Annotated in this window: 101 protein-coding genes, 7 tRNA genes and 3 pseudogenes (1 of these 111 running past the window's edge); 54 read left to right on the top strand and 57 right to left on the bottom strand. The window is 42.2% G+C overall.

Features of this window, described 5'->3' with window-relative positions; translation table 11 throughout:
- Positions 1-134, top strand: the 3' end of a protein-coding gene (locus VEZ01S_RS02530) for a LysR family transcriptional regulator (protein WP_021712442.1). The gene continues 796 nt to the left of window position 1, outside the view; 134 of the gene's 930 nt are visible here — the last part of the coding sequence; the start codon falls outside the window, past its left edge; its stop codon occupies positions 132-134.
- 81 nt (positions 135-215) lie between these two features.
- Here the strand turns inward: VEZ01S_RS02530 and VEZ01S_RS02525 are convergent, their stop codons facing one another.
- From VEZ01S_RS02525 to VEZ01S_RS02515, 3 genes are all read right to left on the bottom strand, one after another.
- The gene (locus VEZ01S_RS02525) at positions 216-1,475 is read right to left on the bottom strand and encodes a quaternary amine ABC transporter ATP-binding protein (protein ID WP_021712441.1); all 1,260 of its coding nucleotides are present in this window, start codon (positions 1,473-1,475) and stop codon (positions 216-218) included.
- Positions 1,468-2,367, bottom strand: coding sequence for an ABC transporter permease (locus VEZ01S_RS02520; protein WP_021712440.1), 900 nt, complete (start codon positions 2,365-2,367; stop codon positions 1,468-1,470). The genes VEZ01S_RS02525 and VEZ01S_RS02520 overlap by 8 nt, the downstream gene beginning before the upstream one ends.
- Positions 2,368-2,436: 69 nt before the next feature.
- Positions 2,437-3,426: an ABC transporter substrate-binding protein gene (locus tag VEZ01S_RS02515; protein WP_021712439.1), complete on the bottom strand. Its 990-nt coding sequence runs from the start codon at positions 3,424-3,426 to the stop codon at positions 2,437-2,439.
- A 617-nt stretch (positions 3,427-4,043) separates the two neighbouring features.
- On the opposite strand from VEZ01S_RS02515, the gene csrD reads away from it, so the two are divergent.
- From csrD to tldD, 27 genes are all read left to right on the top strand, one after another.
- Positions 4,044-6,056 (top strand): RNase E specificity factor CsrD, encoded by a 2,013-nt coding sequence (gene csrD / locus VEZ01S_RS02510; protein ID WP_021712438.1) that lies wholly within the window; start codon positions 4,044-4,046, stop codon positions 6,054-6,056.
- A gap of 62 nt (positions 6,057-6,118) precedes the next feature.
- Positions 6,119-7,540 (top strand): PilN family protein, encoded by a 1,422-nt coding sequence (locus VEZ01S_RS02505; RefSeq protein WP_235868474.1) that lies wholly within the window; start codon positions 6,119-6,121, stop codon positions 7,538-7,540.
- Positions 7,540-8,181, top strand: coding sequence for a type 4a pilus biogenesis protein PilO (locus VEZ01S_RS02500; RefSeq protein ID WP_021712436.1), 642 nt, complete (start codon positions 7,540-7,542; stop codon positions 8,179-8,181). Before VEZ01S_RS02505 ends, VEZ01S_RS02500 begins: the two co-directional genes overlap by 1 nt.
- Positions 8,174-8,497, top strand: coding sequence for a hypothetical protein (locus VEZ01S_RS02495; RefSeq protein ID WP_021712435.1), 324 nt, complete (start codon positions 8,174-8,176; stop codon positions 8,495-8,497). The genes VEZ01S_RS02500 and VEZ01S_RS02495 overlap by 8 nt, the downstream gene beginning before the upstream one ends.
- A gap of 15 nt (positions 8,498-8,512) precedes the next feature.
- The gene (mshL, locus tag VEZ01S_RS02490) at positions 8,513-10,135 is read left to right on the top strand and encodes a pilus (MSHA type) biogenesis protein MshL (RefSeq protein ID WP_021712434.1); all 1,623 of its coding nucleotides are present in this window, start codon (positions 8,513-8,515) and stop codon (positions 10,133-10,135) included.
- Positions 10,135-10,980 carry an ExeA family protein gene (locus VEZ01S_RS02485; RefSeq protein WP_021712433.1) on the top strand — a complete coding sequence of 282 codons (846 nt, stop codon included), beginning with the start codon at positions 10,135-10,137 and terminating at the stop codon, positions 10,978-10,980. The genes mshL and VEZ01S_RS02485 overlap by 1 nt, the downstream gene beginning before the upstream one ends.
- Positions 10,977-12,257 carry a tetratricopeptide repeat protein gene (locus VEZ01S_RS02480; RefSeq protein WP_021712432.1) on the top strand — a complete coding sequence of 427 codons (1,281 nt, stop codon included), beginning with the start codon at positions 10,977-10,979 and terminating at the stop codon, positions 12,255-12,257. Before VEZ01S_RS02485 ends, VEZ01S_RS02480 begins: the two co-directional genes overlap by 4 nt.
- The gene (locus tag VEZ01S_RS02475) at positions 12,247-13,974 is read left to right on the top strand and encodes a GspE/PulE family protein (RefSeq protein ID WP_021712431.1); all 1,728 of its coding nucleotides are present in this window, start codon (positions 12,247-12,249) and stop codon (positions 13,972-13,974) included. Before VEZ01S_RS02480 ends, VEZ01S_RS02475 begins: the two co-directional genes overlap by 11 nt.
- 6 nt (positions 13,975-13,980) lie before the next feature.
- Positions 13,981-15,201: a type II secretion system F family protein gene (locus VEZ01S_RS02470; protein ID WP_021712430.1), complete on the top strand. Its 1,221-nt coding sequence runs from the start codon at positions 13,981-13,983 to the stop codon at positions 15,199-15,201.
- Positions 15,202-15,203: 2 nt separating this feature from the next.
- Positions 15,204-15,659 (top strand): hypothetical protein, encoded by a 456-nt coding sequence (locus VEZ01S_RS02465; protein WP_021712429.1) that lies wholly within the window; start codon positions 15,204-15,206, stop codon positions 15,657-15,659.
- Between the two features lie 95 nt (positions 15,660-15,754).
- Positions 15,755-16,333, top strand: a complete 579-nt coding sequence (locus tag VEZ01S_RS02460; RefSeq protein WP_021712428.1) for a prepilin-type N-terminal cleavage/methylation domain-containing protein — start codon at positions 15,755-15,757, stop codon at positions 16,331-16,333.
- 333 nt (positions 16,334-16,666) lie between these two features.
- Positions 16,667-17,167 (top strand): type II secretion system protein, encoded by a 501-nt coding sequence (locus tag VEZ01S_RS02455; RefSeq protein WP_021712427.1) that lies wholly within the window; start codon positions 16,667-16,669, stop codon positions 17,165-17,167.
- Between the two features lie 328 nt (positions 17,168-17,495).
- Positions 17,496-17,960 (top strand): type II secretion system protein, encoded by a 465-nt coding sequence (locus tag VEZ01S_RS02450; protein ID WP_021712426.1) that lies wholly within the window; start codon positions 17,496-17,498, stop codon positions 17,958-17,960.
- A 309-nt stretch (positions 17,961-18,269) separates the two neighbouring features.
- Positions 18,270-18,734, top strand: coding sequence for a prepilin-type N-terminal cleavage/methylation domain-containing protein (locus tag VEZ01S_RS02445; protein WP_021712425.1), 465 nt, complete (start codon positions 18,270-18,272; stop codon positions 18,732-18,734).
- A gap of 131 nt (positions 18,735-18,865) precedes the next feature.
- A complete protein-coding gene (locus VEZ01S_RS02440; protein ID WP_021712424.1) occupies positions 18,866-19,363 on the top strand; it encodes a prepilin-type N-terminal cleavage/methylation domain-containing protein in 498 nt (165 codons plus the stop codon).
- Positions 19,353-19,952: a type IV pilus modification PilV family protein gene (locus VEZ01S_RS02435; RefSeq protein WP_021712423.1), complete on the top strand. Its 600-nt coding sequence runs from the start codon at positions 19,353-19,355 to the stop codon at positions 19,950-19,952. The genes VEZ01S_RS02440 and VEZ01S_RS02435 overlap by 11 nt, the downstream gene beginning before the upstream one ends.
- Positions 19,952-20,746, top strand: coding sequence for a prepilin-type N-terminal cleavage/methylation domain-containing protein (locus tag VEZ01S_RS02430; protein ID WP_021712422.1), 795 nt, complete (start codon positions 19,952-19,954; stop codon positions 20,744-20,746). Before VEZ01S_RS02435 ends, VEZ01S_RS02430 begins: the two co-directional genes overlap by 1 nt.
- Positions 20,736-21,233 carry a hypothetical protein gene (locus VEZ01S_RS02425; RefSeq protein ID WP_021712421.1) on the top strand — a complete coding sequence of 166 codons (498 nt, stop codon included), beginning with the start codon at positions 20,736-20,738 and terminating at the stop codon, positions 21,231-21,233. The genes VEZ01S_RS02430 and VEZ01S_RS02425 overlap by 11 nt, the downstream gene beginning before the upstream one ends.
- A complete protein-coding gene (locus VEZ01S_RS16300) occupies positions 21,226-25,062 on the top strand; it encodes a DUF6701 domain-containing protein (protein ID WP_021712420.1) in 3,837 nt (1,278 codons plus the stop codon). Before VEZ01S_RS02425 ends, VEZ01S_RS16300 begins: the two co-directional genes overlap by 8 nt.
- A gap of 144 nt (positions 25,063-25,206) precedes the next feature.
- Positions 25,207-26,250, top strand: a complete 1,044-nt coding sequence (locus VEZ01S_RS02415) for a rod shape-determining protein (RefSeq protein ID WP_021712419.1) — start codon at positions 25,207-25,209, stop codon at positions 26,248-26,250.
- Positions 26,251-26,298: 48 nt separating this feature from the next.
- A complete protein-coding gene (gene mreC / locus VEZ01S_RS02410; protein ID WP_021712418.1) occupies positions 26,299-27,216 on the top strand; it encodes a rod shape-determining protein MreC in 918 nt (305 codons plus the stop codon).
- Positions 27,206-27,694: a rod shape-determining protein MreD gene (gene mreD / locus VEZ01S_RS02405; protein ID WP_021712417.1), complete on the top strand. Its 489-nt coding sequence runs from the start codon at positions 27,206-27,208 to the stop codon at positions 27,692-27,694. The genes mreC and mreD overlap by 11 nt, the downstream gene beginning before the upstream one ends.
- Positions 27,695-27,697: 3 nt before the next feature.
- Positions 27,698-28,273, top strand: a complete 576-nt coding sequence (locus tag VEZ01S_RS02400) for a Maf family protein (RefSeq protein WP_021712416.1) — start codon at positions 27,698-27,700, stop codon at positions 28,271-28,273.
- 16 nt (positions 28,274-28,289) lie between these two features.
- Positions 28,290-29,759 (top strand): ribonuclease G, encoded by a 1,470-nt coding sequence (gene rng, locus VEZ01S_RS02395; RefSeq protein ID WP_021712415.1) that lies wholly within the window; start codon positions 28,290-28,292, stop codon positions 29,757-29,759.
- Between the two features lie 12 nt (positions 29,760-29,771).
- Positions 29,772-33,650: a YhdP family protein gene (locus tag VEZ01S_RS02390; RefSeq protein ID WP_021712414.1), complete on the top strand. Its 3,879-nt coding sequence runs from the start codon at positions 29,772-29,774 to the stop codon at positions 33,648-33,650.
- Between the two features lie 11 nt (positions 33,651-33,661).
- On the top strand, positions 33,662-34,507 hold the full coding sequence (locus VEZ01S_RS02385) for a carbon-nitrogen hydrolase family protein (protein WP_021712413.1): 846 nt from the start codon (positions 33,662-33,664) through the stop codon (positions 34,505-34,507).
- A gap of 3 nt (positions 34,508-34,510) precedes the next feature.
- On the top strand, positions 34,511-35,956 hold the full coding sequence (tldD, locus tag VEZ01S_RS02380; protein ID WP_021712412.1) for a metalloprotease TldD: 1,446 nt from the start codon (positions 34,511-34,513) through the stop codon (positions 35,954-35,956).
- A gap of 101 nt (positions 35,957-36,057) precedes the next feature.
- On the opposite strand, the gene yjgA is transcribed toward tldD, so the two are convergent.
- Positions 36,058-36,582, bottom strand: a complete 525-nt coding sequence (gene yjgA / locus VEZ01S_RS02375) for a ribosome biogenesis factor YjgA (protein ID WP_021712411.1) — start codon at positions 36,580-36,582, stop codon at positions 36,058-36,060.
- A gap of 130 nt (positions 36,583-36,712) precedes the next feature.
- Here yjgA and pmbA point away from each other — a divergent pair, with 130 nt between their 5' ends.
- Positions 36,713-38,056: a metalloprotease PmbA gene (pmbA, locus tag VEZ01S_RS02370; RefSeq protein WP_040889978.1), complete on the top strand. Its 1,344-nt coding sequence runs from the start codon at positions 36,713-36,715 to the stop codon at positions 38,054-38,056.
- A gap of 154 nt (positions 38,057-38,210) precedes the next feature.
- Here pmbA and mgtE read toward each other — a convergent pair whose 3' ends face one another.
- The 12 genes from mgtE to VEZ01S_RS02310 all read right to left on the bottom strand — a co-directional run bounded on the left by mgtE (position 38,211) and on the right by VEZ01S_RS02310 (position 47,384).
- Complete coding sequence (gene mgtE, locus VEZ01S_RS02365; protein WP_021712409.1) at positions 38,211-39,569, bottom strand: magnesium transporter; 1,359 nt, start codon at positions 39,567-39,569, stop codon at positions 38,211-38,213.
- 121 nt (positions 39,570-39,690) lie between these two features.
- Entirely contained in the window at positions 39,691-39,963 is a 273-nt protein-coding gene (locus VEZ01S_RS02360) for an HPr family phosphocarrier protein (protein ID WP_021712408.1), read from the bottom strand.
- Complete coding sequence (gene rapZ, locus VEZ01S_RS02355; RefSeq protein WP_021712407.1) at positions 39,960-40,829, bottom strand: RNase adapter RapZ; 870 nt, start codon at positions 40,827-40,829, stop codon at positions 39,960-39,962. Before rapZ ends, VEZ01S_RS02360 begins: the two co-directional genes overlap by 4 nt.
- Before the next feature lie 4 nt (positions 40,830-40,833).
- Positions 40,834-41,301, bottom strand: coding sequence for a PTS IIA-like nitrogen regulatory protein PtsN (gene ptsN / locus VEZ01S_RS02350; RefSeq protein WP_021712406.1), 468 nt, complete (start codon positions 41,299-41,301; stop codon positions 40,834-40,836).
- Between the two features lie 2 nt (positions 41,302-41,303).
- Entirely contained in the window at positions 41,304-41,591 is a 288-nt protein-coding gene (hpf, locus tag VEZ01S_RS02345; RefSeq protein WP_021712405.1) for a ribosome hibernation promoting factor, read from the bottom strand.
- A 21-nt stretch (positions 41,592-41,612) separates the two neighbouring features.
- Complete coding sequence (locus VEZ01S_RS02340) at positions 41,613-43,073, bottom strand: RNA polymerase factor sigma-54 (protein ID WP_021712404.1); 1,461 nt, start codon at positions 43,071-43,073, stop codon at positions 41,613-41,615.
- 27 nt (positions 43,074-43,100) lie between these two features.
- On the bottom strand, positions 43,101-43,826 hold the full coding sequence (gene lptB, locus VEZ01S_RS02335; protein ID WP_021712403.1) for an LPS export ABC transporter ATP-binding protein: 726 nt from the start codon (positions 43,824-43,826) through the stop codon (positions 43,101-43,103).
- Between the two features lie 7 nt (positions 43,827-43,833).
- On the bottom strand, positions 43,834-44,331 hold the full coding sequence (gene lptA, locus VEZ01S_RS02330) for a lipopolysaccharide transport periplasmic protein LptA (RefSeq protein ID WP_021712402.1): 498 nt from the start codon (positions 44,329-44,331) through the stop codon (positions 43,834-43,836).
- Positions 44,312-44,875 (bottom strand): LPS export ABC transporter periplasmic protein LptC, encoded by a 564-nt coding sequence (lptC, locus tag VEZ01S_RS02325; protein ID WP_021712401.1) that lies wholly within the window; start codon positions 44,873-44,875, stop codon positions 44,312-44,314. Before lptC ends, lptA begins: the two co-directional genes overlap by 20 nt.
- Positions 44,872-45,429, bottom strand: coding sequence for a 3-deoxy-manno-octulosonate-8-phosphatase KdsC (gene kdsC / locus VEZ01S_RS02320; RefSeq protein WP_021712400.1), 558 nt, complete (start codon positions 45,427-45,429; stop codon positions 44,872-44,874). Before kdsC ends, lptC begins: the two co-directional genes overlap by 4 nt.
- A 3-nt stretch (positions 45,430-45,432) precedes the next feature.
- Positions 45,433-46,407 carry an arabinose-5-phosphate isomerase KdsD gene (kdsD, locus tag VEZ01S_RS02315; RefSeq protein WP_021712399.1) on the bottom strand — a complete coding sequence of 325 codons (975 nt, stop codon included), beginning with the start codon at positions 46,405-46,407 and terminating at the stop codon, positions 45,433-45,435.
- A gap of 11 nt (positions 46,408-46,418) precedes the next feature.
- Positions 46,419-47,384 (bottom strand): calcium/sodium antiporter, encoded by a 966-nt coding sequence (locus VEZ01S_RS02310; RefSeq protein WP_021712398.1) that lies wholly within the window; start codon positions 47,382-47,384, stop codon positions 46,419-46,421.
- Between the two features lie 189 nt (positions 47,385-47,573).
- Between VEZ01S_RS02310 and mlaF the strand changes: the two genes are divergently transcribed.
- The 8 genes from mlaF (at position 47,574) to VEZ01S_RS02270 (ending at position 53,224) form a co-directional block, all read left to right on the top strand.
- Positions 47,574-48,377 (top strand): phospholipid ABC transporter ATP-binding protein MlaF, encoded by an 804-nt coding sequence (gene mlaF, locus VEZ01S_RS02305; RefSeq protein WP_021712397.1) that lies wholly within the window; start codon positions 47,574-47,576, stop codon positions 48,375-48,377.
- The gene (gene mlaE, locus VEZ01S_RS02300) at positions 48,374-49,165 is read left to right on the top strand and encodes a lipid asymmetry maintenance ABC transporter permease subunit MlaE (RefSeq protein ID WP_021712396.1); all 792 of its coding nucleotides are present in this window, start codon (positions 48,374-48,376) and stop codon (positions 49,163-49,165) included. Before mlaF ends, mlaE begins: the two co-directional genes overlap by 4 nt.
- 2 nt (positions 49,166-49,167) lie before the next feature.
- Positions 49,168-49,647 carry an outer membrane lipid asymmetry maintenance protein MlaD gene (gene mlaD, locus VEZ01S_RS02295; RefSeq protein ID WP_021712395.1) on the top strand — a complete coding sequence of 160 codons (480 nt, stop codon included), beginning with the start codon at positions 49,168-49,170 and terminating at the stop codon, positions 49,645-49,647.
- A 2-nt stretch (positions 49,648-49,649) separates the two neighbouring features.
- Positions 49,650-50,291, top strand: a complete 642-nt coding sequence (mlaC, locus tag VEZ01S_RS02290; RefSeq protein ID WP_021712394.1) for a phospholipid-binding protein MlaC — start codon at positions 49,650-49,652, stop codon at positions 50,289-50,291.
- Complete coding sequence (locus tag VEZ01S_RS02285) at positions 50,288-50,623, top strand: STAS domain-containing protein (protein WP_021712393.1); 336 nt, start codon at positions 50,288-50,290, stop codon at positions 50,621-50,623. The genes mlaC and VEZ01S_RS02285 overlap by 4 nt, the downstream gene beginning before the upstream one ends.
- A complete protein-coding gene (ibaG, locus tag VEZ01S_RS02280) occupies positions 50,616-50,870 on the top strand; it encodes a BolA family iron metabolism protein IbaG (protein ID WP_021712392.1) in 255 nt (84 codons plus the stop codon). The genes VEZ01S_RS02285 and ibaG overlap by 8 nt, the downstream gene beginning before the upstream one ends.
- Positions 50,871-50,879: 9 nt before the next feature.
- Complete coding sequence (gene murA / locus VEZ01S_RS02275) at positions 50,880-52,148, top strand: UDP-N-acetylglucosamine 1-carboxyvinyltransferase (protein WP_021712391.1); 1,269 nt, start codon at positions 50,880-50,882, stop codon at positions 52,146-52,148.
- A gap of 332 nt (positions 52,149-52,480) precedes the next feature.
- Entirely contained in the window at positions 52,481-53,224 is a 744-nt protein-coding gene (locus tag VEZ01S_RS02270; RefSeq protein WP_021712390.1) for a 1-acylglycerol-3-phosphate O-acyltransferase, read from the top strand.
- A 93-nt stretch (positions 53,225-53,317) separates the two neighbouring features.
- On the opposite strand, the gene VEZ01S_RS02265 is transcribed toward VEZ01S_RS02270, so the two are convergent.
- The 4 genes from VEZ01S_RS02265 to argF all read right to left on the bottom strand — a co-directional run bounded on the left by VEZ01S_RS02265 (position 53,318) and on the right by argF (position 56,363).
- Positions 53,318-53,707: a RidA family protein gene (locus VEZ01S_RS02265; protein ID WP_021712389.1), complete on the bottom strand. Its 390-nt coding sequence runs from the start codon at positions 53,705-53,707 to the stop codon at positions 53,318-53,320.
- A 42-nt stretch (positions 53,708-53,749) separates the two neighbouring features.
- Entirely contained in the window at positions 53,750-54,211 is a 462-nt protein-coding gene (gene pyrI, locus VEZ01S_RS02260) for an aspartate carbamoyltransferase regulatory subunit (RefSeq protein ID WP_021712388.1), read from the bottom strand.
- Between the two features lie 16 nt (positions 54,212-54,227).
- Positions 54,228-55,157 (bottom strand): aspartate carbamoyltransferase, encoded by a 930-nt coding sequence (gene pyrB / locus VEZ01S_RS02255; protein WP_040889935.1) that lies wholly within the window; start codon positions 55,155-55,157, stop codon positions 54,228-54,230.
- 201 nt (positions 55,158-55,358) lie between these two features.
- Positions 55,359-56,363 (bottom strand): ornithine carbamoyltransferase, encoded by a 1,005-nt coding sequence (gene argF, locus VEZ01S_RS02250; protein ID WP_021712386.1) that lies wholly within the window; start codon positions 56,361-56,363, stop codon positions 55,359-55,361.
- Between the two features lie 441 nt (positions 56,364-56,804).
- Here argF and rraB point away from each other — a divergent pair, with 441 nt between their 5' ends.
- Positions 56,805-57,221, top strand: coding sequence for a ribonuclease E inhibitor RraB (gene rraB / locus VEZ01S_RS02245; protein ID WP_021712385.1), 417 nt, complete (start codon positions 56,805-56,807; stop codon positions 57,219-57,221).
- 92 nt (positions 57,222-57,313) lie between these two features.
- Here rraB and VEZ01S_RS02240 read toward each other — a convergent pair whose 3' ends face one another.
- The 4 genes from VEZ01S_RS02240 to pepA all read right to left on the bottom strand — a co-directional run bounded on the left by VEZ01S_RS02240 (position 57,314) and on the right by pepA (position 62,940).
- The gene (locus VEZ01S_RS02240; protein ID WP_021712384.1) at positions 57,314-57,703 is read right to left on the bottom strand and encodes a DUF2061 domain-containing protein; all 390 of its coding nucleotides are present in this window, start codon (positions 57,701-57,703) and stop codon (positions 57,314-57,316) included.
- A gap of 250 nt (positions 57,704-57,953) precedes the next feature.
- Positions 57,954-60,815 (bottom strand): valine--tRNA ligase, encoded by a 2,862-nt coding sequence (locus VEZ01S_RS02235; protein ID WP_021712383.1) that lies wholly within the window; start codon positions 60,813-60,815, stop codon positions 57,954-57,956.
- 95 nt (positions 60,816-60,910) lie between these two features.
- Complete coding sequence (locus VEZ01S_RS02230; RefSeq protein WP_021712382.1) at positions 60,911-61,366, bottom strand: DNA polymerase III subunit chi; 456 nt, start codon at positions 61,364-61,366, stop codon at positions 60,911-60,913.
- Positions 61,367-61,428: 62 nt separating this feature from the next.
- Positions 61,429-62,940, bottom strand: a complete 1,512-nt coding sequence (gene pepA, locus VEZ01S_RS02225) for a leucyl aminopeptidase (RefSeq protein ID WP_021712381.1) — start codon at positions 62,938-62,940, stop codon at positions 61,429-61,431.
- Between the two features lie 219 nt (positions 62,941-63,159).
- Between pepA and lptF the strand changes: the two genes are divergently transcribed.
- A complete protein-coding gene (lptF, locus tag VEZ01S_RS02220) occupies positions 63,160-64,260 on the top strand; it encodes an LPS export ABC transporter permease LptF (protein ID WP_021712380.1) in 1,101 nt (366 codons plus the stop codon).
- Complete coding sequence (lptG, locus tag VEZ01S_RS02215) at positions 64,260-65,330, top strand: LPS export ABC transporter permease LptG (protein ID WP_021712379.1); 1,071 nt, start codon at positions 64,260-64,262, stop codon at positions 65,328-65,330. Before lptF ends, lptG begins: the two co-directional genes overlap by 1 nt.
- Positions 65,331-65,443: 113 nt before the next feature.
- Here the strand turns inward: lptG and VEZ01S_RS02210 are convergent, their stop codons facing one another.
- Positions 65,444-65,917 carry an RDD family protein gene (locus VEZ01S_RS02210; protein ID WP_040889934.1) on the bottom strand — a complete coding sequence of 158 codons (474 nt, stop codon included), beginning with the start codon at positions 65,915-65,917 and terminating at the stop codon, positions 65,444-65,446.
- Positions 65,918-66,255: 338 nt separating this feature from the next.
- Between VEZ01S_RS02210 and VEZ01S_RS02205 the strand changes: the two genes are divergently transcribed.
- Both VEZ01S_RS02205 and VEZ01S_RS16475 read left to right on the top strand, forming a co-directional pair.
- A tRNA-Leu gene (locus tag VEZ01S_RS02205) sits at positions 66,256-66,340 on the top strand.
- Between the two features lie 342 nt (positions 66,341-66,682).
- Positions 66,683-66,859: pseudogene (locus VEZ01S_RS16475) on the top strand (IS4-like element ISPpr4 family transposase); the annotation flags it as partial.
- 109 nt (positions 66,860-66,968) lie between these two features.
- Here VEZ01S_RS16475 and VEZ01S_RS16705 read toward each other — a convergent pair.
- Together VEZ01S_RS16705 and VEZ01S_RS16295 are read right to left on the bottom strand one after the other, a co-directional pair.
- A pseudogene (locus VEZ01S_RS16705) lies at positions 66,969-67,085 on the bottom strand (ISAs1 family transposase); the annotation flags it as partial.
- 151 nt (positions 67,086-67,236) lie between these two features.
- A complete protein-coding gene (locus VEZ01S_RS16295) occupies positions 67,237-68,553 on the bottom strand; it encodes a leucine-rich repeat domain-containing protein (RefSeq protein ID WP_021712376.1) in 1,317 nt (438 codons plus the stop codon).
- Positions 68,554-69,787: 1,234 nt separating this feature from the next.
- On the opposite strand from VEZ01S_RS16295, the gene VEZ01S_RS02185 reads away from it, so the two are divergent.
- From VEZ01S_RS02185 to VEZ01S_RS02175, 3 genes are all read left to right on the top strand, one after another.
- The gene (locus tag VEZ01S_RS02185; RefSeq protein WP_021712374.1) at positions 69,788-70,075 is read left to right on the top strand and encodes a hypothetical protein; all 288 of its coding nucleotides are present in this window, start codon (positions 69,788-69,790) and stop codon (positions 70,073-70,075) included.
- A 1,016-nt stretch (positions 70,076-71,091) separates the two neighbouring features.
- Positions 71,092-71,982, top strand: coding sequence for a hypothetical protein (locus tag VEZ01S_RS02180; RefSeq protein WP_021712373.1), 891 nt, complete (start codon positions 71,092-71,094; stop codon positions 71,980-71,982).
- A 135-nt stretch (positions 71,983-72,117) separates the two neighbouring features.
- Positions 72,118-72,693 (top strand): recombinase family protein, encoded by a 576-nt coding sequence (locus tag VEZ01S_RS02175; protein ID WP_021712372.1) that lies wholly within the window; start codon positions 72,118-72,120, stop codon positions 72,691-72,693.
- 202 nt (positions 72,694-72,895) lie between these two features.
- Here VEZ01S_RS02175 and VEZ01S_RS02170 read toward each other — a convergent pair whose 3' ends face one another.
- Positions 72,896-73,096: a helix-turn-helix domain-containing protein gene (locus tag VEZ01S_RS02170; RefSeq protein WP_021712371.1), complete on the bottom strand. Its 201-nt coding sequence runs from the start codon at positions 73,094-73,096 to the stop codon at positions 72,896-72,898.
- A 217-nt stretch (positions 73,097-73,313) separates the two neighbouring features.
- On the opposite strand from VEZ01S_RS02170, the gene VEZ01S_RS02165 reads away from it, so the two are divergent.
- The 4 genes from VEZ01S_RS02165 (at position 73,314) to VEZ01S_RS02145 (ending at position 76,655) form a co-directional block, all read left to right on the top strand.
- Complete coding sequence (locus VEZ01S_RS02165; protein ID WP_021712370.1) at positions 73,314-73,601, top strand: hypothetical protein; 288 nt, start codon at positions 73,314-73,316, stop codon at positions 73,599-73,601.
- A gap of 924 nt (positions 73,602-74,525) precedes the next feature.
- Positions 74,526-74,963, top strand: coding sequence for a hypothetical protein (locus VEZ01S_RS02160; protein WP_021712369.1), 438 nt, complete (start codon positions 74,526-74,528; stop codon positions 74,961-74,963).
- A 533-nt stretch (positions 74,964-75,496) separates the two neighbouring features.
- Positions 75,497-75,952 carry a hypothetical protein gene (locus tag VEZ01S_RS02150; RefSeq protein ID WP_021712367.1) on the top strand — a complete coding sequence of 152 codons (456 nt, stop codon included), beginning with the start codon at positions 75,497-75,499 and terminating at the stop codon, positions 75,950-75,952.
- Between the two features lie 271 nt (positions 75,953-76,223).
- Positions 76,224-76,655, top strand: coding sequence for a hypothetical protein (locus tag VEZ01S_RS02145; protein WP_021712366.1), 432 nt, complete (start codon positions 76,224-76,226; stop codon positions 76,653-76,655).
- 585 nt (positions 76,656-77,240) lie between these two features.
- Here the strand turns inward: VEZ01S_RS02145 and VEZ01S_RS02140 are convergent.
- The gene (locus VEZ01S_RS02140) at positions 77,241-77,915 is read right to left on the bottom strand and encodes a hypothetical protein (RefSeq protein WP_021712365.1); all 675 of its coding nucleotides are present in this window, start codon (positions 77,913-77,915) and stop codon (positions 77,241-77,243) included.
- An 83-nt stretch (positions 77,916-77,998) separates the two neighbouring features.
- The gene (locus VEZ01S_RS02135; protein WP_021712364.1) at positions 77,999-79,354 is read right to left on the bottom strand and encodes a site-specific integrase; all 1,356 of its coding nucleotides are present in this window, start codon (positions 79,352-79,354) and stop codon (positions 77,999-78,001) included.
- 435 nt (positions 79,355-79,789) lie between these two features.
- Between VEZ01S_RS02135 and VEZ01S_RS16290 the strand changes: the two genes are divergently transcribed.
- Together VEZ01S_RS16290 and VEZ01S_RS02125 are read left to right on the top strand one after the other, a co-directional pair.
- Entirely contained in the window at positions 79,790-80,695 is a 906-nt protein-coding gene (locus VEZ01S_RS16290) for a sensor domain-containing diguanylate cyclase (protein WP_021712363.1), read from the top strand.
- A 186-nt stretch (positions 80,696-80,881) separates the two neighbouring features.
- A complete protein-coding gene (locus VEZ01S_RS02125) occupies positions 80,882-81,760 on the top strand; it encodes a patatin-like phospholipase family protein (RefSeq protein WP_021712362.1) in 879 nt (292 codons plus the stop codon).
- A 739-nt stretch (positions 81,761-82,499) separates the two neighbouring features.
- On the opposite strand, the gene VEZ01S_RS02120 is transcribed toward VEZ01S_RS02125, so the two are convergent.
- The 10 genes from VEZ01S_RS02120 to VEZ01S_RS02075 form a co-directional block, all read right to left on the bottom strand.
- Positions 82,500-83,993 (bottom strand): sodium:solute symporter family protein, encoded by a 1,494-nt coding sequence (locus VEZ01S_RS02120; protein WP_021712361.1) that lies wholly within the window; start codon positions 83,991-83,993, stop codon positions 82,500-82,502.
- 211 nt (positions 83,994-84,204) lie between these two features.
- Positions 84,205-85,170: a LysR family transcriptional regulator gene (locus tag VEZ01S_RS02115; RefSeq protein ID WP_021712360.1), complete on the bottom strand. Its 966-nt coding sequence runs from the start codon at positions 85,168-85,170 to the stop codon at positions 84,205-84,207.
- A 212-nt stretch (positions 85,171-85,382) separates the two neighbouring features.
- A complete protein-coding gene (locus VEZ01S_RS02110) occupies positions 85,383-86,303 on the bottom strand; it encodes a beta-keto acid cleavage family enzyme (protein ID WP_021712359.1) in 921 nt (306 codons plus the stop codon).
- Between the two features lie 128 nt (positions 86,304-86,431).
- Complete coding sequence (locus tag VEZ01S_RS02105) at positions 86,432-87,616, bottom strand: acetyl-CoA C-acetyltransferase (protein WP_021712358.1); 1,185 nt, start codon at positions 87,614-87,616, stop codon at positions 86,432-86,434.
- Between the two features lie 231 nt (positions 87,617-87,847).
- Positions 87,848-88,810, bottom strand: coding sequence for a cyclase family protein (locus tag VEZ01S_RS02100; RefSeq protein ID WP_021712357.1), 963 nt, complete (start codon positions 88,808-88,810; stop codon positions 87,848-87,850).
- Between the two features lie 74 nt (positions 88,811-88,884).
- Entirely contained in the window at positions 88,885-89,844 is a 960-nt protein-coding gene (locus VEZ01S_RS02095; RefSeq protein ID WP_021712356.1) for a 3-hydroxyacyl-CoA dehydrogenase family protein, read from the bottom strand.
- A 9-nt stretch (positions 89,845-89,853) separates the two neighbouring features.
- Complete coding sequence (locus VEZ01S_RS02090) at positions 89,854-90,669, bottom strand: SDR family NAD(P)-dependent oxidoreductase (protein WP_021712355.1); 816 nt, start codon at positions 90,667-90,669, stop codon at positions 89,854-89,856.
- Positions 90,670-90,714: 45 nt separating this feature from the next.
- The gene (locus tag VEZ01S_RS02085; protein WP_021712354.1) at positions 90,715-91,071 is read right to left on the bottom strand and encodes a cupin domain-containing protein; all 357 of its coding nucleotides are present in this window, start codon (positions 91,069-91,071) and stop codon (positions 90,715-90,717) included.
- Between the two features lie 2 nt (positions 91,072-91,073).
- The gene (locus VEZ01S_RS02080; RefSeq protein ID WP_021712353.1) at positions 91,074-91,736 is read right to left on the bottom strand and encodes a 3-oxoacid CoA-transferase subunit B; all 663 of its coding nucleotides are present in this window, start codon (positions 91,734-91,736) and stop codon (positions 91,074-91,076) included.
- A gap of 5 nt (positions 91,737-91,741) precedes the next feature.
- A complete protein-coding gene (locus VEZ01S_RS02075; protein ID WP_021712352.1) occupies positions 91,742-92,392 on the bottom strand; it encodes a CoA transferase subunit A in 651 nt (216 codons plus the stop codon).
- A 600-nt stretch (positions 92,393-92,992) separates the two neighbouring features.
- Between VEZ01S_RS02075 and VEZ01S_RS02070 the strand changes: the two genes are divergently transcribed.
- Complete coding sequence (locus tag VEZ01S_RS02070) at positions 92,993-93,463, top strand: lipoprotein (RefSeq protein WP_021712351.1); 471 nt, start codon at positions 92,993-92,995, stop codon at positions 93,461-93,463.
- Positions 93,464-93,721: 258 nt separating this feature from the next.
- On the opposite strand, the gene VEZ01S_RS02065 is transcribed toward VEZ01S_RS02070, so the two are convergent.
- The 6 genes from VEZ01S_RS02065 to VEZ01S_RS02040 all read right to left on the bottom strand — a co-directional run bounded on the left by VEZ01S_RS02065 (position 93,722) and on the right by VEZ01S_RS02040 (position 104,462).
- A complete protein-coding gene (locus VEZ01S_RS02065; RefSeq protein WP_021712350.1) occupies positions 93,722-96,907 on the bottom strand; it encodes a type I restriction endonuclease subunit R in 3,186 nt (1,061 codons plus the stop codon).
- A gap of 8 nt (positions 96,908-96,915) precedes the next feature.
- Positions 96,916-99,630: a TrlF family AAA-like ATPase gene (locus VEZ01S_RS02060; protein WP_021712349.1), complete on the bottom strand. Its 2,715-nt coding sequence runs from the start codon at positions 99,628-99,630 to the stop codon at positions 96,916-96,918.
- Positions 99,627-100,874 (bottom strand): restriction endonuclease subunit S, encoded by a 1,248-nt coding sequence (locus tag VEZ01S_RS16470; RefSeq protein WP_021712348.1) that lies wholly within the window; start codon positions 100,872-100,874, stop codon positions 99,627-99,629. Before VEZ01S_RS16470 ends, VEZ01S_RS02060 begins: the two co-directional genes overlap by 4 nt.
- Before the next feature lie 4 nt (positions 100,875-100,878).
- Positions 100,879-102,513 carry a type I restriction-modification system subunit M gene (locus VEZ01S_RS02050; protein WP_021712347.1) on the bottom strand — a complete coding sequence of 545 codons (1,635 nt, stop codon included), beginning with the start codon at positions 102,511-102,513 and terminating at the stop codon, positions 100,879-100,881.
- A 66-nt stretch (positions 102,514-102,579) separates the two neighbouring features.
- Positions 102,580-103,854, bottom strand: coding sequence for an N-6 DNA methylase (locus tag VEZ01S_RS02045; RefSeq protein ID WP_021712346.1), 1,275 nt, complete (start codon positions 103,852-103,854; stop codon positions 102,580-102,582).
- Positions 103,854-104,462: a restriction endonuclease subunit S gene (locus VEZ01S_RS02040; RefSeq protein WP_021712345.1), complete on the bottom strand. Its 609-nt coding sequence runs from the start codon at positions 104,460-104,462 to the stop codon at positions 103,854-103,856. Before VEZ01S_RS02040 ends, VEZ01S_RS02045 begins: the two co-directional genes overlap by 1 nt.
- Before the next feature lie 383 nt (positions 104,463-104,845).
- Here VEZ01S_RS02040 and VEZ01S_RS02035 point away from each other — a divergent pair.
- Positions 104,846-105,723, top strand: a pseudogene (locus VEZ01S_RS02035) (patatin-like phospholipase family protein).
- 74 nt (positions 105,724-105,797) lie between these two features.
- On the opposite strand, the gene glmS reads toward VEZ01S_RS02035, so the two are convergent.
- Positions 105,798-107,630 (bottom strand): glutamine--fructose-6-phosphate transaminase (isomerizing), encoded by a 1,833-nt coding sequence (gene glmS / locus VEZ01S_RS02030; RefSeq protein ID WP_021712342.1) that lies wholly within the window; start codon positions 107,628-107,630, stop codon positions 105,798-105,800.
- Between the two features lie 55 nt (positions 107,631-107,685).
- A complete protein-coding gene (locus tag VEZ01S_RS02025; protein ID WP_021712341.1) occupies positions 107,686-108,453 on the bottom strand; it encodes a DeoR/GlpR family DNA-binding transcription regulator in 768 nt (255 codons plus the stop codon).
- A 345-nt stretch (positions 108,454-108,798) separates the two neighbouring features.
- Between VEZ01S_RS02025 and nagB the strand changes: the two genes are divergently transcribed.
- Entirely contained in the window at positions 108,799-109,599 is an 801-nt protein-coding gene (gene nagB, locus VEZ01S_RS02020; protein ID WP_021712340.1) for a glucosamine-6-phosphate deaminase, read from the top strand.
- Positions 109,600-109,651: 52 nt separating this feature from the next.
- Here nagB and VEZ01S_RS02015 read toward each other — a convergent pair whose 3' ends face one another.
- The 9 genes from VEZ01S_RS02015 to VEZ01S_RS01975 all read right to left on the bottom strand — a co-directional run bounded on the left by VEZ01S_RS02015 (position 109,652) and on the right by VEZ01S_RS01975 (position 115,247).
- The gene (locus tag VEZ01S_RS02015; RefSeq protein WP_021712339.1) at positions 109,652-110,188 is read right to left on the bottom strand and encodes an MltR family transcriptional regulator; all 537 of its coding nucleotides are present in this window, start codon (positions 110,186-110,188) and stop codon (positions 109,652-109,654) included.
- Between the two features lie 66 nt (positions 110,189-110,254).
- Positions 110,255-111,403 (bottom strand): mannitol-1-phosphate 5-dehydrogenase, encoded by a 1,149-nt coding sequence (locus VEZ01S_RS02010; protein WP_021712338.1) that lies wholly within the window; start codon positions 111,401-111,403, stop codon positions 110,255-110,257.
- Between the two features lie 100 nt (positions 111,404-111,503).
- On the bottom strand, positions 111,504-113,384 hold the full coding sequence (locus tag VEZ01S_RS02005; protein ID WP_021712337.1) for a PTS mannitol transporter subunit IICBA: 1,881 nt from the start codon (positions 113,382-113,384) through the stop codon (positions 111,504-111,506).
- A 740-nt stretch (positions 113,385-114,124) separates the two neighbouring features.
- Positions 114,125-114,200 (bottom strand) — tRNA-Asn (locus VEZ01S_RS02000).
- 22 nt (positions 114,201-114,222) lie between these two features.
- Positions 114,223-114,298: transfer RNA gene (locus VEZ01S_RS01995), tRNA-Thr, on the bottom strand.
- A gap of 34 nt (positions 114,299-114,332) precedes the next feature.
- Positions 114,333-114,408, bottom strand: a tRNA-Asn gene (locus VEZ01S_RS01990).
- A gap of 21 nt (positions 114,409-114,429) precedes the next feature.
- Positions 114,430-114,505, bottom strand: a tRNA-Thr gene (locus VEZ01S_RS01985).
- 52 nt (positions 114,506-114,557) lie between these two features.
- A tRNA-Phe gene (locus tag VEZ01S_RS01980) sits at positions 114,558-114,633 on the bottom strand.
- A gap of 538 nt (positions 114,634-115,171) precedes the next feature.
- A tRNA-Asn gene (locus VEZ01S_RS01975) sits at positions 115,172-115,247 on the bottom strand.
- Positions 115,248-115,343: the final 96 nt, after the last annotated feature.

The following is a 115,343-nucleotide window of genomic DNA, read 5'->3' as shown; positions in this document are numbered from 1 at the left end:
GTTCGGCGACCACAGAGCGTAGTACTGACCTTAAGGTGTACTATCTGGATAAAAGACATCAACCAAAGCGAATTCGTCTGTTTTTAGATTTCTTGTATGAGGCTTTTGCTGAGCAAGAAAAAGCAAAGGCCTGATATAAACACCTATTGTGGTTAACAATGAGTGCAGTATCAGACCTTTACTAAGGCGAATAAAAGAGAGCGTTATGTGCTGAATTAAGCGCTGGCTTCTTTTGTTGGCTCTTGTTTAGTCGATTCTTGTTTAGCTTGCTCGTCTTTGGTGCTCTCTTTTGCTTCTTTGTCAGAGAATATATCCGCGACTTTTTCTCTTTCTAGAGTACCTTCTAGCTCGCCGTCATCGTTGATCACCGGTAATGAGTAATCTGATGAAATCGCTTCAGTGAGCACTTCTTCAATGGCAGATTCACAAGAGATGGTCGGCACATCTTCATACAAGCTAGGTTCGATATTATCGATAGCATCATCATCGGCCGCTTCTTGCAGAGCTTCTTCGGTAATTAAACCTTGATAACCCTCATCAGTGACATGGTAGCCATAATCATGGACAGAGTTTCTCATCTGCTTTAGCGCACCTTCTATGGTGCAGTGAGTAATGCGTAATGATGGTTTTTGCATCACAGTTTCCACCGTCAGTGCGCGGGCTCTGTTGACGTCTTTTACAAACGCTTCTACGTACGCGGTTGCTGGGTTGAGAAGAATCTCATCCGGAGTCCCTTGCTGAACCAGCTCGCCGTCTTTCAAGATGGCAATTTTGTCACCGATGCGCAGCGCTTCATCCAGATCATGGGTGATGAAAATAATGGTTTTATGTAGCTTCTCTTGCAACTCAATCAGCTGATCTTGCATTTCACTTCTAATGAGAGGATCAAGCGCAGAAAAAGCCTCATCCATTAATAGAATTTCAGCATCAGTACATAAGGCACGCGCTAAACCGACTCGCTGCTGCTGTCCGCCAGAGAGTTGAGAAGGGTATTGATCATCGTAACCCTTAAGCCCAACCGTCTCGATCCATTCTGACGCTTTATCTAAACGCTGCGCTTTATCTATACCTTGGATCTCTAAACCATAAGCCACATTGTCGATGACTTTGCGGTGCGGCAATAAACCAAAGCGTTGGAATACCATCGACATTTTATGACGACGAAATGCTTCCAGTTCTTTAGGCCCATATTGCATAACATCCGTCCCTTCCACATCAATTTGCCCTTCGGTTGGGTCTATTAGGCGGTTGAAGTGACGAATCAAAGTGGATTTCCCAGAACCCGACAAGCCCATGATGACGAAAATCTCACCATTATTAATTTCAAGGTTGATGTCTTTTAGCCCAACAGTGTGACCGGTTTTGGCTAGCACATCGTCTTTACTCAAGCCTTGTTTGACCAAAGGCAAAACAGACTCAGGTTTAGGGCCAAAAATCTTATACAGGCCGGAGATCTTAATTAGAGGTTTAGTCATGTCTTAAATCTCCTAGGTGAGCTTGAGTGCGTTTGGCGTATGCCTGAGTTGAACGGTCAATAAGAATAGCTAACACTACAATCGCCAAGCCATTGAGCAGGCCTAAAGTGAAGTATTGGTTGGTGATGGATCTTAATACCGGCTGGCCTAAGCCTTTCACGCCAATCATAGAAGCAATCACCACCATAGATAGCGCCATCATTACCGTTTGGTTGATACCGGCCATGATAGTCGGCATTGCTAGAGGCAACTGCACCCCAAATAGGCGCTGACTGCGGCTTGCGCCAAAGGCGGTAGCCGCTTCCATTACTTCCTTATCAACCAAGCGGATACCAAGGTTGGTTAGGCGAATTACTGGAGGAATCGCATAAATGACCACTGCAATAAGCCCTGGAATTTTGCCAATACCTAATAGCATGACCACCGGAATCAAATACACAAAAGCGGGCATGGTTTGCATGATGTCGAGAATGGGAGTGACAACACTTTGCACTCGATTAGAGCGTGCCATTGCTATGCCTATCGGGATACCGACAATAATGGCGAGCGCAGTACAAACCGTAATAATACTTAGGGTGCGCATGGTGTCGTCCCACATCCCTAAATAGCCAATAAAGAGCAGTGCAATCACACCGCCAATAGTGAGTTTTAATGAGCGACTGGCAAGATAGATAAGGGCGGTGATGACTGCCAGTACGATGAACCAAGGCGTGGCAAGCAATAGCTTTTCAAACCACACCAAAAATGAAAGAAGGGGATCAAATAAGGATTCGATGAAGTCGCCATATTCTCTCGAAAAATCTTTATACGCACCGTCTAATGTTTTGCGGATAGTGCGCATGGTTGAGCGATCGATTTCGGGAAAACTGGACAACCAACTGCTATCGAACATATACATTCCTTTATATAGTCGAAAGGGTAACTGATTGAGTTACCCTTTATTTTATGGCTTATGAAGAGATTAGAGGTTGCTAGTGATTTTCTTAGCAATTTCTGGAGAGACCCACTGTTTCCAGATTTCAGGTGAAGTCTCAAAGAAGTGATACATGGTGTCTTCTGAACTGGCTTGTTCGTCTTCCATCCATGCTAACAGCTTGTTCATATCGCTGTTTTTAAAGCCGCGTTTAGCTAGGTATTCCATTGCCGCTGGGTTTTTGCTGGCAAAGCTAGAAACGACAACTGTGTTAACTGGAGAGGGCGGGTACATAGAGACTGTTTTGCTTTCACAGCCTTCAACGGCAATACAGTCCACAAACTCTTGTTCGTTGACACCACTACCAAAATCAACTTTTACCATCTCGTATTTACCCAATACAGCGGTAGGTGCCCAGTAGTAGCCAAACCAACCTTCTTTGCGCTCATAGGCTTTCGCGATAGAGCCTGAAAGACCAGCACTTGAGCCTGAGTCAATTAATTCAAAGCCCGCTTTGTCTAGTTCTAAAGCTTTAAATAGGTTTCCGCCAGAAATCTGACACCCCCAACCTGCAGGACAACCGTAGAAACCCGCTACATCAGGATCTTCAGGGTGGGTAAATAGCTTAGCGTGCTTTTTAACCCCTTCAATGGTCGCAAGCTCTGGATACTGTTTTACTAAATAAGATGGTACCCAAAATCCTTCTTCACCACCGTCAACTAGCGCTTTACCTGCATAAGCAAGTCGCCCTTCTGCAACGCCTTTTTCAATGGCGTCTTTAACTGAGTTAGTCCAAAGTTCTGGTGCAATATCAGGTTGGCCTTTTTCGACCATAGAAGTGGCGGTAGGCATAGTATCGCCTGGGGTCAGTTCAGCATCACAGCCATAACCGTGTTCAAGGATAAATCGGTCGATATTGGCAATAACACTCGCTGAATTCCAGTTCATGTCAGCGATAGTCACTGTGCCACATTCTGCTGCTTGAGCTTGGCTTGAAACACTAGCAATTATTGCTAGTGAGGCTAGTTTCCATTTCATCATAAGTCCTTTTGTATGATTTGGTCTCTTTTAAAGAGTACATTATATCCCATGGCTATTACACCCCTAACTCTTTAGAACTAAAGTGAATGTAGGAAAGGGAGTTACTGGTAAATTTGCCGTAAATGTATACAAATCAAGGCTTGCAAGGCGAAAACTACTCATTTTTGATGGGTGTATATATGCATATTTGAACAGTTAAAATTTCGCTGATGAGGTAGAAAAAGCATCCGTGAGCGTATTTTTTGTAGGAAAAACCCACACCATCTAAATTCTAGGTAAGCCATAATTGTGCGTATGCGAGGAGGGTTGAATAGAACGCCGCGCGTCAAAATACCCACTACTACTTTAAGGTTGATTATTGATGAGCAAAGAGGCAAAGTGCACCTGTTTATTGAGGCTCTACCAATATCAGTATTACTTTAAGTAATACTGGGATGGACTTTGCGTATTTTTATGCAAAATAAATTAATAGATAATGAGTCGTCAAATAACAAAATGGCCTTTTTAGAGATCATTTTTGGTAACTGAGCCTTATTTTTTTTGTAAAATGGTTTCATTCGGTTCGGACCTGTATATCCTTAAGATTACCAATGAAATTCAAGGATTGAATCTTCATGAGAGCAACCCCTTCACTCAAGCTTAGCACTCGTTTGGTTGCATTTGTGACCATGATAGTTATTGGCGCTGTGTTTATCCTCTTTGTAGGAGGCGCATTATCGCTTAAACAACTCGGCGAAGAATACACAAAGCACTCAGTGCAAAGCGTGACCAAAGTTATCGATCAGCAACTTCTCGAACATGTAAACACTAGTGAGTTGCGCCGTTGGATCCCCAAGCTTATTAAAGCCAGTAATATTATTGAGCTAGAAGTTACTACGCCACATGCGGTTATTTTTCAGTATAACGACACTGAGACTCGCTATGATCAAACGCGATTGATCTCTATTTCCACGCCGCTCACCCTCAATCCCTCGCATACCGTTAATATTAAATTACTGCCGCCTTATATTGGTTACCACTACTCCGTGGGGGCATTGTCATCAATTACTCTCGCTTTTGGTTTAATCGTCCTTTGTTTGGTGCAAGGGGTGCGCTGGTTAAAAGTTCAGTTGCAAGGTTCTGAACTATTAGAAGAAAGAGCCAGAATGATATTAGCGGGGCGGGTTGAACAATATGCAGTGGGCGATCATCTCGAATGGCCTTATACCGCAAGTGAAGCGCTCGATAAATTAATAGCAGAATTGCAAGATGCGCGACAAGAAAGAAGCCGATTTGATACGTTTATTCGTTCGCAAACCTTCCTCGATCAACTGACAGGCGCAGCTAACCGTTTGTCTTTTGATAATAAATTAGAGTCAACCCTCACAGAAAGTAATGCCGCGGGTGGTATTATTATCATTCAGGTTAATGATTGGGCCGATATTCGAGGCCCAGAAAGCAAGCAACAGAAAGATCGTTTAATTATTGCTTTAGGTGATGCCCTAACCAATTGTATTAATCGTTTTCCAGATGTGGTTTTTGCGCGTTATTTTGAGTCTACGTTTGCGGTGCTTATTCCAAACCAGTCTCAAGTTGAAGTGTCTAGCTTAGCGTCACAGATATTAAAGCAAGCCAGTAAGTTAGAACCTCTGCCAGAGCATGATCCTGATAATTGGATTCACGCGGGCATGACGGTCTATAAACAAGGCGAACGTAAGAGCGATATATTAAACGAAGTTGAAACGGCACTGAAAAGTGCACAATTAGAAGGTTCTAATAATTGGAGTCGCTTTAAAAAGCGCAGCATACCGTCCTCAGAAAGAGGCAGTGTGCGCTGGAGAACCCTTTTTGATCAGCAATTAGATGCCAATAAATTAACCCTAATTAAGCAGCCATGTTATCTATTGGATGACAGGGGAGAAGTCGAATTTATTCATCACGAACTCTTTAGTCGAATACGTGATGAAAAGGGCGAAACATTAAAAGCGTCTAAGTTTAGCCCTGCAATACGACAAGTGGGATATGAGCGACAACTTGATCGGAACGTGTTGATAAACGTAGTTAAATTTTTAAAGCAAGACAGTCTTGATTCATGCTATTCTATTAATCTATATGCACAACCGTTTAGGTATCGTTCTCATTTTGATTGGTTTAGGAATGAGCTACTGCAATTAACACCTAAACAAAGACAAAGATTGGCCTTTGAATTTATGGAAGGGCCGATGGTGACTTACTTAGATTCTATTCGCAGAGTGCTTAAAATGTTGTCTGCTCTAGGCTGTAAGGTCATCGTTAATCAAGCTGGGCGTACCATAATTAGTTCGCACTATATTAAAGATTCGACCATTGATTATCTTAAATTGCATAGAAGCCTAGTACGCAATATAGAAAGACGCTCAGAAAACCAATTGTACATTCGTAGCCTAATAGGGGCATGTGCAAATACAGATACCAAAGTAATTGCTGTGGGTGTAGAGACAAAGCGTGAATGGCAACAATTAGTGAATTTGGGAATAGACGGTGGTCAAGGCCGTTTCTTTGCAGAAGAAAGTGATTTTATTGCCCCAGTTATCTCTCAACCATTAGCGGTAAAATCGACTATTCCAGGAAGACGGAATAGGTGGAAAAATAAAGTAACCAATAACTAATCAGCGTTTTTTATTGGCTCTAAAAATACTAAGTGGTAATACAAATGACATGGTTGTCGAAATTGAAGAACTTAAAATCATCAAAGGATGATGATTTTCAATTAGTCATTGTTATTCAGGCAGATGGAGTTTATCTGTCGGACTTATCCCATCCGCAAAAAGCCCCTGAACTTTATCCTATTGCGCATGGCAATTGGGAAAACGCACTTAAAGACGCCCTCTCGAATAAGTCTATCAAAGGCAAGGCTTGCATTGTTCTTGGCACTCAGCATTACCAAAGTTATCAGATAGATAAACCTCAAATACCAAAAGAAGAGTGGCCAGTAGCGCTTCCATTTTTACTCAAAGATCTCATCTCAGAAAAATTCACCGATATTGTGGCTGACGCCAGCTTGATGCCTGATGGGCAAAAGGTACAGGCTTACATTATTAGTAAACACACGCTGCAAACCGTATTAGATGTGAGCAATGCGCAGCATGTGACTGTTACTAGAGTCATCACTGAAGATGAAGTGTGGGGACATTCCACTGAAGCACAACAGAGTTTTCTGCTGCTAAGACGCAGTGTGAATGACGGCTATAAATTAGCCGCCTATGTAGATGGCGCACCTGTTTTTCTGCGTAGTTTACGAGGGATTGCAGCTCCTATTACGGGACAAAATGGCACTCCATCCATGTACGACTCGCTGGCTCTTGATATTCAGCGAAGCGCTGATTATTTAACAGCGTCTCTACCGCAAGCATCATTTAACCATTTGTTTGTCTGCTGTGATGAAGACAATCTCGAAGAGTTAGTGGCTAAGCTGCAAGATACGGTCAACCCTAAAATTAATGCACTGTCACAGCCACACTTACCTTGTGGGATAGAGCTGTGTAAAACCGTTGCTCAATTATCTTCTTTTAGCATCAATTTATACCCTAAGCATCTGCGACCAAAGCAAGAATTAGTCACTCTGAATAAAGTCGTGGCGTTGTGGGTGATCACTTTTGTGGCTATTGCAGGCTTGGCGTATTTAGAAAAACAGCAAACACAAAGTATTCAGCTGCAATTAACCAGTATTCAGAATCAATCTGAGTTGTTGGATAAAGAAAAATCTAGCCTGCAACAGCGACTTGCAAGTCATACGCCTACTCAAGCAAAATTAAATGCAGCGAAGAGAATTGAACAGGACATTGAAGCGAAGAAGAGCTCGCTACAGGCTGTGGGTAAATTTGATGAGTCACAAAAAGTGGGCTATTCAGGGATTATGGATGCCTTAGCTTCACAAGCAAGAAACGATATTTCTCTGCAACACATTCTTATTACCAGCACTCGTTTAGACCTTAATGGTGTCGCGAGTAATCCAAAAGCGGTGCCGAGTTGGGTCAATCAGTTTAAGAAAGAGCTTGCGTTAGTGGGAAGAACTTTTGAATCGTTACACATTGCTAGAGACAAAAAAAATGTCGTGACATTTGAGCTTAAATCTAAGGCTGGGGTGAAATAATGAAAGAGCAATGGCTATTATTTTGCGAACGCTTCTCTAATTTAAGTGAGAGAGAAAAGTGGCTAGTCTCAGCGGGTGGCTGGGTTAGTATTCTTTTAATTTCATTAACGTTTTTATTAGATCCTGCCACTGAGACAAGACAGAGCACGCAACGAAACTTAGAAAGAGAACGTAGCGCGGTTCAGTTAACTCAAGCGGATATTAATGTGCTGGTGGCGAAGTTAAAACGAGACCCAGACGCTGAGATCAATAAAAAGCTAAAAGCCCTCACTCTGGCAAATCAAGAGCTTTCTGAAGAGCTTTCTAATGTGGTGGATAGTTTAATTGCTCCAAGCCAGATGGCTGAGTTGTTAGAAACCGTTTTAGGCAGTAGCAACAACCTCAAGTTAGAGTCTTTGCAGTCACTACCCGCAGAATCGATTACCAAAACCAGTGATAGTGCAGGTTACTTTTTGCATCCAGTCAAAATCACTATCTCAGGTCGATATTTCGATATTAAGGATTTTCTGGCGAAGCTTGAGGGCATGCCGGTGAAATACTTTTGGCGAAGTTTTGATTATAAGGTGCAAACATACCCTAAAGCTGAGTTAGTTTTAGTGGTTTACACCCTAGGCACGAGACAGGAGTTTATCAGTGGTTAGAGTGATTGCGATTACCCTTTTATTTCTTTTAAGTTCAGTGGCGCATGCGGCTCAAGACCCGACCGCACCATTAGGATGGTATAGCAAGAAATCCAGCAGTGTGGCTAAGCGAAAAACAGCGCCTCTGCCAAAGTTGCAAAGTATCGTTTGTGATGATGGATCTCAGTGCTTTGCGATGCTCAATGATAAGATTTTATCTAATGGGCAGTTTGTAGCCGGCTATAAGATCAAAGCGATAACTTTTGAACAAGTTACCTTGGTTCGTGCCGGAAAAACTTGGAACTTAGAAATTTTCAACTCAGATATCAGACAATAAGGCTTTATTAAATTTATGCGTATTATTTTCCTAGGGATGGTTATCGCTATTTTATCTGGATGTTCAATGGGGCATAGAGACCCTGTTGAGGTCAAGAAAGCTTTGAACGAAGCAGCGAATCAAGCAAATAGCAAAAGTTTGGACGAACTGCCTGACTCAGTGCAAGCTGATCTGATGCCTGAATTAGAAGGCTTATCCTCTTCTGATCAACCAACGATTAAGCGCTTTAGAGTGCAAGCGAATGACGTTCCGGCTAAAGCCTTCTTTGCTAACTTAGTCAAAGGTACTGAGTTTAGTGCTGCCATTCACCCTGATGTTACAGGTAGGGTGACGGTAAATTTAACTGACGTCACCATGGATGAAGTGCTCAATGTTGTGCGTGATATCTACGGATACGACGTCGTTAAAAATGGCAAAGTGATCCAAGTTTACCCAGCTGGACTGCGTACTGAGACTATTCCTGTTGATTACTTACAGCTGAAACGAATTGGACGTTCTTTAACGTCGATTACTAATGGTTCAGTATCGTCTAAAGATGATGGTTCTAGCAGCAGTAGTAGTGATTCAAGCTCATCTAGCTCTTCTTCAAGCACATCAACCGAGAAAACGGGCGGTACTGATATTGAAACCTTGAGTGAAAGTGACTTCTGGACTCAATTAGAAAAATCAGTTTCAACCTTAATTGGTGCCAATGGTGGACGTAGCGTTGTGGTGTCTCCACAAGCGAGTGTCATTACTGTTCGCGCTATGCCAAATGAGATTCGCGAAGTTCGTCAATTCCTTGATGTGTCCCAAAAACGCTTGCAGCGTCAGGTTATTCTAGAAACGAAAATTTTAGAAGTGACTTTAAATGATGGCTACCAACAAGGCATTGAGTGGAGCAACATGAGTGCTTCTCTTGGTGGTGCTGATGTTGTGGTAAATCGTGCCGCTTCTACGCTAGCAGGTTTAGACCCTATCGCCGATCTATTAGGCGGCTCTACCAGCGTTACGGTGTCAGATGGTAACTTCCAAGCGGTACTGAACTTTATGGCAACTCAGGGCGACTTAAACGTTCTATCTAGTCCAAGAGTGACTGCCGCTAACAACCAAAAAGCACTGATCAAAGTCGGTGAAGATGAATATTTTGTGACTGACGTCAGCAGTGTAGTGGGCAGTGGTGATAATGCGAACGTTGCGCCAGATGTTGAACTAACGCCGTTTTTCTCGGGTATTTCTCTGGATGTGACACCACAAATTGATGACAAAGGTAACGTATTACTGCATGTGCACCCAGCGGTTATTGAAGTGTCGACAGAAGTGAAATCTATTGATCTTGGTGATACCGCGGGCGTGATTCAATTGCCACTGGCTAAAAGCTCAATTCGCGAGTCAGACACGATTATTCGAGCGTCGGATGGCGATGTTGTCGTTATCGGTGGCTTGATGAAGTCATCAAATAAAGATGTTGTTTCGAAAGTTCCTTTCTTAGGTGATATCCCAGGTATTGGACACTTATTCCGTAACACTGTGAATTTAAGTGAAAAAACCGAATTGGTTATCTTACTAAAACCAACGGTTGTTGGTGTGAATACTTGGCCACATGAGATTGAGCGCTCACGAGATTTATTGAACGAATGGTTCCCTGAAGGGCAATAATGTATTTTTCTCGATTTGGTTTTAATCAACCGCCGTTTGGCCTAACGCCAAATACCGAGTTGTTTCACGGATTAGCCCCGCATTATGAGGCGATCAATACCGTGATGTCTGCAATCAGTATGGGCGAGGGCGTTATTAAGTTAACAGGAGAAGTGGGCACCGGAAAAACCATGGTGTGTCGCATGCTGATAGAGCAACTAGAGCATGAATACTCTTTGGTTTATCTGCCTAATCCAGTACTTGATGGCGATGGCATTCGCTTTGCGATAGCAAAAGAGCTGCAAGTGGATACGACAGATCAAAGAGCCATTGTAGACAATATTCAACAAAAATTATTGCTACTTAGAGAAGCAGGAAAACCTGTAGTGGCTTTAATTGACGAGGCACAAGCATTAAGTGATGAAGCACTGGAAACCATACGTTTGTTTGGCAACCTTGAAACCATCAATAGCAAGCTACTGCAAATTGTGTTGATTGGACAACCAGAGCTTGAAGAAAGACTCTCTTTGCACCATTTACGACAGTTTCGACAGCGCATTACCTTCAGTGCCGAGTTAAGGCCGTTAACGTTAGAAGAAACCGCGGCGTATATCGATCATAGGATCACCTCTTGTGGTGGCAGCAAAAACTTGTTTAATTTGCGCCAAAAGAAAGCTATTTGGCGTGCGGCGTCAGGGATTCCGCGAATCGTTAATCAGCTGTGCCACAAGGCGTTGCTGTTGGCTTTTACTTCCGATAAACAAACGGTCGCCAATCGACATTTGTTCGATGCAATGAAAGATACCTATGTAATGCAAAAGCCAAAATATAAAACACCATGTTTATGGGGATGGCAACAAGTATGAGTGTAGTAAATAGCGCCCTATCTAAATTAGCGGATAAAGATAAACCGCAAGGGCAGACCATAACCAAGGCTGAAGTGCCTGAAATCAAACGCTCAAAACCTTTGGTATGGTTGATTGCTGGATTTACCATTAGCATGGCTATTGGTGGCTGGGCTGTGTCGCAACAAGGAAAAGACCTTGAGTACACGTCCTCTGATGCAATTACTACCACGCAAGAAGCTACACCTGAAACGGCGGCATCAGAAACAGCACCACAGCAACCTGCTACAGAGCAAGCTCAGCCAATGAGACTTTCTCCGACGCATAGTAAAGTGCAGCAATCGGTGACTATTCACAGTGCGCAACCTGTAGTGCCTGTCGCAGAACCTGTTAAAGAAAACCCGGTTAAGCAAGAATCTGTTAAAAAAGAGCCTGCGAAACAAGCTGTTGCTAAAGTGAGTTCAAACGAGCCAAAAGCTCAGCCAGTTGTCGTTAAAGCGAAAACAGTGCCAGTTAAAAAAACTGCTCCTGTCAAAGCAACTACAGCTAAGGCTCAGCCTAAACCTGTAGCTAAAACAGCAGCGGTTAAAGCCGCGCCAATTAAAGCTATGCCAATAAAAACTAAAGTCGAAGAACCGATTTTACTGGCAAAAGTGAATACGCCGGCTAGCCAAGAAAGTATGACGGTTGAGCATGTTGAGTTAACTCATAGAGAGCTCGCGGATAAATCGATCGCGATAGCCGAAAAGGCAATTGATTCCAATGATGTCAATACTGCATTTATTGAATACAACAATGCTTTGCGCCTAGTGCCTGATGATGAAAATGTGCGTCAAAAATTAGCGGCACTTTATTATGGAAGAAAGGATCTAAGAAAAGCGGCTACTACCTTACAAGATGGCATTCGCCTTAATGACCAAAGTGAAGCGCTTCGCTATTCATTGGCAAAATTGTTGATTAAAGAACAGCAACCAGAAGCCGCGCTCAGTGTATTAATTACGGTGCCAAAAACGGCCAGTAATGATTATCTGGCGTTGCGTGCTGGCCTAGCTCAAGAAGTGAAAAATACCGATGTTGCGCTAGAGAGCTATCAAATACTGTCAGAAAAAGATCCTAACAATGCCCGCTGGTGGCTGGGGTTAGGTATCTCTCAAGAGCGCAGTTTAGATTATAAGAATGCTCAGGTTTCTTACACCAAAGCGATAGGCTTAGTGGGTGTTTCGACCAAAACACAGTCCTTTATTCGAGACCGTTTAAAGCTTCTTAAATCATTAGAAGGGGACAATAGTGGCAATTAAACTTGTAAAACGCTTAGGTGATTTGTTAGTTGAAAGCAATATTGTTTCCGAAGAACAAGTACAGCAAGCTCTTGATGCGCAAAGACAAACTGGCCGAAAGCTCGGCGATACGCTTATTCAGTTAGGCTTTATCTCCGAAAAGCAGTTACTTGAGTTTTTATCTCAGCAATTAAACTTACCGCTGATTGATCTTAACTTAGCGCAGGTAGATGTAGATGCCGTGCAGTTGCTTCCTGAAGTACATGCTCGTCGCCTAAGAGCATTAGTCATCGATTGTCGTGAGCACGTTGTGCGCGTAGCGATGAGTGATCCTGCGGATCTGTTTGCGCAAGAATCGGTATTACGTCTGCTATCAAACTACGATATCGAATTTGTTATCGCGGCAGAGCATCAATTAGTTTCGGGTTTCGATCGTTATTATCGTCGCACTAAAGATATCGCTTCATTTGCCGAGCAGCTGCATGCCGAGCATCAGCCTACAGACAGTTTCAATATTACGGCAAATGATGAATCAGACAGCGATGAAGTCACCGTCGTTAAGCTGATTAATTCTCTGTTTGAAGATGCGGTACAAGTTGGCGCATCCGATATTCATATTGAGCCTGATGAAAACGTGCTGCGTTTACGACAGCGTGTCGATGGTATTTTGCATGAAACCATTTTAAACGAAGTGAATATAGCCTCGGCATTGGTACTTCGTTTAAAACTGATGGCCGATCTGGATATTTCGGAGAAGCGTCTACCGCAAGACGGTCGTTTTCATATTAATGCCAAAGGGCAATCCATTGATATTCGTATGTCGACTATGCCAGTCGAATTTGGCGAGTCGGTGGTAATGCGTTTGCTCAATCAAACCGAAGGTGTGCGTCAACTTGACGAAACAGGCTTGCCTGAACATCTTTTACAACGCATTCGCTATCAATTGAAGCGTCCGCATGGAATGATTTTAGTTACCGGACCAACAGGTTCAGGTAAAACCACCACCTTGTATGGCGCACTGACAGAGCTAAACTCTCCGGGTAAGAAAATCATCACAGTGGAAGACCCTGTTGAGTATCGATTACCACGCGTCAATCAGGTGCAGGTTAATAGCAAAATTAACTTGGATTTCTCCACCATATTACGAACTTTTTTACGTCAAGATCCCGATATTATTCTAGTGGGTGAGATGCGTGATAGAGAAACGGTCGAAATAGGCCTGCGTGCGGCTTTAACCGGTCACTTAGTATTAAGTACTTTGCACACCAACGATGCCGTTGACAGTGCATTGCGTATGATGGATATGGGCGCGCCGGGTTACCTAGTCGCAAGCTCGGTTCGCGCTGTATTAGCTCAGCGTCTTATTCGCCGTGTCTGCACCGATTGCGGAGAAACTCACAGTGTTAGTGAGCACCAACAAACTTGGCTGCAAGCGCGATTCCCTAATCAATCTCATGCGACCTTTAGTAAAGGCAGAGGTTGTCAAAGCTGTAACTTAACGGGCTATAAAGGCCGTGTTGGTGTGTTTGAATTGCTTGAATTTGATCAAGCCCTAATGGATCTGCTGCGAGCCAATGACGCCGTTGGTTTTACTCAGCAGGCAAGACATACCCAAGGGTATAAACCTTTATTGGTATCAGCAATGGAGTTGGCACTGCAAGGGGTTGTAAGTTTAGAAGAAGTGATGACTTTAGGTGAGGGTGACAGCTCTGGCCTTATTGAACCGTATATTTTGTAGGGGTTTATGGCTACTTTTAAATATCAAGGACGAAACCTCGAAGGGCAAAAAGTCAATGGCCTCGTTGATGCTGCTACTCAAGAATTAGCAGTAGAAGCATTAATTGGTAAAGGAATCATACCGACTTCGCTACGTTCAGGTAAATCTAAGGGAAAAAGCAACTTCGACTGGAAGGCGATGTTTGTTCCAGCGGTGCCGCTTGAAGTGTACGTGATATTTTGCCGCCAAATGTACAGCTTAACTAAAGCGGGGATTCCGCTATTACGTGCTATTCGAGGCTTAACCTCGGATGCGAGTAATAAGCAACTGAAACAGGCGTTAGAAGAAGTCGGTAATGAACTGACCAATGGTCGCAGTTTGTCGGCATCCATGCAGCTTCATTCGCATGTGTTTAGCCCTTTATTTGTGTCTATGATTTCAGTCGGTGAAAGTACCGGACGTCTTGACCAAGCGCTTTTGCAGTTGAGCCACTATTACGAGCAAGAGTTAGAAACCCGTAAACGTATAAAAACGGCAATGCGTTATCCGATATTTGTGTTGTCCTTCATTGGTATTGCGATGTTCGTGCTTAACGTTAAGGTTATTCCGCAATTTGCCAGTATGTTTGCCCGCTTTGGGGTCGATTTGCCATTACCTACGCGTATCTTGATAGGTACGTCGAACTTTTTTGTAGAGTATTGGACTTTAATTATCGCAGTCATTGTCGGTTTGCTGTTTGCTTTTCAGGCTTGGATAAGTCGCGCCGAAGGGCGAGAAACTTGGGATAAAATTCGACTGCGCTTCCCTGTTGTGGGGGATATTGTCAATCGTGCGCAACTGGCTCGTTTTTCCAGAACATTTTCTTTGATGCTGCAATCAGGCGTTCCGTTGAACAATGCATTGGCATTATCAGCCGAATCCATGGACAACAAATATTTAGAAGCACGCTTATTAGAAATGAAAGCGGCGATTGAGGCGGGTTCTGCAATTTCCAGTGCGGCAAAGAGTACAGGAATATTTACCCCATTAGTTCAGCAGATGATCTCTGTCGGGGAAGAAACTGGCCGTATTGATGAGTTGCTGATAGAAGTCGCTGATTTTTATGATCGTGAAGTGGATTACGATCTTAAAACACTGACTGCTCGTATAGAGCCAATCTTACTAGTGATCGTTGCCGGAATGGTATTGATCTTAGCATTGGGTATTTTCCTTCCAATGTGGGGAATGCTGGATGCGATACAAGGATAATTGTGGAAACAAGTTATCGAAATTCTAACTTAGTTCAACTGGCCGCTTGGGGCAGTGTTGTGCTGATTTTAATCGCAGTATTGCTGACTGCGATGCATCGAATAAGGACAGAAGCCGAAAGTACATTAGTATCGTTAATTGCCAGCAAAGCACTTTTAAGGGCTAACCATTTGCGTCAGCATTGGGAGATGCATGGTAAGCCAATGCAGGCCAAGATTAACGATAAAACGGTGTCGTTTAATGATAAAGGCTGGGTAAAACCGATATTGGATGAAGTACAAAGTTGCGAAGCTTGGCAGACCATCATATTGCCAAAATCGAAGCAGGAGTATTCGCCGATATCAGTCGAATTATTTCAGGCGGGTAACGTGTATTCATGTGCCTATACTTTTAGTAACCAAGAGGTATTAGTGATAAAAATGGTTGGAGGAAGTCTATCTATTCAAAAGGAACATTGAAGATATTTCGTACATCTATGTACATTCATGAGTAGATTATTTGAACAATAGGTATATAATCTGCCATCCAAATTTGTACCCAAGAGGGATTTTTTATGAAACGTAACTCCGGTTTTTCTTTGGTTGAACTTGTTATCGTTATCGTAGTGCTTGGTCTGTTAGCTGTTGCTGCATTGCCTAGATTCTTAAACGTAACTGACAAAGCAAAAGAAGCAAGTATAGAAGGTGTGGCTGGCGGATTTGCTACCGCTGTATTATCAGCTCGAGCCCAGTGGGAAGCTGAGCAACGTCCTCGTGCCGATGCGACTGATAAAAATAGTAATTTTGTTGATTATGATGGAAGCTATTTCCAACTAACCTCATCAGAAAATGGAACTACTACCGTTCTTCGTGATGGTTACCCTATCGCATTTGCAGGTGACACTATACCAACAGCTGCATCACCAACGGCTTTGACGGAAGCAGCGTGTGTTGATTTATTTGAAAACTTACTGCAAAACCCACCGAAAGTGGGCACAACAGCTGACGTGGCTACTGATAGCACTATCAAATATTCAGCGGAATTAAGTGGTGTTAACTGTCGTTATACTCAGTTAAGTGGTAATCAAACGACTTCTGCACATTACTTTGATTATGATGTGTCTAAAGGTGCGGTTAACGTAGTTTTAAATTAATGAAAGTGACATAAGTGCTTCGTAAGATTAACCTGTGAGTAGCAATGACCTCTTGGATATCGTGTATTGCGGCTACTGATAATCAAAATGGTTTTTAGAGCGCTTTTGTCATGCTTTCATGTAGAAAAAGATGTCATCTGGTCTATGGTTTAACATAGAACAGATGAAAAGTTATACGCTCTAAGATTATCCTTGTGAAAACAAGAGATTAGAAAATGAAAAAATGAGTCGATATGTTATAAAAAAGCATGCATATCACTTGTTTATATTATTTTACGAGTTAATATATTTAGTAACAGTTCAAGTATGTTAAATACATAAAAGGTAGAAAATATGAAGAAGCAAGGCGGTTTTACACTTATTGAGCTTGTAGTAGTTATCGTTATCCTAGGTATCCTAGCTGTAACAGCTGCTCCTCGCTTTTTGAATCTACAATCTGATGCACGTGAGTCTTCTCTACAAGGCTTGAAGGGTGCAATGGCAGGTGCAGGCTCTATCGTTTATGGTAAAGCTGCGATTGAAGGCAAAGAGCGTGAAGAAGTTAGTGGAGCTTATCCTACTTTGGATGACTTGACAGAAATTAACTTTGGCTATCCTGCTGCAACAAAAGATGGTCTAGTTAAGGTTGTTCAAGGACTAGAAGACTCTAATGAATGGGTCTATGCAGAAGACACTCAAGGAGTCGCTAGTACTCCTGGAACTCTAGTCGCAACATTTTCCGGCAATGCATCAGGTGCAGTAGCTATTAAAAATACTGGTTGTTATGTTCAATATACAGAGGCTGATTCGGAAACATCAACTCCTGATATTAGCGTAACTGCTACTGACTGTTAATAAATAGAATTTATAAATTGGCTTCACTTTGAAGTGATTTCCTAAAATTGAACATTTCTATTAAGTGAAGTTTAAGGTCTGATTTCGATACTTTTTCGAAGTCAGACTTTTTTATTTTAATATATAGAACAATTATAGTCTTCAGCATACTCCTTATATGATACTTCACTTATGATATCTGACGATTATTTACTGGTTTAGAACAAAGATTTATAGTAGTAGTTAAGATGTCAATTTATAGTAAAAAATTAGTACATCTCTTGTTTAAATCACCTCAGAAACTAAGCTATTTAGTAATAATTAGAATTGTGCATATAAAGGGAACAATATGAAAAAACAAGTTGGCTTTACGCTTATTGAACTTGTCGTAGTTATTGTCATTCTCGGTATCCTAGCTGTAACAGCTGCTCCTCGCTTTTTAAATATACAATCCGATGCACGCAAGTCCTCTTTACAAGGTTTAAAAGGTGCGATGACTAGTGCAGCATCTATTGTCTATAGTAAGGCTGTGATAGAAGGTAAAGAAGCTTCAGCTACAGCAGATATCGAAGGGATCGATATTGTATATGGTTACCCATCAAATAGTGATACAGGCATAATGAAAGCTGTGGACGGATTAGAGAAAGATTGGATGCTTGTATTTTTAAACAGTTCAGATATGACCTTTACATTCAAAGGACAAGATTCCAGTCAGTTTACTGATACCAATGGCTGTTATGTTCGATATGATCCGGCGACAAGTACCGCCGCTAATTTATCAGCCAAAGCAACTGTTGTTGATAATGATTGCTAACTTAGAATATTAGATTCCAGAAGGCCGACTTTATCGGTCTTTTTTATGCATCTCATTAAGTAACATATTTATTAACGAAACTAAGTTCGATTCCATATAAGACATATTATTTCGATACTCATTGCACTGCATATCCTGCGCATTGTAAACAAAGAATTATATATTCAAATATAACCTTCCATAACGCTATATATTATAAAAAAGAATATCGCTATCTACCGTAAATTTGACCTATAACGCCTATTTATATTTACTTACAAGTTAACATGCTTAGCAATAGGTATAGTGGGTTATATAAAAGGCGACAAAATGAAAAGGCAAGGTGGTTTTACACTTATTGAGCTTGTAGTGGTAATAGTTATTCTAGGTGTTCTAGCTGTAACAGCCGCTCCTCGCTTTTTGAACTTGCAATCTGATGCACGTAAATCTTCTTTACAAGGCTTGAAAGGCGCAATGACTAGTGCTGCATCTATTGTTTATAGTAAATCAGTTATCGAAGGGAAAGAAACTCGAGTATCAAGTGCTCTAGCAAGTAATATAGAGATTGCTTATGGCTATCCTGTGGCATATCCGACGGGGATTGTGCGTGCTGTTCAAGGCCTAGATGATAAAGGTGATTGGGCTTACGGAACCCATGACTCTTCGCTCTTTGCTACTTTCTCTGGCTCTGTATCTGGAGCTTTAGATATCAGGAATACAAACTGTTATGTGGATTATAAAGGAGCAACGTCAGTTGCTGTTCCATCGATAACCGTTATTGATTCAGGCTGTTAATTATTAACATCAAACTAAGGTCAGCAATCGCTGACCTTTTTTATTCCCAACAATCATGCTATTTCTTAGCGAGATTGCATTCAATTCTATATAATCTAATTACTTACGTTTTCATTGGTTAGGGACAAGCAATGGATCACCAGCCTATTGCAAAGAATATAAAAGGTTTTACCTTGGTCGAGCTGATTATTGTCATAATCGTGGCTGCGATTTTGTCTTTGTATGCCTCAAGTAAATATATTGGTGTATCACAGTTTTCTGCTCAGGCCGCACAGCAGCAAGGCATTGCTGTTATTCGGCAAATTCAACTTGGCAGAATGCAGTCTAATATTGAAGATAGTAGCTTACTTCATCAACGATTTCGCTTAGTGGTGACGGGGCAATGCTTAGGTTCGCAACAAGCCTGCACCACCAATACCCAACCTCTGAGCAATGTAGTGGTTCTAGAAAATCAAGATATGAGCTTTTCGCCTTCAATGACCATTGATTTTGATTTATTGGGCAACCCTACTTGCAGTTCAGGTTGCACCACGCCAGTAGCAGGTCAGTCTATCCATATTCTTGTTGCTAGCACTCAAGATCAGCAAGAGATCTGCATTAATAGTCAGGGGTATGTTTATGGCTGTTAAAAAGCAGGCTGGCTTTACACTTATTGAAAGCATCATCGCTATTGTTATCTTGGGGATTGCTCTAATCACCTTGACCAGTTTCCTGTTTCCTCAAATCAGCCAATCAGCTAAGCCTTTTTACGAAGTGCGAGCATCGGCATTAGGCTCAAGCTTGATGACTGAAATCTTAGCCAGAAACTTTGATGAACACAGTGATCATGATGGCGGAAGATATCGTTGTGGTGAAAGTGACTATATTGATAGTTCCGCTCAACCTATCCTATGTACCGCAAGTGCCGATTTTGGTCCTGACAACAATGAACCGCCCGCGTTATTTAATGACGTGGATGATTATATAGGTTGTTGGTACACCACCACTGATTCGCAAAATAGCTGTATTGATAAAACTCATGGCGGAAAATTAACCGATATTTTTGGTAGTGATATCAGTGGCGATTATTTAGGTTTTAGAGCGGAAGTGAAGGTTGAATATGACCATGACACTCGCTTAGGAGATGCCAGTCAGGATTTATTTAAAAAAATCACAGTCACGATTACCGCTAGCCAATATGGGGACTTCAAATTCATCTCATATAGAGGGAACTACTAATGAAACAACGTGGTTTTACTCTTATTGAAATGATCATAACGATCATTATTCTCGCGATTATATTTTTAGGCATTGCAGGTTTTGTGGAGTTTGGCACTAAAGGATATGTGCAGTCTGTAGATAGGCAGCGATTACAAAATCAAGCTCGTTTTGCTATCGAAAAAATGAGCCGAGAAATACGTTATGCTGTGCCTAATAGCTTTAAAACAGTCAGCGATGACTTAAATAAATGCTTAATTTTTTACCCAATCCAATATTCTGGTTTCTATAAATTTGTTGAATCCACTAAACATGTAGAGTTTGTGGTTAGCAATGAAGACTATTCACATCCACATACCTTTTCAACAGACACTCGATTAGTCATAAACCCCAGTCGAATAGAAGATTTAGATGAGTCCGGCCCTCAAGCTGTTGGTTTAGGAAGTACCACTACATCAACCTTGGGACACTACTTCTCGGTAGCAATGAATTTAACCAGTCAATCGAGTGCCAAGCGACATTTTATCTATCAAGATAAAACGGTGACTTACTGCGTAGAACGTACCAGTGGCAGTGACGAAATAGGAAGAATAGTGCGTTATTATGGCGATATTGAGCCCAATACCGCTATTACAGATATTAATCATAATATCGGAGTGATAGTGGCAACAGGTCTTGCCTTTAGTGACAGTGATTTTATTTACCAACAAACAGTTCTTCAGCGTGGCGGGTTAGTTCACCTTGATTTATTGTTTAAAAATGGTGATGAGCAGAGTCAATATAAACATGATGTGCAGGTGAGCAATGTACCGTAATAATCAAGCATCAATGAACTCCCAAAAAGGTAATGTGTATATCATTGCGGTTTTTATTATCGTAGTTTTAGGTATGTTAACCTTAAATCTCACCAGAATATCGTGGTCAAACCAAGATACATTAACTCGTGAAGTATTGGGTAAGCAGGCGTCAATGTTAGCCCAATCAGCCAATGAGTGGGCTTTGACTTATTTGTTTCCGTTAGATGGAGACGATGACTATACAACCTTATCCACTCGCTGCGGCACGCTGGGAGCTGACGCAGTCAATGCCGCCACTGCTCTGGTTGAAAATAGCGGCGTTTCTTGTAGTGCGCCAACCATTTCTTGTGAAACATCACCATCAAATATACCTGCAGACATGGACAACATCCCCGAAGAATTAAAACACCTCTCTATATCATCCAGAGCTATCTGTAATGATGGCAATATCTTTGAAGTAGAGCGTCAGCAAACGGTTTGGGTTCGAGGAGTTAAAGATGAATAGATTCTCACCTTATTTTATTGCCTTATTTGTATTGGTTAGTTTTCAGGTTTCAGCTTTAACGTGGGAAGATAGACCAGCTGATTTATGTAATGTGTTTCCTAACTCAATTCAGTCTTGGAGTACTACTTCCTCTTTGCTATTTGAAAATAGAGGTGCAAATATTTTTGGTACTGAAAGTAAAAGTGGAAGAGTTGGTATTGGAAGCATTAGTGCAGAGCCGTGGGATAAGCATTGCGATGGCAATTTCTGTGTAGAAGATCATAGTTTATTGATCGCTGAGCCAACAGTTCAGTCTTTTTCTAGTGAACCTGTTCTTTCATTTGACAAATCAGTCAAAGAAATACCAGCAGGTAAATATGATACGATTGAGTTAAGTGGTTACAACGGTCTTAGTTATGAGTTTACAGGCTCTTATTACGAAATAAAGAACTTATCTGTAACCACTGGCGCAAAGCTTACAATAAAACCGAACACCTTCATTAAAGTAAACTCAGCGGTCCTGACTAGTGAAGAAATTACTACAGAGATGCCTGATGATAATTCTAAAAATGTACTTATTTGGGGTGAATATGAGTCAGGTGTAGCTCCTAGTATCACAGTAAAAAAATCTCAATTCTTATATGCGGATATTTTTAGTCGGGCAGGTGTTACCGTTGATGGAGGTACAAATCTACGTGGAGTAATTACTGCGCATGATATTATTATGAGAGGTGATAGTGTCGAAGGGGTTAGTGATCATTGTGCTATACCACCAACGCAGCCAACGCCACCAATCTCAGATATGTGTACGTATTTCCCTGCTCCCACAAGCTCGAATTCATACTCTAATAGCGAGATTAAAATAGCTGGTGGTACTCCTCAGCGTATCAATTTATTCGGCCCCGATGGTAGCACTTCTACAGAGTTAGGGTTTAAAGATTATACCTGCAATGGAAATAGTTGCAGTGGGACGCAAAGTGATCATAGTGGATGTACCTATACTAATTTACCTAACGGTGTAATTACCAAGGATTGTAGCCTTACTGGACAAGATTTATTTCCTTCAGGTGCGCCTGTTTTAGAAACATTTCAAGCGAGTGGTACTTCGGTTTCCGTCGGTAGTAATACAGTTAACCTTGGTAGTGGTGGAGAAAGAAACTACACAGCTATTGATTTTGAAAATAATAGCAGTGGTGAAGTTGTTTTCACGGAAAGCGGTGTATATTGGATTGGTAGTATTACGATCCCTCAGTCAGCAAGCAATATAAAAATAAGAGCGGCTGATGGTGTTATAGCTGAAGTACATTTTAATGATTTAACAATTAATACTAATAATCATGTAACCATTGGTGATATAAATGCCCCTTCGCAGCTAATCTTGTTGGATCATAATAGTGATGATCATAGTCAGTTTAAGATTAATAAAAATAATGTAACTATCGCCGCCAATCTATATATTTCTACAGGTCCTGCTAGAGGAAATGGAAATTCACTTCATATAACGGCTAACCATTTTAAGTTCTACGGCAGTCTTACAGTGCCTGAGATTCAAATGAATGGAAGTGACAATCACTTTAACTTGTCAGAGTCAACTTGTGGAACAACGACTCCACCAACAACAGACTACTCACTATCACTCACCCCAGCCCAAGGCATCCAATTAACTTGCACCGCCCAACAACTTGATTTCCAAGTAAAAGACTCCTCTGGAAATAACACTGGTGCTTACACTGGAGATATCGAAGTTACTGCAACTGGCGGCACCAATACTAGTTTTAATGTACTGCAAGGCTCTCCACAAGGGGGCAATCTCTACAAGGCAAATAGCAATGGATTATTAAGCCTTAGCATGGATGAGAATACCGTTAGTGATGTGGTAGTGACGGGCAGTTTACAAGATGACCCTAGTGCCACATCAGTGACTGGAAACTATAAATTTGTCGCCTATAAGCTAGGTTTTTCGCCTAATCCAACCAACATTGTTGCAGGTAAGCCGTCAGAAAATGTATCGGTGCAACCATTGGAATGTTTGAACGATGCTCCTGTGGTTTCAGCAGATTATAATGGCGCAAAGCAAGTTGAATTATCCGCTACCAATTACATCGCTCCATCATCAACGGTTCGTCCTAGTGAGGTGATTAAAGTAAATGGTTCGACTACGCCACAAGGTAGTATGAATCTTGATTTTGGGAGCAATAGTACCGCTAATATTCAGGTTGAATATGCTGAGGCAGGTAGTGTCTCTTATACAATGACAGATGAAATCTGTATTGATGATGGGCAAGGCTCGCAAGAGTGTAGAGAGTATTCTGGAGAGCATCAAATCCAGTCTCGTCCATGGACATTTGCTCTTTGTGAACCTAGTGGCGCTAATATTTCAGGTACATCTAACTCTGGTAGTGTCTTTAAACGCTCAGGGGAGCTTTTTGCTTTAAATGCGACCCCAATTCGTTGGGTGAGTAACGAAAGTACAGCTCCAAATGTTGCTATTGATGTTAGTAATTATTGTAATCAACTAGATACATTAGCAACTAAAAACTTCTATGCGGACTCAGCGCCAGCGGTGAGTGTCAATTTATCAGCGGTACTTGATTCACCAAGCGCAGGCGAACTTGGCAGTGGTTTAGAGGGAATCCCACCGAATGGTTTAGCTCATAATACAAACCCTATAGCTTTCTCGTCATTATTTTGGAAAGAGGCGGGGAGCTTGAAAGTGACTGCAGATTTAACTAATCAGGCTGATTATCTGTTTGAGCCCATAAATCCGGGTTATCGCAGTGTAGGGCGATTCGCCCCATCGCAGTTGGTCATGCTAGACGAAGCCAGCGATCCTAGTAATGTTTGGGCGCAGTGGCAGTATGCATCAAACCATGATGGTTTTGCTTATATGAGCCAGCAATTCCCACATTCCTTTAAAGTTCAAGCACAAGCGAACGACGGTACGCCGACATTAAATTATGGTTTATTTGGCAATGACTTCATCTCAAAAATAGATTACATGGCGAATACAACAGGTTTAGCGACTGATGTTAGCTTGTTGAATCGAGTGGCTAACACGCAGACTTGGACAGGAGCGGATTGGCCGAAAACCTTGGCTGAAGATCCTTCAATACTTTCAGTGCAAATGGATGATTTTGCATTTATGAAAAAGGTGGATTCAACGGTTGGCAGTTTTATTGCTACAGAGCCAGATGGACCATTTAACAGTAGCAATTCTATTTTTGGCCTTGAAGTCACCACAATTATCGATGATGTAAATTTTTCTGTTCTGGATATGCCAGATGTAAGTACTGGAACGAATGTCGGTAGTGCTTTCCCTGAGCAACCAGAGTTTCGCTATGGTCGTATGCATCTAGAAGATGTGGGAGGCAATACAGGCCAAACAGTGCGAGTGCCATTACGTGTGGAATACTGGGATGATGGTGAGTTTAAGACAAACGATAAAGACAGTGGCAGTGAGTATGATGCGACCAATCATTATTGCGTGCAGACGATTTGGAATAATCAATCTGCAACTACAAACGCAGCGCTAGTCAGTGGTGGAAATCATAGCGTAGCGCAAGGCTTGTCGGATGACCTGCATGCTGAGCATGTTCCAACGAATACAGCAAATACTGAAAGAGCTCAAGTAAGGCTCTGGTTGCGTCAAGGTGATGACTCACCGCAACGTCACGAAACCGATATTGACTGCTCAAAAGCCACGTCATTCACCAACCAACCTTGGCTTCAATACAATTGGAGAGACAAAGGTGATGAAGACCCTTCTGCTGTAGTTACTTTTGGTGTCTTTAGAGGTAACGATCGGATCATATTTAAAGGTGAGCGAGCGTTAATTGGTAACGAAAACTGACTTTTTTAGTGCCTAAGTCAGGACAGCGTCAGAAAAAGGCACTTTATATCAATCTTTGTTGTCCAATGCCTTGCCCAATAAGTGAGGCATTGGTACATTTAGTACAATTTTATCTTCCAAAGATTGTGAGAAGAGCGCTTAGTTATGTTTAAAAAAATTCGCGGAATGTTCTCAAACGACCTGTCTATTGATTTGGGTACAGCGAACACACTCATTTATGTAAAAGGACAAGGCATTGTTCTTGATGAACCATCAGTTGTTGCTATCCGCCAAGATCGCGCTGGTTCAACTAAAAGCGTTGCGGCCGTTGGTCATGACGCAAAGCAAATGCTAGGACGTACTCCTGGTAATATTTCAGCTATTCGCCCAATGAAAGATGGCGTAATTGCCGATTTTTTCGTTACCGAAAAAATGCTTCAGCACTTCATCAAGCAAGTTCATGACAACAGCTTCCTAAAACCAAGCCCACGTGTTTTGGTTTGTGTTCCTTGTGGTTCAACACAAGTTGAGCGCCGTGCGATTCGTGAATCTGCATTAGGTGCCGGTGCTCGTGAAGTGTACTTGATTGACGAGCCAATGGCGGCGGCAATCGGTGCAGGTCTACGTGTATCAGAACCAACTGGTTCTATGGTTGTTGATATCGGTGGTGGTACTACTGAAGTTGCAGTTATCTCACTAAACGGTGTGGTGTACTCTTCTTCTGTGCGCATCGGTGGTGACCGTTTTGATGAAGCTATTATCAACTATGTTCGTCGTAACTACGGCAGCTTGATTGGTGAAGCAACAGCAGAAAAAATCAAACATGTGATCGGTTCAGCTTACCCTGGCGATGAAGTAGAAGAGCTAGAAGTTCGTGGTCGTAACCTTGCAGAAGGTGTGCCGCGCAGCTTTAGCCTAAACTCAAACGAAATCCTTGAAGCACTGCAAGAGCCTCTATCTGGTATCGTTTCTGCAGTTATGGTTGCACTAGAGCAGTGTCCTCCTGAACTGGCTTCTGATATTTCTGAAAACGGTATGGTTCTCACCGGTGGCGGCGCGCTACTGAAAGATCTAGATCGTTTGCTAACAGAAGAAACTGGCATCCCTGTTGTTGTGGCAGAAGAGCCGCTAACTTGTGTGGCTCGTGGGGGCGGTAAAGCTCTTGAAATGATTGATATGCACGGCGGTGACTTATTTAGTGAAGAATAAGTCTTCCTCTGAATTACGCCCACTAGTAACAAAAACGGGTAATGAAGAATGAATCCAATCTTTGGCAGAGGCCCTTCTCTGCAATTGAGACTCTTTTTTGCCGTATTACTATCAGCCAGCTTAATGTTGGCTGATAGTCGTTTAGATACCTTCTCAAATGTACGATACGTGTTGAACAGTGCAGTCGCCCCTATCCAGTATCTTGCTGATTTACCTAGAAGCATGTTTGGGGAACTTTACGAGCGTTTGAGTAGCAAACAGCAATTGTTGGCGACCAATAAAGCCCTGCGTGAAGAGCTATTAAAAAAGAACAGTGAGCTTTCACTGCTTTCTCAATATAAAGAAGAAAACCAACGCTTTCGAAAGCTGTTGGGGTCTAGTTTTGTGCGAGACGAGAAAAAGGTTGTGACGGAAGTCATGGCGGTGGATGCGTCTTCATATCATCAACAAATTATGATTGATAAAGGCCGTGTGGATGGCGTTTATCAAGGTCAACCTGTGATCAATGAGAATGGTATCGTTGGACAAGTCACGGAAGTCGGCGCACACAATAGCCGAGTGTTACTGTTGACCGATTCCAATGCTGCGATTCCTGTGCAGGTTATTCGTAATGACATTCGAGTGATAGCCGCAGGCAGTGGCGATTTAACGCAAATGCACTTGCAGCATATTCCAAGTAATTTTGATATCCAAGAAGGCGATGTGCTTGTTTCATCCGGTTTGGGTGGCGTGTATCCAGAAGGGTATCCTGTCGCGACGGTGACTCAGGTACATATCGATAATCACCAACCGTTCTCAACGATTACCGCAGCCCCTGCGGTCGACTTTGGGCGCTTACGCTATTTGTTATTGGTTTGGCCTCAGCACTCTTCGGCAGATGAACAGCCAACCCTTATTGAAGCAGCACCTGTTGCCCCAGAAAGCAATAACATAAGCGCGCAAGCTGGAGATAAAGATGGCGAATAGTATCTTTGGCGGAAAACTCGTCATTTGGATGACCTTTTTGGCCGCGTTGATTCTGCAAACCATTCCTTGGCCTGGCACAATGGATATGCTACGCCCGTCATGGCTAGTTTTAGTGACATGTTATTGGGTTATGGCCGCTCCGCATCGAGTGAATGTGGGAACGGGTTTGATCTTAGGTCTATTGTGGGACCTCTTATTAGGTTCTACTTTGGGCATTCATGGCTTAATGATGGCGATCGTCACTTATTTAGTGGCAATCAACTTCTTAGTTATTCGTAATATGGCACTGTGGCAGCAAGCACTCGTGATGGCACTGCTTAGTATGCTCAGCATCACCATTGAGTTTTTTGGTGAGTTTATTATTCAAGATGTCGTGTTTAATCCTACATCACTGTGGGTGGCATTGATTAACGCCATTCTTTGGCCATGGTTATTTTTATTATTACGTCGTGTTCGCCGTATTTGGAGAGTAAGATAAGTGATGCAGAACTCCCTTATTTTAGCGTCGGCATCACCAAGAAGACGTGAACTTTTATCTCAATTAGGCTACGAATTCACTATACTTATCAGCGATATAGATGAAGTTCGTGAGCAGGGGGAGTCCCCTAGCCAATATGTACAGCGATTAGCTGAACAAAAAGCACAAACTGTCCTTAAGCAGGCTTGCTTACAGGGCATAGAAAAACCTATCGTTATTGGCTCAGATACGATTGTTACTCAGGATGAGTGCGTATTTGAAAAGCCAGGTTCTCTGCAAGATAGCTTAGAAATGCTCGGTCAACTGTCGAACGCAAAACATCAAGTGATGACGGCAGTCTGTATTTCAGATGCACATAAAACAGAGACCATTATTTGTATTACAGACGTGTGGTTTAAACCCCTCAGCCGCCAAGAAATTGTAGATTATTGGTTGACCGGTGAGCCATGCGACAAGGCAGGAAGCTACGGGATTCAGGGTATAGGCGGAAAGTTTGTTACGCGTATAGAGGGCAGCTATCACGCAGTTGTTGGACTACCTTTATTTGAAACCGAACAGCTCTTGCACCAATTTTTATAAGTTTTAGAGGTGCGCCATGAGTGCAGAGTTACTGATCAACTCAACACCGAGTGAAACTCGGGTTGCTATGATTGAAGGCGGTGTCCTTCAAGAAGTTCATATAGAAAGAGAAGCCAGACGAGGAATTGTAGGTAATATCTACAAGGGCCGAGTCAGTCGTGTATTACCGGGGATGCAAGCCGCCTTTGTTGATATTGGCTTAGAGAAAGCCGCCTTTCTACATGCTTCAGACATAGTGCCTCATACTGAGTGCGTGGCTGAAAACGAAAAACAACAATTTAAAGTTCGAGACATCTCTGAATTGGTTCGTCAAGGCCAAGATATTGTTGTGCAGGTGGTTAAAGATCCCCTTGGCACTAAAGGTGCTCGCCTCACAACAGACATCACACTTCCTTCTCGTTATTTAGTCTTTATGCCCGGTGCAAGCCATGTGGGTGTATCCCAACGTATTGAATCAGAAAAAGAACGTAATCGCCTTAAACGCATTGTTGCGCCGTATTGCAGTGAGTCTGGCGGGTTTATCATCAGAACCGCCGCGGAAGGTGCCGATGAGAAAGAGCTGGCTCAAGACGCGGCTTTTCTAGAGCGTTTATGGGAGAAGGTGATGGTTCGCCGCTCCAAGTACATTACTCGTTCAACCTTATATGGTGAGTTAGGGCTTGCTCCTAGGATCTTACGCGATTTTGTAGGGACTGAACTGTCTTTAATTCAGGTTGATTCTCGCATGGTGTTTGAGTCGTTGCTTGAATTCACCGAAGAGTTTGTGCCTGAATTGATGAGCAAGTTGGTGTTGTATGATGGAGATAAGCCCATTTTCGATTTGTACGATGCGGAGAGTGAGATTCAGCGTTCTCTTGATCGTAAAGTCAATTTAAAATCGGGTGGCTCGTTGATCATTGATCAAACAGAAGCCATGACCACGGTTGATATCAACACCGGTGCTTTTGTGGGTCGCCGAAATCTAGAAGAAACGATCTTCAACACCAACCTAGAAGCTACCGAAGCCATTGCTCGCCAACTGAGATTGCGTAACCTTGGTGGGATCATCATTATCGACTTTATTGATATGTCCAGTGATGAGCATCGCAAACGCGTTCTAGCCTCTCTTGATGCCGCGTTAAGTAATGATCGCGTCAAAACCAATATCAATGGCTTTACTCAGCTTGGATTGGTGGAGATGACTCGTAAGCGTACTCGAGAGAGTATTGAGCATGTGTTGTGTTCCGATTGCCCAAGCTGTGAGGGACGAGGCGCAGTAAAAACAGTGGAAACCGTATGCTATGAAGTGTTGAGAGAAATCACTCGAGTCAATCGTGCTTACGACGCCGATCGATTCTTAGTCTACGCCTCACTGGCTGTTGCTGACGCGCTACAAGGTGAAGAGTCTCACGCACTGGCTGAGCTAGAATTGTTTATTGGTAAAGAAGTTAAAATCACAGCCGAACCGCTTTATGTTCAAGAGCAGTTCGATGTTGTCATGATGTAGGGTAGCGATTCATTGGCGTCATTTTCCGTTCGACTGGAGCGATTTGTTCTATCGCTGTTAGTGTTTATCTTTGTTTCATTAGCGGTGCTGGTCACCGCTTTACGCATTGCTTTACCTCGTTTAGACAACTATCAACAAGACATCGAAACTTGGGTAAATAAGGCTTCGGGCCTTAACTTTACTATCGGTGAAGTGCATGGGTATTGGAAAAATACACACCCTTCTTTGTCTTTATCGGGCTTGCAAGCGGATATCCCTAAGGGGGTAAAAGCATTCTCTGTTGGAGAGGTGCGTGCGGAATTTGATTTGGTTGGCTCTATATTAAACTTGCAACCTAAAATCAGTGAACTGACCGTCGATGGCTTACATATCGATATTAGTGATATCGATCTATTTCATAGCAGTAACCAAAACAGTGCACCGCCGAAAGAGGGGGAGCAGCAGTTACTGCAAAATCTAGAAAACCTGATACTACGTCAATTGAGTGAATTTTCACTGGCAGACTCCACGATCGTTTTTAAAGACGCTGCGGGTGAAGTGCGTGAAGTGGAAGTTGAAACTCTCAATTGGCACAACAACGAAAATCGTCACCATGCTGACGGGATAGTCAGTGTCAAAGATGTGCAGTTGAACAGTGTCAGTGTGATTGCTGATTTTACTGACAACGACGGTATCTCAGATATCAGTGGGGATTTTTACCTGCAAGGGAATAACTTTAATATTACCCCTTGGGTTTCTCCCTACCTTGCTGACGGTATTGTGGTTGAGAAAGGAAGAGTAAGCTTAAACACTTGGGTTTCTTTAAAAAATAATCAACCCATTGATGCCTACCTTGAAATCTCTCCATCGCGTTTAGAGTGGAAAGACAAACATAATCAAAAGAACTCCATCTCTATTCAAGGTGGGGTCATGAAGTTAGACCCAACCGAACACGGTTGGCAGGTAAATGGACAAGATCTTGCTTTTCGCTCAAACGGTATCCAATGGCCGGATTTAAACTTTGCTCTGCAATGGTCTCCTGAGCAATGGAAGTTAAATGTGAATCAGCTCAAGATTGGTAACTTAACACCGATACTTGATCTCCTTCCTGATATGGAAAAAACGCAAGATTGGATCGATACCGTTCAGCTTGATGGTACTGTGAAAGACATGCGTGTTTCTATGGGTGAAGGTATGGATACGCTTCGTTATTCAGCCAACCTTGAACAAGGACATATGAAGCAATGGGAGCTACTTCCTGGCTTGCATACTTTGCAGGCGAAGGTTTTTGGTCGTTCCGATTTAGCCAAAGCGAAAGTAACCTTAATTGATGACGTATTGCCTTATGGCGATGTGTTCCAAGCACCACTTCGAATTCGTCAAGCTGAGCTTGATCTTGTCTGGCAATCTGATGACGATGGATGGCGATTATGGTCAGACAAAGTCACCGCGGCGACCCCAGACCTGCAAGTATTGGGCGCTTTTAAACTGGATTTCCCGAAAAATGCACCGACGTTTTTATCGTTTTACGCCGAAGCGGATTTACTAAATGCGGGAGAAACTTGGCGTTATTTGCCGACCTTGGCCTTGGGGCGTGGTTTAACGGATTACCTGTCTGCGGGTATTCAAGGCGGTACGGTTAAAACGGCTAAATTACTTTGGTATGGTGAGCTGTCTAATTTCCCATATCGTCACAATGACGGCGTATTCCAAGCGTGGGTTCCACTGCGAAAAACCAAATTTAGTTTTAGCACGGCATGGCCGGCATTGACTGACATGCAGCTAGATCTTCTGTTTGAGAATGAGACCATGTTCTTAGATTCTCGCGACGCCAAATTATTAAATATCCACGCTGATCGCATCTCAGGAAAAATCCCACAGATGCACGGTGATGGGCACATTGAGTTATTTGCAGCCGCTAAAGCCGAAGGTTCAGACGTACGAGATTATATGAGTGCGACACCGTTAGTCGGCTCGGTGGGAGCGGCTCTTACTACTATCGACATCAAAGGCCAAGTTGATTCACAGTTTCAGTTGTATATTCCTTTTAGTGAAGGAGAAGAAGCTAGAGCATGGGGCTATGCGGATCTCAATAACAACAACATCAATATTACCGCTCCGCCAATGATGTTAAGTAAAGCAACGGGACGCATCGAATTTGATAATGATGTGGTTAGCACGTCAGGCTTAAAAGCCACAGTACTCGATCAGCCGATCTCTTTGGACTTTACCGGACAAAATGCAGAATCCAGCTACGACACCCGCATTGACTTAATTGGCGATTGGCATGTTGAGCCTTTAATTCCATATCTTGGAAAAACTTGGCTTGAACCGATTTCAGGAAGAGCGCCATGGAATATGGGTATTGATCTGCAAATCAATGATGTTGGCTTTACCTATCAGCTGGATGCCAAAGCAAACCTAACTTCAATCGCAAGCCGCTATCCTGCGCCTATGCAAAAAAAGAAAGGTGAAGTATGGCAAGCTAGAATGCAGGCTTCAGGAAACCAAGAGTCTATATCCGCTCGACTGCAACTACCGAAAGCGAAGTTCCAGACTGAAATCGACATCACTAAAGGAAGACCCGTTCTTAAAGCAACCAATACTGTTATTGGTGCAGGCAGTTTCCGAGTTAGCCCAATTGTCGGTCATCATGCGTCGTTGCGTTTGCCTGAGTTTGATCTCGACCAATGGCTGAAAGTGCTAGATCGTTCAGCGGTGGGGCCTAAACCGATTGTGAGTGAACTTAATGCCCCTGAGTTTCCTGTACCACAACGCATACAAGTACAGACCAACACGCTTAAAGCGGGTGGTTTAGATTGGAATGATGTGGACATTTTAGTGCGCAATCGAGGAAATAAATGGGACTTTAGTGCAGACAGTTCACAGTTAAAAGGCAAAGCCGATTACGATGGAAAACATTTAGGCGTTCATTTATCCAAACTGCAACTCTATCTAGCCGATCCTGAAAATCTGGTGGATGAGTCTATTGTTGATGACAATGACCTCAAACAAAACAAGACAGCGAAGCCTTTGATTTCAGATTTTGATAAAACCTTCTTTGCCAAAATGCCAAGCTTTGACTTACAAATCGATGATTTTTGGATGCAAGGCTACAAAGTGGGTAAGGTTGACGTTGTCATGAAACACGACGGCAATCGCATTGTGTGGGACAAAGCCAATTTGACCAGTGGTCAATCTAGCCTACTGGCAACCGGCTGGTGGAAGTTAACGGATCAGGACAGTGAAACCCATTTGGATTTTAATGCTAAAGGGGAAGATAACTCAGAGATTATGGCAAGATTTGGTGTCAATTCTGGCATTCAAAAAGCGCCGTTTGAATTTAATTCATCGCTCGACTGGAAAGGCTCTCCATGGAATATTCAGGTCGATACTCTAAATGGCACACTGGATGCAGAATTTGGTCGAGGCGTGATTTCTGATGTAGGCGGCGCTGCTAAGTTATTAGGGATGTTCAGCTTAGACTCCTTGATTCGACGCATGCAGTTAGACTTTAGTGACGTTTTTGATGATGGCTTAGCCTTTGACTCTATCGAAGGTAAAGGCAAGGTTGAAAATGGTATTTTTGTTACCAATGATCTGAAAATGGATTCCATCTCCGGTGATATGAGCATTCGTGGCCTAGCCAATTTGAATACGCAAATGGTGGATGCTGAAGTGACCTTTAAACCGGATGTAACTTCAGGTATTCCTATGCTGACCGCATTTGCCGTTGCGCCGCAAACCGCGTTGTACGTGTTGGCAATCAGTACCGTGGTGGCCCCCGTCATAGAAGTCATTACCCAGGTTACGTATGAAATCAAAGGGCCAATGAACGCGCCAAAAGTACGAGAAAAATCGCGCCGTAAGGGAGACTACGAAGTACCTAAAAAACTTCGCTCTGAGTCATAGGGAAGCAACATATGCAGCAGGAACAAGCAAGAGTCGGTTTGGTGCAAATGACATCCGGTAGTGATGTCATGCAAAATTACCAGTACATTGAGCAGCAGGTTAGAGCGCTCGCAGAGCAGCAGTGCCAGTTAATTGTGACTCCAGAAAACAGCTTGTTGTTTGACAATGCCGATAGCTATCAACAGTTGGCAGAAGAGTTAGGCTCGGGCCCTATGCAAGGGAAGCTCGCTAGGCTGGCAAAAGAGCTGGGCGTATGGATTGTGATAGGATCTTTTCCTATTCGGGCGTCGAAAGATAAGCTCTACTCGACAAGTTTAGTTTTTAACGATCAAGGTGAGCTAGCCTCTCACTACGCGAAAATGCATTTGTTTGATGTTGAAGTAGCGGATGGACATGGCAGTTACCGAGAGTCTGATTGTTTTGAGCATGGTCAGTTACCACAGATAGTTGAGACACCTTTTGGTAAACTCGGCTTATCGATTTGTTATGACTTAAGATTTGCCCCTCTCTATAACGTCCTTCGTGAGGGTGGTGCAGATATTATTTTGGTGCCTGCGGCTTTTACCGCAGTCACCGGAGAAGCGCACTGGGAAGTGCTTCTTCGTTCTAGAGCAATAGAAAACCAAGTTTGGGTCATTGGTGTAGGTCAGTGTGGACAACACTCTGCCAGCAGACAAACTTGGGGGCATTCTATGGTGATCGACCCATGGGGTAAGATGATCACCAAAGCGGCAATGACGCCTTGCAATTTAATTGCTGATATCGAATTACATCAAGTGCAGCACGTTCGAAAGGCGATGCCTGTTGCGGCACATCAGAAATTTTTTAGCCTCATCATTGATGAGGGAAATGAGTAAATTATGACAATTGAAATCGTAGAACAAGAGCTATTGGCTCCAAGTGGATTAACGGACCAAGATGTAGAGCGCACTCTCTCTTTAATTGCTGCTCGTGATATCGACTATGCCGATGTGTATTTTCAAGCGAGCTGGCATGAAACACTAGTATTAGAAGACAGTATTATCAAAGATGGTTCATTTAATATCGACCGTGGGGTTGGTGTTCGAGCGATCAGTGGTGAGAAAACAGGGTTTGCATACTCAGATCAAATCCAAGCAGACAGCTTGAAACAATCGGCCATTGCAGCACGAGGCATTGCGAAACAAGGTCAAACGGCGCAAGTTCAAACGTTTTCTCGTTACAACTCAAGCAAAATTTATTCAGGGGTTAACCCGTTACAGAGCCTTGAAAAGCAACAAAAAATCGACTTACTCAAAGAGCTTGATGTGTATATCCGCACTAAAGAACCTTTGGTAAGTGAAGTGAATATCAGCTTAAGCGGTGTTTATGAGCAAGTGCTTGTGGCAGCAACCGATGGTACCTACGCGACTGATATTCGTCCGCTCGTACGCTTATCTATTAGCGTGTTAGCACAACGAGGTGAGCGCCGTGAACGTGGTACGTCTGGCGGTGGTGGTCGTTATGATTATCAACGATTCTTAGCGATGGACGGAAGCAAAACCGTGGCAATGAATCTTGCGGATGAAGCGATTCGTCTGGCATTAGTGAACCTTGAATCTGATGCCGCTCCTGCGGGTACAATGCCGGTGGTACTTGGTGCAGGCTGGCCGGGCGTACTGTTGCATGAAGCGGTTGGTCATGGCTTAGAAGGCGATTTCAACCGTAAACAATCGTCAGTTTTCTCGGGTAAAGTAGGCGAGAAAGTGACTTCCGATCTTTGTACGATTGTGGATGACGGCACTATGGTCGATCGTCGTGGTTCATTAAACATCGATGACGAAGGTGTTGAAGGGCAATACAATACCTTAATCGAAAATGGTGTGCTTAAAGGTTACATGCAAGACAAGATGAATGCGCGCCTTATGGGCGTTGCACCTACGGGGAATGGGCGCCGCGAATCTTTTGCGCACTTGCCAATGCCTCGTATGACCAATACCTATATGTTGCCGGGTCAGCACACCCCAGAAGAGATTATTTCAACTGTCGAAAAAGGCATTTATGCACCAGGTTTTGCCGGTGGTCAGGTTGATATTACTTCGGGTAAATTTGTTTTTTCTGCTTCTGAAGCGTATCTGATTGAAAATGGTAAGATTACTCGCCCAGTGAAAGGCGCGACGTTAATTGGTTCTGGTATCGAAGCGATGCAACAAGTGTCTATGATCGGAAATGATTTACAAATAGATAAAGGGGTTGGCGTATGCGGTAAAGCAGGGCAGAGCCTTCCTGTTGGCGTTGGTCAACCGACGGTGAAATTGGACACCATTACCGTAGGTGGTACAGAGTAAACGTTAATGACGCACAGTAGTGATAGACAGTTTCATCATTACTGTGCGTATAAAGTCGCTGACTTTCTTCATTTCACCTTTATTTCGGGTGAAGAGAGAAATTAAGCTTCGTTATTCAAATCTTTTAAGATCTGGAAAATTTCGCGGTATGCCTTAGGCGGCTTACTGGTGGCTTTTTCTTTATTGGCTTGACGAGCTAACTGACGTAGACGTTGTCTGTCTGCTTCTGGATACAAGCTCAGTACTTCTTCAATTGCCGAATCTCCCTCTGCTACAACGCGATCACGCAATACTTCCAGTTTATGCAATTCAGCAGAAGCCTGAGAGTGTTTGTTACGGTGCTTATCCAGCGCAGCTTGGATTGGCTCAATCTCAATTTGACGCATCACTTTGCCAATGTATTGCAGTTGACGACGCTTAGCTTCGTTTTTAAAGCGCTGGGCATCTTTAATGGCGTCGGCAAGATCTTCTGGCAACGGGAATTTATCCAGTATACCTGGCTTTAGCGCCACAAGCTCTTCGCCAAGTTTTTGCAAAGCTTCCATGTCTTGCTTCATTTCGGTTTTACTTACCCAAATGATTTCTTCTTCCTCTTCCCAAGGGGCTTTCTGGTTTTTTCTGGCCATAATTTGCTCTTCGTGACTTAATTTTGAATGCGTATTCCGCATAATTTCCGTTATTTTAACAAACAAATTGGGGAGAATGGGAAAAGCTTGGTATTCTAAACGCAATTGCCTGCAAATAATTGATTTAACTATGGACGCTAGACAACAAATTGCCCAACAAAAAGTAGAATTAGAAGAAGCGGTTGCGAAAGCCCTAGTCTTGGCGTCTGCCAAAGCTGATGGCGCTGAAGTTGCCATCAATAAATCTACAGGCCTGAGTGTATCCACTCGTATGTGTGAAGTAGAGAATGTCGAGTTTAATAGCGACGGCGCTCTGGGTATCACGGTTTACCGAGGTCAAAGAAAGGGGAGTGCCTCCACTTCTGACTTGAGTGAAAAAGCGATAGCACAAACCGTTGCTGCAGCATTAGATATTGCTAAGTATACCTCTGAAGATCCGTGTGCAGGTCCTGCACCGGCAGAATTGATGGTGAAAGAGATTAAAGATTTGGATCTCTTCCATCCTGATGAACCTAATCCCGATCACATTGCAAAAATCGCAATTGAAGCGGAACAAGCTGCTTTAGCGTACAGCGATAAGATCAAACAAAGTGATGGTGCAAGCTATGACTCCCACTTTGGTATTCGTGTTTACGGTAACTCACACGGCGTCCTTGCCAGCTATCCGTCTAGCCGCCACAGCGTAAGCTGTAGCGTGATTGGTTCGGGTGCCAATGGTGATATGGAGCGTAACTATAGTTATAGCGTTGCTCGTAGAGCAGACGATCTTTGGTCAGCCAAAGAAGTGGGTTTAAAAGCCGCAGAAAGAACGATACAGAGCCTAGACTCTAGACGCATCGAAACGGGCGAGTATCCTGTGATGTTCGCGGCAGAGGTGGCGACAGGACTGATGGGGCATTTGATCGCTGCTATTAGTGGTGGCAGTTTGTACCGTAAGTCTTCATTCTTACTTGATCATCTTGGAAAGCAAATTCTTCCTGATTGGTTCAATGTAAATGAGAAACCACACATTTTAAGAGGCTTAGCTTCAACGCCATTTGATAGTGAAGGTGTTGAAACCAAAGACTGTGACATTATTACTGACGGTAAACTGGCGACGTATCTATTAACCAGCTACGCCGCTCGTAAACTGAATATGACGCCTACTGGGCACGCAGGTGGTATCCATAACTGGTTTGTTCAATCAACCGGACAAGATTACCAAGCCATGCTTAAAGAGCTAGGTACAGGCTTCCTGGTTACTGATCTTATGGGGCAAGGTGTGAATGGCGTGACTGGGGATTACTCTCGCGGTGCTGCTGGATTTTGGGTTGAAAATGGCGTGATTCAATATCCTGTTTCAGAAGTCACCATTGCGGGCAATCTAAAAGATATGTTCCAACGTATTGTTGCGGTGGGTAATGATGTAGAAACACGCTCACAAATTCAAACTGGTTCAATGTTGATTGAATCTATGAAAGTAGCGGGTATTTAACCCTCATTGTACTCAATAACGGCGTTAGAATTATAGAATAACGACTTTTCGAAAAATTCTGCCTTGTTCCGAGCATTTCAAATACGTTAATAAAAAAACGAGCCGTTTGGCTCGTTTTTTTATGCGCTGTATCTATGTAGGGGAGCGATATTGTTTAGAGTAAGAAAATCGTCGCGAGTCCTAAAAATACCGACAAACCAACAACATCGGTAATGGTCGTTAGGGCCATTCCTCCAGCCAAAGCGGGATCGATATTCATTTTCTTTAATATGACGGGGATCGTGACCCCGGCTACCCCTGCGACAAAGAGGTTGGTGAGCATCGCCGCGGAAATAATAAAGCCGAGCATCCAATCGTGTTTCCAGAACACCACGATAGCACCAATAATTAATGCCCAAAGTATGCCATTTAAAAAACCGATGGCGGCTTCTTTCATCAGCAGTTCTTTACGGTTACTGTCACCGATATAACCAAGAGCTAAACCACGAATAACCAACGCTACGGTTTGGTTCCCTGCCACGCCACCCATAGAAGGTACGATGGTCATTAATACCGCGATAGCCGCCATTTGTTCTAATGTGGCTTCAAACATATTGGAAACAGACGCTGCGGCTAGAGCGGCTAATACATTGACGCCTAACCAAATGCTTCGGCGACGAGCAGATTTGACCACTGGAGCAAAGGTATCTTCATCGTCATCAAGACCGGCTAAGCTCATCATTGAGTGCTCAGCATCTTCACGAATGATATCGACCACATCATCTATCGTGATACGTCCGACAAGATGCTGGTTTTGATCGACCACAGGTGCAGATACCCAATTTCGACGCTCAAACAAGCTGGCGACGTCAGTATCACTCAGATCTACGGCAATTGCTTCATCAGCGTGGCTCATCACTTCGATAACAGGTACGTCAGGTTGAGTTGTCAGTAGGGTGGTTAAAGAGAGGTTACCGATCAAACGATCGTCATCATCAATAACGTATAAGGTGTCTGTCGCTTCCGGAAGTTCGCCTTTCATTCGCATATAACGAAGTACAACGTCAATATCAACGTCGCCACGTATTGTGGTGACGTCGGTATTCATAATTCCGCCCGCGGTGTCTTCAGGGTAAGAAAGTGCCGTTTCAACACGCAGTCTATCGGCGGCGTCCATTTGGCTTAGGACTTCTCGTGAAACCTTGTTAGGTAAGCTTCGAAGTACGTAGGCTACGTCATCGGTATCCATACCTTCGGTCGCTTCAGCAAGCTTACCGGGAGCCATTTTCGAGACGAGGTTATCTTTGACGTCTTCACTGAGTTCATCAAGGATTTCACCGTAGTCTTCAGGGTCTGTCAGTTGCCAGAGAACTTCACGGCTTTTGCGTGGTGAGGCTTCAAGAAGGTGGGCAATATCTTCAGGCTCCATAGATTGGAGCTGGCGTCTAACGAAGACAAAGCGGCCATTATCTAGCGCATCACTTACTTCTTGAAGCGTTTGGTGGGCTTGATCAAACTCGATCTGTTCCGCCATTATTTGCCTCCAGTTGGGTGTCTACACTAAATAAATTTATAGAAGGATATTAGCCTATTTTATTCGGTGGGTTAATCAGTTCTTAAATCTAAAACGAATATTTTCATAGACTGCGTAAAAATTATTCATCTTCGTCAAATTTTTCTTCAATCAGAGCGCACACAGCCTGCAGAGCTTGTGGGGCTTGTTGACCATTTGCGGTCACTGTGACGTATTCACCTTGTGACGATTCAAGCATCAACAGTGCCATTACGCTGTCAGCTTCAGCAGTATTTTCTTCATTGCTGACGGTAATTTTTGCATCAAAGCTTTGTGCTAGTTCGACAAGTTTGACCGCGGCTCGTGCATGTAATCCCAGTTTATTAATGATGAGTAGTCTGCGAGATTCAATCACTTATGTTGCTCTAATTGATTATGACGGATAAGAACATGTTGTCCTTGATTAAGGAAGTATTCGCCAATTTGTTGAGTTAGAAATACAGAGCGATGTTTGCCCCCTGTACAGCCAATAGCCACGGTTAGGTAACTGCGGTTATTCTTTTCTAGCGAAGGAAGCCAACGCTCGATGAAGGTTTGTATTTGCTCTTTTAGCTCGACGACATCAGCAAACCCATACAGATAATCTTGAATAGGTTTGTCTAAGCCTGTTAAGGGTCTTAATTCGGCTTCCCAGTGAGGGTTGGGGAGAAATCGAACATCAAACACATAGTCAACATCCGAGGGTAGACCATGTTTAAAACCAAAGGATTGAAAGACCATCACCAACTCTTGTCCGTCACGTCCCAAAATACGTTTTCGAACCATTTCACTGAGTTCATGGATAGAGAGTTTACTGCTATCTATGATCAAATCAGCCTGCGCTCGTAAAGCGGACAACAAACGTTTTTCTTCCACAATCGCTTGCTGTAGAGAGCGAGAATCTTCGACTAAAGAAAGAGGGTGAATGCGTCGGGTTTCACTATAGCGCTTAATCAGTGTTTCTTCATTCGCTTCTAGATAAAGAACGGTAACCTGTATTGAATCATCAAGCAGGGTCAATATCGAGGCAACTTGGCTTGGGTTGGCAGGTAAGTTTCGAATATCAATACTGACGGCAACTTTGGTTTGCTTTGGGCTAAGGCCTTCTACAAAAGAGGTGAGTAAAGCGACGGGTAGATTATCGACACAATAGTAGCCGATGTCTTCTAAAGCGCGCAGTGCGACACTTTTTCCGCCACCAGAATTACCGCTAACAACAACAAGTTGGCGTGGTTCAGACATTCTCTTATCCTTTTGGACACTCAATGGATTCTGCCACCATAATTTCAAACAGTTCTTCATCGGATTTTGCGTGACGAAGCTGCTTGAGCACTTTCTTGTCATTTAAGCGTTCAGCCATACAAGAGAGTGTTTTTAAGTGTTCTTTGCATTGGTTTTCTGGGACGAGCAGAGCAAACAACAAATCAACAGGACGATTGTCGATAGCATCAAATTCGATCGCTTCATCACACTGTAGTAAGACGGCAATGGCTTGGTCTGAATTGCTCATTCGAGCATGTGGAATGGCAATACCGTTGCCAATTCCTGTACTGCCTAGCTTTTCTCTGCCGAGCATACATTCAAATAGATCCGTAGAATCTTGGCCTGTGTGGGTGGCTGCAATTTGGCTAATGAGCTCTAGAGCGCGTTTTTTACTTGTACAATGGACCGCACTTTTGGTGCAGTCCAAAGACAATACTTGATTAATTTGCATGGTTAATGACTACTTAACTTCTCTTTATGCTTGGTCAGCTGACGAACAAGCTTATCGACTAATGAGTCAATGGCTGCATACATATTTTCTTCTTCAGCGGTAGCATGAATGTCGCCTTGGCTTACGTGTAGCGTAGCTTCCGCAATATGGTTAACTTTTTCAAGTTTTAAAATAACTTGAACGTTAGTAATGTGTTCAAAGAAACGCTCGAGTTTCTGAAACTTAGTATCAACGTACTCTTGAAGTGACTCTGTAAGTTCTACATGGTGACCAGTGATATTAATTTGCATAAGCGTTCCTTCTGTTGATGCCTAAACTAGGCGTTTTCGTTGACTAGAGGGGGCGATACCTAATGATTCTCGGTATTTAGCCACTGTGCGTCTTGCAACCTTGACCTCTTGTTCAGCGAGTAGAGCGGTAATTTTATTATCGCTCAATGGTTTAGCTGTGTTCTCTTCGGCGACCAATTTTTTAATCAGTGCACGAATTGCCGTAGAGGACTTATCTTCTCCATCGTCATTACTTACATGACTAGAGAAAAAATATTTTAGTTCAAAAATACCGCGCGGTGTGTGCATATATTTCTGAGTTGTGACACGTGATATTGTCGATTCATGCATATCAATGGCTTCGGCAACATCATTTAAAATCATGGGCTGCATTGCTTCTTCGCCCTTCTCAAAGAATTCTTGCTGAGTTTCAACAATGCACTTTGCTACCTTAAGCAGAGTATCACTACGACTCTCAAGACTCTTGATTAACCACTTAGCTTCTTGAAGTTGATCTTTTATATACTGATTATCATCGCTATTTGCCCCTGTAATGGTGGCGTAATGTTGATTAACTTCAAGTTTTGGCATATCCGTATTATTAAGAAATACAGTCCATTTGCCATTCACTTTGATCACATTGATATCTGGAACTACGTATTCAATATCATTGTGACCAATTTTGCTGCCCGGTCGAGGATCTAATTGCTGAATGAGTTGCAATATAGAGATCAATTCACTTTCTTTGAGCTTAGTGTCTTTAATGATTAATTTGTAGTCGCGATTTGCTAAATGTTCGATATGGTTTTCTAAAATTTCACACGCTTGCTGCTTGCGGGGCGTCTCATCTGGTAACGCATGCAGTTGCAATAATAGGCATTCTTGTAGATTACGAGAGCCGACACCGAGCGGTTCAAATTGTTGAATACGTTTTAGAACGGCGACGGTTTCATCTTCTTCAACATCAGGAAGTGATAAGCTCGCGGTAATGTCAGCGGTGGAAAGCGTTAAGAAACCTTGGTCGTCAATGGCATCAATAATGGCAATGGCGATAGCGTGGTCTGTTTCAGAAAAAGGAGTGAGCTCTAATTGCCACAATAAATGATCAAAAAGATTTGTCTGGGTTTCCCCTTGATAAATAGGAAGCTCATCATCAAGAGCGATGCCAGTGTTGCCTGAGTTTGAGCTATACACGTCTTCCCATGAAGTATCGACAGCCAGTTCCTCGCTAATGGAGTTAGAGGCCATTAATTCGGAACTGTCTTGTGCGCTAGGCTCTGAGCTCTCTTGTTGAGGCGTTTCTTTTTGTGTGTCGGAGGCGTCGGAGGTCGTTTCGTTTTGCGCAGTATCTTCGGCTACTTGCAACAAAGGATTAGAGTCTAATGCCTGCTGGATCTCTTGTTGAAGCTCGATACTCGACAACTGCAATAAGCGGATTGCTTGTTGCAGTTGTGGGGTCATGGCAAGTTGCTGACCAAATTTAAGTTGTAATGCTGCTTTCATAATAATGAGTCGCCTGCAGTGGGCCGTCTATAGACGGAACTGTTCACCGAGGTAAACTTTCTTAACCTGCTCGTTGCTAAGTACTTGCTCAGGCGTACCTTCAGCAATTAAGTGTCCTTGGCTTACGATGTATGCTCGCTCACATACGTCCAGGGTTTCGCGCACATTGTGGTCGGTGATCAGTACACCTAGGCCACGATCTCTTAAGTGTTCGATGATCTTCTTGATGTCGATGACAGAGATTGGATCAACCCCCGCAAATGGTTCATCGAGCAGAATAAACTGTGGGTTGGCAGCCAATGCTCGTGCAATTTCAACGCGACGGCGCTCACCACCAGAAAGTGCCATACCGTTACTTTTACGAATGTGTTGAATATTAAATTCGTCTAAAAGCTCTTCCAGTTTTTCATCTCGCTCTTGCTTTGAAATCTCATTACGAGTTTGCAAAACCGCGTAAATATTATCTTCAACAGAGAGCTTCCTGAAGATTGAAGCTTCTTGTGGAAGGTAGCCAATCCCCATTCGAGAACGACTGTGCATTGGAAGAATACTGATATCCTGATCATCAATCAGGATGCGACCTTCATCGCGAGCAACTAACCCCACTATCATATAAAAAGAGGTGGTTTTACCCGCGCCATTGGGTCCTAAGAGACCGACGATCTGCCCCGATTCTACTTGCAGGCTTACGTCTGCAACGACTTTGCGGTTTTTATAGCTTTTCGCGAGGTGTTCAGCTTTCAGTACTGCCATAGGTCGACTATTTATTCTCTTTTGGTTGAGGTTGTAGCACCGTTGATACTCGGGAGCCTTTACCACCTTCAGCGATCATTTTCTCGGTGGTGATATGGTAGATAATTCTTTGGCCGTTGATCGTGCTGTCATCTTGAGCCAGCATCGCCTGTTTGATCATGGTTAATTGATCTTGAGACATATTGTAATACAGCTCTTCTGCATGACCGTGGATAGTTTTACCATCGTCGGTTTTTTGCGAGAACTTAGCGAGCTTTCCATACGCTTCAATTTTTTTTATGGCGCCGTCGCTAGGGTTACGATAGACAATGACCTTATCCCCTTTCACATTGATACTGCCTTGGCGCATTTTCACATCACCAATAAAAGTAACTTTGTTACTCTTCATATCAAGTTGTTGACTGTCAGAGTCGATATAGACCGGTTGCTCTGAATCGGTAGAGAGCGCGTACACTGAAGGAGACAGTAATATTCCCAGTAAAAGACTAAGGCTTAGCTTTTTCATAGATCCCTTTTACATGATTGAACAAGACGGCTTCGTTTTTATCCAAATTTCCCTGCATGGCTTGACCAATATTGAGAAATTGAGGTCCTTTGAGCGTCACTTGGACGTCGGAACTAAAGTCTTTGCTGTCTAGTTCAATTGTCATTTTATCTGTAGTTAATGTTTCAAAGCTGGCGTCAGGTAGCAAATTGGTCGCAACGACATTTCCGGCTAACGTCAAATGATGGTTTTTATCTAAAACGGCTTTATCCGACACCACTTGCCACTCTTCGACTGTCCCATCACGATACACATACATTGTGATGTTATCAAATAAGGTATCGCCACTGGTTGCATAGTGGTCGAGTTTCTCCGAGCTGATCTTGTAGCTACGAATACCGTCAAGATTGTAAGTAGTATTCGTCACTTGTCGCCCAGTAAACATAGGTAACTCAGTACTCGGTTCAACCTGAATAACCTCTTGTTCTTGATTTGTCAGTAGATAATAACCGGATATACAGATAATACCGATTAACACTATCTGAAAAATACGAGAACCCGTCATATACTCAGACCTTTATGTTGCTCTAATTCTCCGCGTGCTTGCAAAATAAGATCGCAAACTTCGCGCACCGCGCCGTGTCCACCTTTTATGTGGGTAACATAGTTAGCTCGCTGCACCAATAATGGGTGTCCATCGTTGACACACACTTTTAATGCGACTTTTTCCATGACCGGCCAATCAATAAGATCATCACCAATATAGCCCGTATGCTCAGGCTGAATGCCGAGCTTATCTATGATGTCATTATAGGCTTGAATTTTATTGTCTTGTCCTTGATAGATAAGCGTTATTCCTAGCGCTCGCATACGGTTTTCAACGATTTGTGAACGGCGTCCAGTGACGATAGCGATTTCGATACCTGCGTTCATAAGCGATTTAACACCATAGCCATCGCGAGTATGGAAAGTTTTGAGTTCCTCTCCATCATTACCCATATAGACGAGGCCGTCAGAGAACACGCCGTCTACATCACAAATAAGCAGTTTGATCTCTTTTGCGATGGCAAAAACAGGCTGTGACACCGGACCGTATAGAGATTCGACCATGTCATTCATGAATTACATTACTCCGGCTTTTAAAAGGTCGTGCATGTTGAGGGCGCCGACCAGTTTATCATTTTCACACAGCAATAGGGCAGTGATACTGCGCTCTTGCATCATATTCAATCCCTCTACTGCCAACAGAGATGGCGAAGCATAGCGAGGGTTTTTGGACATCACATCGCCAATTACCGTGCAATGGATATCGATTCTTTTATCTAGAAGACGTCTTAAATCGCCGTCGGTGAATATGCCCAGAATTTTATCAGCATCATCCACAATGGCCGTCATTCCTAAACCTTTTTCGCTTATCTCAATCAAAGCATCTTTGATCAAGGCATCCGCTTTAACTTTAGGAACTTCTGTTCCAGTATGCATAATGTTTTCAAGTTTTAGTAGTAACTTGCGTCCCAAAGCGCCACCGGGATGTGATAATGCGAAGTCTTCGGCAGTAAAGCCGCGCGCTTGCATTAAAGCCATGGCTAAGGCATCTCCCATCACTAAAGTCGCGGTTGTACTGCTCGTTGGAGCCAGTTCAATCGGGCAGGCTTCGTGAGGAACGGCAATACACAGATGAATATCAGCCAGTTTTGCCATATTTGAATTTGGCTTTCCGGTCATACTGATGATTTTGCTGTTGAGGCGCTTTAATACCGGAAACAGAGACAGTATTTCGAGTGACTCCCCTGAGTTTGAGATCGCCAGAACAATATCATCTGGCGCAATCATACCTAAGTCGCCATGCGCGGCTTCTCCGGGATGCACAAAAAAAGCCGATGTACCAGTACTGGCTAGAGTCGCGGCAATCTTATTGCCAATATGCCCAGATTTTCCCATTCCCATGACAACCACTTTGCCATGCTTATTGGCAAGAATTGTGTCGCAGGCTCGGTCAAAATCATCATTAAAATACTGAGACAGCTGCGTTAATCCGGCTATCTCAGTGTTGAGTACATTTTGAGCCGCAGCTTGGTAGTCAAATTTTGTGCTCATGTGACTCTCCTTTACGCACCAACGTTAATGAACAGGTAACCTTGATAAGCCACAAACAGAGCAAAGAGTATGCCACCTTCTATGCGGGTTATCTTTTTGGACTTACCTAGCGCCATAAAGACAAATAAAACCGAGACGCCTAACATGACCCAATAGTCTCGATTCATTGCGTTTTCATTGAGGAATGAAGGGTTAAGCAGTCCGGGAATCCCCATTACGGCGAGTATATTAAATACGTTCGAACCAATGATATTGCCTACGGCCATATCATCTTCCCCTTTCATTACCCCTGTTAATGAGGCGGCTAATTCAGGAAGGCTCGTCCCTATGGCGATGATGGTCAATCCAATAACCAGATCACTCATGCCAAAATACTTGGCAATATACACTGCATTATTGACTAATAAGTTTGCTGAAATTGGTAATAGAACCAGTCCGATTACAATCCAGAAAATCGCTTTTTTATTTTCGACGCCATCGGGTACTTCCGACTCTTGTTCACTGACCAGAGTATCGCCAACGTGTTTTTCTGTGCGAGAGATATGCAGCATCGCTAGAATAAATGTGATGAATAGGACAACGAGCAGAACGCCTTCCATGAAACCTAAATAGTGGTTCCACATGATGCCGCCGGCAATAAGAGTCACGCCGATCATAATCGGAAGCTCGCGTCGTAAGACACCTGAGCTGACGATTAAAGGCTTAACTAGGGCCGTAATCCCTAAAATAAGCGCAATATTGGCGATGTTTGAGCCGAGCACATTACCTACCGCGGTATCGGTTCGACCGTCTAAGGCTGCCGTGGCAGAAACCATCATTTCTGGTGCAGAAGACCCCATGGCAAGAATGGTCATACCGATGACAAGGGGAGATATTCCAAAGTTTCTAGCTAATGCGGCTGAGCCGAATACCAGTCTATCGGCACTCCAAACTAGCATGATTAAACCGACGACAAGTAGACAAATCGCTACGATCATTTGTGCGCTCTTTATTAATTGGTACGAGTTAAACAGTGATTTTGACGTTAAGCTGTCAAAAAGGGAAGATTTTAGACGAATTATTTACACACAAGTCTGATAAAATTCCTATGATTAAGTCGACCAACTGCCTGATATATTCAACTTTTTTGATATCGGGTAGTGATGAGGTCACAACAAGGAGTGTTGATGCTCGAAGATAAAAGTAAAATCACTTTAGATAAAGTGACATTTTCTCGGGGTTCTAGAGTGGTGTTTGACGACATCAGCTTGTCTATTCCACAAGGCAAAATCACAGCAATCATGGGGCCTTCAGGGATAGGGAAAACCACATTGCTCAAACTCATCGCAGGGCAGATCCTCCCTGATAGCGGTGATATATGGTTTGAACAACAAAACATTCCTAAACTGAATCGCAGTGAGCTTTATCAAGTTCGCAAGAAAATGAGCATGCTATTTCAATCAGGCGCGCTATTTACGGATTTAAATGTATTTGACAATGTTGCCTTCCCGATTCGTGAGCATACACAGCTATCCGAATCCTTGATTCGCACCATTGTATTGTTGAAGCTAGAAGCGGTTGGCCTGCGAGGCGCAGCGCAGCTTATGCCAAGTGAGCTATCAGGAGGGATGACTCGCCGGGTTGCTTTGGCAAGAGTGATAGCATTGGACCCAGATGTGGTGATGTATGACGAACCTTTTGTTGGTCAAGATCCCATTACTATGGGTGTGTTGGTAGAGCTTATTAAGAAGTTAAACCAAGCATTGGGCGTGACTTCGATTGTGGTTTCTCATGATGTTCCTGAGTTAATGAGCATTGCCGATTATGTGTATTTAATTGCCGATAAAAAGGTGATTGCCAGCGGGCAACCGACTGAGATAGAGCAAAGCCAAGATCCAAGAGTGCAACAGTTTTTACACGGCAGTGCGGATGGCGCAGTACCTTTTGCTTTTCCGTCATCACCATTAGAAAGGGATTTATTTCAACGATGATATCTTGGGCTATCAATAAAGTAGCGGATGTAGGCGCATCTGGGATCAGAGTTATACGCTCTTTTGGGCGAGCAACGCTGATGCTCACAGGCGCTGTTATAACAAAGCCGCAGCCAATAAAAAGCCTGCCGCTGTTATTTAAACAGCTATATTCTGTAGGCGCTCAATCACTGGTGATTACCTTAGTCTCTGGTTTGTTCATTGGTATGGTATTGAGCTTACAAGGTTATGTGGTGCTGGTGGACTATGGCGCTGAAGGCAGTTTGGGGCAAATGGTTGCCCTTTCTTTGTTGCGTGAATTGGGGCCAGTGGTCACAGCACTACTGTTTGCAGGGCGTGCGGGTTCGGCACTGACAGCCGAGATTGGCTTGATGAAGGCCACCGAACAACTTTCGAGTCTAGAGATGATGGCAGTGGACCCGTTAAAGCGCATTATCAGTCCTCGTTTTTGGGCTGGCGTTATTTCGATGCCACTACTGACCATGATTTTTATCGCCGTCGGTATCTTAGGCGGTCATATTGTCGGGGTGGACTGGAAAGGCATTGATCACGGCAGTTTTTGGTCCGCAATGCAGTCTTCTGTTGAGTTAGGCAGAGACATAGGCAATAGCCTTATTAAATCACTGGTGTTTGCTGTGACAATCGTTTGGATAGCGCTATTTAATGGCTATGATGCTGTCCCTACCTCTGAAGGCATCAGCCAAGCGACGACTCGCACTGTCGTGCATTCTTCTCTAGCGGTATTAGGGCTAGATTTTGTTTTAACCGCATTAATGTTTGGAAGTTAAGTATGAATCAATCAAGGAAGTTAGAATTGTGGGTTGGTAGTTTTATCATCTTAGGCATTATCGCGGTGATATTTATGATATTTAAGGTTGCTGATGTAAAGTCGCTGGGAAGCCAAGATAGTTATAAACTAAAAGCATCTTTCGATAATATAGGCAGCCTAAAAGTACGCTCTCCGGTAAAAGTGGGTGGGGTGGTTGTAGGAAGGGTATCGGATATCACGCTTGATACAGAATACTTTACTCCAGTAGTCACGCTGACAATTGAAGAACGTTTTGGCCATTTTCCAGACACTTCAAGTGCACATATCTTAACGTCGGGCCTCATTGGCGAGCAATATATTAGCTTAATACCGGGCTTTATGGATGAAGATGCCGAAATACTCAAGGATGGCGATCGGATTGAAGACACCAAATCAGCTCTGGTGCTCGAAGATTTGATTGGGCAGTTTATGTACAGCGTAGGCGATAACTCAGGGAAATAAGCATGAAAATGATCACTCGATTTATCTTATTAATAGCAATGTTGTCCTCCTCTATTGCGTGGGGCAATACAGTGGATAAAACTCAGCCTTATCAAATGATGCAAATTGTGGGCAGTCGCACTTTTGATCGACTCAAAACTGAACAAGCAGAGCTTAGACAATCCCCTGAGCAGCTAAAGGTCGTGGTTGAAGAAGAATTGATGCCTTACGTTAATGACCGTTATGCGGGGCTCAAAGTGCTCGGTAATTATCTAAGAAAAGCGGACAAAGCCGAAGTGGCTGATTTCTTAGTCGCATTTAGACAATACTTGGTCACCGCTTACGCTCAAGTGCTAACGCAATATAAAGATCAAGAGATCAAATATACCGTCCCGCGTGCGATTCGAGAGGATCAACGTATTGTTTCTATTCCTGTTGAGATAGTGCAGGGGAATCGACCTGCAATCAAACTTGAGTTTAAGTGGCGTAAAAATAAGAAAACCAACGAATGGCAAGCGTTTGATATGGTTGCGGAGGGGGTCAGTCTACTCTCTAGTAAGCAATCTGAGTGGGGGGGTAAAATACGTAAAGATGGTTTACCTGCTGTCACTGAGGAGCTAGCAACGCTAGCGAAAACTCCTATCCATTATGACGCTAAAAAATGATGAGTGAGAAAGCGACTTGGACAGTCGTGGATGAACAGCATGCCAAATTAAGTGGCGTGCTTAATCGCAACCATATTCCACAATTGTGGTCGCAAATTTCCCATTGGCAGCCACAGAGTGAACAGCTTGATATCGACCTAAGTGCGGTATTAAGTACAGATTCTGCGGCCATGGCTCTAATTCTGCACATAATTGACCATGCAAAAAATCGTAACTGCCATATAATGTTGCGATCTGTACCAAATAAACTGCTTACTCTATTTGAAGTGAGCAATGCAATGCCATTATTGGTAGAGCATATAGAAATAAACATTGAGGGTGAAAGTGGATAGTACACAAGTAAAAAAACTGCTCGACGAAGCGTTGCAGCTAGCTGAGATTCACGTAAAAGGAGAAGGCAGTCATTTTGAAGTGATTGCTGTTGATGCTTCTTTTGAAGGAATGAGCCGTGTTAAAAAGCAGCAGTTTATTTATGCGCCGCTGATGGAATACATTCAACGCAACGATATTCACGCACTATCAATAAAAGCTTTTACTCCCGAGGAGTGGCAGCGTGATAAAAAATTAATGTCGCTTTAAGGACTAATCATGGAAAAATTTCGAGTAACTGGCTCTTCAGCGCCTTTGAGCGGTGAAGTGTCAATTTCTGGCGCAAAAAATGCGGCTTTACCTATTCTTTTTTCAGCTATTTTGGCAGAAGAACCGGTTGTTTTACACAATGTCCCTAAATTGCGAGACATCAATACTAGCTTAGCTTTGTTACAGAAATTAGGCGTTAAAGCATCTCGTGATGGAGAAACAACGACACTGTTGGTTGATGCTTCCAATATCAATGAATATTGCGCGCCGTACGAATTAGTAAAAACCATGCGAGCTTCTATTTGGGCGCTGGGTCCACTAGTGGCAAGATTTGGTGAAGGTCAGGTGAGCTTGCCTGGAGGCTGTGCAATCGGTGCACGTCCAGTTGATTTGCACATTCAAGGGCTAGAAAGCCTTGGTGCACAGATCACCATTGAAGATGGTTATGTGAAAGCCAAAGTGGATGGTCGTTTGCAGGGCGCGCACATTATCATGGATAAAGTGAGCGTTGGAGCAACGATCACCATCATGAGTGCAGCGGCACTTGCGGAAGGCACAACCACTTTAGATAACGCTGCACGCGAGCCTGAAATCGTCGATACCGCAAACTTCTTGATTGCTCTTGGCGCAAAAATCACGGGTGCGGGTACTGATACCATCACTATTGAAGGTGTTGAACGCCTTGCTGGTGGTGAGCATACGGTTGTTCCAGATCGCATCGAAACGGGCACCTTCTTAGTTGCGGCTGCGGTATCTGGTGGTAAAGTCGTGTGTCATAACACACGTGCTAATTTGCTAGAAGCGGTATTGGCTAAATTAGAAGAAGCAGGCGCGAAAATTGAAACCGGTGAAGATTGGATTTCTGCGGATATGACTGGCCGAGAATTAAAAGCGATCACGGTACGTACTGCTCCATACCCAGGTTTTCCTACCGACATGCAAGCGCAGTTCACTTTGCTGAACATGATGGCAAAAGGTGGCGGTGTCATCACTGAGACAATCTTTGAAAACCGCTTTATGCACGTCCCTGAGTTGCAACGCATGGGCGCAAAAGCTGAGATCGAAGGACATACTGTTATTTGTGGTGACAGTGAAGGTCTAAGTGGTACACAAGTGATGGCGACCGATTTACGCGCTTCGGCAAGCCTTGTTATTGCAGGTTGTATTGCCAGCGGTGAGACGATTGTTGATCGAATTTATCATATCGATAGAGGCTACGATCGAATTGAGCACAAACTGAGCCTGCTGGGTGCCAATATCGAAAGGTTTAGTGACTAATCACATTTTAGATTCTATTTAAGACCGAAACCGTGTGGTTTCGGTTTTTTTATTTGGTAGACTGTTAGCCACTGACTTTGGCTATCAATGTGATTTTTACTATCAATGTGCATTGGCATATAGTCAGAGCTTGAGTGATAAGCTCAACCGTATACAACAATACCAATCAGCGTCATTAAGTGAACAGAAATAGCGCGGGGAAATACGCTAAATAAGGCATTTAAACCCGTTAGAATGATAAGTTAATGATTAGGGTTGGTAGAATACTCTCGAAGTGACTCACTCTCGGGAATGACAATTAAACAGCGAAGGTTATCGCTAGGAATTACAGAATGATTGCTTTACTGCGCATGTTTTTGGTGTTGATTTTTGCCATATTGATGTTTGTTTTTGGGTGTGGATATTGTTTATTTAGCCCGCGAAATCCAAAGCACGTATTTACCTTTGGTCGTTACTTTGGGGCAATGCACCGCGTATTTGGTATTAAATTAGAGCTTAGATTGCCTAAAGATGCTTATGAGCGAGGTCAAGCAACCTATATTGCTAACCACCAGAACTCGTGGGATTTATTTACCGTTTCTTCTGCTGTGACACCCAATGTGGTTACTGTCGGCAAGAAAAGCCTGTTGTGGCTACCTTTATTCGGTCAACTGTATTGGTTGACTGGTAATATTCTTATCGACCGTGCTAACCGTTCTAAAGCAAAAGGAACGATTGATCAAGTTGTTGATAATATGAAGAAAACACGCTTGTCAGTGTGGATGTTCCCGGAAGGAACGCGCTCTCGTGGCCGTGGTTTATTGCCTTTTAAAACAGGGGCTTTTCACACAGCAATCGGCGCTGAAACACCTATTATCCCTATTGTTTGTAGCACCACTCAAGATAAGATCAAACTGAATCGTTGGAACAACGGCCATGTGATTATCGAAATGCTACCTGCGGTAGATACGTCTGAGTACAACAAAGCAAATGTACGTAAATTGGCGGAAGTGTGTCGTAATCAGATGGAAGAGAAGCTGAAAAGCTTAGACAAAGAAGTGGACGCAAGAAACGCCGCTGATGGCGTGAAAAATTAATGGTCAAAACGTAAAGAAAAGGGAGCCTATGATAAGGCTCCCTTTTTTATTTGTTATTTTTCAATCGATTAGTCGATTGGTATTACTTCTCGACTATTTGCGAACCGCGATAGCTTCGATTTCAATGCCTACATCTTTAGGTAGACGAGCTACTTCTACACATGAACGTGCAGGGTAGTTCGCGACATTGTGCTCATCAAAGAACTTACCGTATGCTTCATTAACCGTGCCAAAGTCGTTCAGATCTTTTACAAATACGGTCATCTTCACAATATCCGTCACGCTTAAACCAGAAGACTCGACAACCGCTTTTACGTTCGCCAGAGATTGCTTAGCTTGCTCTGCGATGTCAGATGACACTTCGCCCGTTGCAGGGTTGACAGGGATCTGTCCAGAAGTCATTACCATGCTACCGAGATCAACACCTTGAACGTATGGGCCGATTGCCGCTGGAGCATTTTCAGTATGAAGTACTTTAGTCATTGTTATTCCACTTCCATCTTAATTGAGTTGTACAAAGTTAATTTATAACTCGGTGACCACTTCACGTGAATACACCTTTTCGCAGTATTTACATTTTAATCGAATACTGTCTTTCTTTTCTATTACGCTAAAGTGACTCTCAACAGGTTCACCATGGGTAATACAGTTGCTGTTTGGGCAGGCAAATACGCCCTTAACAGCACTCGGTAGTTCAAGCTCTAGCTTTTTCACTACGCGGTAATCTTCAATTCGATTCACGGTTGCACACGGAGCATAAAGTGCTAATTTACTGGCTTGCTCTTCGTTAATAAACACATTTTCAATCTTTAGGATATCTTTTGCGCCTAATGCCGATGAAGGAAGGTTTAGGCCGATAGTGACACGTTCATTCGACTTATGCATAGCGAAAAGCTTTAATACTTTGGTGCCAACATGTGCAGGAATGTGGTCGATAACCGTACCGTCTTTAATCGCTTCAACTTGTAATTGAGTGGGTTTAGTCATGGTTAAATCTCCTCTATTACAGGGTTTGGTTTAGGACAAGAGCAAGTAAGGCTTCACGCGCATAGACACCATTTTCAGCTTGAGCGAAATAGTAAGCATGTGGCGTTTTATCAACATCAACGGTGATTTCATCTACGCGAGGTAGCGGATGCAACACTTTCAGGTTTTCACGAGCTCCTTCAAGTAGAGACGCAGTGAGAATGTAAGCCGATTTAATGTGTGCGTATTCTGAGTCATCAAAACGTTCTTTTTGTACGCGAGTCATATACAGAATATCTAGCTCAGGGATGACGCTTTCCATATCTGTATGCAAGCTGTATTCAATGTTCGCTTCATCAAGCTCTTCGCAGATATAATCCGGCATGGCAAGCGCTTCAGGGGCGATGAAGTAGAAACGTACATTGTTAAACTTAGCTAAGGCTTGGGTTAATGAGTGTACCGTGCGACCGTATTTAAGGTCTCCAACAAACGCAATATTGATGTTGTCTAGGCGACCTTGGGTCTCATAGATAGAGAATAAATCCAATAACGTTTGTGTTGGGTGTTGGTTTGAGCCGTCACCTGCATTAATAACGGGTACGCCGTTTGAAAATTCAGAGGCAAGTCGCGCTGCGCCTTCTTGAGGGTGGCGCATGACAAAAGCATCAATGTAAGTTGAGATAACCTGCACTGAATCCGCCAACGTTTCCCCTTTCTTGGCTAGGGATGTATTACCAGCATTATCAAAACCAATCACACTACCGCCAATGCGTTGAATCGCGGTTTCAAAAGAGAGACGTGTTCGGGTTGATGGCTCAAAAAAGCAACTTGCTATTACCTTGTTTTTTAACAGGGTAGGCATAGGGTCTGATTTAAGTCTTCCTGCCGTCTGAACAATCAGTTCCAGTTCTTCACGGTTGAGTTCAGGAATGGAGATGATGTGCTTTTTGAAAAGCGTGTTTTGCATGATTTCTTCCCCTGGTCGTGCATACAAAAAAGCCCCCCTATAAAAGGGAGGCTATAAAATTCTAAATGAATAGGAGTCGAACACGGCATTGGCTGTGTTTCGTCGTTTTGTTTAGATTGCCACGGTGTAGCATACAACCCTCCTATTTATCGTTTGGGATTATACGCGCTAGCGATGTTATCGCAAGTCTCTGCGCCAGAATTAGTGACCCAAAGTCGCGACCATTACCGCCTTAATCGTGTGCATACGGTTTTCTGCTTCATCAAAAACGATAGAGAATTCAGATTCAAACACTTCGTCAGTCACTTCAAGACCTTGCATGCCATACTTCTCGGCAATTTCTTTACCAATAGTGGTTTGGTCATCATGGAAAGCCGGTAGGCAATGCATGAATTTAACGTGTGGGTTTTCAGTCGCTTTAATGGTTGCCATGTTGACCTGATAAGGTTTCATAATGGCAATGCGCTCTTCCCATGCTTCTGCTGGCTCTCCCATAGAAACCCAAACATCTGTGTATAAGAAATCACAGCCTTTAACGCCAGTAGCAACATCTTCGGTCAGAGTGATAGTCGCCCCCGTTGCTTGCGCAATTTGCTGACATTGCGCGACCAATTCTTCATCTGGCCAGTACGCTTTAGGCGCCACCAATCGAATATCCATACCCATTTTAGCGGCGCCAACCAGCAGAGAATTACCCATGTTGTTACGAGCATCGCCAAGGTAGGCAAAGCTGATTTGATGCAGCTGCTTGCCTCGTGCATGCTCTTGCATGGTGAGGAAGTCAGCCAGTATTTGAGTCGGGTGGAACTCATCGGTTAGACCGTTCCAAACAGGAACGCCAGCATGTTCGCCTAGCTCTTCGACAATGGATTGACCAAAGCCACGATACTCAATGCCATCGTACATACGTCCTAGTACTCTGGCGGTATCTTTCATCGACTCTTTGCTGCCAATTTGAGAACCCGATGGGCCTAAATACGACACCTGCGCACCTTGATCAAAAGCGGCCACTTCGAATGCACAGCGCGTTCTAGTCGAGGATTTTTCAAAGATCAGGGCGATATTTTTTCCTAACAATGTTTTTTGTTCGGTGCCTGCGTATTTTGCCTTTTTTAGTTCAGCGGCAAGATCGAGCAAGAACTGAATGTCCTTTTGACTAAAGTCCAAAAGTTTTAGGAAATTACGATTTCTTAGATTAAAAGCCATAAGGGTTCTCTCTTTACATTCTATTTTGATTTTATTGCATACTAATGCTTTAAAATCAAATATAAATTCACCTTTGTTGAGTTAGGTCTCTTTAGACGGGATAACTCATGTTGTCGTTTTTATTTGCGACTTATAAGCAATATATCATTATCTATAAAAGAGATATTGTCGTAGCCCACTTTCTGAATGATTTGGTCGAGCAGAACATTAATGGCCGACTCCTGTGTTTGTCGTGTACTTATTGATTATGCATTTTACCGCATACTGATTCCTCATTTGTGACAAGGAAAATAGCAACAATCTAGAAGTCAGGTTCATCTGAGCCGATGAATTAAGAAATCTATAGTTAGATTGAGCCTAGATATGGTATTTCCCGTCGAACCGTGCCATATTTCGTCCGTATATAAATCCTTTATTTTTTACCTGTTCGGGAGCGCACCCATGTCACAAGTGGAAGAGTATCTATCAGTCGAAGAACTTATCGAATTTCAGAAAGAAGAGACGCGTGACATTATCGCCGCTCTGCTTGAAGACGGTAGTGAACCTGATGCTTTGTATGAAATTGAACATCACCTTTTTGCTGAGAATTTTGAAACTTTAGAAAAAGCGGTAGTGGAAGCTTTCAAAATGGGTTTTGAAGTTTTAGAAGCGGAAGAGTCTGAAGATGAAGAAGGCAATAAGCTATTGTGCTGTGATGCCACAATGACTTGTACTTTAGATCCTGAGTTGATTGATATGCAAGCTGAGAAGTTGATCAATCTCGCTGAAAAATACGACATTATTTATGATGGCTGGGGCACTTACTACGAAGGTGAAGATGCTCTACCGTTTGATGACGAAGACGACGAGGAAGAATAATCGTCTTGTTCTTTGTACATAGCGCCAAAATAATAAAGCTCGCAATTGCGAGCTTTATTATTTTTGTATCCTGTCTACTTTGCTATTGATGGTTAAGCGTGGCTCATAGCAGGTGTCGATTGAGAGAAGTATTTGTTCCACACTTTTTCATGGAAGTAGTAAGCACCTGTATTGATTGTTGGTTCAATAAGAGCCAATAGACCACCAGCCAGTGCATCGCCTGAAATTAGGTATACCACTGTGAATGCTACGCTAAAGTGTACTACTGCAAAGCTGGCCGTTTTGATGCGAGAGAATGCTTGTTTTGCTTTTAAAAATGGTACTGAATTCCATACTTTTTCATGGAAGTAAAAGGCAACGGTATTAACGCTAGGTTCGATCATAGCAATTAAGCTACCGATGATCACATCACCCGTAATGATGTAGGCTACAGTGAAAGCGATTGAGAAGTGTAGGGCTGCAAAGCTAAGAGTTTTTTTCATAACGGATACCAAAGTGTTTATAAGTTAATTCGTTTTGTTGGTAATAGTATTGATAATTATTCTCATTTGATCAATATCTTTTTTACTATTAGATCAATAGGTAAACTCTATTAGTGGTATTAAAGGCATTCAGCTTCTTTTTTTTAACTATTTTTCAATAGCTTATATGGGAGATATTGCAGTTGGTGTTGGTTCACAGAAATGAAAAAGGGTTGGCGAAAGCCAACCCTTTTTAACTCTTTACGCTTAATTATAGCGCTGCAATTGTTGCTTGTTGCTCTGCAAGCTTAGTCAGAGTTTCTTTGTATCCGTCTAGCTTTTCACGCTCTTTAGCAACGACGGCTTCTGGTGCTTTCGCCACAAAACCTTGGTTGTTTAGCTTGCCTTCGATACGCTTGATCTCGCCTTCAGTTTTCTTGATTTCGCCTGCTAAACGATTCAGTTCAGCATCTTTATCAATCAAACCTGCCATTGGGATCATTAGCTCAGACTTGCCAACAAGTGAGGTTGCACAAGCAGGAATCTCTGCGCCATCTTCTAGCAAAGTAATGCTCTCAAGTTTTGCTAGGGAGCTTAACACGGCTTTGTTTGCTTCTAGGCGAGCCGCATCTTGCTTGTCAGCCGCTTTGATCATGACATCGAGTGGTTTGCTCGGTGCAATATCGTACTCAGCGCGCAGGTTACGAATGCTGGTAATGAAGGCTTTAACCCATTCAATATCATCAAGTGCTTGCTGGTTAAAGTTTGCCGCATCAAATTGAGGTAGAGGTTGAGTCATGATAGTTTCACCCTCTACGCCGTCAACTAGAGGCTTCACGCTCTGCCAGATAGTCTCTGTGATGTATGGAAGCACTGGGTGAGCAAGACGCAGTGTCTTCTCAAGAACAGTGATCAGAGTACGACGAGTCGCACGCTGTTGCGCTTCAGTGCCTTTCCAAAGAACCGGTTTAGTCAGTTCTAAGTACCAGTCACAGAATTGGTTCCAGATGAATTCATACAGAGTATTGGCGGCCATATCGAGACGGTAAGTGTCTAGGTGAGCGTTAAACTCTTTCGCGGCTAATTCAAACTGAGATTCAATCCATTTGTCAGCGAGTGAATATTCTAGCTCTGCATCAGCGGCAAATCCGCAATCGTGCTCTTCTGTGTTCATTAGCACGTAACGGCTGGCGTTCCATAGCTTGTTACAGAAGTTGCGGTAACCTTCTAGGCGCTTCATATCCCAGTTGATGTCACGACCAGTCGATGCCATTGCCGCTAGAGTAAAGCGCAATGCGTCCGTACCGTATGGTTCGATGCCATCTTCGAAGGTCTTACGAGTGTTCTTCTCGATTTTCTTCGCCAGTTGTGGCTGCATCATGTTGCCAGTACGTTTAGTCACTAGTGACTCAAGATCAATACCATCGATCATGTCGATAGGATCAAGTACGTTACCTTTTGACTTAGACATTTTATCGCCGTTTTCATCACGGATTAGACCCGTCATGTAAACCGTTTTAAATGGTACTTGTGGTTTGCCGTCTTCGTCTTTCACGAAGTGCATGGTCATCATGATCATACGAGCAACCCAGAAGAAGATAATATCAAAACCAGATACTAGAACTTCTGATGGGTGGAATGTTTTCAGTGCTTCAGTGTCTTCTGGCCAGCCTTGTGTACCGAAAGTCCACAATGCAGAAGAGAACCAAGTATCCAATACATCGTTGTCTTGGTTAAGAACAACTACTGGAGCAAGGTTATGTTTCTCACGGACTTCTTCTTCACTGCGGCCAACATACACTTTGCCGTCGTTGTCATACCATGCTGGGATGCGATGACCCCACCAAAGTTGACGAGAGATACACCAGTCTTGAACGTCGCGCATCCAAGCAAAGTACATGTTTTCGTATTGCTTAGGCACAAATTGAATTTCGCCGTCTTCAACCGCTTTTACAGCTGGCTCTGCTAGAGGTGCTGTGCGCACATACCATTGGTCAGTCAGCATAGGTTCGATGACCACGCCACCACGGTCACCGTAAGGTACAGTTAGGTCGTGATCTTTGATTTCATCAAGCAGACCTAATGCATCAAAGTCAGCAACGATTTCTTTACGCGCCGCAAAGCGTTCCATACCGTGATATTTCTCAGGTAGGTCTGTGGCGTATACATCGCTTTCTTCACCGTTAGTCGTGAACACTTCTGCTGCATTACGAATGTCAGCGTTGAAGGTTAGGATGTTGATCATTGGTAGGCTATGACGTTTACCAACTTCGTAATCGTTAAAGTCATGCGCTGGCGTGATTTTCACACAACCTGTGCCTTTTTCCATATCCGCGTGTTCATCACCTACGATAGGGATCAAGCGGTTAACGAGAGGCAATAGGATGTTTTTACCGATAAGATCTTTGTAACGAGGATCTTCTGGGTTTACCGCTACGCCAGTATCACCAAGCATGGTTTCTGGACGAGTGGTTGCCACTACGATGTAATCTTTGCCGTCAGCGGTTTTTACGCCGTCTGCAAGAGGGTAGCGGAAGTGCCACATGTGGCCTTTTTTATCTTTGTTTTCTACTTCTAGATCAGAAATCGCAGTGTGCAGTTTTGGATCCCAGTTTACGAGGCGTTTGCCACGGTAAATAAGGTCTTCTTCGTACAAACGCACAAACACTTCTTGAGTGGCAGCTGATAGGCCGTCATCCATAGTAAAGCGCTCACGATCCCAATCCACAGATGCGCCAAGACGACGAAGCTGTTTAGTGATAGTACCGCCTGATTCGCCTTTCCACTCCCAGATTTTATCAATGAAAGCTTCACGGCCGTAATCGTGCTTAGTTTTGTTTTCTTCTGCGGCAATCTTGCGTTCAACAACCATTTGGGTTGCGATACCGGCGTGGTCGGTACCCACTTGCCAAAGGGTGTTTTTGCCCTTCATACGTTCAGCACGGATCAGCGTATCCATGATGGTATCTTGGAATGCATGTCCCATGTGTAAGCTACCTGTGACATTCGGCGGCGGGATCATGATGGAATATGATTCTTTCGTGGTGTCACCGTGTGGCTTAAAGTAGCCTTTTTCTTCCCAAGTCTGATACAGATCTTGTTCGATAGATTGTGGGTTATATGTCTTTTCCATAATACTCTTACATGGATAATTGGTTGATGGCAAACTGCATAAATTAAGGGTTTATTAACGGTAAATTAATAAATGCTTTAGCTATGAAGTTTGGTTTATTTGTTCAGTTTTGCAATGGATATGGTTTGCATTTGATACCCTGCTTGACGATAGATTTTATATCTTTCTCGGGCAACATGCTTCGCTTTTTCATTACAAGGGACGAAGTCTACCACTTGAGAGACTATTCCCGCAAAGTTTGTATCATCTTCCGCCAGATTAATGACGATATTACGCGTTCTATGCAGCTGCGTGGTGCCGTTACCTATCTCAACTTGAGTGCCGTTTGTTGGCCCTTCACCACTGAGGTGATGAGCGATAAAATCGCTATTGTTGAGCTGGAATAGACAGTCATCCCACTGCTGGGCATGTTGTTGGTCTTTAGTATTGAGATAAACACGTGCTCCTTGGCGAGTAAAATGCCGAATGAGGTAGCAGACGTATTCTTGAAAACCCTGCTTAGAATCTACATCACTGTCGGGCTCTATGAGATAAAAGGTGGCGATGGACATATTCTTGCTCAATAAAAGCGCCTCCCGAAGGAGGCGCTATATAGGTTAGTTATCGTGTTCTATTAAGACTCGACCGTTTCTTGTCCACTGCGGTTGAGTAAGAACTGAACCAATAGTGAAACAGGACGGCCTGTAGAGCCTTTGGCTTGACCTGACTTCCAAGCAGTACCTGCAATATCTAGGTGAGCCCAGTTGTATTTTTTGGCAAAGCGAGAAAGGAAGCAACCCGCAGTGATAGTGCCGCCGGGACGGCCACCTAGGTTTGCCATATCTGCAAATGGACTTGCAATTTGCTCTTGGTATTCATCGGTCATTGGCAGACGCCAAGCACGGTCACCCGATTGCTCAGAGGCGTTTACTAGCTCATGAGACAGTGGGTTGTGATTAGATAGAACACCACTGATATGATGGCCTAGAGCAATAACACATGCGCCGGTTAGGGTTGCAACATCAACCACACAATCAGGTTCAAAGCGTTCAACATAAGTCAGGGCATCACAGAGAACCAAACGACCTTCGGCATCGGTATTGAGTACTTCAACAGTTTGACCTGACATGGTGGTCAGGATATCGCCTGGACGGTATGCGTTGCTGCCCGGCATGTTTTCACAACCTGCGAGAATCGCCACCACATTGATAGGCAAGTTCAGTTGAGCCAATGCTTTCATTGTGCCGAATACACTGGCCGCGCCACACATATCGTATTTCATTTCATCCATGGCTTCGCCCGGTTTGAGTGAAATACCGCCTGAGTCAAAGGTTAGCCCTTTGCCGACTAGTACAATAGGTTTCGCGTTTGCATCTGGATTGCCTTTATATTCAATCACAGACATCATGGATTCGTTGTGTGAGCCTCGGCCAACAGCAAGGTATGACGTCATACCCAGTTTTTCCATCTCTTGCTCACCAATAATTTTAGTGGTGACTTTTTCATAGTCATCGGCTAAACGGCGCGCTTGAGAGGCAAGGTATGCTGGATTTGCCACATTCGGTGGCATGTTGCCTAGGTCTTTTGAAGCGGAAACACCGGAGGCTACAGCCAGTCCGTGATTGATCGCTTGCTCGCCAATGTTTAATTCGCGACGAGTCGGTACATTGAAGACTAACTTGCGTAGTGGACGACGAGTTTCAGGCTTATTGCTCTTAAATTGATCGAAGGTGTATAAGCCATCGTTGGTCGCTTCTACTGCTTGACGTACTTTCCAGTACGTATCACGGCCTTTAACATGCAGTTCGGTGAGGAAGCAAACGGCTTCCATAGAGCCCGTTTCGTTTAACGTGCTAATGGTCTTTTGAATGATTTCTTTGTATTGACGTTCACCAAGCTCTCGCTCTTTACCACAACCTACTAGCAAAACGCGCTCAGAAAGCACTCCAGGTACTTGATGTAACAACAACATCTGCCCTGGTTTACCCTCTAGATCGCCTCTGCGCAGTAGGGAGCTTAGGTATCCGTCACTGATTTTATCTAGTTGCTCTGCAACTGGTGAAAGACGACGTGGCTCGAACACCCCAACAACAATACAAGCGCTGCGTTGCTTCTCTGGGCTACCACTTTTTACGCTGAACTCCATGCCTACTCCTACATCGTGAAGACAAACCACAATAAATGTTAGATAATGACTGCTTAACTTGTTGAATCTTGGTCAAGAGCTATGTTTACTCAATGAGTGTGAGCAAGTTAATTGATTATCGATTAGTCAGTAAATTTGAAAAATAAAAGGTTCAATCAGAAATTATAGCGATTCCTGTAAAAATACAAGTTTTGCATCCAAGCTTATAGGGACTTTAGCGTGATTATTGTTAGATATTTGATCCGCGAGACAATCAAGAGCCAGCTGGCCATCTTTTTCGTACTGTTTTTAATCTTTCTAAGCCAAAGGTTTATCAGTGTGTTGGCCGATGCCTCAAATGGCGACATTCCCGCCAGACTTATTATGACTGTGGTTGGTCTAAACATGCCCGCAATGGGGCTGTTGATGCTACCGCTGAGTCTATATATAGGTATTTTGCTTACTTTCGGGCGTTTATATGCTGAAAGTGAGATTACAGTAATGAACGCAACGGGTATCGGAAATAAGTTTCTGATTCAGGCCGCGTTATACCTTGCGCTTATTACTTCAGGTATTGCTGCATTTAACTCTCTGTACTTTGCTCCTTGGTCGCAAGACAAAGAAGCACAGATAATGGATAAATTGGCGGCAGAAACCAGCGTAGAGTTACTGCAAAAAGGTCAATTCCAAAGTACGCCTGATGGCAGTGCTGTGGTCTTTATTGATGAGTTGAAAGACAAAAAACTGACCAACGTATTTGTGGCACAGACGGTAGGTGAAGGTTCAATTCGTCCTAGTGTGGCGTTTGCTGATTCTGGTGAGGCAAAAGAGTTATCGGATGGTCGTCAGATTTTAACGCTATTTGATGGTACCCGTTATGAAGGGATACCCACACAATTGGATTACATGAAGACCAATTTTGATGAGTATGATGCGCTTATCGGTCAGCGAGAAGTCAAACCGAAAGGACGGGACTTTGAAGCAATTCCAACCATTCAGTTGTTTAATAACCCCGATCCAAAAGCGAAAGCGGAACTGCATTGGCGAATCAGCTTAATTGTGTGTATTCCATTATTAACCTTGGTGGTCATTCCGTTGTCTGCGGTCAACCCAAGGCAAGGACGTTTTGCGAAAATGGGACCCGCAATCTTGTTCTATCTGGCGTACTTTATGGCGATCAGTGCCGCCAAATCTGCGATTGAGGAGGGGAAAATCTCCGATGTCATAGGGATGTGGCCAATGAATATTAGCTTGCTGATCGTGGGGATTGTATTGAACTCAGTAGACAGTCTGCCAGTGCGACGTTGGAAAGATAAGATTCGCCAGAAGAGGGCCTCTTAGTGTTTAAGATTCTAGATTTATACATAGGCAGAACGATCATCGCGACCACAAGTATATGCTTGGTCACGCTGGTGGGACTGTCTGGCATCATTAAATACGTAGAGCAATTGCGTAAAGTAGGACGAGGCACTTATGACCTGTTGCACGCCCTATATTTTGTGTTGCTTAGTGTGCCTCGTGATATCGAAATGTTTTTCCCTATGGCGGCGCTACTGGGCGCTTTGATTGCTCTGGGCACATTAGCCACCAGTTCTGAGCTGACGGTTATGCAGGCGTCGGGCTATTCTAAAGTTGATATTGGTATGTCTGTGCTAAAAACAGCATTGCCACTGATGTTGATGGTGATGTTGCTCGGTGAGTGGGGGGCTCCACAAGCTCAAAAAATGGCGCGTGATCTTCGTACTGCCTCTATCTCGGGCGGCCATATGGTGTCGACTCGCGCTGGAGTGTGGGCAAAAGATGGCGATGACTTTATCTATATTGGCCGGGTACATGACGGGAAATTACAAGCCGTCAATATCTGGGAATACGATAAACATAAAGAGCTAGTAAGAAGCATGTTCGCCAAAGACGCGCATTATATTGGCGATAAAACTTGGTCGCTCAATCACGTGACCACCACGCTGTATACCAATGAAACGGAAATCAGTAAGGAAAAGCAAGACAGCTTACATTGGCAAACCACGCTAGTGCCAGAACGGTTAGAGATAGTGACCGTGAAGCCTGAAGAACTGTCGCTCTCTGGATTGTACAGTTACGTCACCTACCTTAAAGATTCAGAGCAAGATGCTTCACGCTATGACTTGGCATTTTGGCGTAAGATCACTCAGCCACTCTCAATTGCGGTCATGATGATGTTGGCATTGTCGTTTGTCTTTGGTCCGCTGCGTAGTGTGACCATGGGGGCAAGGATACTTTCTGGGGTGATTGCTGGCTTCTCGTTTTACATTTCATCGGAGTTTTTCGGCCCGCTAAGTGTGGTGTATCAAGTACCACCTATGTGGGGGGCGATAGCGCCAAGTGTTGCCTTTATGCTAGTGGCAATCATCTTGTTGCGGCGTAAGTTGTAATCTAGAGTTTCAGAAAAGGGGAAGGTGCATGGCATCTTCCCCTTTTTCTATTTTTTGTCTCGTCCTGAAATGTGTTTGCACATTGAGGAGTTATGAGGAAAAGTTGATGACGACTACACTTTTGGCAGAACCACGACTTGAGTTTTCGCCCATACATCATGAAAACCGCGCTTCTCGTTATCCAGTGGTACAGACAAGTTACTTAAACCAAATGCCGACGTGGCAATACGAATAAAGGCTTGAGTGACTGTGATTCTTGAACCATCATCGTTTTGCACTCTCAGTTTCCAAGCTCGCATACCAATGGTTTGTCCGGCACGAGTCCAGAAGAAGACAAAAAAGCCAATCCAAACCGAAGCAAGGTAAAGAGTAAACACAATGCTCCAAAATGGATGATTGGTGAGATAATCGCTGGCATCAAGGTAGTGACCATAGTTCATTACGCCCGCAGCAACTAGAGCCTCTAAAACCGCGACGACTAATCCTGCGGCCATCATTTCAATGGCAATAATAATAAACGCATCATAGAGCCAAGCGCTCAGACGTCGCATCAATCCAGCTTTTGGTAAGGTACTTTGTGAATTCATGTGTTCCAATATTCTAATCATTGTATTTTGAGAGCCAGAATAGCCATTTGCCTCTTCTCTGCAAAGCAGTACAGTGTAAAAAAGTGCGCTTCATGTTTAAAAAATACGCGAACGAATCGTTATGAGCATTTTTATCCTTGCGTGGCAGGCTCGGTTACGTATAATGCGAAACGTACCTTATAGGTATGCAGTGCCGGTGTGGTGAAATTGGTATACACGACGGATTCAAAATCCAAGGTGTGTATAGGATAAGTGTAACTAACCCACTGATAATATTATAAAATTATATCCAACATTATGTTGAAAATAGTTTTATAGTGTTTTATAGTTTAAAAAATGCCAGCGTGTTGGAATTGGTAGACAAAGGGGATTCAAAATCCCCCGCCTTCGGGCGTGGCGGTTCAAGTCCGCCCGCTGGTACCATATTCAAAAAAGCCCCTTACGAAAGTAAGGGGCTTTTTGTGTTTAAAGACAATGAGATTAATTTAGATTGAGTGCTTACTAGAGGAACTCTTTGTTTGGGTTTAGAAGGTAATAGACATAAACGTACTAGTGATGCTTATGCTGACACGTCTCTGAACATCATTCATGACCGTCGAGTATTTTATGGTCTAAATATCGAATCAGAGATTCTTTCCCATATTTAGATACAACATCTAGCTATAGGCACCTACACAGATTGGTCGCATTTCGAGCAGTTGATTTGATTCAAGGAACTGAGCTAAGGATCAATGATCAAGAGAGTTAACTATTTTTTCAGTTGTACTGATTATGACTTTTTTCGAGCAACATCAAATTCCGTGTCTCCTAGAATCAAGACTCTCTAAACGTTATCAGACCATTGTTATGGAGCATATGACTGTGAGTTAGACTAATGCCTCTAGAGCTAAATCATTCGAGCACCATACGCAATCTTGGGCTTCGACCCAAGACACATGGCGCTTAAAGTGCTCTGCTTGTTTCAATCTGTATATTTGGCTTTATCATTAATGACTTTTTCACTTCTCCTATCCAGATCCGTTAATCTCTCTTCTGGGTAGGAGAAGTCGTACTTAACCGCAAATAAATAGTCTCCGCCTTGATTAATGATGGTTTTGGCTATTTTAGTCTGACATACCATCACATTGATGCTCACGAGAGCACCACGTAAATCTAGCATCTTTAAAAGCGATGTTTGGCTTATGCACATAATGTACAAACTGTTAAATAAGGCGAGAATTTCTGAAGTTATCCCTAGATCTTAAAAAGCCTCCAATTAGGAGGCTAATTTCAATAAACCACTACAGTATACCCGAATTAAATTTACATCCAGTATTTACCTAATTAGAAAAATTATTACCGCTTACAGATAATGTTTCAAGATAAATTAGCTTATCAATGGCTTTGGGCAAATGAGTAAGTTGATTATCTGTTACATCCAATGTTTCAAGATTAGCCAAGATGCTAATTGATTCAGGCAAATGAGTAAGTTGATTATCTGTTACATCCAATGTTTCAAGATTAGCCAAGCTGCCAATTGATTCAGGTAAATGAGTAAGATTGTTATATCCTATATTCAATGTCTCAAGCTTAACTAGCTGATTCATAGATTCTGGTAACTGATTGATTTTATTGTTACTTAAATCTAGGTCTTTAAGCTTAACCAAGCTGCCAATTGATTCAGGTAAATGAGTAAAATTGTTATATCCTATATTTAATGCCTCAAGCTTAACTAGCTGATTCATGGATTCTGGTAACTGATTGATTTCATTATTACTTAAATCTAGGTCTTTAAGCTTAACCAAGCTGCCAATTGATTCAGGCAAATGAGTAAGATTGTTATATCCTATATTCAATGTTTCAAGATTGGCTAGCTTACCAATAGTTTTAGGTAACGTTGTTAAGTTATTGCCACTTAGATCTAAAAGCGTAAGGTTTTTAAGCTTACTAATTGATTTTGGTAAATAGTTAATTAGTTCACTAGTTTCAGATAAATCAAGATTCAATATGTTTTTTAATTTTGATTCATCTTCAGGTAGTTCAATATCATACTCAAACGCCCAACCATATAAATCTTGAAGACTTGAAAAATCATCAAATATAAATTCACTGAGACGGTCGCTACTATCAAATTTTCTTATTATATTAATAGAGCCATTTTCAAAAAAATCCCTTTCTATTCTTCTAATTGAATAAATGCCAAAAGAGTTTTCTTCATTGGGGTCACATATCCTATAACGAGTCTCAGTCTTGACATTACCATTTGGATAATATTCAACCTCTGTACGCTCTTTTCGATAAATATCTTGATTATCGTATAACTGCCCATCGTAAATTATCTTTTTTTCTAAACTGCCGTCATCTCTATAAGTGATGTCTAAACTTAATTTACTGAGAAAACCAGAGAATTCTTGATAAGAAATTATTACGCCTGATGCATTGTATTTGTAAACTTCATATGCATATCTATCATATATCTTGAGACCTTCATATTTATAAAATGGTACTATTTTATAAATTAAAGAACCTGAATGATCAAACACTTGCTTTTCATTATCTTTTATATGGATGTGCACCTGTCCATTATCGTGGTAATCGATATAATCATCATTACCTTTTCCAAAGTTATATTGAAATTCCGTCAGAAAGTCCTTCATGCATAGCCTCAATTGTTATTTTGCGAAATATAATCAAACCCCTTCATTGAATGTATTTTCAAGATCAAATATAGAAGGATACAAATAATATCGAAACTCATTTAATTACATAAATTTTTTGTTGTAAATATTTTAATTTATTAGTAAGTAAATGTTAAATCGCAAGCCAAGCGAGAGCTATTCCCTAAGATCACGCAAACACTAAAAAGCTTTGCTCAGACTTTTGTTCAAAGGTTTCATTAGTACTTTAAAGTAGTAGGTCATAACGGCGTTGTTAATGATATAGAACAAATTTGGAACTGGATGAAACAACATCATTTAGCGAATCAAGCTTTTGAATATTATAACGTGGTTGTTGATTAAGGTTTGCAGTACTTGAAACAGCTTTCTCAATAACACAAAAAATAGCGAAAGTGTGCACTAAAGCTTGATTAGCTGACCAATTAATTACTTTGAACTGTATAACTTCAAAATTCTGCCCCCCTTTAATTGTTAGTCCTTGATCTGCTGTTCTTGATGTTAGATTATGACAATAATTGTTAGTTTATTGTATACCCCATGTTCATTGCGGATTATTGCTCGGACACGATTTTTTTGGGGGGGATAAGTTGTACTCTCAAGTTCAAGGTTACTGAATAGCTAAAGCCATTGATTACTATGAGTCAAGAACAAGAGAGAGTCTGTGATACTCACAGGACAGAGCAAATCAACATGACGAAAAAGTCGGCCAGTTTGCTTTTTGCTCAACATTTGTGGGGCTTGATACTTATTCGAAGGCGGTTAGCTATGGATCTGGTGATAAAAGTAAAAACAGCGAACAAATTATGTTTACAGATTATTTTAAAGAAAAATATCAATGCCCTAAGTGCAGGCTTGATATTAGCAAAGAAGATAAGTTGAAGTTAATGTACAAAACCTCGATTACATGTCCTTTTTGTAAAAGCAATATAGGTATATGTAAAGGTTTATTTAGACCATTACTGCCATTTGAGCTTAGTTTCGTTATTTTATTTTACTTTACTTCAAATACATCTGAAATAAACACAATTATAGCTTTATTACTATTTGCATTATTAAGTTTCACCTTGGGTACAAAAATTGACACTTTATTATCAAGATTGACTATGGTTAACAATAAATAAAAGGAGAAGGTAAAAAATATCAATATAATAACACGATAAAATATCTACTTTTGAGTAATTTTTTCAATTAATAATATAGTTAAGGGTAATGTATGGGAAGTGAATGGGAAGAGATTTTTGGGGTTGGAAATAGTGGCGCAGATATGGTACATGGCGATTTTCGACATCAAGAACAGAAAAGGCTTGATGCTTATAGGGCGAAAAAAAGATATAGTTCATCGACTGACCAAGAATATATCGATAATGATACGAACAGTAATGAAGGCCATACCTATGATAAGTGGAGGGAACTAGGTTATCAGGTTAGAAGGGGGGAGAAAGCCGCTTACAAATACTATGGTAAATCTATTTTCACTAGAGATCAGGTAGAAGAGGCGTAAAGACTTCAGATGTACTGTGTTAAACTGTACGATTTATAGACATGATCTCACGGGGCATAATAATAAATTTTTGAAGTACCAAGGCAGAAGTGAGTCTGTATTAGGTTAACGCTTTGCCAGTTCCTAAATTGCTTTCACCACATAATCATATAGGTTGAGATCATTAGCCTAGCGGTCTTATTGCACGATCAGCACGATTATTATGATAGATAAATGGTGCCCAGGTAGCGGATAAATTAGGGGCATTAACCTACCGTATACTTGATTACTTTACCTGATTTACTCTGCCTTTAACCTTTTTAGTATCAATGATACTTACGCTGCCCCCCCCCCTTGATATATATCAGTTGGAATATAGTTCTCGTTTAAGAGAAAACAACCATTTAATGCAATAACGTAGAAGCAAAGTGATCTAATTCATGCTTATTAAGGCCAACTGACTAGAGCTAGTGAAGCTCTTAATGGACATCTTACCTAAGGGGGTAACCCCATCATATTTCTAAGTTGCGATAACTTACCTTACATCTACTCTCACGATGTTTGGACTACAGAAAATGGTAGAAAGTTACATAAGTGCCAGAATAAAGTGATGGAGTATAAGGTGACAAAGGAATTTTTATCCCCTCAGTAAAATGTAAGCAAGCGCTAGTGGGTTTGTTTCTTTATTGTAAAGATTCTGGATCGCTTGGTTAATTCATGGTATTTATAACTATTATAACTATTATAACTATTATAACTATTATAAATTTATAACCTTACTATAAGGAAGCATTCTATTTCGGGCTGTGCTGACTAACAAAATGCTTGATTACCGCTAAATATAAAGTGCAACGGAATGCAATTCAGGTGCTTTTCGTTGCAAGTCGACTGCTTTAGAAAGCATTTTATGAAAAATTGGTTGCACTGTATGTTAGTAGTTCATGATTCTGAGTGCTATGATGTTGTGTGAAATATATGCAACTATGTTGACATGAATTTACTCATTCGATATTCTAAAGAAAATCGAGTACAGAAATATGAGTAAAAATAACTTCATAGATAAGCTAATTTCGACTAAAGAAACATTCATTTCAACTAGCAAAACTATTAAATATAGTAAGCAAGAATTAACCTACGATGAACTTAATGAATATGTAGAATATTCTCCCTCCTTACGACCTTGTTTTGTTGAAAATAAAGAAGTCCAAGGTAATAAACAAGTAGTGCCTGCTTTTGGCTACTTCTCAGAAGAAAAAAAGAAGATAATATTAGTTTCGTCTTTCTGTGACTTCCAAAAGTTTAAATCTAACAAATCAGATGATAAGTTCACTATTGTTTCGATATTGAACTCGGGTGACAACTGTTATCAGGCATTTACCTTGATGCATTTAATGAAAGAAACAGATGGTGTGAGTGAATATCAGAAAGCAATGTTTGTTGAGCATTCTGTTAAAAGTGGGAGAGCACAAAAGAAAATAGCAAAAGACTGGGGGGTTCATCCTAGCTATATTTCAAAGTTAATGAGGTTTACAAAAATAAATGAAGTTATTTTTAATAAAATAATTCCTGATATGCTTACTCATGATGATGTGGATCATATTCATGCATTACAGAAATTAGAAATAAAAAACTCAAAAAAATATAATAATATAATTGCAGGTCTAGAAGAGTTAGAAAATTGCAATTTAGAGACTCAGCATGTTAATACTATAAAGTTTATAGTCAAGATGATGTTTGAGTATAAATCCGCCTCCTCAGAAACTTACTTATACCGTAAAGATAATAAATATATCTTACTGAAGAAGAAGGGTAGTTCTAAACTAGAAATTTACTTTTACCATATAGATGGGGAGCTGCTAAACACTTTAATCAATGATATGACGCAAACGGCAAAATCTTATTACGACACAACCCAGAGAGTTGATTAGCAGTCTGGTATCAATAAACACACGTTAAATGATACCAGTTAAAAATCAACATAATTGGTATCAACAAACTAGATTTGCAATTTATGATACCTAAACTATAATGATACTAAGTTTTTTGATACCAATAGGTGATTTATGGGAAGAGTATTTGCGTACTGCCGAGTTTCTACTACTGAGCAAACAACAGAAAACCAAGTATTAGCTATCCAGAATGCTGGATACGATATTTTATCATCGCGTATTATCTCTGAGACTATATCAGGTAGTACTAAAGCTTGTGATAGAGAACAGTTTTCCAATTTGCTCAATCACAAGCTAGAAGCAGGGGATACATTAGTCGTGCTGAAACTTGATCGCTTGGGGCGTGACAATATTGATGTCCAACAAACTATTCAGATGCTAAGCGATTCCTATATTAAAGTTGTTTGTCTTGATCTGCCTGTTGCTGATTTATCTTCATCGGAAGGTAAGCTCATGCTGCAAATGTTTTCTGCTTTTGCTGAATTTGAACGCAACCGAATTCGTGAGCGAACTCAGGAAGGCTTAGCCAGAGCTAAAGCTGAAGGCAAGAAGTTAGGTAGGCCAATAGCTATTGAAACAACTAAACGGGTCCAGGAGTGCAAAATGAATGGGTTATCACAGGGAAAGACTGCTGCTGAACTGGCCTTAGGCATTGCGACAGTGAAGAGGCACTGGAATAAGTGTGCATAGCCTTAAGGCTATTTCTCATTGTGTATATGTTTTGTGTTGAATACATTCACTTTCGCGAATTCATTTAACGTATCGCTAATGAGCCTTGATTAAGTCACACATACGCATAGGCAACAATCAATTCGAAAGTCGAGCAACAAGAACAGTCCTATCGTATGTGTGAACTTTGCTCTTACTTCCCCTTTAATTATTAGATCTACCCCTAGTCTTGAAGTTGGTAGAGTTCTGATATACCGATCTCTAAATATCGACACAAGGCTTCAATAACATCAAGGTCAACCCGAGTGGCCGTTTCGTTATACATGCGGGTGATAGTACCTCTGTTTATCCCTGTGTCTCGTGCAACGTCAGATATCTTCAATCGCTTCTCACCCATGATTCTAGATAGGTTACATTTAAGCAAAATTACTTCCTTTATATCTTTATTATCTACAGAAGAGCAAAAAAACTTGCAAAAGCAATTTTCTATTACTATATTTAATCTATAGGAGGTTATTATTGTTTTTTGAGAGATAAATTGTAGCCTTAATAATACATCTAGATAAGGTTTTGTAAAAGGTGTTGTCCTCGATAAGGTTAACACTATCAAAACCTGATACTTACGGGTAAGAGGGAAGCTTATGGAGTTTAGTAAAGAGAGTATCCATTGTACGAGCACTTGCTTAGATATAATGGACCACGCCAACTTTGAAATCGCATCACTTGAATGGATTCATGCTATGCATGAAGATTTAAGTGATATGGTAATGAGTCGTAGTGATCATGTTGATCCCTATGCTCTATCTTGGTTTATGGTTTCTATTCTAGAGCAAGCCAGAATGACAAACCACAAGCCAACCGAAACAGAATTGCTATGTAAGATAGAAGACAAAATACAATCGCTGTGTACCCCTCGCCTTCCATTCTAGGCTGTATCAAAGATAGATCACGATGGTTTTGCTGATACCATCGTGATTTGTTTATTGTGACGTCCCATAGACAGGGGCTAACTCTGGTAGTTTGCCTAGTGCATCCCTTGAGCCTGCAAAAGCCTCCTGTGCCACGCAGACGAACCACCCACGGATGCTCTATCCAACTCTTTTTGATATCGTTTACAGAATAGTTGTGCTTATTTCTGGATAATTCATGCAATTTTTCTCTCTGAAAGAGTCTGTTTTGTATGTCTCAAGGTAAAACTCATAATAACCACTCATCAATAGCTTCGTTTGTATGGTCAGTCGCTGATCTTCTACGTGGTGATTTTAAGCAATCAGAATACGGACGTATAGCGAACATTGTATTCCGATAGAAGGGAATAGGATGCTTTTTTTGTGAGTAGAACGGAAAGTTACTTTATGGATTTAAGAGCAACAAAATGGAAGCTCCACGCCTAATAGGTAAGTGATAGAAAGCTAAGATAGATACTTTTGTTTGGTTTTTGAGTTTTTAAAAGCGGTTGAGGGAGGGGGGGAACTCAGAATTGCCCCAAAGTTTCCAAATCTTTCCATTGTTTATGGATGAACTTAACGTAGATATTAAGGCGTATGGTGATGGCCTTTACAATTATCATTTACCCAATTAACAAAATCGTAAACTTACCAAGCAACCTTACGCATAATTGATACTCATCACGGTTAATGGATGCTTATACAGTATAATGCGTCCATATTGAGATTGGTAATTTCGCTAAAGCAATTCTAGAGTACCTGAAATATTTACTCGAGATATGTACAACACGGCTATTAGCGCAATGACTCACCACATAAAGCCGAAATACCACAAGTTAGATGGTTTGGACTTGGCAATGATTTAACTATCTTACTGGAATATAAGTGCGATTAGGGGGTAATCAGATGGGTTTCTTTAGCAATATATTTAAAGAGAAAGTATCAACTTTTGAGTTTGGCAAAAAAGCGCATGAGTTGGTTGATTTAGTGCTGGATGCTTATTTTGATGATTCGTTTTGCTTACTACCTGATCCAAATGAAACTGGCAATCATACACTCGTGCAAGGGATGTTAGATCAAGCATTCTTAACTGGCCACATCACTGATATTCAAAACAACAAAACTAACTCACTTAGACATTTGGCGTTTAATGTTGATGAGCGTTTCACTTACTTATTTTCGATGGTTTTGATTACTGAACAGTTCCTGCAGAGAGCTTTGCCAAAAATGGAGCATGATAAAGCTATAAAGCTTATTAAAGCGCGTGAAGAAATCGAAGGGCTTGCTCAACAGGTGCGTGATTTCCGTGATGGTAAAATTGTATTTCTGAGAGATATCAACTGAGAATAATTACAAGTAGCATTAGTGCAACTTGTTCTAACTGTTCAAGTTGCACCCGACCCAAGTGAATTGTGACAAGGAATGCCTTTTGGGAAATTTTAGACGAAAATCTGCAACAAAATAGCTAAAGGAAATCAAAAGTCAAAAATTTTGGTGGCATCGTTTATGATCTTTGCCTGAAATACGCAAGCCCCCAACATTTTTCGAGCAAGTATAGAGTTATTTTGTATCATTTCATAATCGGAGCATTTTTACTATTTGGTCTTGATGCAGTGCTAGACGGACAAGGAACTCCTGAAATTCAAGTTGAGCGGATAACAATAAAAAATAAGTCGGCTATTCTAGATGAATTGGATTTACTGAATATTAATGAAAGAACTGTATTTCCAAATATTGAGAACTCGACCAAATACGTTGCCAGCAAGTACAAATTTAACAAGTAAATCCAGGTGAAGCCTACGGCGCACCTGATTTAGGCGTTATATTTTAGCGAAAATTAGTCATATATCAGTCATCTTAAATAAAAGGAAGCAGACTTGAAACACGTCATAAATGGGTTGGGAATTGTATTATTACTTCTTAGTTTTTCATTGAAAGCTGGTAATGTCTCAGAACACTTTGTAAACAAAGCCATAATTGGCACTCATGACTTTACTCTTCAGTGGTTAGATAATTCCAGAGTGGGTAATCGTGGGAAAATAGAATTTAGCCGTTTAGGTGACGGAATTGTAGCAAAAGGCTATCAAGAAGAACGAGTTGATAATGAATTAAACTTTATGAAGTTCAGTGGCAATGTAGTCGTGATTAGCCAGCGTGAATTACGAATAACAGGGGATTTAGTCACGCGAATTCACCATATTAATGGTGGTGAAGTTCTTTATCGTACAGGCACATTTGTTTTTAAAGCTCATGGGAAACGTCAATATTGGCGGTTACAGAATCATAGAAAGCATGAAGTCATTGACTATGTAGATATTCATTTTATAAAATAGGGTTTATAATCATAGGGTTGCGGGAAATAAAATATAACAAAGTGTTTAAGACAGACCAAAAACGCATGCCGATTTCGCTCTGCAAAGTGTATCGCATTGGTTTTTGGCTACTTAATACGGCGTTACTTTCTCATATCTCAGCTAACCCGTTATATCCTAATTTAGTAATACAACTGACAAAGCTTTGTCCAGAGACGTGTTGGCGCTAGTGGATTTAAGTAAGTAGTATCGATAAATTAATAAGTTATCTTGGGATTGGAACATCAAAGCAATGCGATTTTTTACTAAAAATAGAAGCTCAAAAAAACGTATTATAGAAGAGTGGGTATACGACCTTGTCGCAGATGAACTTGAGATAGGTGAGATCAGAAAAGGCTTATGGACTAAAGCAAAAGCTTTGTCTGAAGGAAATATGGACAAGTGCGAGAGCATATACATTCAGTTGCGAGCGACATCTATTGTTGATGAAGCTAAAGTTGCCCATGAAGTTAAAGTTGCTTATGAAGCAGCTAATCCCACACCGACAACTCAGGTAAACAAGGAGCACCTGCAATTCAATGTTGGGGATTCAGTATTTTATATTGGACATCAAGACCTTGGAATTGGAGTGATACTTGAGAACGAAGGAAAAACGGCATTGGTAAATTTTCCTCATGCCGTTCCAACTAGAGTTCATAAAGACAGCCTACGTTTAAAGAAATAAACCTTCGAAGACAGTGTTTAGCCTTGCAATAGTGAGCTAGAGTTAAATGAATACGATACTAAAGATAATTCGTACTTTTCAAATTTAGGGATTCATATAACCCAGCGTCTCGGTTTCTGCTATCCACATCCCCATGAGTTCTTTCTGACCATCGGTGTTAATGTCTAGTGAGGAGGATCTACTTATTGATAATACGTTTTTCTTGGTAGATATTGGTCACAATACATCGAGATAAACAATGGGGTAAATGGCATCAAGTGGCCTAGTTTACCGCTCGACTATCTCTTTTATCACCGCATTTGTCACTCGCAATACGAGGCTAGGTGATATCTCTGCGCCATACTCATCTATGTCGGCATTGAGAGCACCCTCATTCAGCATTTGGCTGAACTCAGTTAAGTCTTCAGGTATTTTAATTCCTTTAATGGCTTCCTTAGCTAAAGTTTTAAGCTCTTTCTTATTTATACTGCTTATCCTTAGCCTTTAAGGCTTAGTTTAGGCAATTATATAGAATTAAGAACAGTCTCCATTTTTTTACTTCATATTATTATCAGGTAGCATTGTATGATTAATTCAAAATAACCATTATAAATAACGCCTTGTTCGAATAGTTGCTATATATCCATTGTTTTTCTTGTCATTAGTATTAAATAAATATTTAAGTGAAGATAATAGTTTGTTTTCTTCAAACTCATTAAGACTACTAGCATATAGTGAAGATAGATCATAATATTGTAGATCTATCATAATTCCTGCTCCACTATCTGTTTCTGATATACCAGCATATACATTGTTTATTGTATAGTTGTAATAAAAGCTTAGTTTCTTTGGAAAAAAAATATAATCAGATAGTCCTATTTCACTAAGAATGTTGTTTATATTACTGTTACTTAGACTGATTATTAAAAATTCTTGCTCTAAACCTAGTACATCAGAACTATCATCAGCTATAACAATCGACTCTTTATCAATAAATATTGTTCGGTATTTACATTTTTCAATAATGTAATACTGAACACCGCTTTTACCTAGGTTATCATATGAGTAATGCATTACACCTCTAGACAAGCCATTACTACAGTCGTCGTTTTTAAGTGGTAAACCTGATCTTTGAAATCCGTCAATTGAGGTTATTTTTTTTAAAGCGATCGATAAGTCATTATTTTTAGCTTCAGAGTATATTGGATATAATGAATAGAATAAAATAAAAACAAAGCTAATAGTTAGACTGTACTTTTTAGCGATATTTGAAATAGTCATATGTAAATATTCATATTGATATATATAATACTAATTATATATCAATATAAAATTAGTATTATATATGCTTGTCACATTTTCACTCATTTCAAATCAAAAGTATGAACCTTTGTTACTTTACCATTACGAACCACCTCAAATTCGATACTTTCTCTTGGCATTTGTTGCAAAATTCGGTCACTTGCATCATATGCTTGCATATCTGAATAATAATCTTCAATGACTTTTATTGAGGTGCCACACTGTAATGCTACAGTGTGAATGTCTACATTAGCTTTTAATAATTTCGTTATATAATAATGGCGACATGAGTATAAGGTGTAATCGAAGTTTAGTTTACTCATTAGTTGTTTGAAAAATTTACTCCAACCAAGAGTTAGGTTAGGATGACTAGGTCGCCTAAATATAAATTGTTCTTTATCTATAGATTTAAAAAAAACATTATCATATTCATTGCTTAAAGAACTATCTTTATAGAATAAATGTTTCCCATTTATTGTTTGTGTCGATTTTTTATAGCTTTCATTTAAATGTTTGTATACGTTGGGGTTAAATTTCATATGTACTTTTAAAAAGAGACAAAATACACTTCTAGTTATTTGTATTGTTCTTGGTTTTTTGTGGTTTTCTGTTTTTGATTGAGGGAATGTTAGTTTGAAGTTGTTATTATCCCCATTTCTTTCTGTGATTTTGGATATGCATCCATATTTTAGCCCATCAATTTCTGTTCCAGGTCGACAACCAGTAAGCAATAGAAAGTCAAATGCAATAGATAATAAAAAACGATTCTGAGCTACTGTTTCATTCGCACTTTCATCAATAAATAGTGGTAAATTTCGTTTAATATTATCTAAATCTGTTTTACTAAAAGGTTTTCTAGAGTTGTGATCATTAAATTTCCCTTTATGATTAACATCAGGTATATCCCCCTTTTTTATCAACTCTTCATCGTAGGCATATGTAAAAATATCATTAATTATCTTTTTTAGATTACTCAATTTGGTTTTGTTTTTAGCTGTATTAAAGATTTCTTTTATCTGCTTACTTTTAAACTTAGTTATAGGCAGATCTCCATATGAAGGAAGGATATCATTTTTGATACATGCTATATGTGTTTTGGGCTGAGGATTTTTTTTGGAGCTTTGCTGGACGTCTTTATCCAGTTGCTCGATGATTTTTTGACAGATACTAGAAAGCTTGAGCTTTTTTGATGGTGCCTCAAGTTCTTTAGAAGGCGTACCATCCCTCATGTTAAAATAATGCCGATATGCTTGCTGTTCAGCTTCTTGTTCATTACTGGTTCTCAGGCTAAATCTACGCTCTATTGGAGCTCCTTGATAAGTGCCTCGAAGGTATAGATAGTAGTTTTTACTCTGCTTTTGCTTATAGATTGAAAGTCCTTTCTGAAGATGTTTGTAATGATAACCTTCATTGTCCATTTTTGCATAGTCCCTTGCATAGATTGTGTTTTTTAATTATAAGTTACTGTTATTAAAGGTGTCAACAGGTGGGCTATGCATTCAAAATCCGTTGCCTTCGGGCGTGGCGGTTCAAGTCCGCCCACCGGTACCATTATTTAAATGACAAAGCCTCGACGAAAGTCGGGGCTTTGTTGTATCTAGCGCTATCAAATACTTATCTCTGCTTCTTCGTTTTATCTTCTGTACTGCTCTCTAGTGAACATTATCGTTCGGCTCTTTCTTAATGCTGAGCTTTTCCTGATTATCTCGTACACCTTGTTAACTAAGAGGGACTCATTCAGCTTAAGGTCTGAGGCTTTTTTGGTGCGGATCAATATTTAGGTGTGGATTTTGCGCTCAATCAGAGTTACAAATATGAGGTAAAACTGTTAATAAGCATGGACGTATGTAGCAATGGAACAATCGGACGAAATTTCTCGGTTTTTAGACTTCTTAGCGGATGCCATTTTGATTGTGGATCAGCATTCTAATATTGTGTTTGCGAACAAGTCATGTGCGCGATTATTTGGTTATGAAAGAGAAGTATTGTTAACTCTAAAACCAAAAGACTTGATGCTGCAGGATGCAACTAAGCATCACGATGCGAAAGTGAGTCACTTTGTCGTTAACCAATCACAAGCGAGAACGATGATGTCTAGAAGCATCATGCCTTGTAGAAATGCTAATGGTGAAGGTTTTAACGCTAGAATTTCAATCGCAAATATTGTTTTTAATGGCATGAAGTGTGGCATAGCGACTCTACAGGATTATTCAAGGGTTCAAGATTTAATCGATGAACTAAAGGACGAAGCAAATACGGATGCATTAACTGGTCTATTTAATAAACGGCATTTAGATAGTGTATTAACCAATCAGTCATTGAAAATACTTGATTCTGCTTGTTTAGGAGTAGCCTATCTGGACTTAAATGGTTTTAAGTTAATTAACGATACCTTTGGACATGATGTGGGTGACCAGCTTTTGGTTGAGCTATCGACTCGCTTGAAAGGGCAGTTACGTAGTAGCGATATTTGTTTTCGAGTTGGTGGGGATGAGTTCCTTATACTGTTTAGTATTAATGATCCTATGAACTATGAAAAAGAAGCCAAAGGCATTGCGACTAAGTTACATCAATTAATTTCAAAACCCGTTTTGATCGATAAAGTCGATAGCGAGCTTATGGTTGGGGTCAGTATTGGTATCGGTATTTATCCGCAAGATGAGCGTGAATTATCAGTGTTGATTGAGAAAGCGGATAGGGCTATGTACTTGGCTAAAAAGGAAAAACTACCGTACGTGCTTACTTCAACTTTAACCTGATAGGCGTTGGTGAGGGAAGTCACTATTGGTTTTGACTAGGTGTTTAAGGTGCACAATCAATCTCTATAGCGCCTTAGTTCAGTCGTTGTTCAATAGTTTCTACCTATCAAAATGATAATTATTAGTGAATTCTCTTACTCTCGTTAGCCCTTTATCCTAGCCCTAGTTAAATTTAGGGAGTGTATTGTGGATAAGAAGGCATTGGTTGTAGAGGGTGGGGCGATGCGTGGCATTTTTGCTGCGGGTGTACTTGACGCTTATTTAGATTATGAGTATCAGCCTTTTGACTTTACGATTGGTGTATCGGCGGGGGCTTCTAATTTATTGGGTTATTTGGCTCAAGAAAAGCAGCGCAGCTACAAGGTGATCACTGAACTTGCGACCTCTAAAGACTTCTATAGCTTGTCTCGCTTTGCTATTGGGGGCAATTTAACGGATGTTAAATGGCTTAGTGATGCGTCCATGGAACAATACCCAATTGATTTAGAACGTCTTTTTAGTACTGTACCTTTCTATGCTGCAACAACCGATATTGAGACCGGACACGCTAAATATTTTCGTGTCTCTAAAGAGAATATGTCAGGAGTGATGGAAGCGACAACGGCGTTGCCTATTGCTTACAAGCGCACACCTTGTTTTTCGGGAGGCTGTTTTACCGATGGTGCGGTTGCCGATTCAATTCCAGTAAAAGAAGCTTATCGACGCGGTGCTCGTGATATTACGGTTATTCTTTCTCACCCTCTGTCTTACAACATGCCGGAGTCTAGCTCTTACTGGCTGATGAAGCGTTTATTACGTAATACGCCAAAAGTCGCTGAAACATTGGCCACCAGAGCCAAGCAATACAATCAAGCCTTACAATTCATTCGTTTTCCGCCAAGTGATGCGACGATTCGAGTGATTGCGCCTCCTGAGAATTTCCCAGTAAAACGTTTAACTCGTAAGAAAAGGTTGTTGGATATCGGTTATGAAATGGGGGTTGAAGCGGGTAAGCAACACGTACTTAACTTGAGGGGGAATACGCACTTTTCAAGAGAGGAATGTACGGCTTGTTTTGCAGTATGATGCTGGCTTATCAATAGAATCACCAGCAATCAATTTATTAAAAGCGATTCAGCACTATAAAATGCGACTCGCTTCTAAAGGCTATTCTTTGTTTTTACTACCCAAATAGGTCGCGTAACTGTAAGTCGCTCCAGCGAAACACAAAAGAATTGCCATCCAAATGGCGGTATCAAGATCCATATCTTCTTTCTCAGTTGTTACTTTTAAAGCGCTAATGTTACTTGTTTTGTGACTAACTTCAAATATTTTCTCGGTGAGCGTAACAACTGATACCCAAAACAGTCAGTCGTCAGGGAGAGAGATGGAAAAAATTTGAGAACAAAACTTGTTTTTAAAGAAAGAAGGCTTAATAACTGGTTGTTTTATAAGTAAAAAATATAGACGTCTAGGCTTGGTCGTTATTTAGTACGACGGGTATTAGATAGCAACCTTTGAAGTACGGCCGCAAAAAAGCCAGTCATACAGGGTACGACTGGCAAGTAAAATGATCAGTATTTTTATTATTGGTTATTGTTGCTGATTATCGCTCTCACAATGATGAGCGTAGCGCATGGCAAATAAGTAGAACACCACACCAAACACGATAACTCCACCCATCCAAAGTTGTGTAAATCCATCCAGTCCCATTACTCTTCTCCTGTCTCTTCGCTACTCATTAGTCGTGCAATTAGGGAGAATACAATCACAATCCCCATAATTGTTCCAAAGGCTGTTAGGAATAGTTCAGCGGCTAAGTTCATTAAACACGTTCCTCTTCTAAATTAATTTGGGCTTTCTGAGCCTCTTTATTTTGTCGTTGTTCTTTAAATAGTGCAGGTCTTGAGTGTTTCACTACGCTATTACCCACTACAGTTGTAAGTAGAGCGACGATGGCGACGATATGGGCATTCTCAAGCATCGAAAGTCCTAGCGTATGCTTGAGGTCAGTGAATGACCACACTAGGTTAATGACCCATGAAGACATGACTACGGTCTGAGCCACCATCAAGTTACGCTTCCAGAAGAGTCCTGCAATAATGATAAAGAAGAACGGCACTAACCAAGCAAACAACCAAGTGATAGCAAGGATTACGTTAGGCTGTAAGAATAAAGTCATGAATGCTGCTAGTGCGCCAATGACCATGATCACTTTGCGAATCAGCTTCTTCTCTTGAGCGGGGGATAGCCCACCCTTAACATTGGCACCAATAATGTCTTTGGCAAAAATGGTTGCTGGAGCCAATGCCGACATTGCGAAGGTGGATAGCAGGGCACCAAGGAAACCAGCTTGAAGAAGAATCACTAACCACGTAGGCAGTAGTTCAACAATTAAGGTTGCGCCCGCAAGTTTTGGACCGAGCTGTGCAAACTCTGGAATGGTTGCAGCAGCAAGACCGACGAGTACAGGGAATACACCAAATAAGCCGTTTACAGGCGCTGCAATCCATAGTGAGCGCTTGATGACTTTCTCATCTTTCGCTGACATCGCAGCCTGCATGCCTTGTTGGTTTACCGACTGTGCGAAAACAACCGAGAAGATAGCTGCTAAAGAGAAGCCAACTAGAATGTCTGGAGTCGCTAGAATCGACAGCTTGAACTCTTGGTCGTTAGCGACGTAGTGTTGAGTGACGCCTTCCCAACCATTTGGTAGAACAAACGCTAAGTAGATACCTGCGATGATAATAGAGCCGTACATCACTACAGCGTTAATGAGGTTTACCCACATTGTTTGCTTAATACCACCCATGGTGACATAAGCTGTACCAATGACGGCACCTAACACAGCAGACCAACCTAGAGACCAACCAGACATCGCAGAAATGCCTATACCTAGCGTTTGTGTTTCAAGGGTGACCAGACCAAAGACAACCATTGCACCCACACAAGCGGTATAAGTACGAAGTTGTTTGTTATATAGCTGACCAATCAATTCAGGAATGGTCGCGCAGCCAATACGGCGAATCCAACGTCCAGTACCTAAACAAATTACACAGATAAGAATCGTGTGAGCGAAACAAAACCATAGCGCGACTGCACCGAGCACGAAAGACATCTCCATGAGGCCATATACGTGTGCAGATCCAAGGTAAGTGATTGCGAGAGTGACGGAGAACATCGCGATGTTCGCATCACGGCCACCGAGTGCCATATCGGTAACTTCGTTAGTTTGTGATTCTTTCCATTTTAAATACCAACCGATACCGCCTATAACAATTGCATTATATATCAGTACCATGAGTAATATATTGCTCATCTTTGCCTCGAATATTAAGTGTAGGGTCGGTCTAATTAATTAACGGCCGTTATTTTAATTTCGACTTATTATTAAGAACAGAAATAATAATACAGGTATTAATAATATATTTATAAGATGAAGTTCACTCTAAATAATAATTAACATTGCAGGTAAGGAAATAGATTTCCCGTTGGTGGGATATATGCGAATGTATTTATTAATAGTGATATCAATCAAATATTTTTACTTTTTCTCTATGGTTAGATAGCAAATGCTCTTTAAATGCATTGACTGTGCTTGTCATAAAGCGTTGTGGTGGGTAGTAAAGGTTCAGAAACCAATCATCCGTTTGGTAGTCGGTAAGCAGCTCAACTAAGCCTCCACTGCGAATGTGTTTTCTAACCAAAAACTCAGGTAAGTAGGCAACGCCAGCACCGTTTAACGCTCCGGTGGTAATCATTTTTGCATCGGACAATTCAATGGTTTTATTTACGGTAATAATGCGTGCTTCATTGTCTTGTTTAAATACCCAGTTATTTTTGCCACTTAATGATTTTGAATACAAACAGCGCAATTTCGTGAGATCTTCAGGTACGAGGGGTTCTGCATTTAAGCGGATAAATTCGGGTGATGCGACCACTACAAATCGTTCTGAGAGCAAGTTGCGACGTACTAAATTAAGATCGCCTTCTTTAGAAAGAGCCGAGCCAGCAATGGCTGAAATAATAAAGTCATTGTCTTTGTGCTGCTCTAATCCCCTAGGTGAGATGGTCATTTGAATATTCACCTTTGGGTTATCTCTGACAAACTCAGACACCAAGGGAAGAATGACATTTTCAGCGTAGACTGGGCTGCTGCAAATACGAACGGTACCGCGTTTTTCCCGGGTAAATTGTGTCAGTTCATTTTTCAGAATATGAATTTTTGAGTTGATGCACTTAAAGTGCTGGTACAGGTGTTCACCTGCTTCTGTAATGCGATTCGCTTTATCGTTACGGCGATAAAGTGTCACACTCAGTTCAGCTTCAAGATCCGCTAACCAGCGAGAGCCTGTCGAGGTTGATATATCCATTATCTCGGAGGCTTTGGTCATCGAGCCGGCTTCAACTAAAACGGTAAAGAACATCATTTGAGCCACAAGCTGAGGATCAACAGGCTCATGGCAAGCAGGAAGTATATTTGGAGTATTATTCATAGTAACTGTAGGGGTATTTTTTATTAAAGTTACATGGATAAAATGTGGATGACAAAAATATAAATAAGTAGTGTGATCAAGCTGGAGTTTATATTAGTTAAAATTGGCAATTATTTATTTGCGTCACAATTTTAATATATAAAAAGGGAGCCCATAAAGGGCTCCAAACTAGGTAGGTAAATGAGCAGTTTTATTATTTTTGGTAATGATTGTTATTCGTATGACTTCCAGGTCGGGAAGTTAGCTTTGTTGAGCTTCAGAATTTGACGAGTTTCATCTGGCGTTGCAATTTCTAGGTCGTTAAGTGCAAGCATTTGTTTCGTACGCTCTACAAACTCAACGTTAGATTTTGCCAACTGACCACGACGGAACAATACGTTATCTTCCATGCCTACACGTAAGTGACCACCAAGAGCGATAACCGCGTTGATCATTGGTAGGTGGTTACGACCGATACCCAGCGCACCCCAAGTAAAGTTTTGACCCCAGAAACGACGTACTTCATCTAGCATTTGTAGAAGAATGTGTACTTCAGCTGGAGAACCCCCTGCTGCACCTAGTACAAACTGGAAGTGAGGCGCGGTGAATGGGTTTGGAATTTCTTCTGTGCCTTCTTCGCGCTTCGCATTCGCTTTGTTGATTTGGTCGCGGTAGAACTTAACGTTGTGAATCATACCAATATCGAAGATTTCGATTTCTGGTGTCACGTTGTGCTTAGGCATTTCAACCAGTAGCTTGCTGAGGAAGCGAGGGCTATTTTCAAAAATGACAGAGTGCATCCAGTTCATTGTACCCGCATCGCAGGTTGCGATTTCTGGACGAAGCTCTTGGAATGGAAGCATACGGATTTCGTCAGTCGCGCTAAGGTCGCCTGATGTGGTTAAGTTAAGTACGATGTCACACTCAGCTTCACGAACATACCCGACCACTTCACGGAATTTCGCGATGTCCATTGATGAGTTAGTTTCGTCATCACGAACGTGGATGTGCGCAATTGAAGCACCAGCAGCATGACAAGCAATAATTTCGTCAGCTTGCTCGCGTGGCGTTAATGGAACGAATTCAGATTGCTCTTTTTTAGGGAAAGCGCCAGTACATGCAACAGTTAGGATACGTTTATTTGCTAGAGACATAATAGAACCTCTTATATTTTTATAATGTATTGGGGGAGACCCCAGTATTTGTTTTATGTGCCCTGCAAAACTATTTGAGCAGGGCAGCGTTAATTATTTTGCTATCACGACATTAATGGATGAGCCATTTATGCGTTTTCATTTTCCACGACCAACGCCACACCCTGACCGCCGCCGATACATAAAGTCGCAAGACCGTAACGTTGATTACGCTTAGTCAGTTCGTGCACCAGTGTGACCAAAATACGTGCACCGCTTGCGCCAATAGGGTGACCAATTGCAATTGCACCACCATTAACGTTGGTAATGGCCGGGTCTAGATCTAAGCCTTTCACTACAGAAAGTGCTTGTGATGCAAAAGCTTCGTTTGCTTCAACTAGGTCTAAATCGCGAACTGAAAGACCAGCTTTTTTCAGTGCTTTCTCAGAAGCTGGTACGGGTGCGTAACCCATGACTTCTGGATCAACACCGGCTGCGCCTTGTGAACGGATAGTGACCATTGGCGTAAGGCCAAGAGCACGAGCTTTGTCTTTGCTCATCAATACAATGGCAGCGGCGCCGTCATTTAAACCAGAAGCGTTTGCCGCTGTGACTGTGCCGTCTTTTTTGAAGGCAGGACGAGGCTTACTGATACTTGCCATCGTAGAGCCAAAGCGAGGGAATTCATCGGCATCAACAACGGTGTCACCGCGACGACTAGAGATGGTGTGTGGTGCAATTTCGTCTTTAAATTTGCCCGCAGTAATTGCCGCTTCTGCGCGGTTTTGTGATTGAACGGCGTAAGCATCTTGCTCTTCACGAGAGATCTCGTATTTGCTGGCTAGGTTTTCTGCGGTGATGCCCATGTGGAAGCCACCAAATGCATCCACTAAGCCATCATTTAACATGATATCGGTGAGTTGAGAGTGTCCCATTTTCACGCCAGTGCGGTGTGAACCAAGAATGTGGGCAGCATTTGACATAGATTCAGAGCCACCAGCGACAACGATTTCAGATTCACCCGTTTGAATTTGTAACACCGCATCCATGACTGCTTTTAAACCTGAGCCACACACCATAGAAACGACGTTTGCCGTAGCTTCATCTGGAATGCCACTAAATTTTGCCACTTGGCGTGCTGGGTTTTGACCTAGGCCTGCTGATAATACATTGCCAAAAATTAGGTTATCGACTTGCTCTGGTTTTAGGTTTGCTTCAGCTAGGGCCGCTTTCACCGCAGTCACACCCAGATCGATAGGAGAGATGTTTGTGAAAGCACCTAAGTAGGCACCGATTGCTGTACGTTTTGCGCTTACAATTACGACGTCTTTCATGTGAATCCTTTTGTTTCCCACAGTGATCATTGCCACCGATGTTTATTATTTTTTATGAGTAGGCGTTAAGCCGATCAAGGATATAAAAATGCCATTCGTATCGATTTATCTGTAGGGATAAAACCGATATCAATGGAAACTATTACGCTTAATAATTTGCTTAAATAAGCCGGAGTGTTTGCTCCGGCTTGGAGCTGATTATTTTATTGGTTCAAGTGTATGAACCCGTGATTAGTGGTCACCGTATGGGTATAGACGGTCAGGACAATCAACCACTTTGTCTGCGTCGATAACAGCCATTAGGCGAGTCATAGAACCATCACCACAGTAAAGGTTCAGTGGAGCACCAACGATATCGAAGCGACGGCCTTTGACTTTCTCAACTTGGCCACCCACGTTTTCCCAACCTACTTTACCGTTACCCAGTAGCAGCTTGTGACAAGGTTCCCATGTACCGTTGCTTAGGCCTTTTTCTTCAACCATGCCGTACAGTTCTTTGTAGGCTGCTTCGCCGTGAATTTCTTTGTACATGTCACGATCAAAGTGCGCGTATTCTGCTTCACCAAACTTCTCGATGAATTCTTTTTTCAGTGGGTAACCAGAGTAACCTTCAAGGTTCATTGATAGACGTCCCGCTGATTTTTCACCGATAGAAGTGTGTAGAGGGTGGTCCAGTGCTTGTTGGTCTACGCCTAGTGCTTTGATGTCATGCTTCATACACCAGTGACCCACAGAAGCGCCAACGCCTGTTGCATAGTGGTAGTACTGCTTGCTGTCATCCCAAAGTTTGCACATGCCCGTGTAGATAATGACGATCATGTCTTTTAGGTCAGCAAACTCTAAACCATCGATAGCTTCTACCGCAGCGTCCATGTCTTCTGCTTTGATCAGAGACCATTGCGGAAGGTGTGAAAGATCCAGACAAACGGCTTTGCCACAGTAAGATTCCAACTCCATTTCGTGGGTGTAACGAGCACGGCGGCCGTCAAACTCAGTTTCAATGACGTGGCGAGGAGAATCCGCGTGTGTACCACAGTGCATTGGCATCTTGAAAAACTGAGTTAGAACGCCTGATTTTGCTAGACCGTGTGCACGTGTAATCTCAGGTTGTGGGAAGTAAGGCCACTGTGGAGACTGAGAGCCAATAGGGTGTGACAGGTCGATGAGTACTTTGCCTTCAAAAATAGATGTCATGGTCTTTACCTTTCAATTTTTTTAATTGGGCTTGTGCTCTACACAAGCCTGAATATTATTTTTAGTGCCGAGTTTTACGCTTCTTCTAGCTGCTTACGGCGGTATTTTGTTTGATCAATCAGGTATTTAAATAGATTGGTCTTTGACTCTGCCGCTTGCTCTTGAGTCCATTTCTGGAAGCCTTCGCCTGTGGCAAAACCACTCTTTCCTTCTTCAACCAGCTCTTTTAGTTTGCTGCTTGGCTCTGTACCTGAGTACAAGTGCTCAAACATGTAGTTGTGAATGTTCAAGCTAAGCTCGGTTGAAACCATGTCGGCGTTTTCAAACGGTGCAAGTTGAGGAACGCGGAAACCAAATGAGTTTTTAATGCAGTCATCAATGGTTTTCGGGTCAGCAATGCCTTCGTCTAGCATGTAGAACGCTTCGCGCCATAGAGCATGTTGTAGGCGGTTTGCTAAGAAACCAGGAACGTCTTTCATGCATTTTGCTGGCGCTTTGCCACAGTCTTCTAGCAAGTCGAATGACGCTTGGAAAACGTCTTCATTGGTGTCTTCTGTGCGAATCACTTCGACCAGAGGAATCAGTACCGCAGGGTTCCAGAAGTGCATGCCAATCACGCGCTCTTTCTTCTCAACCACTTCTGCAATCTCAGTGATAGATTTCACTGAAGTGCCAGAAGCGAAGATGCAGTCTGGACGTGCGTACTGTTCCATCTCTTTGAACGTAGCGTGTTTGATGTCCATTACTTCAGGTACAGATTCAAAAATTAGATCCGCATTTTCGTACGCTTCAATCGCGTCAGCTGTAATGTTGATACGGTCTAAAATGTCTGATTTTCTGTGCTCTTCCAGTAGCCCTTCTTGGATGAACATATCAAGCTGGCTGCTCATATCTTCAACGGCGCTACACTTAGACACGTTACGCGTTTTAATGGTGACGTTACGACCACCCGAGGCGAAGATTTGCGCGATACCTACGCCCATCATGCCCGAGCCACCTACGATGGTGATGTTCTTAATATCTTGGTGCTTCATAGTGCTTCCTTATCCTGCTGTGCAGCCGCCATCAACATAGATGATTTGGCCGTTAATGAAGTTAGATGCTGGTGCCGACAGGAAGAGTACTAAGCCAATCATGTCACTGGTTTCTGCTACGCGACCCATTGGAAGACGAGCCAAGAATGGAGCAATACGAGCAGGGTCTTCACAGATCTCTTGAGTCAGTGGTGATTTCACTAAGGTTGGAGCAATCGCATTCACATTGATGGTAAAGCCTTGTTTCGCGCCTTTTAGAGACCATTCAGTTGAAAGCTGTTTTGTAAGGCTATCTACCGCCGCTTTTGATGCCGCATAAGCAGAGTAACCATCAGGGTGACCACAGAAGCCACGTACCGAAGAAGTATTCACGATTTTGCCGTGGCCTTGCTTCATGAAGTACTGCCCAAATACCTGACAAGGAACCAAGGTGCCTGTTACGTTTACGTTCATTACTTGGTTGAACTTATCTGTTGGCATTTCTTCAGCTGGAGCGCGGAATGCCATGCCTGCGTTGTTCACTAGAATGTCGATGCGACCAAAGCGGGTGTCGATTTCATCAACCAGCTCTTGCACTTTTTGTGGGTCGGTAACATCTGAAGTAATCGCGATACATTCGCCGCCCACTTCACGTACAGAGGCTACGGTTTCTTCTAGTGTTTGCATGTTACGTGCAGTGACGACGACTTTTGCGCCATGCAATGCAAATGCTTGTGCGTAAGCGGCGCCAAGAGTGCCATTACCGCCAGTAATTACCGCTACCTTGTCTTTAAGGTCAAAAATGTTTTGAGCAAATTCGTTGCTCCAGGTTGAGGTCATTGCCATCTTTCTATGTCCTATTAAATTTGTTGAGTGAGGTTAATTGGCGACTTAACAAGTAGAAAACGTTACCAGTGCCGAAGCCGTTTCATTGGTACGGTTTTCCAGGCGTCGACCTTCATTAGGTAAAAAGGCAATAGAGTCGCCTTGTTTGATGACGTATTCTTTTTCGTCGCCATCAATCACCACTAGCTCACCACTTACCACGAAATACGTTTTTTCAAATTCAGCCGCTGGCATGCCTTCGTCGTACTGCCAATCTGCACCACCATTAGGTAGGAAATACGACAAGCCTTGCCAGAACTTAGTGATGCCTGTTTCAGCTTCACCTTGTAGCTTTAAAGACACTGTGCCGTGGTGGCTTGGCGGATTGTATGCACTCACTTCAGATAATTTAGTTGCTTTCATTTTTATGCTCCGAACGTTACGACATTTTTAGGAATGATTAATTCTGTTGCCGTTTTTTGGATAACCTCTTCGATGCTGCTGTGAGGTGCGACTTCTTTTAGTAGCAAGCCTTCTGGCACTACTTCCATAACGGCTAAGTCCGTAATAATGAGGTTTACTTGACCTTTTGCAGTCAGCGGTAATGTGCACTCATTTAATATTTTGCTTTCACCGTGCTTATTACAGTGATCCATCATGATGATTACGCGCTTCGCACCACTGACTAAGTCCATTGCGCCGCCCATACCTGCAATCAGCTTGTTGGGGATCATGTAGTTGGCTAAGTTGCCATGACGGTCCACTTCCATTGCTCCAAGTACGGTAGCGTCTACGTGACCACCGCGAATAAGTGAGAATGAAAGGCTAGAATCAAAATAGGCAGCGCCTTCGATAGCGGTTTTAGGTGAGCCCCCTGCATCCGTCAGTTCCCAATCTTCTTGACCTTCGGCTGGCGATCCTGCAATGCCTACCATGCCGTTTTCAGACTGAAAGACGATGTGTTTATCTGGGTCAACAAAGCCTGCAACTAACGTTGGCATGCCAATTCCCAAGTTCACCAAGTCGCCAGTATTGAGCTCTTGAGCAACACGTTGTGCGACTAGGTTTCTCATTTGCTTTTTGTCCATGTCGATTACCCTACGATGTAGTCAATGAGTACTGATGGTGTAGTAAATGCATCCACGGAATATTTGCCCGCTTCAACCACTTCTTCGGGTTCAACAAAGACTTGGTTTGCTGCTGTTGCCATCACTGGATTGAAGTTTTTGGTGGTTTTGTTGTAGAGCGTGTTACCAAACACATCACAGGTTGATGCTTTAAGAAGAGAAACGTCAGCTTTGCGTGGCAGTTCAAGTAGGAACTCTTCGCCTTCAATTTCAATAACACGTTTGCCTTCTTGAACTAGAGTACCAACACCAGTTTTAGTCAGAACGCCACCAAGGCCAGCGCCAGCAGCACGAATCTGCTCAACCAATGTGCCTTGAGGAACCAGCTCAACTTTCATTTCACCAGAATTCATTTTGTCTCCGGCAATTCGGTTCAAGCCAATGTGAGAGGCGACAAGTTTGCTGACTTGGCCGGCTTCAATTAGCTTGCCAACACCCTTGCCCGGTAGGCCAGCGTCATTGCATATTACAGTTAGGTTTTTTACGCCGTTTTCAACAATCGCATCGATCACTTTTTCCGGTGAGCCTATGGTCATAAAGCCACCCACCATCAAGGTCATACCATCTTCAATTTTGGCGGCCGCTTGCTGTGGTGACAGGACGGGTTTTATTAGCATTGTCTTATCTCACTTTCGCCTCTGTGGACGATTCTCGTTTCGTTGCAGATAAGATTACGCCTGCACAAAAATCAAAAGAATGGCATCAATGAGAAGGACCGTTTCATTGGTGAAAGGAATTATTGGAGTAAGATCAAATAACGCAAAATTGCGTGAACAGAGTCACTGAAGTTGGTGTGAATTTCTTAAATATAAAAACAGCTATTTCATGAATAGGAATTAAATTTAAGTAAACTACTTTTATGTGAATTAGAGCAGAGTTTTATTTTGTTGGTAGGAGTGTGGATGCGTGTTGGGGAAGTGAATTTTGTGAACCGTGGATGAGTGGTTGAAGCTAATTGAGAAGTGTTTGCCGGGAGAATGAGGGGGATTTTTTTTTTATGTCTATTGAACGCTTAATATCGAGTGAAAAGATGAACCAATTTGGTTGATATCGACACCTTTTCTATCTTTTATTACGCATAAAATGCGTTGCTGGTATTAGGGGGTAGGTAAAATATCGATCTTAATATTCAGTTATTTTTGACTCTCATAAAATTAATACGCTAATTAAAAAAGCCAGTGAAGAGAACGTTAGCTGGGTTAAATAAGGTTACAGCTATGAAAAAAATCATTCTTTTGCCCGCGCTAGCTACCATTGCTCTGTCTGGCTGTACGAGTCCTGCTGTTCAAGCTCAAAATGCTTTTGCTCGTGATTTAGCTGAGATCACTAATGTTAAGCAAGCTGCAGACATACTCGGCATGCCTACTGGTAAACGTACCCTGTTAGGGAAAGATGTTTATACGTGGCAATCAAGTCGCAACTCGCAAGCAATCAAGTTTGGCTTTAATGATTTTGGTAACTTACGACCTGAATCTCAGATCATTAACGTTCGTTGTAAAGTAGAGTTAATTACAGTTGAAAATTCATTGGATGTAGAATCTCGTACCTATGACGGTTCAGTAGATGGATGCCAAACTTACATCAGCTTATTGAATAACTTCTATTACAGCAATCATCCAGCAGAAGACCCTAGAAAGGACTTAGCAACATATACCGACGATGACTTTGATCCAGACTTTGATTGGTAATTGCCTTTATTTGCAATCTAGTTACATAGGGTGGTCATTGAGGACAACACGCAGGCACAAAAAAGGGGCTAGAAGCCCCTTACAGAATTGTCGGTGGACATTAAAGATTGAAACTTTTCTCTCCTACAAGTCTTATTAGTTGGTAACGAAGTAGGGAACAATATGACACTAAAGATTGAAACTAACTCAACCTCATGACCAATTAAAGGCCATAGTCATGACAATAAAGTTTGAAACTTTTAGAAAGCTTACCTCAATTTAATGGGCATAAGGACTCTGCCCTTGCCCAGGATACTTCTCAAAGATATGCATATATACTTCGCTACAAGTCTTTGGCCATAGATCATCGTCATAAGACTCAGGTAAGCTATCCAATACCTCCTCAATCATGTTTTTAACTCTGGCTTTGGTACGCTGCTTCTTACGCCAATCAATAACCAATATTTCTTTCATCTTTTCCGTTAGAATTTTAGCTATCTCTTTGACTTGCTTGCGCTCTTTATCAGTTAATGGCGCTTCTTGAGTCATCAAATCATATACTGCTAATTCTTCCTCCGTTAAGCCTTCGCGTACAGTACGTTTTTCTTCATGTTCCAACTCAGTGATAAACTCTTTTAAGCGATTGAAAAACTCTTCTGCGGTGTATGCACCTAAGTTATACGCTTCGATCAGCTCTTGAAACTTCTGCTGTAGATCTTGACGCGTTTTATTTTTAAGCACCATAGGCTGCAACTTACGCTCAATGAGGTTTTTTAGTTTTTCCGCATCAGATTGCTTCGGCTTTTCAACCTTGGCTACCATTGTCGCTAACGCATCAAAATCGATATTCGCTATGTTTACCGGCTCAGGTAAGTTGCTTTGAATCTTGATTGTAGATATCGATTCATCTAGCAACTCGTTGACCTGATTACGAACAACATCTAAGACATCCTCATCATCAATGGACAAACCAGACTTCAAACGCATTTGAGAATAGATAATATTGATAGCAATTCGATACGGCACATACTGGTTAGCGCTATCATCAGGCATAATCGCTTTAAAGATACGATTTATCTGCCTTAAGAAGGATGTGAACTCTTCTTTATTCTTGGGCTCTAGAAGTATTTCGCTGGCATTATCCAATAGTGATAGCTTGGCAAAACCATCTGCTGGAGCTGATACGATCTGGTTTAGGTCAATATCAACGCCATTTAAGAATACGATAAGCTCATTGATAGCCACACCTAAAGCCGCGACAAGTTCAGACTTATCTTTTGCTGGACTATCAACCTTATAAGGTGCCCCACCTTCTGCTACGCCGCCACCATACAACCCTAAGGCCTGTTGCAATGCACTGAATATATTTATGTAATCGACTATCTGCCCTGCTGATTTTCCTTCATAGACACGGTTTGCACGTGCGATGGTTTGCATCAACGTATGACTCTTTAGGGGCTTATCTAAGTAAAGTGTTGAAACAGATGGTGCGTCAAAACCTGTTAACCACATAGCACATACAAAGACGATTCTTAAGTCATCCTCAGGGTCTTTGAATTTTTCGTCAATTTTTTCCTTCAGAAAACGCTCTCTGTGAGGTTTGTAATCCAGACCTTTTTTAGCAAGGCGTTCATCGTCATTTTGACCACCAGAAACAACGACTGCCATATCGGTCGTTTCCATATGCTCAATTTGGAATTGAAGTTTGTTTAACCTACTACCAGAGGCATATTTTGCCTGTGACTTTAGGCTATTGAGCTTTGTCTTCCATGCTAACTGAACTTTATCATACATCTTAATGGTGGTTGCTTTATCGATTGAAACCACCATCGCTTTACCTAACATACCATCACTGAAAGGATCTCGATTTATATAGTGTTCAACCAAATCAGCGGTAATGGTTTCTAAGCGGTCATCTCGTGTAATGATATGATAGGCTTTGGAAAACTCAGTTTCTAAGCGAGTCTCTTGCTCTTCTGTAAGATCTGCCTGATCAAGTATCTCCGCAATATCTTCACCTATCGTATCACTCGACACAGCAACTTCGGGCACACGGTTCTCATAATAGAGCGGTAAGGTTGCACCATCATCCACAGCGTCAGCAAAATTATAAATACTAATGTAGTCACCAAACACTTCTTGTGTTTTTGCTTCACCTGCTAACAGCGGCGTACCCGTAAATGCCATGAATGAGGCATTTGGCATAGCATTACGCATGTTCATCGCCAATGAATCATATTGACTACGGTGTGCTTCGTCGGTAATCACAATGATGTCATCACGCTCTGAAAGTACAGGAAAATTGCCTTTCTCATCGCCTTTAAACTTCTGGATCAGGGTAAACACAAATCGGTGATCTTCACCAAGTAGGGTTTTTAACTCTGCACCGGAGTCTGCCTGGCAGTTTTCAGTTACGATGCCAGCTGAGTTGAAAGTTTTGTATATTTGGTCGTCTAAATCCGTTCTATCTGTGACTAATACAAACGTCCAGTTACCAGTGTATTTGCGAAATGCTTTTTTGCAGAAGAAGACCATTGAAAAGCTTTTACCACTGCCTTGGGTATGCCAAAAAACACCCAGTTGCCCAGCACGCTCTTTCACGTTACTTAGACCAGATAACGCCTGATTAACACCCAAGTATTGGTGGTACTTAGCAATGATTTTTACGGTATGTTTGGTTTTGACAAATAGAGTGTAGTTTTCAATGATATCTAATAGGCGGTTTTGTTCACACACACCTCGTATCACCACCTCTAAACTGACTCGACGCTCTTCTTTTTCGCACTCAATCTTCTTCCATTCAGCGAAGTGCTCCCATTGGCTAGATATCGAGCCTACCTTAGACTGTACGCCATTCGAAAGAATAATGATCTGATTGTATGTGAACAGCTGAGGGATGGTATTTTTATAATCAGATAGGTTGTTTTTATAAGCCGTTAGAAGGTTTTTATGGCTTGCTTTCAGCTCGATAAAAACAAGTGGCAATCCATTAACAAAGCCTATCAAATCAGGGCGACGGGTTTCAATTTCTCCAGTAATACTCATTTGGCTACAAAGCAGAAAGTCATTGTTACTGGTGTTGGACCAATCGATATACTGTACAACGCAGTCTTCTTCATCTTCAGCATTCGTTGTGTATACGTAGCCATTAGTTAACAGCTCGTAGACCTCTTCATTCGCTGAGATAGCCGTCATTGCGCTTCTATCTCGTGATATTTGGTCAATCGCCTCCTGAATAACAAGCGTATTCACATCTGGATTCAGCTTTAGCAGTGCAGTTTTTAACCTTGAGAATAAAACCACATCGTTGCGAGTTTCTCTACCAAAGAACACCGGATTATCAGCAAGGTGGTCATTAGCCGGTGAGCCAAAAACCTCGTCCCAGCACGTTGCAGTATTCCAGTCCAGTTCAGAGAAAAGGCTAATCGCCGGTTGTTCTACTAAAGCGTCTTCCGTGTATGTCATACAACCTCCTATATCACCCTTAACCTACTGTAACGTTTATCAAAAGCAGTTGCTCCGCCTTCCATGATATTACAAACATGGTCCCTCACGCTTTGCTCACACAAACCACCTGACTCCAATACCTGAACTTGCCCTGCATGGAAATGAAGCACATTTACGAACTCAGCATCACCATTTACTACAATATTAGGGTTATGTGTCACCATGATAATTTGCCTGCGCTTCTTATTCTCATGTATCTGAGACACAATCAACTGGTAGATAAGGGCGTTATCTAAGTCATCTTCAGGCTGATCGACAATAATTGGATTATCACCATGACTAAGCAAAAAGGCTAGAATAGCTGCAGCTTTCTGACCTGCTGAACCTTTTTCAATGTTCTCAAACTTGCCTCTTTCAATATCCTTAGCATATTCAACGACAAGTTGATCATCAGGCCACCAAGTTATCAATCGTTCAAACGTTTCAGGTTGTTGTGAAAGCTTTTGTGTGAGCGAAGTCTTCAAGCGATTATCTATTCGATATGGTGGTACATCGTCTCCAGAGGCTAAGGATAGAGTCGCATCTTTTAACTTGCTGACCTCTCTTGCAATGCCCTTAAGGTTTAATTCCTTAGAAAGTAACTCATACAACAAGCTATTAGTTTGGTCATCCTGATAGATGGAAATAGCAAAACTAGCCTCTACCCCAATGTGCTCTCTAAACTTTTTCTCTATCGTAGTTCTGTTCGCAAACGGCAAAAGCTTCATTTTCACATAACGATTTCCACCAATAACTTTCTTAATAAATTTTTGACGTTTGATCTGAAGCCTTCTTCTTAACACATACAGTTTTCTAAGTGACTTATCACACTGGTCTTTTTTGATGTTTAGATTCGTTTGTACTGTTTCTAGCTCTTCCAACTGAATGTTGATCTCATTGCGTTGAGTAAGCCAAGACTCATACTGTTCTGGGTTTAATTCTTCCCCTTTTTCAGCATACTCTTGAACAACTTGTTCATACTGCTGTGTAGCTTCTACACCTTTTAAGTACCAACTTGATTTGTTGATTGCATCTGCTCGATCCTGTTCAGCTTTTGTAATTTGCTCTTTTAGCTTTTCCAGTTCAGTCTGAACAGAAACTAAATTCCCTTTGAATGCCGTCTGTATTTCTTCTAACTCTGTGACGTAATTAGGCTTATCTTCGCCTTCTTCCGTGAGGCTAAGCTCCGCAAACTCCTCAGACAGCATGCCGTCGATAGAATCAACTAACCCAGAGATACCAGCTGCCTTTTCAACTTTCTGTTTTTCAAGTGTAAAAGTTTGGTAGGCATTAAAGATATCTTTATGGCCACCTTTCTCGAAGCTCTCGATATCGCTATTTAGATCGTCTTTTTGTGATTCTAAGGTGCCTTTACTATCAAGCCGCTCCTGTAGCTGACGTACTTCCCGACAAAGCCCTAAAAACTTGTTGATCTCAGCATCAAACTGATACTTCCATGCCGAAAAGTTAACTTCGTTTGAACGATCAATAATTTCTAATAAGCTGTTTGTATTGCTTGCCAGTGCATTGATTTGTTTTTGGCTGTACAAACTCACATGAAAACGCTCTTCGGGCTTTCCGTTATCAAGGGTCCAGTCACCTGCTTGTAGTTTATTAATGTAGGGTGCTGTACTGTGTTTCCAAATCGATTGGTATGCCTCATCTCTTCGTTGTAGCTCAACGCATATTTCAGTATCAGCTTTTGTTACTCCCTCCCTAAAAGAGTGAACTTCTTCCTGGATCTGCTCAAGTTCTGCTACTTCATTTTCACGACCTAATGCCAACCGAACAGACTCAATGAATGTAGATTTACCAGAACCTCGTCCACCAATAACTGCGTTAAAAAGAGGGTGTAATTCAAATGCCGCGGGGTTACCAGGAATACGACCACAATGACGCATCTGAGAGATATTCAAACTTTTTAGAAATAAATCTGGAGTTGCATTAGGATTATCAACGCTATTGTCGACACAAAAATCGTTGTCATGCAGAGCCAACTTCAGTCCATCGATTGATAGCTGGCTCATTTTTATCCACGAATACCTCTTACCTAATCGACTGCATTCGTGGGCATCTGACCCTTGAAGTTTTGCTAAATGCGCTGCCGCCTTTAACAGCTCTGGATTAACCGTATCGAGAAAGGATAAATTGACAAACTCAGCAGCTTCAATCTGATTGAGCCATGACTCAATCTCCTGGTTCGTATTTGTTATTCCGTTTAGCAGTCCTTTAGCCCCATCAATATGCGCAGGTATAGCAGCTCCACCTGCTTGCTTTATAATAGAGATAACCTTGTCAACAGACTCCGTTGCACAGGTCTCTTCAGCGTCACCATGCCCCTCAGTAATACCACACTGACCGAGAACAGCTGCGATTTTTGCTGAGTTGCAAGAAGGGTCAAAAATAGCCAAAACATGAATACGTGATTGACCGGTACTTACGGTGATTTCACAGCCAGGAAACAAGTGTAGCGGTCGATACCATTCCGCATTCTTATCGAGTTCAGCGTAAGTTGCATTTAGTCTATCTATCCAATCACCTGACACATGATCAGTGATAGCCACGCAGTCAACTTCTTCAGCCATTAAGGCTTTTAACCAATCGGTTTCAGTCTCTTCTGGCTTTTTGTAATCTGACGATGCAGGTGTATGTGCATGAAAGTCAAATTTATACCAGCGGCTCCCTAGAAATTCACTACTCATAGTTCTATTGCTCCTGAGATCAACTTTGGCAATAACATATCACGTTGCTTTTTAAGATTTCCATTTCGCCTTTGCAGATTCAGAATCGAATCGAAGAGAGCTGAAGTCGATTTATGGAACGAGCCTATTAAATCCTGAGGTGGCATCAAAACCTCAATCCCTTCAAATTTACTCTTGTTAACGTTGGTCATTGTTGCACCTGATGAACCAAGGGCATGGATCTTTTGATGAAGCCCCACGGCAAAAAGGTAGAAGTACTCACGCATACTAGGATCATCCAAGACTAAACTATTTATTTGCTGATTGGTTTGAAGCTTTTCTGAAGTCAGAATTACAACACCTGCTTTTGCACCAATGCAAGCAACACATATTGAGTTCGCCGGTATAAACTTATTCTTCTGGCTGTTGGCACCTTCATCAGAAAGATAGTCTGCAATATCAACTGAAAAGATTGCTCCATGCATATCAGGCGTCTTCAGAAATGGAACATCCGAACTCGCATAATATTCAGCTTTTTTCGTGCTTGGAGTCTTTCCTGTAATAACCGTACCTAAATCTTTAATTTTTTTAACATCCCAACCCTCAGGAATTTGCCCTAACGGGGAATCAACGAGTTTAGGGTTACAATCAGCATCAAGGTTTTCTTTGTGGCCTGGATAGCGAAACTTAATAAACCACTCGCGATAAAGTGATTGCGCCATGTCTTCTAAGATAGCGATACGGCGGTTGTTGTTTTCGATTAAGTCATCATATTTGCGAACTAAACGCGAAAGTTTTTGTTGCTGTTGTAATGGCAATACGTTTAATTCAATTTGTTCAAACGTGCTCTTTTTAACGTGCTCTCGGCCTGAAGCTGATCCTCCTTCTACAACTTTGACTCTATCAATACTCTGTGTCATTAAGTAATAAACGTAGTCTTCGTCAAAGTTTTCCTTATCAACCACTATTGAGTTTATTTGTTGATTTGTTGCGGCAGCCTCACTTAATTGGCACAACTTACCAATAGTCCCAATAGTTACAACACAAGTTGTGCCTTTCGGTAATAGTCTACCTTTAGCAGTTTTTGTTGCTGCCTCTGAAAGCATCATCTCAGTTTTCGGTACTCGTCGCGAGCCACCTACTAAATCTGACGGTTTTACAAATGGGTATATCCCTCCCCACATTTTTTCGTCTTTAGTCGAAGGTGTGCTTCCTGTATAAATCTTTCCCAGATCCTTAATTTTAACTTTGCGTAGAGTGTTCATAGTATTAAAGCCCTAATATTTGAGCTGCATTTTTTGATATATCAGCTTCAAGTTGATGAGCTTCGGAACTCAATGACTCCAACTCTTCTATCAATAATTCAAACTTCAATTTAAACTCCACATCATCTAGTACCTCTCCATCCGCAACCCCCACATAGCGACCAGGATTTAAGCTATAACCTTGCTCAATAATGTCTGCTTTAGATGCCACTTTACATAAGCCAGCGATATCTTGATAAGCCAGTTCACCACGATCATTGGTAAAGAAGTCTTCTAGTTTAAACTTACCAACGTTGCCATCATCTGGATGGGTTTCAAGGTAAGTATTATCAATATCTTGCCCACGGTATAAACGCACAATATTGGCGATAAAATTAAGTTGCTCGCTAGTGTAATCACGTACAGAACGAGTAACTTGGCGGAAGATATGGCGGGCATCGATAAACAATACTTTGTCTTTGTTATGCGCAGGTTTGTTTTTATCTAAAAACCACAGCGCACATGGCAACGTTACGGTGTAGAAGAAGTTGGTCGATACGGCCACCATGACATCAACTGCATCATCTTCAATCAGCTGTTGACGGATCTCTTGCTCTGAACCTCGGGCATCACTAGCAGAGTTAGCCATCACAAAGCCTGCTCGACCTTTTTGATTCAGTGCGGTATAGAACATTTGAATCCAAAGGTAATTACCGTTGTCGTTACGCGGCATACCGTAAGGGAACCTGTGTTTATCACCTTCTAAGCGGTCTTTTTGAATTTCATTTACGTTGAATGGTGGATTCGCCATAACATAATCAAATTGACCATGTTGTTTACCATCTACAATTGGACCTTTGGCTAGCTCGAATGGGTCTTCATAGTAGGAATTACCTTCGCGGATATCGCCTTGCAAACCGTGAACCGCCAAGTTCATTTTCGATAGGCGAACCGTATCACCAGTTTTTTCTTGCCCAAACACAGAGAGTTCATCTGAGGCTGATTTGTTGTGGCTAGATACAAAATCAGCTGAGCTGACAAACATACCACCGCTGCCACACGCTGGATCGAACACCTTGCCATGATAAGGCTCGATAATTTCCGTGATGAGCTTGACCAGTGCTGAAGGTGTGAAGAACTCGCCACCGCCTTGACCCTCGGTTTTGGCGAACTCATTGAGAAAGTATTCATAGATTCGACCAAAGATATCTGAGCCAAGGCTAAAATCGATGTCGTTAAAGTTTTTCAGTAAGCTTTTTAGAATGTCATTTTCAAAGCGAGTAAAGGTCTTAGGCAGTGCATCTTTGATCGCTTCATTTTCAGCCTCTAGAGCTTTCATAGCATCATTAATTTTAACGCCGATGTTCGCACCTTCTGGAAGCGCTAATAGCTTGGTGTAGAGCGCCTCATCTGGTACATACATTGCGCCTTCTGCTTGGATCTTCGATTTAATGTCGCCGCTACCACGACGGCGCGAACTGGTTTGTTCTTCAATTTTACTTTTTGCCAGCGCGAAACGATATTCAGCGTACTTTAGGAATATCAAACCCTGAATTGGGCGAGAGTATTCTTGCGCCGTTAAGCCAGTGTTCGCTCGCAATGAGTCAGCGGCTGACCATAAACGTTTCTCTAGTTCTTCTATCTTTTTAAAATCTGCCATTTTAAAATGCCTTATATTTCGCTGCTACAGGGTTCGCTCATCAGGGAACACAACCATGCAGCTATATTATTGATACCTAGTAAGTAATGCTGTCAGCACTTGTTGAGATTGCTCAAAGTCAGCTTGGTAGCTTTTTAGTTTTTTTAGTTCTTGCACAATGTCTAGCTCTTCGACTTCAATCTCTTTGGCTATGTAATGTGAGATACTTAACTCTTTATTTTGCTGTCTAATTTCGGGGATGAATACCGCCTTGTAGCGTTCATCATCACCTCGTTTTCCTGCTGCCAATTCAGCAATTAACTCTGCATCTTGATTTGTTATCGTGACTTTATGTTTATCTACAGTGCCTATGTCACTGGCATCGACAAAGACAACAGGAGAGCCCGCTTGTTTATTCTTACTCAGCACCAAAATTACTGGTGGGATGCCGGTACTGTCTAGTATTGACGATGGGAGCCCAATTACTGCTTCAAGCAGTTCATTTTCTAGTAAATATTCCCTGACCTTTGCATCATAACCACCTCTGAATAAAATCCCTTGAGGCAAAACAATGTATCCTTTACCTGTCTCGTTAAGGTTACTAATTGCTTGCTGAACCCATAGACTATCACCTGAGTTAGCCGATACGGCTTTGCCTACAGGAACCGAGATAAAAGGGGCTTCAGCCAGCATACGTCGCTCATCAGCATTAAACTTTTGAGCCATTGGCGGCTCGATGATGACCACATCAAATAGCTTTTCTTGATCAAAGGCAGGTTCCAACAGCGAATCGGTATTAACCAAGCTGAAATGTTTATCCTCAAGCGTTAATAATCGGTAAGCCGTTAAATAAGTACTTTGGTTTTTTTCCTCGAGGTAAAGGGCATTCGAGTTCGAGCTAGAAGCTATTCTGGCTAAGCCACATGCGCCATCGTATAAAGAGCTATCACTACAATCACCAACGATAGCAGAGAAGACTCTTTGCATATTCTGATTGGCTGAAGACACGTTAAGTTTGCCAAGTGTTTGTGCACTCAAATCCCTTAAAGCGCTAGCTAGTGAACCAAAATTAGAAATCTCAGCGATGAAAGAAACAACCTTGTTGACGATCTTTACATCAGTTTTGTAATGGCCTGGTGCAGCACAGACGTCAACTGGGTGAGTTGCTTCCAAGACCTGACCTGCTTCTATTAACATATTCAGTTGTTTAGCATGACCGCTATTTACAATCGCTTGAAAGGACTCTGGATTCTCTTTTGCAACAAACGCAACGTAAACGATCAATTCCAATGTATGCGATGCTTCCATTGAGCCTCGGCTACTATCCATTAAGGCCCATAACTGTTTTGTTATATGATCCATTACGCTTCCCCTTTGATAAGTTGACTAATACAAGCCAAAGCAGCTTTCTTTTGTTGCTCTGCTAAATTGATTGTTGCCTGATAAGCATGGTTGCTGGCATGGAATAGTTCGGCAATTTCACGTTGCTTGCATAGTGCTGGAAACTCAACACCGACCTTCTTAATATTTGATAGGCTGATGTTTTTTATCGTTGCACCGGTACTGGTAGCATCTAACAAGCTTTGACCAGCAGGGGAGTTAAAGTAAGCAACAAGCACCTCGCCAAGTAACTCATTATTGTTTGGTCGAATTAGAATAAAGTTGGCTGAAGCAATAACGTTAAGCTTGGCAATACGCTCAGTGACGTAACCAGCTCTAATTGAATTACCTTTAGCAAGTAACACCACATCACCTTGTTGTAGTAAGAAGCGTTGGATCTCCTTGCCTTCTTTTAAGGTTACGGACCCAAGCTGCTCTTCAATAATCTCACCGTTTGAGTTCAGTGAGTTACCCGTTAATAAGTACAAAGATTTTTCATCTCTTTGGTTAGTTTTTTCAAACAACGCGTTTGTTGCGCCAGTAGTTAGTTCGTTACACAACACCGCAATAGCTTTCATATTATTTACCATTTCGTTTTGATCCTACGATTCCTTTGTTGCGGTGTATATTAGTCATACCTCCCGATAAAGGCAAGTAGTTTTTTTGTTTTTCTTTGATCGTAACACTTGTACGATTGAGGTTGTGTGTATGTGGGTGGGTAAGGCTATGTGACTGTCACTATTTGATGTGTTTAAAAATTAAACACTCTAAACGCATAGACACCTCTAAACGCATAGACACAATGACCAAAGAGGCTGAAAAGCATTTGGCTCTGTCTAACGCGGATAGTGAGTTTCTATAAACACACTTGATATCTAATAGCTTGCGCCTATCAAAATAATAATTATTACTGATTTCTCTTACTGTCATTAGCCCTTTATCCTAATCCTACTGGAAATTTAAGGGGGCTGTTGTGGATAAGAAAGCATTGGTAGTTGAGGGCGGGGCTATGCGTGGCATTTTTGCCGCTGGGGTACTTGATGCTTATTTAGAGCATGAGTATCAGCCTTTTGATTTTACGATTGGCGTATCGGCGGGGGCGTCTAACTTATTGGGCTATCTGGCGAAGGCAAAACAGCGCAGCTATAAAGTCATCACTGAACTTGCGACCTCGAAAGATTTTTTCAGTGTATCCCGCTTTGCGGTAGGGGGAAACTTAACCGATGTAAAATGGCTCAGTGATGCCTCTATGGTTCAATATCCTATTGATCTGGAATGTCTTTTCAACTCTATCCCTTTGTATGCCACTACCACTGATATCGGCTCAGGGCAGGCTAAATACTTTCATGTATCCAAAGAGAACCTGTCTGGGGTGATGGAAGCTACTACAGCGCTGCCTATTGCTTACAAACGCACGCCTTGTTTTTCGGGAGGCTGTTTTACAGATGGTGCAGTGGCTGACTCTATTCCGGTCAAAGAGGCGTACCGACGTGGTGCCCGGGACATCACCGTTATCCTTTCTCATCCGTTGTCTTACAACATGCCGGAATCCAGTTCTTATTGGTTAATGAAGCGTTTGTTGCGTGACACTCCCAAAGTGGCAGAAACATTGGCTACGAGAGCGAAGCAATATAATGAGGCGTTGCAGTTTATTCGTTTTCCGCCGAGTGATGCGACGATTCGAGTTATCGCGCCTCCAGAAGATTTCCCGTTAAGCGTTTAACTCGCAATAGACGATTATTGGATGTCGGGTATGAAATGGGAGTCGCTGCGGGTAAACAGCATGTGCTTAATTTGGAGGGCAAAGTGCATTTTTCGCAGGATGAATGCACCGCTTGCTATGCGGTTTGATGTGATTGGAAATCGTAGATACAAAAAAGGGGCTTAAAGCCCCTTAATAAGAGAATGTTATCAACGACGGTTGATTATTCTACAGTAACCGCTTTCGCTAGGTTACGTGGTTGGTCAACGTCAGTACCTTTGATTAATGCAATGTGGTACGACAGCAATTGCATTGGTACTGTGTAGAAGATTGGGGCAATGATTTCACTGACGTGAGGCATTTTGATGATCTTCATGTTTTCGTCGCCTTCAAAGCCGGCTTCTTCATCGGCAAAGACATACAGTAGACCGCCACGCGCACGTACTTCTTCTACGTTAGATTTTAGCTTCTCTAGTAGGTCGTTGTTTGGTGCAACTACGACTACAGGCATGTCAGCATCAATGAGCGCTAGAGGGCCGTGTTTTAGTTCGCCAGCGGCGTAGGCTTCTGCGTGAATGTAAGAGATCTCTTTTAGTTTTAGAGAGGCTTCCATTGCGATTGGGTAGTACTCACCGCGACCTAGGAATAGGGTGTGGTGTTTGTCTGCAAAATCAGGGGCTAGTGCTTCGATTTCTTTGTCGAAGGCTAGGGCTTTTTCGATAGCGGTTGGTAGCTCGTGCAGTGCTTTAACAATTTCTGTTTCTTGCGCTTGATCTACGCGACCTTGCAGGCGACCAATAGACACGACCATCATTAGCATTGCTGCAAGTTGGGTTGTGAATGCTTTGGTTGAGGCAACGCCAATTTCAGTTCCCGCACGGGTCATGAAGGCGAAGTCTGATTCGCGAACCAGTGATGAACCTGCCACGTTACAGATAGTCATTGCGGCCATGTAGCCTTTCTCTTTAGCTAGGCGTAGCGCAGCGAGTGTATCGGCTGTTTCACCTGATTGAGAAAGTGTCACTAGCAAGCTGTTAGGGCGAGTCACGAATTTACGGTAGCGGAACTCAGAAGCAATTTCTACGTCACAGCTTACGCCCGCGATAGATTCAAACCAGTAGCGAGCAGCCATGCCTGAGTTGTATGAAGTACCACAAGCAATGATTTGTACGTGTTCTACTTTGCTTAGGATTTCTTCTGCTTTTACGCCAATCGCGTTAGTGATAACAGAGTCAGCAGACAGACGGCCTTCCATAGTGCTGATAAGCGCTGTTGGCTGCTCAAAGATCTCTTTTTGCATGAAGTGACGGTATTTACCTTTGTCACCGGCATCGTGTTCTGCGTTAGATTCGTGCTCTTCACGTTCAACTGCGTTGCCTTCCGCATCAAAGATAGACACTTCACGGCGAGTGATTTCGGCAATGTCACCCTCTTCAAGGTAGATAAAGCGACGAGTTACGTTAAGTAGTGCTAGCTGATCAGAGGCTAGGAAGTTTTCACCTACACCTAGACCAATAACAATTGGGCTACCAGAGCGAGCAACTACGATGCGGCTAGGATCTTTACGATCAACCGCTACGGTGCCGTATGCACCTTCAAGTTGTTTTGCGGTTTTTTGTAGAGCTTCAATCAATGAAGCAGAAGTTCTCAGTTCCCACTCAACTAGGTGAGCGATAACTTCAGTATCTGTTTGAGATGTGAACACATAACCGCGTCCAGTTAATAGTTCACGCAGTTCTTCGTGGTTTTCAATGATGCCGTTGTGTACAACCGCAATATCGCCAGACATGTGTGGGTGAGCGTTTGCTTCACTTGGTTCACCGTGAGTTGCCCAACGTGTATGTGCAATGCCTGTACCGCCCGCAACGTGCTGCTCGTTTACAGCATCAGCAAGTTCTTGAACCTTACCTAAGCGACGCACGCGAGTTAGGTTTGATTCGCTATCCACTACTGCAACACCAGCAGAGTCATAGCCACGGTATTCAAGACGGCGTAAACCTTCAACAAGGATTTCAGCCACATCACGTTGTGCTACTGCACCAACAATTCCACACATTTTGTATTCTCCAATTTGTCTTCTTTATATTGAGACGAAGACCATAAGTACTAATTTAATTTTCTGCTCGTATGACACGAACAGATTTTGATTCGATAATTTCTTTATATTCGTCAGACAGGTTCTGATCGGTAACGACAATATCTATGTTGTCCCAAGCCAGTTCTAGGTTGGGGATACGTCGACCAATTTTGTCTGACTCGATCATCACGATCACTTGGCGCGATACTTCCGCCATGACTCGGCTTAAACCAATCAGTTCATTAAAGGTGGTGGTACCTCGCTCAAGATCCAGACCGTCAGCGCCCACAAACAGCTGATCAAAGTCATACGATCGTAGTGCTGCTTCCGCTACTTGCCCTTGGAATGAATCGGAATGGGCATCCCATGTGCCACCAGTCATTAATAGGGTCGGTTCACTTTCTAATTCATTAAGTGCATTGGCTGCGGTTAATGAATTGGTCATAACCACTAAGCCTTTTTTTCCATCGAGCATAGAAATTAGTGCACCCGTTGTACTGCCGCTATCAATCACAATTCGATTGTGATCGCGAACTAGAGATACTGCGGTTGCGGCTAAAGCACGTTTTTCTTCTGAGACCAGAATGCTGAGCTCTTCGACAACGGTTTCGGTTGGAATCGACACGGCACCACCGTAGCGACGTAATAACTGACCACTTTGCTCTAAAGAAGCAAGGTCTTTACGAATGGTGACTTCTGAGGTGTCAAAGCGTTTGGCTAGCTCTTCAACGGTGACTTCGCCTTGTTGCTCTACGAGAGAAGCAATAGCACTGCGTCGAATTTGCGAGTTTCTCTTTGTCATGGGGATCTGTGTTTCGTTTCGATTGCGATATTCTTTCACATCGAAACTTAAATGTCTATATATCGAAATTAAATCGAAATACTTAATTTTTAGAGTAGGGCGTATCTAATCCAGTCGCTTGTGAATCGAAGCAGATAATTCTCATCGAGAATTATCACAGCAGTGAATGGCATAAAGTTTCACTTTGAAATGCATTTATGAGGGATAAAATTCGGATAATTTTGCGCTGTTAGCGATTTTTTGTACGATCTAGGTCAAAAAAATTCGAATTTGTATTGGATAAAAGCATTACTTATTTTACACTACAAAAAAACATTCAACCCTAATCGTTAGAAAGGTAGATTTATGAGACTTATTCCGTTAAGCAATGCTGAGAAAGTAGGTAAGTGGGCTGCGCGTCATATTGTTGAAAGCATCAATAAATTCCAACCAACTGCTGAGCGACCATTTGTATTGGGTCTACCAACGGGTGGCACACCATTAACTACATACAAAGCACTGATCGATTTGTATAAAGCGGGTGAAGTTAGCTTTAAACACGTAGTGACTTTTAACATGGATGAGTATGTTGGAATTGATCCTAACCATCCTGAGTCTTACCGCTCTTTCATGTACAACAACTTCTTCAACCACGTTGATGTACAAGAAGAAAACATTAACCTACTTGACGGTTTAGCTGATGATATCGACGCTCATTGTGCTGCATACGAAGCTAAAATGAAGTCTTACGGCAAGATTAACTTGTTCATGGGCGGCGTAGGCATTGATGGCCACATCGCATTTAATGAGCCAGGTTCATCTCTATCTTCACGTACACGTATTAAGACGCTAACTGAAGATACTCGTATTGCTAACTCTCGCTTCTTTGATGGCGATATCTCGCAAGTACCTAAGTACGCACTTACTATCGGTGTAGCGACTTTGCTAGATGCTGAAGAAGTGATGATTCTTTCTCTAGGCCACAATAAAGCACAAGCACTACAAATGGCGGTAGAAGGTTCTATCAACCACATGTGGACGGTAACTGCACTACAACTGCACAATAAAGCAGTGATTGTTGCTGATGAACCAGCACAACAAGAGCTTAAAGTGAAAACAGTTAAATACTTTAATGAGCTAGAAGCTGAGAACATTAAAGGTCTGTAATCTTTAAGATTATCGAACGCTAAAAAAACCACCGCGAGGTGGTTTTTTTGTTTTAGGAAGTCAGGTCATTTTCTCGACATAGCTGAGCTACAATATCTGTGACTGCCAGTACTAAAGTTGAGCGTACTCTTTGAAAGTGGCGAGTTAAAAACATCTCTAAGGTTGCGCCGCTCATTCCCTCAAGGAGGGAAGCATCAAACTCTAACGGGGCAATGCCTTTGATGGAGTTAATTCGATTGAGTTCAAATAGCACATCCACTTCTGTAAAGCTGACCTCATCACCTTGAATTTTTGCCCACTCTTTTAGGGTGACGAAAATATCGATATCGTCGTACACCTCTTTTGAGATGCTTCCGAGTCCAAGTAATAATTTAGTACGGACTTGAATTTCTCCTAGAGGCCCATCGTTAGTCAATAACGGATCCACCACAAACTTTACCGCATAGTCATCTTTAAAAAAGATACTTTTCAACAATGCATCGACCGTATCGTCTAATACATCGTAGGCGGTGAACAAGCACTCATGAGCACTTTCTGCTTCAGAAAGGGCTTCGAGTAGCTCAGCTTCATTTTGTGGGGTTATGGGCATATTGTTCTTTATACTATGAGAAATGATCCCATTAGATGCTTCGTTTGAAGCACCTAATGTCGGCGGTCATTTGATTGCTAGATAAGCTTGCTCAGCAAGTTTAACAACTTCAGCATCAACATTCAGCTCAGAGTAGTGAGCGAGTGTTTCAGCAAAGCCTTTTTCGGCGAACATTGCTTGAAGCTCTACCGCTTGTGGGTCATCGTCATTCTTATAGTGGAATGCTGCTGCAATACCTTTCAGTAAATGTTCGTTCGGCAAGTTGTACTCTAGAGTACCATTTAATGGCTTAATTAAACGGTCTTGAGGGCTCAGTTTTCGAATTGGTTGGCGACCAACACGGTCAACTTCGTCACGAAGATAAGGGTTAGCAAATCGTCCTAGAATTTTCTCAATGTATGCCGCATGCGTTTGTGGGTCAAAGCCGTAACGACGAATCAGAACTTCACCGCTTTCTTGCATTGCCGCTTTAACTTGTGTGCGAATAGCATCGTCTTCAATAGAATCTTTAATGGTTTCGTGGCCTGCTAATACCCCAAGATATGCCGTGATAAGGTGACCAGTGTTTAAAGTAAAGAGTTTACGCTCAACAAAGGCCATTAGGTTATCCGTACATTCCATGCCCGGGATATTGGGCACATTGCCTTTGAATTGTGTACGGTCAACAATCCATTCACTAAAGGTTTCTACCGTCACTGCAAGTGGGTCTGTTTCCCCTTCTTCTGCTGGTGGTACGATACGATCGACAGCGGAATCGACAAAGCCTACCAATTGCTCAGCTTGTGCTTTCACTTCATCACTAAGGTGACCATAAACTGTGGTTTTTAGCTGGCTCGTACCACGCACCATATTCTCACAAGCAATGATGTTAAGTGGCGTGGTATTTCCTTGAGAGAAACGCAGTTCAATACCTTGCGCTATGGTTTTAGAGATGATGTTTAATACCGTTGGGCCAACCGCTGTTGTGACTATGTCCGATACCGCAATGCAATCAACCACCTCAGGGCTTGTTGAATTGACTGCGGTTACGTTGGATACAGTGTCAACGACAGAGTCTACACCGACGACTTTCACAGGGTATTCACCGCGTTCGATAAGCGCATTAACCACGGTTTCATTCACGTCTGCAAATGTGACTGAGATACCCGCATCGGCCAATAATTTACCGATAAAACCACGACCAATGTTACCTGCACCAAAATGTAGAGCTTTCATAACAATACCTAGACAATAGAGATTAAAAATAAAAAAGAGGCCAGCGAAATACTAGGGGAGCTGGCCTCGTCACTTACTTAGGAGCACGACTCATGCATTACTACTTTCCGTTAAGAATATTGAGTACATCCTGAGAGTTGGATGTGGTCTTCAATAACTCAACTGCTTCGTCGTCATCAAGTGAATTTGTGATAGCGGTGATAACTTGGATATGTTCATCACCTTGAGCGGCAATACCAATGACCATCTTAGCGACATCATCTTCGTCTTCGCCCCACTGAATACCTTCAGGGAATTGGCAGAATACGATACCTGTGTTTTGCACGTATTTTTTCGCTTCGATAGTACCGTGTGGCACCGCGATAGACTCGCCAAGATAGGTTGAGACCAACTCTTCTCGCGCTAACATGCCATCAATGTATTCAGGGCTTACGTGGCCTAGTTTAACGAGCTGTTCACCAGCAAATTTAATGACATCTTGTTTTGTTTTAACTTGTAGCCCTAAGAAGATATGGTCTTCTGATAATTGCAACGTACCTTGTGCTTTAGGTGCTTGAGTTGCGGCTGGCGCAGCACTTGCCCCTTGTGCGTCTAGCAGTTGCTCTACCAGTTTGTCGTACACACCGCCATCTAGGAAGTTAGACAGTGAGATGTGATGCGCACCAGCGACAACAGAGCGGGCACGGTCTGTCAGATCTCTGTGTGTGACAACAATATCAACGTCTTGTGGAAGGTTATTGATGGCTAGGTTGATGACTGAAATATCCAAACCTGCCGCTTCTACTTTTTTACGCAGTAAACCTGCACCCATTGCACTTGAGCCCATGCCTGCGTCACACGCTACGATGATGCTCTTTACTGCCGACATGTTTACTGAACCCGCTTCTTGACCTTTTGCAGACGCTTTCATGTCTTTCATTTGGTTTGCGGCTTTTTCTAGAGAATCTTCATCGTCAGCAGAATCAGCTTGAGTTTTCATTAACAGTGAAGCCACTAAGAAAGAGACAACCGCTGCCGCCACTACCGATAGGATTACACCAACAAAGGAATCTTTAGGCGTCATAATAAGGACAGCGAAGATAGAACCCGGTGACGCTGGTGAAATAAGACCAGAGCTAAAGATTACGTTAGTGAATACACCTGTCATACCACCTGCGATAACCGCTAGCACTAGGCGAGGGTTCATCAATACGTATGGGAAGTAGATTTCGTGGATACCACCAAAGAAGTGGATGATCGAAGCACCTGCTGCAGATTGTTTAGCGTTACCTTTACCAAATACCATGTAAGCAAGCAGTAGACCAAGACCTGGGCCTGGGTTAGCTTCAATAAGGAAGAAGATTGAGCGACCTAACTCTTCTGATTGCTGAACACCTAGTGGTGTAAAGATACCGTGGTTAATGGCATTGTTTAGGAACAAGATTTTTGCAGGCTCTACGAAAATAGAAGCAAGAGGAAGTAAGCCCGCGTTAACCATAATATCTACGCCAGCAGCAAGACCTGTGGATAGAAGTTTTACAGCAGGACCAATGACTAAGAAAGCGAGAATGGCACAAATCATACCGATGATACCGGCAGAGAAATTGTTCACCAGCATTTCGAAGCCGCTTTTCACTTTGCCGTGAATCGCTTCATCGAATTTCTTAATCGCAAGTCCACCCAGTGGACCAACAATCATCGCCCCCATGAACATTGGGATATCAGTACCAACGATAACACCCATTGTCGTGATGGCACCGACTACAGCTCCACGTTCACCACCGACCATTTTACCACCGGTATAACCAATCAATAGTGGTAGAAGGTATTTGATCATAGGACCAACCATCGCTGCTAACGTTTCGTTAGGAATCCAGCCTGTTGGGATAAATAGTGCAGTAATGAAACCCCAAGCAATGAATGCGCCAATATTTGGCATAACCATGTTGGAGAGGAAACGACCAAAGTTTTGAACTTTAATCTTAGCTTCGGGAGATAGCATAGGTGACCTCATTTATTATTTGAGCCAAATGGCATTGTTTGGCGTGTTGTTTTGTTTAACGTTGAGAAAAATCTAACACATAATTTTGAAAACGCATTGCCAGCCCATAAAGTGTGATTTATATCACGCAAATAATCCGATCAAAGTTTTAACTTGGTGATCTTGATCACAATAAATGCGTGTTGGTAAATTACATTACGTTTTAAATGATATTAATTCTCAACTAATAGTGATCTATGTAACGCTTTCTCTTTTTGTAGGAGAAAATAATAAGTGATATAGATCTCGTTTCTTAAACTTTAGCTCAAATTAGTAGCAATAATTGCTCGGTTTATGGTGGTGTTTTGCTTGTGTTGTGAACAAATGGAGTGGAATTGATTGTTTTTGTAATAAAATTACAGTAATTGCGTAAGGAAGCCGCGTGCGATGACTCTGTGTGATGACTTTATACGATGTGATGTTTGATGAGTGTAAAGATAGATGTAATTAATACGCTCTGTAGAGCGCGCCAACGACCTTTTGTAGGCTCAGCTGATAGAGTGTGTTGATTGATACGCTTTGAGGGCTTGTGGTGGCTTTTATCATGAAAGAAGAGGGGATTTATATTTGATGTTCTTTTGCTTTATTGTTTCAGTGGTAGGGAGATCGTAAATAGACGCTATCTCTCTGCATTGAAATAATAGCGTATCCCAGATCCCAGATACAAAAAAGCCCCAGTCCGAAGACTAGGGCTTATAATGTGGCTCCCCTTGCAAGACTTGAACTTGCGACATACGGATTAACAGTCCGCCGTTCTACCAACTGAACTAAAGGGGAATTACGTTTAAAACTAAATAAATGGTGCCGACTACCGGAATCGAACTGGTGACCTACTGATTACAAGTCAGTTGCTCTACCTACTGAGCTAAGTCGGCGCCTGATCAACAGCTTTTGCTATTGACTATAATGTGGCTCCCCTTGCAAGACTTGAACTTGCGACATACGGATTAACAGTCCGCCGTTCTACCAACTGAACTAAAGGGGAATTGTTTCTAAACTAAATAAATGGTGCCGACTACCGGAGTCGAACTGGTGACCTACTGATTACAAGTCAGTTGCTCTACCTACTGAGCTAAGTCGGCACACTATATTCTTTTACTTCATTGACGTTCTTTGAACACCAACAATAAATTGTGGTGCCCGGAGGCGGAATCGAACCACCGACACGAGGATTTTCAATCCTCTGCTCTACCGACTGAGCTATCCGGGCGACGGGGGGTATTAAACGGTTTTTCGGTTTTAAGGTCAACAAAAAAATGCAAAAAATATTCCACTTGGCGAAAATCTAGTCCGAAGTGTATGTTTTGTGTATAAAAGAGCGGTTTTTTCACCAATTTATTCGCCGTAACCTGTTCGCTATTACATTGTTTGCATACCCTACATTGAAGATACGCGGCTAAATGTGTGACTTTTTACACTCGGTAACGAGATCTAATTGAGTAATCACTAATTAACGGCTGGCTTTACAGGTTAACGGACAATAGAGGGGAGATAAAATTGGCGGTGGCGATTTATTGCGCACTGGGTTTATTGGCCATTCCTGTTTTTAAAATAACGTTTAACTAGAAAGCCAATAGGGGAGAAGTGCAAGACTGATACCCATCGTCGTAAATAACGGGTCATTGCCTTGTTGTCGAGTATTTTTGCTGCGCGCTTGGTTAGTGTGGCTGGTATTTTTACTTCATTGCTATGATGAGGAATCAAGCAGAAACAAAAAAGCCCCAGTCCGAAGACTAGGGCTTGTAATGTGGCTCCCCTTGCAAGACTTGAACTTGCGACATACGGATTAACAGTCCGCCGTTCTACCAACTGAACTAAAGGGGAATTATTTGAGCAACACTTATTGTGTTACGCACCAAATAATGGTGCCTCGAGGCGGAATCGAACCACCGACACGAGGATTTTCAATCCTCTGCTCTA

The organism is Vibrio ezurae NBRC 102218, assembly GCF_000467185.1.
GTDB classification, from domain to species: domain Bacteria; phylum Pseudomonadota; class Gammaproteobacteria; order Enterobacterales; family Vibrionaceae; genus Vibrio; species Vibrio ezurae.
This window is presented reverse-complemented; position numbering and strand designations above follow the sequence as displayed.

Excerpts from the sequence above, each read along its gene's own strand:
- VEZ01S_RS02090 (WP_021712355.1), bottom strand. The coding sequence starts at position 90,669 with ATGGCAATGACCTCAACCTGGAGCAACGAATTTGCTCAAAACATTTTT.
- VEZ01S_RS02340 (WP_021712404.1), bottom strand. The coding sequence starts at position 43,073 with ATGAAAGCAGCATTACAACTTAAATTTGGTCAGCAACTTGCCATGACC.
- VEZ01S_RS02425 (WP_021712421.1), top strand. The coding sequence starts at position 20,736 with ATGTACCGTAATAATCAAGCATCAATGAACTCCCAAAAAGGTAATGTG.
- VEZ01S_RS02070 (WP_021712351.1), top strand. The coding sequence starts at position 92,993 with ATGAAAAAAATCATTCTTTTGCCCGCGCTAGCTACCATTGCTCTGTCT.
- VEZ01S_RS02180 (WP_021712373.1), top strand. The coding sequence starts at position 71,092 with ATGAGTAAAAATAACTTCATAGATAAGCTAATTTCGACTAAAGAAACA.
- mlaC (WP_021712394.1), top strand. The coding sequence starts at position 49,650 with ATGAAAATGATCACTCGATTTATCTTATTAATAGCAATGTTGTCCTCC.
- VEZ01S_RS02285 (WP_021712393.1), top strand. The coding sequence starts at position 50,288 with ATGATGAGTGAGAAAGCGACTTGGACAGTCGTGGATGAACAGCATGCC.
- mreD (WP_021712417.1), top strand. The coding sequence starts at position 27,206 with ATGGCGAATAGTATCTTTGGCGGAAAACTCGTCATTTGGATGACCTTT.
- VEZ01S_RS02445 (WP_021712425.1), top strand. The coding sequence starts at position 18,270 with ATGAAAAGGCAAGGTGGTTTTACACTTATTGAGCTTGTAGTGGTAATA.
- nagB (WP_021712340.1), top strand. The coding sequence starts at position 108,799 with ATGAGACTTATTCCGTTAAGCAATGCTGAGAAAGTAGGTAAGTGGGCT.
- VEZ01S_RS02110 (WP_021712359.1), bottom strand. The coding sequence starts at position 86,303 with ATGTCTCTAGCAAATAAACGTATCCTAACTGTTGCATGTACTGGCGCT.
- pmbA (WP_040889978.1), top strand. The coding sequence starts at position 36,713 with ATGGACGCTAGACAACAAATTGCCCAACAAAAAGTAGAATTAGAAGAA.
- ptsN (WP_021712406.1), bottom strand. The coding sequence starts at position 41,301 with ATGCAAATTAATCAAGTATTGTCTTTGGACTGCACCAAAAGTGCGGTC.
- murA (WP_021712391.1), top strand. The coding sequence starts at position 50,880 with ATGGAAAAATTTCGAGTAACTGGCTCTTCAGCGCCTTTGAGCGGTGAA.
- lptA (WP_021712402.1), bottom strand. The coding sequence starts at position 44,331 with ATGAAAAAGCTAAGCCTTAGTCTTTTACTGGGAATATTACTGTCTCCT.
- VEZ01S_RS02105 (WP_021712358.1), bottom strand. The coding sequence starts at position 87,616 with ATGAAAGACGTCGTAATTGTAAGCGCAAAACGTACAGCAATCGGTGCC.
- VEZ01S_RS02040 (WP_021712345.1), bottom strand. The coding sequence starts at position 104,462 with ATGGTAAATAATATGAAAGCTATTGCGGTGTTGTGTAACGAACTAACT.
- VEZ01S_RS02080 (WP_021712353.1), bottom strand. The coding sequence starts at position 91,736 with ATGGACAAAAAGCAAATGAGAAACCTAGTCGCACAACGTGTTGCTCAA.
- kdsC (WP_021712400.1), bottom strand. The coding sequence starts at position 45,429 with ATGAATGACATGGTCGAATCTCTATACGGTCCGGTGTCACAGCCTGTT.
- VEZ01S_RS02385 (WP_021712413.1), top strand. The coding sequence starts at position 33,662 with ATGCAGCAGGAACAAGCAAGAGTCGGTTTGGTGCAAATGACATCCGGT.
- VEZ01S_RS02050 (WP_021712347.1), bottom strand. The coding sequence starts at position 102,513 with ATGGCAGATTTTAAAAAGATAGAAGAACTAGAGAAACGTTTATGGTCA.
- VEZ01S_RS02025 (WP_021712341.1), bottom strand. The coding sequence starts at position 108,453 with ATGACAAAGAGAAACTCGCAAATTCGACGCAGTGCTATTGCTTCTCTC.
- VEZ01S_RS02075 (WP_021712352.1), bottom strand. The coding sequence starts at position 92,392 with ATGCTAATAAAACCCGTCCTGTCACCACAGCAAGCGGCCGCCAAAATT.
- VEZ01S_RS02115 (WP_021712360.1), bottom strand. The coding sequence starts at position 85,170 with ATGAATAATACTCCAAATATACTTCCTGCTTGCCATGAGCCTGTTGAT.
- VEZ01S_RS02440 (WP_021712424.1), top strand. The coding sequence starts at position 18,866 with ATGGATCACCAGCCTATTGCAAAGAATATAAAAGGTTTTACCTTGGTC.
- VEZ01S_RS02310 (WP_021712398.1), bottom strand. The coding sequence starts at position 47,384 with ATGATCGTAGCGATTTGTCTACTTGTCGTCGGTTTAATCATGCTAGTT.
- mlaD (WP_021712395.1), top strand. The coding sequence starts at position 49,168 with ATGAATCAATCAAGGAAGTTAGAATTGTGGGTTGGTAGTTTTATCATC.
- csrD (WP_021712438.1), top strand. The coding sequence starts at position 4,044 with ATGAGAGCAACCCCTTCACTCAAGCTTAGCACTCGTTTGGTTGCATTT.
- VEZ01S_RS02415 (WP_021712419.1), top strand. The coding sequence starts at position 25,207 with ATGTTTAAAAAAATTCGCGGAATGTTCTCAAACGACCTGTCTATTGAT.
- VEZ01S_RS02470 (WP_021712430.1), top strand. The coding sequence starts at position 13,981 with ATGGCTACTTTTAAATATCAAGGACGAAACCTCGAAGGGCAAAAAGTC.
- VEZ01S_RS02455 (WP_021712427.1), top strand. The coding sequence starts at position 16,667 with ATGAAGAAGCAAGGCGGTTTTACACTTATTGAGCTTGTAGTAGTTATC.
- VEZ01S_RS02165 (WP_021712370.1), top strand. The coding sequence starts at position 73,314 with ATGGAGTTTAGTAAAGAGAGTATCCATTGTACGAGCACTTGCTTAGAT.
- VEZ01S_RS16470 (WP_021712348.1), bottom strand. The coding sequence starts at position 100,874 with ATGAACACTCTACGCAAAGTTAAAATTAAGGATCTGGGAAAGATTTAT.
- mlaE (WP_021712396.1), top strand. The coding sequence starts at position 48,374 with ATGATATCTTGGGCTATCAATAAAGTAGCGGATGTAGGCGCATCTGGG.
- VEZ01S_RS02010 (WP_021712338.1), bottom strand. The coding sequence starts at position 111,403 with ATGAAAGCTCTACATTTTGGTGCAGGTAACATTGGTCGTGGTTTTATC.
- mgtE (WP_021712409.1), bottom strand. The coding sequence starts at position 39,569 with ATGGCGGAACAGATCGAGTTTGATCAAGCCCACCAAACGCTTCAAGAA.
- VEZ01S_RS02485 (WP_021712433.1), top strand. The coding sequence starts at position 10,135 with ATGTATTTTTCTCGATTTGGTTTTAATCAACCGCCGTTTGGCCTAACG.
- mreC (WP_021712418.1), top strand. The coding sequence starts at position 26,299 with ATGAATCCAATCTTTGGCAGAGGCCCTTCTCTGCAATTGAGACTCTTT.
- VEZ01S_RS16290 (WP_021712363.1), top strand. The coding sequence starts at position 79,790 with ATGGAACAATCGGACGAAATTTCTCGGTTTTTAGACTTCTTAGCGGAT.
- VEZ01S_RS02230 (WP_021712382.1), bottom strand. The coding sequence starts at position 61,366 with ATGTCCATCGCCACCTTTTATCTCATAGAGCCCGACAGTGATGTAGAT.
- VEZ01S_RS02270 (WP_021712390.1), top strand. The coding sequence starts at position 52,481 with ATGATTGCTTTACTGCGCATGTTTTTGGTGTTGATTTTTGCCATATTG.
- VEZ01S_RS02120 (WP_021712361.1), bottom strand. The coding sequence starts at position 83,993 with ATGAGCAATATATTACTCATGGTACTGATATATAATGCAATTGTTATA.
- VEZ01S_RS02460 (WP_021712428.1), top strand. The coding sequence starts at position 15,755 with ATGAAACGTAACTCCGGTTTTTCTTTGGTTGAACTTGTTATCGTTATC.
- VEZ01S_RS02240 (WP_021712384.1), bottom strand. The coding sequence starts at position 57,703 with ATGAAAAAAACTCTTAGCTTTGCAGCCCTACACTTCTCAATCGCTTTC.
- rng (WP_021712415.1), top strand. The coding sequence starts at position 28,290 with ATGAGTGCAGAGTTACTGATCAACTCAACACCGAGTGAAACTCGGGTT.
- lptC (WP_021712401.1), bottom strand. The coding sequence starts at position 44,875 with ATGACGGGTTCTCGTATTTTTCAGATAGTGTTAATCGGTATTATCTGT.
- glmS (WP_021712342.1), bottom strand. The coding sequence starts at position 107,630 with ATGTGTGGAATTGTTGGTGCAGTAGCACAACGTGATGTGGCTGAAATC.
- pyrB (WP_040889935.1), bottom strand. The coding sequence starts at position 55,157 with ATGCAAAACACGCTTTTCAAAAAGCACATCATCTCCATTCCTGAACTC.
- mshL (WP_021712434.1), top strand. The coding sequence starts at position 8,513 with ATGCGTATTATTTTCCTAGGGATGGTTATCGCTATTTTATCTGGATGT.
- VEZ01S_RS16295 (WP_021712376.1), bottom strand. The coding sequence starts at position 68,553 with ATGAAGGACTTTCTGACGGAATTTCAATATAACTTTGGAAAAGGTAAT.
- mlaF (WP_021712397.1), top strand. The coding sequence starts at position 47,574 with ATGCTCGAAGATAAAAGTAAAATCACTTTAGATAAAGTGACATTTTCT.
- VEZ01S_RS02045 (WP_021712346.1), bottom strand. The coding sequence starts at position 103,854 with ATGGATCATATAACAAAACAGTTATGGGCCTTAATGGATAGTAGCCGA.
- VEZ01S_RS02095 (WP_021712356.1), bottom strand. The coding sequence starts at position 89,844 with ATGAAGCACCAAGATATTAAGAACATCACCATCGTAGGTGGCTCGGGC.
- tldD (WP_021712412.1), top strand. The coding sequence starts at position 34,511 with ATGACAATTGAAATCGTAGAACAAGAGCTATTGGCTCCAAGTGGATTA.
- VEZ01S_RS02210 (WP_040889934.1), bottom strand. The coding sequence starts at position 65,917 with ATGAATTCACAAAGTACCTTACCAAAAGCTGGATTGATGCGACGTCTG.
- VEZ01S_RS02435 (WP_021712423.1), top strand. The coding sequence starts at position 19,353 with ATGGCTGTTAAAAAGCAGGCTGGCTTTACACTTATTGAAAGCATCATC.
- yjgA (WP_021712411.1), bottom strand. The coding sequence starts at position 36,582 with ATGGCCAGAAAAAACCAGAAAGCCCCTTGGGAAGAGGAAGAAGAAATC.
- VEZ01S_RS02145 (WP_021712366.1), top strand. The coding sequence starts at position 76,224 with ATGCGATTTTTTACTAAAAATAGAAGCTCAAAAAAACGTATTATAGAA.
- VEZ01S_RS02135 (WP_021712364.1), bottom strand. The coding sequence starts at position 79,354 with ATGGACAATGAAGGTTATCATTACAAACATCTTCAGAAAGGACTTTCA.
- VEZ01S_RS02500 (WP_021712436.1), top strand. The coding sequence starts at position 7,540 with ATGAAAGAGCAATGGCTATTATTTTGCGAACGCTTCTCTAATTTAAGT.
- VEZ01S_RS02060 (WP_021712349.1), bottom strand. The coding sequence starts at position 99,630 with ATGAGTAGTGAATTTCTAGGGAGCCGCTGGTATAAATTTGACTTTCAT.
- argF (WP_021712386.1), bottom strand. The coding sequence starts at position 56,363 with ATGGCTTTTAATCTAAGAAATCGTAATTTCCTAAAACTTTTGGACTTT.
- VEZ01S_RS02430 (WP_021712422.1), top strand. The coding sequence starts at position 19,952 with ATGAAACAACGTGGTTTTACTCTTATTGAAATGATCATAACGATCATT.
- lptB (WP_021712403.1), bottom strand. The coding sequence starts at position 43,826 with ATGGCAGTACTGAAAGCTGAACACCTCGCGAAAAGCTATAAAAACCGC.
- VEZ01S_RS02160 (WP_021712369.1), top strand. The coding sequence starts at position 74,526 with ATGGGTTTCTTTAGCAATATATTTAAAGAGAAAGTATCAACTTTTGAG.
- VEZ01S_RS02185 (WP_021712374.1), top strand. The coding sequence starts at position 69,788 with ATGGGAAGTGAATGGGAAGAGATTTTTGGGGTTGGAAATAGTGGCGCA.
- VEZ01S_RS02520 (WP_021712440.1), bottom strand. The coding sequence starts at position 2,367 with ATGTTCGATAGCAGTTGGTTGTCCAGTTTTCCCGAAATCGATCGCTCA.
- VEZ01S_RS16300 (WP_021712420.1), top strand. The coding sequence starts at position 21,226 with ATGAATAGATTCTCACCTTATTTTATTGCCTTATTTGTATTGGTTAGT.
- kdsD (WP_021712399.1), bottom strand. The coding sequence starts at position 46,407 with ATGAGCACAAAATTTGACTACCAAGCTGCGGCTCAAAATGTACTCAAC.
- VEZ01S_RS02235 (WP_021712383.1), bottom strand. The coding sequence starts at position 60,815 with ATGGAAAAGACATATAACCCACAATCTATCGAACAAGATCTGTATCAG.
- VEZ01S_RS02175 (WP_021712372.1), top strand. The coding sequence starts at position 72,118 with ATGGGAAGAGTATTTGCGTACTGCCGAGTTTCTACTACTGAGCAAACA.
- VEZ01S_RS02065 (WP_021712350.1), bottom strand. The coding sequence starts at position 96,907 with ATGACATACACGGAAGACGCTTTAGTAGAACAACCGGCGATTAGCCTT.
- rraB (WP_021712385.1), top strand. The coding sequence starts at position 56,805 with ATGTCACAAGTGGAAGAGTATCTATCAGTCGAAGAACTTATCGAATTT.
- VEZ01S_RS02265 (WP_021712389.1), bottom strand. The coding sequence starts at position 53,707 with ATGACTAAAGTACTTCATACTGAAAATGCTCCAGCGGCAATCGGCCCA.
- pyrI (WP_021712388.1), bottom strand. The coding sequence starts at position 54,211 with ATGACTAAACCCACTCAATTACAAGTTGAAGCGATTAAAGACGGTACG.
- VEZ01S_RS02140 (WP_021712365.1), bottom strand. The coding sequence starts at position 77,915 with ATGACTATTTCAAATATCGCTAAAAAGTACAGTCTAACTATTAGCTTT.
- VEZ01S_RS02400 (WP_021712416.1), top strand. The coding sequence starts at position 27,698 with ATGCAGAACTCCCTTATTTTAGCGTCGGCATCACCAAGAAGACGTGAA.
- pepA (WP_021712381.1), bottom strand. The coding sequence starts at position 62,940 with ATGGAGTTCAGCGTAAAAAGTGGTAGCCCAGAGAAGCAACGCAGCGCT.
- VEZ01S_RS02450 (WP_021712426.1), top strand. The coding sequence starts at position 17,496 with ATGAAAAAACAAGTTGGCTTTACGCTTATTGAACTTGTCGTAGTTATT.
- rapZ (WP_021712407.1), bottom strand. The coding sequence starts at position 40,829 with ATGTCTGAACCACGCCAACTTGTTGTTGTTAGCGGTAATTCTGGTGGC.
- VEZ01S_RS02480 (WP_021712432.1), top strand. The coding sequence starts at position 10,977 with ATGAGTGTAGTAAATAGCGCCCTATCTAAATTAGCGGATAAAGATAAA.
- VEZ01S_RS02525 (WP_021712441.1), bottom strand. The coding sequence starts at position 1,475 with ATGACTAAACCTCTAATTAAGATCTCCGGCCTGTATAAGATTTTTGGC.
- VEZ01S_RS02085 (WP_021712354.1), bottom strand. The coding sequence starts at position 91,071 with ATGAAAGCAACTAAATTATCTGAAGTGAGTGCATACAATCCGCCAAGC.
- VEZ01S_RS02100 (WP_021712357.1), bottom strand. The coding sequence starts at position 88,810 with ATGACATCTATTTTTGAAGGCAAAGTACTCATCGACCTGTCACACCCT.
- hpf (WP_021712405.1), bottom strand. The coding sequence starts at position 41,591 with ATGCAAATTAATATCACTGGTCACCATGTAGAACTTACAGAGTCACTT.
- VEZ01S_RS02515 (WP_021712439.1), bottom strand. The coding sequence starts at position 3,426 with ATGAAATGGAAACTAGCCTCACTAGCAATAATTGCTAGTGTTTCAAGC.
- VEZ01S_RS02015 (WP_021712339.1), bottom strand. The coding sequence starts at position 110,188 with ATGCCCATAACCCCACAAAATGAAGCTGAGCTACTCGAAGCCCTTTCT.
- VEZ01S_RS02005 (WP_021712337.1), bottom strand. The coding sequence starts at position 113,384 with ATGCTATCTCCCGAAGCTAAGATTAAAGTTCAAAACTTTGGTCGTTTC.